This window comes from Enterobacter oligotrophicus, assembly GCF_009176645.1.
Lineage (GTDB): Bacteria > Pseudomonadota > Gammaproteobacteria > Enterobacterales > Enterobacteriaceae > Enterobacter > Enterobacter oligotrophicus.
The window spans coordinates 342,053-457,395 of the sequence record NZ_AP019007.1; the positions used below are offsets into that span (position 1 = coordinate 342,053).

General features: G+C 53.2%; 101 protein-coding genes and 2 pseudogenes (2 of these 103 running past the window's edge). 37 read left to right on the plus strand and 66 right to left on the minus strand.

Annotated elements, in window-relative coordinates; translation table 11 throughout:
• On the plus strand, positions 1-787 hold the 3' portion of the coding sequence (ansP, locus tag EoCCA6_RS01650; protein WP_152081183.1) for an L-asparagine permease. Its footprint begins 710 nt before the window's first position; the window shows 787 of its 1,497 coding nt (coding positions 711-1,497); its start codon lies beyond the left edge, outside the window; its stop codon occupies positions 785-787.
• A gap of 93 nt (positions 788-880) precedes the next feature.
• Here the strand turns inward: ansP and yncE are convergent, their stop codons facing one another.
• The gene (yncE, locus tag EoCCA6_RS01655; protein WP_152081184.1) at positions 881-1,942 is read right to left on the minus strand and encodes a 7-bladed beta-propeller protein YncE; all 1,062 of its coding nucleotides are present in this window, start codon (positions 1,940-1,942) and stop codon (positions 881-883) included.
• Between the two features lie 243 nt (positions 1,943-2,185).
• Between yncE and pqqU the strand changes: the two genes are divergently transcribed.
• On the plus strand, positions 2,186-4,300 hold the full coding sequence (gene pqqU / locus EoCCA6_RS01660; protein ID WP_152081185.1) for a TonB-dependent receptor PqqU: 2,115 nt from the start codon (positions 2,186-2,188) through the stop codon (positions 4,298-4,300).
• Between the two features lie 131 nt (positions 4,301-4,431).
• On the opposite strand, the gene EoCCA6_RS01665 is transcribed toward pqqU, so the two are convergent.
• The 3 genes from EoCCA6_RS01665 to EoCCA6_RS01675 form a co-directional block, all read right to left on the minus strand.
• Positions 4,432-5,100 carry a GntR family transcriptional regulator gene (locus tag EoCCA6_RS01665; RefSeq protein ID WP_152081186.1) on the minus strand — a complete coding sequence of 223 codons (669 nt, stop codon included), beginning with the start codon at positions 5,098-5,100 and terminating at the stop codon, positions 4,432-4,434.
• Between the two features lie 254 nt (positions 5,101-5,354).
• Positions 5,355-6,392, minus strand: a complete 1,038-nt coding sequence (locus EoCCA6_RS01670) for an NADP-dependent oxidoreductase (protein ID WP_152081187.1) — start codon at positions 6,390-6,392, stop codon at positions 5,355-5,357.
• A 66-nt stretch (positions 6,393-6,458) separates the two neighbouring features.
• Positions 6,459-7,034, minus strand: a complete 576-nt coding sequence (locus tag EoCCA6_RS01675; protein WP_152081188.1) for a helix-turn-helix domain-containing protein — start codon at positions 7,032-7,034, stop codon at positions 6,459-6,461.
• Between the two features lie 150 nt (positions 7,035-7,184).
• On the opposite strand from EoCCA6_RS01675, the gene EoCCA6_RS01680 reads away from it, so the two are divergent.
• Positions 7,185-7,703, plus strand: coding sequence for a GNAT family N-acetyltransferase (locus tag EoCCA6_RS01680; RefSeq protein WP_152081189.1), 519 nt, complete (start codon positions 7,185-7,187; stop codon positions 7,701-7,703).
• Positions 7,700-8,149, plus strand: a complete 450-nt coding sequence (locus tag EoCCA6_RS01685) for a DMT family transporter (RefSeq protein WP_152081190.1) — start codon at positions 7,700-7,702, stop codon at positions 8,147-8,149. Before EoCCA6_RS01680 ends, EoCCA6_RS01685 begins: the two co-directional genes overlap by 4 nt.
• Before the next feature lie 3 nt (positions 8,150-8,152).
• Here EoCCA6_RS01685 and EoCCA6_RS01690 read toward each other — a convergent pair whose 3' ends face one another.
• Complete coding sequence (locus tag EoCCA6_RS01690; protein WP_152081191.1) at positions 8,153-8,386, minus strand: YdcY family protein; 234 nt, start codon at positions 8,384-8,386, stop codon at positions 8,153-8,155.
• Between the two features lie 53 nt (positions 8,387-8,439).
• Positions 8,440-10,038, minus strand: coding sequence for an ABC transporter substrate-binding protein (locus EoCCA6_RS01695; protein WP_152081192.1), 1,599 nt, complete (start codon positions 10,036-10,038; stop codon positions 8,440-8,442).
• A gap of 282 nt (positions 10,039-10,320) precedes the next feature.
• Here EoCCA6_RS01695 and EoCCA6_RS01700 point away from each other — a divergent pair, with 282 nt between their 5' ends.
• From EoCCA6_RS01700 to EoCCA6_RS01710, 3 genes are read left to right on the plus strand one after another with little or no spacing between them, the layout of a single operon-like run.
• Entirely contained in the window at positions 10,321-11,640 is a 1,320-nt protein-coding gene (locus EoCCA6_RS01700) for an SrfA family protein (protein ID WP_152081193.1), read from the plus strand.
• A 4-nt stretch (positions 11,641-11,644) separates the two neighbouring features.
• Positions 11,645-14,626: a virulence factor SrfB gene (locus tag EoCCA6_RS01705; RefSeq protein ID WP_152081194.1), complete on the plus strand. Its 2,982-nt coding sequence runs from the start codon at positions 11,645-11,647 to the stop codon at positions 14,624-14,626.
• Entirely contained in the window at positions 14,623-16,794 is a 2,172-nt protein-coding gene (locus tag EoCCA6_RS01710) for a virulence factor SrfC family protein (protein WP_152081195.1), read from the plus strand. The genes EoCCA6_RS01705 and EoCCA6_RS01710 overlap by 4 nt, the downstream gene beginning before the upstream one ends.
• Positions 16,795-16,823: 29 nt before the next feature.
• On the opposite strand, the gene EoCCA6_RS01715 is transcribed toward EoCCA6_RS01710, so the two are convergent.
• Positions 16,824-17,582 carry an alpha/beta fold hydrolase gene (locus EoCCA6_RS01715; RefSeq protein WP_152081196.1) on the minus strand — a complete coding sequence of 253 codons (759 nt, stop codon included), beginning with the start codon at positions 17,580-17,582 and terminating at the stop codon, positions 16,824-16,826.
• 86 nt (positions 17,583-17,668) lie between these two features.
• On the minus strand, positions 17,669-17,842 hold the full coding sequence (locus tag EoCCA6_RS01720) for a GhoT/OrtT family toxin (protein ID WP_152081197.1): 174 nt from the start codon (positions 17,840-17,842) through the stop codon (positions 17,669-17,671).
• A 243-nt stretch (positions 17,843-18,085) separates the two neighbouring features.
• Between EoCCA6_RS01720 and EoCCA6_RS01725 the strand changes: the two genes are divergently transcribed.
• Genes EoCCA6_RS01725 through EoCCA6_RS01735 form a run of 3 tightly spaced genes read left to right on the plus strand, consistent with a single transcriptional unit; the run spans position 18,086 to position 18,979 of the window.
• Positions 18,086-18,412, plus strand: a complete 327-nt coding sequence (locus EoCCA6_RS01725; protein ID WP_152081198.1) for a TehB family protein — start codon at positions 18,086-18,088, stop codon at positions 18,410-18,412.
• A 27-nt stretch (positions 18,413-18,439) separates the two neighbouring features.
• The gene (locus EoCCA6_RS01730) at positions 18,440-18,793 is read left to right on the plus strand and encodes a TehB family protein (protein ID WP_152081199.1); all 354 of its coding nucleotides are present in this window, start codon (positions 18,440-18,442) and stop codon (positions 18,791-18,793) included.
• Between the two features lie 3 nt (positions 18,794-18,796).
• Entirely contained in the window at positions 18,797-18,979 is a 183-nt protein-coding gene (locus tag EoCCA6_RS01735; RefSeq protein WP_063449914.1) for a DUF1869 domain-containing protein, read from the plus strand.
• A 41-nt stretch (positions 18,980-19,020) separates the two neighbouring features.
• Here the strand turns inward: EoCCA6_RS01735 and patD are convergent, their stop codons facing one another.
• The 7 genes from patD to ymcF form a co-directional block, all read right to left on the minus strand.
• Positions 19,021-20,445: an aminobutyraldehyde dehydrogenase gene (patD, locus tag EoCCA6_RS01740; RefSeq protein WP_152081200.1), complete on the minus strand. Its 1,425-nt coding sequence runs from the start codon at positions 20,443-20,445 to the stop codon at positions 19,021-19,023.
• Between the two features lie 24 nt (positions 20,446-20,469).
• Positions 20,470-21,276 (minus strand): ABC transporter permease, encoded by an 807-nt coding sequence (locus tag EoCCA6_RS01745; protein WP_152081201.1) that lies wholly within the window; start codon positions 21,274-21,276, stop codon positions 20,470-20,472.
• Positions 21,266-22,210: an ABC transporter permease gene (locus tag EoCCA6_RS01750; protein ID WP_152081202.1), complete on the minus strand. Its 945-nt coding sequence runs from the start codon at positions 22,208-22,210 to the stop codon at positions 21,266-21,268. The genes EoCCA6_RS01745 and EoCCA6_RS01750 overlap by 11 nt, the downstream gene beginning before the upstream one ends.
• 1 nt (position 22,211) lies before the next feature.
• The gene (locus tag EoCCA6_RS01755) at positions 22,212-23,225 is read right to left on the minus strand and encodes an ABC transporter ATP-binding protein (RefSeq protein WP_152081203.1); all 1,014 of its coding nucleotides are present in this window, start codon (positions 23,223-23,225) and stop codon (positions 22,212-22,214) included.
• 16 nt (positions 23,226-23,241) lie between these two features.
• Complete coding sequence (gene ydcS, locus EoCCA6_RS01760; protein WP_152081204.1) at positions 23,242-24,387, minus strand: putative ABC transporter substrate-binding protein YdcS; 1,146 nt, start codon at positions 24,385-24,387, stop codon at positions 23,242-23,244.
• 258 nt (positions 24,388-24,645) lie between these two features.
• The gene (locus EoCCA6_RS01765) at positions 24,646-26,058 is read right to left on the minus strand and encodes an aminotransferase-like domain-containing protein (RefSeq protein ID WP_152081205.1); all 1,413 of its coding nucleotides are present in this window, start codon (positions 26,056-26,058) and stop codon (positions 24,646-24,648) included.
• Between the two features lie 80 nt (positions 26,059-26,138).
• A complete protein-coding gene (gene ymcF, locus EoCCA6_RS01770; protein WP_152081206.1) occupies positions 26,139-26,327 on the minus strand; it encodes a cold shock small protein YmcF in 189 nt (62 codons plus the stop codon).
• 409 nt (positions 26,328-26,736) lie between these two features.
• On the opposite strand from ymcF, the gene EoCCA6_RS01775 reads away from it, so the two are divergent.
• The 4 genes from EoCCA6_RS01775 (at position 26,737) to hslJ (ending at position 29,840) form a co-directional block, all read left to right on the plus strand.
• A complete protein-coding gene (locus tag EoCCA6_RS01775; RefSeq protein WP_152081207.1) occupies positions 26,737-28,137 on the plus strand; it encodes a cytochrome ubiquinol oxidase subunit I in 1,401 nt (466 codons plus the stop codon).
• Complete coding sequence (cydB, locus tag EoCCA6_RS01780; RefSeq protein WP_152081208.1) at positions 28,137-29,147, plus strand: cytochrome d ubiquinol oxidase subunit II; 1,011 nt, start codon at positions 28,137-28,139, stop codon at positions 29,145-29,147. Before EoCCA6_RS01775 ends, cydB begins: the two co-directional genes overlap by 1 nt.
• Entirely contained in the window at positions 29,147-29,275 is a 129-nt protein-coding gene (locus EoCCA6_RS01785; RefSeq protein ID WP_152081209.1) for a DUF2474 domain-containing protein, read from the plus strand. The genes cydB and EoCCA6_RS01785 overlap by 1 nt, the downstream gene beginning before the upstream one ends.
• Before the next feature lie 127 nt (positions 29,276-29,402).
• Positions 29,403-29,840 (plus strand): heat shock protein HslJ, encoded by a 438-nt coding sequence (hslJ, locus tag EoCCA6_RS01790; protein ID WP_152081210.1) that lies wholly within the window; start codon positions 29,403-29,405, stop codon positions 29,838-29,840.
• On the opposite strand, the gene EoCCA6_RS01795 is transcribed toward hslJ, so the two are convergent.
• Positions 29,841-30,107, minus strand: coding sequence for a putative hemolysin (locus EoCCA6_RS01795; RefSeq protein ID WP_013096465.1), 267 nt, complete (start codon positions 30,105-30,107; stop codon positions 29,841-29,843). It abuts the gene before it with no gap.
• A gap of 436 nt (positions 30,108-30,543) precedes the next feature.
• Between EoCCA6_RS01795 and EoCCA6_RS01805 the strand changes: the two genes are divergently transcribed.
• The 6 genes and pseudogenes from EoCCA6_RS01805 to EoCCA6_RS01830 all read left to right on the plus strand — a co-directional run bounded on the left by EoCCA6_RS01805 (position 30,544) and on the right by EoCCA6_RS01830 (position 37,155).
• Positions 30,544-30,903, plus strand: a complete 360-nt coding sequence (locus tag EoCCA6_RS01805) for a CHAP domain-containing protein (RefSeq protein WP_152081212.1) — start codon at positions 30,544-30,546, stop codon at positions 30,901-30,903.
• A 1-nt stretch (position 30,904) separates the two neighbouring features.
• A complete protein-coding gene (locus tag EoCCA6_RS01810; protein WP_152081213.1) occupies positions 30,905-31,357 on the plus strand; it encodes a DUF3828 domain-containing protein in 453 nt (150 codons plus the stop codon).
• A 134-nt stretch (positions 31,358-31,491) separates the two neighbouring features.
• Positions 31,492-31,692 (plus strand): annotated as a pseudogene (locus tag EoCCA6_RS21620) (hypothetical protein); the annotation flags it as partial.
• 89 nt (positions 31,693-31,781) lie between these two features.
• A complete protein-coding gene (nifJ, locus tag EoCCA6_RS01820; RefSeq protein WP_152081214.1) occupies positions 31,782-35,306 on the plus strand; it encodes a pyruvate:ferredoxin (flavodoxin) oxidoreductase in 3,525 nt (1,174 codons plus the stop codon).
• A gap of 389 nt (positions 35,307-35,695) precedes the next feature.
• Entirely contained in the window at positions 35,696-36,805 is a 1,110-nt protein-coding gene (gene ompC / locus EoCCA6_RS01825; RefSeq protein WP_152081215.1) for a porin OmpC, read from the plus strand.
• A 137-nt stretch (positions 36,806-36,942) separates the two neighbouring features.
• Complete coding sequence (locus tag EoCCA6_RS01830) at positions 36,943-37,155, plus strand: KTSC domain-containing protein (RefSeq protein WP_152081216.1); 213 nt, start codon at positions 36,943-36,945, stop codon at positions 37,153-37,155.
• 9 nt (positions 37,156-37,164) lie between these two features.
• On the opposite strand, the gene EoCCA6_RS01835 is transcribed toward EoCCA6_RS01830, so the two are convergent.
• The gene (locus EoCCA6_RS01835) at positions 37,165-37,581 is read right to left on the minus strand and encodes a GFA family protein (RefSeq protein WP_152081217.1); all 417 of its coding nucleotides are present in this window, start codon (positions 37,579-37,581) and stop codon (positions 37,165-37,167) included.
• 3 nt (positions 37,582-37,584) lie between these two features.
• Positions 37,585-37,782, minus strand: a complete 198-nt coding sequence (locus EoCCA6_RS01840) for a hypothetical protein (protein WP_152081218.1) — start codon at positions 37,780-37,782, stop codon at positions 37,585-37,587.
• 154 nt (positions 37,783-37,936) lie between these two features.
• On the opposite strand from EoCCA6_RS01840, the gene ttcA reads away from it, so the two are divergent.
• A complete protein-coding gene (gene ttcA, locus EoCCA6_RS01845) occupies positions 37,937-38,872 on the plus strand; it encodes a tRNA 2-thiocytidine(32) synthetase TtcA (protein WP_152081219.1) in 936 nt (311 codons plus the stop codon).
• Positions 38,873-38,915: 43 nt separating this feature from the next.
• Here the strand turns inward: ttcA and dbpA are convergent, their stop codons facing one another.
• The 4 genes from dbpA to EoCCA6_RS01860 form a co-directional block, all read right to left on the minus strand.
• The gene (gene dbpA, locus EoCCA6_RS01850) at positions 38,916-40,289 is read right to left on the minus strand and encodes an ATP-dependent RNA helicase DbpA (RefSeq protein WP_152081220.1); all 1,374 of its coding nucleotides are present in this window, start codon (positions 40,287-40,289) and stop codon (positions 38,916-38,918) included.
• Between the two features lie 57 nt (positions 40,290-40,346).
• Positions 40,347-40,499 (minus strand): proline-rich small protein YnaL, encoded by a 153-nt coding sequence (gene ynaL / locus EoCCA6_RS21510; RefSeq protein WP_167515520.1) that lies wholly within the window; start codon positions 40,497-40,499, stop codon positions 40,347-40,349.
• Between the two features lie 274 nt (positions 40,500-40,773).
• The gene (gene zntB / locus EoCCA6_RS01855) at positions 40,774-41,757 is read right to left on the minus strand and encodes a zinc transporter ZntB (RefSeq protein ID WP_152081221.1); all 984 of its coding nucleotides are present in this window, start codon (positions 41,755-41,757) and stop codon (positions 40,774-40,776) included.
• 108 nt (positions 41,758-41,865) lie between these two features.
• Positions 41,866-43,020, minus strand: coding sequence for a methyl-accepting chemotaxis protein (locus EoCCA6_RS01860; RefSeq protein WP_152081222.1), 1,155 nt, complete (start codon positions 43,018-43,020; stop codon positions 41,866-41,868).
• A gap of 458 nt (positions 43,021-43,478) precedes the next feature.
• On the opposite strand from EoCCA6_RS01860, the gene EoCCA6_RS01865 reads away from it, so the two are divergent.
• From EoCCA6_RS01865 to EoCCA6_RS01875, 3 genes are all read left to right on the plus strand, one after another.
• Positions 43,479-45,608, plus strand: coding sequence for a putative bifunctional diguanylate cyclase/phosphodiesterase (locus tag EoCCA6_RS01865; protein WP_152081223.1), 2,130 nt, complete (start codon positions 43,479-43,481; stop codon positions 45,606-45,608).
• 91 nt (positions 45,609-45,699) lie between these two features.
• On the plus strand, positions 45,700-46,932 hold the full coding sequence (locus tag EoCCA6_RS01870; RefSeq protein WP_152081224.1) for a sensor domain-containing diguanylate cyclase: 1,233 nt from the start codon (positions 45,700-45,702) through the stop codon (positions 46,930-46,932).
• A 74-nt stretch (positions 46,933-47,006) separates the two neighbouring features.
• Positions 47,007-47,147, plus strand: a complete 141-nt coding sequence (locus tag EoCCA6_RS01875; protein ID WP_152084378.1) for an Ecr family regulatory small membrane protein — start codon at positions 47,007-47,009, stop codon at positions 47,145-47,147.
• Between the two features lie 88 nt (positions 47,148-47,235).
• Here the strand turns inward: EoCCA6_RS01875 and EoCCA6_RS01880 are convergent, their stop codons facing one another.
• The 25 genes from EoCCA6_RS01880 to EoCCA6_RS02000 form a co-directional block, all read right to left on the minus strand.
• Positions 47,236-47,715, minus strand: a complete 480-nt coding sequence (locus EoCCA6_RS01880) for a hypothetical protein (protein ID WP_152081225.1) — start codon at positions 47,713-47,715, stop codon at positions 47,236-47,238.
• A gap of 58 nt (positions 47,716-47,773) precedes the next feature.
• Positions 47,774-49,102 carry a VasL domain-containing protein gene (locus tag EoCCA6_RS01885; protein WP_152081226.1) on the minus strand — a complete coding sequence of 443 codons (1,329 nt, stop codon included), beginning with the start codon at positions 49,100-49,102 and terminating at the stop codon, positions 47,774-47,776.
• A 25-nt stretch (positions 49,103-49,127) separates the two neighbouring features.
• Positions 49,128-49,571, minus strand: coding sequence for a type VI secretion system baseplate subunit TssE (tssE, locus tag EoCCA6_RS01890; protein WP_152081227.1), 444 nt, complete (start codon positions 49,569-49,571; stop codon positions 49,128-49,130).
• 2 nt (positions 49,572-49,573) lie between these two features.
• The gene (tssJ, locus tag EoCCA6_RS01895; RefSeq protein WP_174779592.1) at positions 49,574-50,110 is read right to left on the minus strand and encodes a type VI secretion system lipoprotein TssJ; all 537 of its coding nucleotides are present in this window, start codon (positions 50,108-50,110) and stop codon (positions 49,574-49,576) included.
• Positions 50,091-51,146 (minus strand): type VI secretion system baseplate subunit TssG, encoded by a 1,056-nt coding sequence (gene tssG, locus EoCCA6_RS01900; protein ID WP_152084379.1) that lies wholly within the window; start codon positions 51,144-51,146, stop codon positions 50,091-50,093. Before tssG ends, tssJ begins: the two co-directional genes overlap by 20 nt.
• Positions 51,146-52,909, minus strand: a complete 1,764-nt coding sequence (gene tssF, locus EoCCA6_RS01905; protein ID WP_152081229.1) for a type VI secretion system baseplate subunit TssF — start codon at positions 52,907-52,909, stop codon at positions 51,146-51,148. Before tssF ends, tssG begins: the two co-directional genes overlap by 1 nt.
• 29 nt (positions 52,910-52,938) lie before the next feature.
• Positions 52,939-54,516 (minus strand): type VI secretion system protein TssA, encoded by a 1,578-nt coding sequence (gene tssA / locus EoCCA6_RS01910; RefSeq protein WP_152081230.1) that lies wholly within the window; start codon positions 54,514-54,516, stop codon positions 52,939-52,941.
• Positions 54,516-57,953 carry an ImcF-related family protein gene (locus tag EoCCA6_RS01915; protein ID WP_152084380.1) on the minus strand — a complete coding sequence of 1,146 codons (3,438 nt, stop codon included), beginning with the start codon at positions 57,951-57,953 and terminating at the stop codon, positions 54,516-54,518. Before EoCCA6_RS01915 ends, tssA begins: the two co-directional genes overlap by 1 nt.
• A 14-nt stretch (positions 57,954-57,967) precedes the next feature.
• Positions 57,968-59,122: a hypothetical protein gene (locus EoCCA6_RS01920; RefSeq protein ID WP_152081231.1), complete on the minus strand. Its 1,155-nt coding sequence runs from the start codon at positions 59,120-59,122 to the stop codon at positions 57,968-57,970.
• A gap of 4 nt (positions 59,123-59,126) precedes the next feature.
• Positions 59,127-59,393, minus strand: a complete 267-nt coding sequence (locus tag EoCCA6_RS01925) for a PAAR domain-containing protein (RefSeq protein ID WP_152081232.1) — start codon at positions 59,391-59,393, stop codon at positions 59,127-59,129.
• 149 nt (positions 59,394-59,542) lie between these two features.
• On the minus strand, positions 59,543-60,577 hold the full coding sequence (locus tag EoCCA6_RS01930) for a putative type VI secretion system effector (protein ID WP_152081233.1): 1,035 nt from the start codon (positions 60,575-60,577) through the stop codon (positions 59,543-59,545).
• 30 nt (positions 60,578-60,607) lie between these two features.
• The gene (locus tag EoCCA6_RS01935) at positions 60,608-61,642 is read right to left on the minus strand and encodes a putative type VI secretion system effector (protein ID WP_152081234.1); all 1,035 of its coding nucleotides are present in this window, start codon (positions 61,640-61,642) and stop codon (positions 60,608-60,610) included.
• Between the two features lie 43 nt (positions 61,643-61,685).
• Positions 61,686-64,466 (minus strand): T6SS effector BTH_I2691 family protein, encoded by a 2,781-nt coding sequence (locus tag EoCCA6_RS01940; RefSeq protein WP_152081235.1) that lies wholly within the window; start codon positions 64,464-64,466, stop codon positions 61,686-61,688.
• Between the two features lie 44 nt (positions 64,467-64,510).
• Entirely contained in the window at positions 64,511-65,479 is a 969-nt protein-coding gene (locus tag EoCCA6_RS01945) for a DUF4123 domain-containing protein (protein WP_152081236.1), read from the minus strand.
• A gap of 12 nt (positions 65,480-65,491) precedes the next feature.
• The gene (locus tag EoCCA6_RS01950) at positions 65,492-67,876 is read right to left on the minus strand and encodes a type VI secretion system Vgr family protein (protein WP_152081237.1); all 2,385 of its coding nucleotides are present in this window, start codon (positions 67,874-67,876) and stop codon (positions 65,492-65,494) included.
• Complete coding sequence (locus EoCCA6_RS21720) at positions 67,863-68,405, minus strand: putative T6SS immunity periplasmic lipoprotein (RefSeq protein ID WP_152081238.1); 543 nt, start codon at positions 68,403-68,405, stop codon at positions 67,863-67,865. The genes EoCCA6_RS01950 and EoCCA6_RS21720 overlap by 14 nt, the downstream gene beginning before the upstream one ends.
• Positions 68,399-68,953, minus strand: a complete 555-nt coding sequence (locus EoCCA6_RS01960) for a type IV secretion protein Rhs (protein ID WP_152081239.1) — start codon at positions 68,951-68,953, stop codon at positions 68,399-68,401. Before EoCCA6_RS01960 ends, EoCCA6_RS21720 begins: the two co-directional genes overlap by 7 nt.
• The gene (tssH, locus tag EoCCA6_RS01965; protein WP_152081240.1) at positions 68,953-71,592 is read right to left on the minus strand and encodes a type VI secretion system ATPase TssH; all 2,640 of its coding nucleotides are present in this window, start codon (positions 71,590-71,592) and stop codon (positions 68,953-68,955) included. The genes EoCCA6_RS01960 and tssH overlap by 1 nt, the downstream gene beginning before the upstream one ends.
• Before the next feature lie 169 nt (positions 71,593-71,761).
• Positions 71,762-72,253, minus strand: a complete 492-nt coding sequence (gene hcp / locus EoCCA6_RS01970) for a type VI secretion system effector Hcp (RefSeq protein ID WP_029883904.1) — start codon at positions 72,251-72,253, stop codon at positions 71,762-71,764.
• Positions 72,254-72,258: 5 nt separating this feature from the next.
• Complete coding sequence (locus EoCCA6_RS01975) at positions 72,259-73,974, minus strand: OmpA family protein (RefSeq protein WP_152081241.1); 1,716 nt, start codon at positions 73,972-73,974, stop codon at positions 72,259-72,261.
• A 3-nt stretch (positions 73,975-73,977) separates the two neighbouring features.
• On the minus strand, positions 73,978-74,631 hold the full coding sequence (gene tssL, locus EoCCA6_RS01980; protein ID WP_152081242.1) for a type VI secretion system protein TssL, short form: 654 nt from the start codon (positions 74,629-74,631) through the stop codon (positions 73,978-73,980).
• The gene (gene tssK / locus EoCCA6_RS01985; RefSeq protein WP_152081243.1) at positions 74,628-75,968 is read right to left on the minus strand and encodes a type VI secretion system baseplate subunit TssK; all 1,341 of its coding nucleotides are present in this window, start codon (positions 75,966-75,968) and stop codon (positions 74,628-74,630) included. The genes tssL and tssK overlap by 4 nt, the downstream gene beginning before the upstream one ends.
• Before the next feature lie 13 nt (positions 75,969-75,981).
• A complete protein-coding gene (gene tssC / locus EoCCA6_RS01990; RefSeq protein ID WP_152081244.1) occupies positions 75,982-77,517 on the minus strand; it encodes a type VI secretion system contractile sheath large subunit in 1,536 nt (511 codons plus the stop codon).
• Positions 77,518-77,557: 40 nt separating this feature from the next.
• The gene (gene tssB / locus EoCCA6_RS01995) at positions 77,558-78,049 is read right to left on the minus strand and encodes a type VI secretion system contractile sheath small subunit (RefSeq protein ID WP_152081245.1); all 492 of its coding nucleotides are present in this window, start codon (positions 78,047-78,049) and stop codon (positions 77,558-77,560) included.
• Between the two features lie 680 nt (positions 78,050-78,729).
• A complete protein-coding gene (locus EoCCA6_RS02000; RefSeq protein WP_152081246.1) occupies positions 78,730-80,346 on the minus strand; it encodes a peptide ABC transporter substrate-binding protein in 1,617 nt (538 codons plus the stop codon).
• Between the two features lie 184 nt (positions 80,347-80,530).
• Between EoCCA6_RS02000 and mpaA the strand changes: the two genes are divergently transcribed.
• Positions 80,531-81,238, plus strand: coding sequence for a murein tripeptide amidase MpaA (mpaA, locus tag EoCCA6_RS02005; RefSeq protein ID WP_152081247.1), 708 nt, complete (start codon positions 80,531-80,533; stop codon positions 81,236-81,238).
• On the opposite strand, the gene ycjG is transcribed toward mpaA, so the two are convergent.
• On the minus strand, positions 81,235-82,200 hold the full coding sequence (ycjG, locus tag EoCCA6_RS02010) for an L-Ala-D/L-Glu epimerase (RefSeq protein WP_152081248.1): 966 nt from the start codon (positions 82,198-82,200) through the stop codon (positions 81,235-81,237). The genes mpaA and ycjG overlap by 4 nt on opposite strands.
• A gap of 106 nt (positions 82,201-82,306) precedes the next feature.
• Here ycjG and tpx point away from each other — a divergent pair, with 106 nt between their 5' ends.
• Entirely contained in the window at positions 82,307-82,813 is a 507-nt protein-coding gene (gene tpx, locus EoCCA6_RS02015; protein ID WP_152081249.1) for a thiol peroxidase, read from the plus strand.
• Between the two features lie 32 nt (positions 82,814-82,845).
• On the opposite strand, the gene tyrR is transcribed toward tpx, so the two are convergent.
• The 3 genes from tyrR to EoCCA6_RS02030 all read right to left on the minus strand — a co-directional run bounded on the left by tyrR (position 82,846) and on the right by EoCCA6_RS02030 (position 86,946).
• The gene (gene tyrR / locus EoCCA6_RS02020) at positions 82,846-84,387 is read right to left on the minus strand and encodes a transcriptional regulator TyrR (protein WP_152081250.1); all 1,542 of its coding nucleotides are present in this window, start codon (positions 84,385-84,387) and stop codon (positions 82,846-82,848) included.
• Between the two features lie 112 nt (positions 84,388-84,499).
• Complete coding sequence (locus EoCCA6_RS02025; RefSeq protein WP_152081251.1) at positions 84,500-85,552, minus strand: YcjF family protein; 1,053 nt, start codon at positions 85,550-85,552, stop codon at positions 84,500-84,502.
• Complete coding sequence (locus tag EoCCA6_RS02030) at positions 85,549-86,946, minus strand: YcjX family GTP-binding protein (protein ID WP_152081252.1); 1,398 nt, start codon at positions 86,944-86,946, stop codon at positions 85,549-85,551. Before EoCCA6_RS02030 ends, EoCCA6_RS02025 begins: the two co-directional genes overlap by 4 nt.
• A gap of 155 nt (positions 86,947-87,101) precedes the next feature.
• On the opposite strand from EoCCA6_RS02030, the gene EoCCA6_RS02035 reads away from it, so the two are divergent.
• A complete protein-coding gene (locus EoCCA6_RS02035) occupies positions 87,102-88,112 on the plus strand; it encodes a LacI family DNA-binding transcriptional regulator (protein ID WP_152081253.1) in 1,011 nt (336 codons plus the stop codon).
• Between the two features lie 34 nt (positions 88,113-88,146).
• Here the strand turns inward: EoCCA6_RS02035 and EoCCA6_RS02040 are convergent.
• From EoCCA6_RS02040 to pspA, 15 genes and pseudogenes are all read right to left on the minus strand, one after another.
• Positions 88,147-88,939: pseudogene (locus EoCCA6_RS02040) on the minus strand (OmpG family monomeric porin).
• A 67-nt stretch (positions 88,940-89,006) separates the two neighbouring features.
• Complete coding sequence (locus EoCCA6_RS02045; RefSeq protein ID WP_152081254.1) at positions 89,007-90,089, minus strand: ABC transporter ATP-binding protein; 1,083 nt, start codon at positions 90,087-90,089, stop codon at positions 89,007-89,009.
• 2 nt (positions 90,090-90,091) lie between these two features.
• Positions 90,092-90,769 carry a beta-phosphoglucomutase gene (gene pgmB / locus EoCCA6_RS02050; protein ID WP_152081255.1) on the minus strand — a complete coding sequence of 226 codons (678 nt, stop codon included), beginning with the start codon at positions 90,767-90,769 and terminating at the stop codon, positions 90,092-90,094.
• Positions 90,759-93,038: a glycoside hydrolase family 65 protein gene (locus tag EoCCA6_RS02055; protein ID WP_152081256.1), complete on the minus strand. Its 2,280-nt coding sequence runs from the start codon at positions 93,036-93,038 to the stop codon at positions 90,759-90,761. The genes pgmB and EoCCA6_RS02055 overlap by 11 nt, the downstream gene beginning before the upstream one ends.
• Complete coding sequence (locus tag EoCCA6_RS02060) at positions 93,032-94,090, minus strand: D-glucoside 3-dehydrogenase (protein ID WP_152081257.1); 1,059 nt, start codon at positions 94,088-94,090, stop codon at positions 93,032-93,034. Before EoCCA6_RS02060 ends, EoCCA6_RS02055 begins: the two co-directional genes overlap by 7 nt.
• 11 nt (positions 94,091-94,101) lie before the next feature.
• Positions 94,102-94,890 (minus strand): 3-dehydro-D-guloside 4-epimerase, encoded by a 789-nt coding sequence (locus EoCCA6_RS02065; protein WP_152081258.1) that lies wholly within the window; start codon positions 94,888-94,890, stop codon positions 94,102-94,104.
• Between the two features lie 17 nt (positions 94,891-94,907).
• Complete coding sequence (locus tag EoCCA6_RS02070; RefSeq protein WP_152081259.1) at positions 94,908-95,960, minus strand: D-guloside 3-dehydrogenase; 1,053 nt, start codon at positions 95,958-95,960, stop codon at positions 94,908-94,910.
• Between the two features lie 28 nt (positions 95,961-95,988).
• Positions 95,989-96,831: a carbohydrate ABC transporter permease gene (locus tag EoCCA6_RS02075; RefSeq protein ID WP_152081260.1), complete on the minus strand. Its 843-nt coding sequence runs from the start codon at positions 96,829-96,831 to the stop codon at positions 95,989-95,991.
• Complete coding sequence (locus tag EoCCA6_RS02080) at positions 96,818-97,699, minus strand: carbohydrate ABC transporter permease (protein WP_152081261.1); 882 nt, start codon at positions 97,697-97,699, stop codon at positions 96,818-96,820. The genes EoCCA6_RS02075 and EoCCA6_RS02080 overlap by 14 nt, the downstream gene beginning before the upstream one ends.
• 22 nt (positions 97,700-97,721) lie before the next feature.
• Positions 97,722-99,014, minus strand: coding sequence for an ABC transporter substrate-binding protein (locus EoCCA6_RS02085; protein WP_152081262.1), 1,293 nt, complete (start codon positions 99,012-99,014; stop codon positions 97,722-97,724).
• A gap of 13 nt (positions 99,015-99,027) precedes the next feature.
• The gene (locus EoCCA6_RS02090) at positions 99,028-100,713 is read right to left on the minus strand and encodes a sugar phosphorylase (RefSeq protein WP_152081263.1); all 1,686 of its coding nucleotides are present in this window, start codon (positions 100,711-100,713) and stop codon (positions 99,028-99,030) included.
• Positions 100,714-100,925: 212 nt separating this feature from the next.
• Positions 100,926-101,144: a phage shock protein PspD gene (gene pspD / locus EoCCA6_RS02095; RefSeq protein WP_152081264.1), complete on the minus strand. Its 219-nt coding sequence runs from the start codon at positions 101,142-101,144 to the stop codon at positions 100,926-100,928.
• 12 nt (positions 101,145-101,156) lie between these two features.
• Positions 101,157-101,516, minus strand: a complete 360-nt coding sequence (gene pspC / locus EoCCA6_RS02100; protein ID WP_152081265.1) for an envelope stress response membrane protein PspC — start codon at positions 101,514-101,516, stop codon at positions 101,157-101,159.
• Positions 101,516-101,740, minus strand: a complete 225-nt coding sequence (gene pspB / locus EoCCA6_RS02105) for an envelope stress response membrane protein PspB (RefSeq protein WP_152081266.1) — start codon at positions 101,738-101,740, stop codon at positions 101,516-101,518. The genes pspC and pspB overlap by 1 nt, the downstream gene beginning before the upstream one ends.
• Positions 101,741-101,794: 54 nt before the next feature.
• Positions 101,795-102,463 (minus strand): phage shock protein PspA, encoded by a 669-nt coding sequence (gene pspA / locus EoCCA6_RS02110; RefSeq protein WP_152081267.1) that lies wholly within the window; start codon positions 102,461-102,463, stop codon positions 101,795-101,797.
• A 151-nt stretch (positions 102,464-102,614) separates the two neighbouring features.
• Between pspA and pspF the strand changes: the two genes are divergently transcribed.
• The 10 genes from pspF to pdeR form a co-directional block, all read left to right on the plus strand.
• Complete coding sequence (gene pspF, locus EoCCA6_RS02115; protein ID WP_167515523.1) at positions 102,615-103,607, plus strand: phage shock protein operon transcriptional activator; 993 nt, start codon at positions 102,615-102,617, stop codon at positions 103,605-103,607.
• An 88-nt stretch (positions 103,608-103,695) separates the two neighbouring features.
• The gene (gene sapA / locus EoCCA6_RS02120; protein ID WP_152081269.1) at positions 103,696-105,336 is read left to right on the plus strand and encodes an ABC transporter substrate-binding protein SapA; all 1,641 of its coding nucleotides are present in this window, start codon (positions 103,696-103,698) and stop codon (positions 105,334-105,336) included.
• A complete protein-coding gene (gene sapB, locus EoCCA6_RS02125; protein WP_152081270.1) occupies positions 105,333-106,298 on the plus strand; it encodes a putrescine export ABC transporter permease SapB in 966 nt (321 codons plus the stop codon). The genes sapA and sapB overlap by 4 nt, the downstream gene beginning before the upstream one ends.
• The gene (gene sapC, locus EoCCA6_RS02130; RefSeq protein WP_152081271.1) at positions 106,285-107,175 is read left to right on the plus strand and encodes a putrescine export ABC transporter permease SapC; all 891 of its coding nucleotides are present in this window, start codon (positions 106,285-106,287) and stop codon (positions 107,173-107,175) included. Before sapB ends, sapC begins: the two co-directional genes overlap by 14 nt.
• Positions 107,175-108,167 carry a peptide ABC transporter ATP-binding protein SapD gene (gene sapD, locus EoCCA6_RS02135; protein ID WP_152081272.1) on the plus strand — a complete coding sequence of 331 codons (993 nt, stop codon included), beginning with the start codon at positions 107,175-107,177 and terminating at the stop codon, positions 108,165-108,167. Before sapC ends, sapD begins: the two co-directional genes overlap by 1 nt.
• 1 nt (position 108,168) lies before the next feature.
• Positions 108,169-108,975, plus strand: coding sequence for a peptide ABC transporter ATP-binding protein SapF (gene sapF / locus EoCCA6_RS02140; RefSeq protein WP_152081273.1), 807 nt, complete (start codon positions 108,169-108,171; stop codon positions 108,973-108,975).
• Positions 108,976-109,100: 125 nt separating this feature from the next.
• Entirely contained in the window at positions 109,101-109,889 is a 789-nt protein-coding gene (fabI, locus tag EoCCA6_RS02145; RefSeq protein WP_152081274.1) for an enoyl-ACP reductase FabI, read from the plus strand.
• A gap of 155 nt (positions 109,890-110,044) precedes the next feature.
• The gene (locus tag EoCCA6_RS02150) at positions 110,045-111,031 is read left to right on the plus strand and encodes a CMD domain-containing protein (protein ID WP_152081275.1); all 987 of its coding nucleotides are present in this window, start codon (positions 110,045-110,047) and stop codon (positions 111,029-111,031) included.
• Positions 111,032-111,119: 88 nt separating this feature from the next.
• Entirely contained in the window at positions 111,120-113,054 is a 1,935-nt protein-coding gene (locus tag EoCCA6_RS02155; RefSeq protein ID WP_152081276.1) for an exoribonuclease II, read from the plus strand.
• 324 nt (positions 113,055-113,378) lie between these two features.
• Positions 113,379-115,343, plus strand: partial view of a cyclic di-GMP phosphodiesterase gene (pdeR, locus tag EoCCA6_RS02160; protein ID WP_152081277.1) — the 5' portion only. It continues 27 nt past the right edge of the window; 1,965 of the gene's 1,992 nt are visible here — the first part of the coding sequence; its start codon is at positions 113,379-113,381; its stop codon lies off the right edge, out of view.

A 115,343-nucleotide genomic window follows, 5' to 3' on the forward strand; every position in this document is an offset into this window, starting at 1 on the left:
ACTGGTTGGTACGGCTGCAGGTGAATGTAAAGATCCCCAGACCATGGTGCCAAAAGCTATCAACAGCGTGATCTGGCGTATCGGCCTGTTCTACGTTGGCTCCGTGGTGCTGCTGGTGCTGCTCCTGCCGTGGAACGCCTACCAGGCAGGACAAAGCCCGTTTGTCACCTTCTTCTCTAAACTGGGTGTGCCTTACGTGGGCAGCATCATGAATATCGTTGTGCTGACCGCTGCGCTCTCCAGCCTGAACTCCGGCCTCTACTCTACCGGCCGTATTCTGCGCTCCATGTCGATGGGCGGCTCCGCACCGAAATTCATGTCGAAGATGAGCAAGCAGCAGGTGCCTTACGCCGGTATCCTCGCCACGCTGGTGGTGTACGTTTTCGGTGTGTTCCTGAACTATCTGGTGCCATCTCAGGTGTTTGAGATCGTGCTGAACGTTGCCGCGCTGGGCATTATTGCTTCCTGGGCCTTTATCGTGGTCTGCCAGATGCGCCTGCGTAAAGCGATTAAAGAAGGGAAAGCGGCGGATGTGAGCTTCAAACTGCCAGGCGCGCCCGTCACGTCATGGCTGACCCTGCTGTTCCTGTTCAGCGTACTGGTGCTGATGGCGTTCGACTACCCGAACGGCACCTACACTATCGCAACCATTCCACTGCTGGCTGTTCTGCTGGTTGCTGGCTGGTTTGGTGTGCGCAAACGCGTCTATGAGATCCACAGCACCGCGCCTGTTCATCCTGATGATGAAAAACAGGACGGCCCGCTGATTGAAGAGACCTCGCGTTAATAAAAAAGCCGGGTGGCGGCTTCGCCTTACCCGGCCTGCTACTCATGGTTTTTGTAGGCCCGGTAAGCGCAGCGCCACCGGGCAATCCCCACATTAGAGCACGATACGAATCACATCGTCAGGCTGAGTGGCTTCCTGCTGACGGGTGGATTTCTGCTTCACCGTCACGTACAGGGTTTTACCATCGGCAGAGAGCGCCAGGCTGTTCGGGTAGACCGGCGTATCGTAGGTTTTCGTCACTTTATAGGTTTTTGCGTCAATCACGCTCACCTTGCCCGCTTCGCGGTGCGTCACATAGGCTTCGTTACGTGCCGGGTTAAACAGCACCGCCAGCGATTCTGGCGCAGCGATTTTCTCGATGACGCTGCCATCTTTCAGGCTGACCACCAGCACTTCCGGCTGTTTTGAATCGGTAATAAACGCACGCTGTCCGGCGGTATCCAGGCTCAGGTTCAGGTAGAAGTGCTCTTTCCCGTCATCCTGCACTTTTTTACGGCTCAGAATTTTATTGGTCGCTGTATCAATCGTTACCAGCTCGCCGTCCGCATTGGTGGTATAGAGGCGTTTTGCCTGCGCATCCAGCGCCAGACCGGTGCTGTATTTACCGGTATTGGCAATCGTGTCCTTCAGCTTCAGCGTTGCGCCATCAACCACCCAAATCACGCTCTCGTTACCGATACCGGTGATGTAAACGGTATTGGTGGTGTCATCCGCCACCAGCTCGCGTGGATGCAGGGGTTTGACTGTGTCACTGCGTTTGCGGTCATCCAGCACCAGACGCCCTTTCACATCACCCGTTTTGGCATCGATGGCGGTCACGGCGCTGTTAGTGGTGTTACCAAACCACAGCGTCTGCGTCGCTTTGTCGATCGTGGCACCAAACGGTTTGAGATCGTTATGAATGGCCTGCGTCACTTCCAGCGTGACTGGATCAAGACGATAGACAATACCGCCCTTGTCGGTTTTGCGGCTTTGCGATGTCGCGACCCACAGCGCATTCTCCTGCTGGCTCACGGCCATCTCATAAGCGCCTTTTCCTACCGCTTTGCGCAGCATGTCTTCAGCAGCATGAACCTGGAACGATCCGGCAAACAGTAAAGAGCCTACCAGCAGAGAGCCACGCAGGCGCGGCGAGCACAGATGACGTAAAGACATAACAATTCCTTTTTAAAAGAGGGGATGTACTACTGACATTGCTTCCGGCAGGCGAAGTCATGGCTTCGCCGCTATTTTAATGAGAATAGTAATCATTAATCGCATGAATGTGGAGTTTTTCTTTCCCTGAACACCTTTCATTAACGCAATGTGCGGTTATAGTTTTCAAAAGATTTACAAAAGATTTAACATGTATGCACATGTTCCATTTGGTTCGTTTCTTTTCCTTAACCGGTTTACTTCATGAAAATCATTTCTGCCCATAAGGCAACTCTCCCGCTGTTGCTGGTTCCTGTCATTTTTGGCCCTCTGAGTGCGATGGCCGCAGAAGAACAGACCATGATCGTCAGCGCCACGCCGCAACCCGTCTCGGAGCTGGATACACCCGCAGCGGTCAGCGTGGTGAATGGCGACGATATGCGCCAGGCTGCACCGCGTATTAACCTTTCTGAATCCCTCGGCAGCGTCCCTGGCCTGCAAATTCAGAACCGCCAGAACTATGCACAAGATCTGCAGCTCTCAATGCGCGGATTCGGTGCGCGCTCGACCTTTGGCGTGCGCGGCATCCGCATGTATGTGGACGGCATTCCGGCGACCATGCCGGACGGCCAGGGGCAGACGTCCAACATTGACCTCAGCAGCGTAGAGAGCGTTGAAGTGCTGCGCGGCCCCTTCTCTGCCCTCTACGGCAATGCGTCAGGCGGCGTGATTAACATCAACACGCAGACCGGACAACAGCCGCCAACCCTTGAAGCCAGCAGCTACTATGGCAGCTACGGCACCTGGCGTTACGGTATGAAAGCGACCGGTGCAATGGGCGATGGCACACACGCGGGAGATGTGGATTACACCGTTTCCACCACCCGCTTCACCACCAAAGGCTACCGCGATCACAGTGGCGCACGTAAAAATCTTGCCAACGCGAAGCTGGGCGTTCGCATTGATGACGCCAGCAAGCTGACGCTGATCTTCAACAGCGTGGACATGAAAGCCAACGATCCGGGCGGGCTGGATTATCAGGAGTGGCGGGATAACCCGCGCCAGTCTCCGCGCGGCGATCAGTACAACACCCGCAAGACCATCAAGCAGACGCAGGCCGGACTGCGCTATGACCGTCAGTTGAGCGATCAGGACGATCTCAGCGTGATGATGTACGCCGGTGAGCGCGAAATGACGCAGTACCAGTCGATTCCTTATCAGCCGCAGCTGAAGCCGACCCACTCCGGCGGCGTGATTGATATGCAGCGCCACTATCAGGGCATTGATACCCGCTGGACACACCGTGGTGAGTTGCTGGTTCCTGTGACGTTTACCACCGGTCTGAACTACGAAAACATGAGCGAAGATCGTCGCGGCTACGAGAACTTCGTGATGGACAACGGCGCACCCGATTATGGCGTTAAGGGCGACAAACGCCGTAACGAACGTAACCTGATGTGGAACGTCGATCCTTATCTGCAAACAAGCTGGCAGCTCACACAAAAACTGTCGGTAGATGCGGGCGTGCGTTACAGCTCGGTCTGGTTCGATTCCAACGATCATTACATAACGCCAGGTAATGGCGATGATAGTGGAGACGCGAGCTACCATAAATGGCTCCCGGCAGGCTCGGTGAAATATGCGGTCACTGACGGCTGGAATCTGTATGCTGCCGCAGGACGCGGTTTTGAAACGCCGACCATCAACGAACTCTCCTACCGTTCTGACAACCAGGGCGGACTGAACATTGGTCTTAAGCCATCCACCAACAACACGTATGAAGTGGGCAGTAAAACCCGCATCGGCAATGGTCTGCTGACGGCGGCGCTGTTCCGCACTGATACTGACGATGAGATCGTCGTGGATGCCAGTTCCGGCGGCCGTACCAGCTACAAAAATGCCGGTAAAACGCGCCGCCAGGGTCTTGAAGTGTCTCTGGATCAGCAGTTTGCAGAAAACTGGAAGCTGAAAATGGCCTGGACTTACCTTGACGCCACCTACCGCACCAATGTGTGCAGCGATGCAGACTGTAACGGTAACCGGATGCCAGGTATTGCCCGCAACATGGGTTATGCCTCGTTTGGCTGGCAGCCTGAAGAAGGCTGGTATGCGGGAACTGACGTGCGCTACCTGAGCGATATCATGGCGGATGACGAGAACACGGCGAAAGCGCCCTCTTACACCGTCGTCGGCCTGAACAGCGGGTATAAGTTTAACTATGGCAACTGGGGCATGGATGTCTTTGGTCGCGTCGATAACCTGTTTGACAAAGAGTATGTGGGCTCTGTCATCGTAAATGAATCCAACGGACGTTATTACGAACCGGCCCCTGGTCGTAACTACGGCGTTGGCGTGTCAGTGTCTTACCGATTTGAGTGAGTTAAAAACCGGCTACGGAAGTGGCCGGTTTTTTTATGGTGAAAATAATAATTTCCCCCGGAAAAAATGCGCCGGGAATTAGCCACCAGATTATATTAAAAATATAAATACGCGCCTTGCTAAATAATTCCTTAACTAAAATATTGCCGTTGTAAAAGTAGATTCGCTTCATCAATGGCTTTATCTATCGCCTTTTGGCTGGCTGCCACATCCCTTCGCTCAAGCGCGGAGAGCAAATCCGCATAATGATAAGTCGCGGCGGGTACGTCTTTCAGCTCTTCATGCAGATAGTTAATGCACGGACCAATCCGCACCCACAGTTGTTCAATTAATGCACTGAGGGTGGGCATTTCAGCATATTGGTAAAGCGTAAACCGAAACACACGGTTGGCGTGCAACGCTTTCTGTACATTTCCCTGACGCATGGCCTCATGGAAAATATCCGACAGTTCGCGCAGCGTCGCCAGTTTGCTCTCCGACATATGCTCGCAGGCCGCGGCGACGGCCATCGGTTCAAGCTGCTTTCTGATGGCATTGATCTCGTTATAGCGATCCAGTGTCACCTCGGGCACCAGGAAAGCCTGGGCCGGTGTGGCATGCAGAGCGCCAGCAGACACCAGACGTAAAAGCGCCTCCCGGACAGGTGTGATGCTGGTGCCTAATTTATCTGCAATCTCTTTGGTGATCAGCCGGGCCCCCGGTTTAAGCGAGCCCGTAATTAACGCGCCCTTCAAACTGATCTCCACTTGCATGGTGAGGCTGACCCTTTGAGCTTTTTCTAAATGATCCAAATCAAGCATGTTTAATTCCCGTAGCCAAAACAAAATGCTATTTACAGCGTCAGTTTAAAAAACGACGCCGGTTCGATATATCCTGTATCGTCATGCCTGGTGATGAGGAGTACGCATAAAACGCAAATGCTGCACATTTTATTTTTCTTTTACTCTTCGGCCCATCTGTGCTGAGGGTGCGTAAAGTTTAGCTGATTTAATTAAAGACAATATATCGTATCTTCACAAATAATTATGGCGGAGAACCCGCCATATCCGTTTAATCAGTTATCTGTCGCGACGCGTATCACCACTTTGCCAAAATTTTTCCCTTCCAGCAGCCCGATGAGTGCCTGTGGCGCATTTTCCAGCCCATCCGTAACCTGCTCACGATAATGGATTTTGCCCTCCTGTACCCAACGGCCCATTTGCTCCTGAAACTCACTGATTCTGTGGCCGTAGTCCTGCCCGATAATAAAACCTTGCATCCGGATACGTTTCTTCAGGATTGTCGCCATCAACAGCGGTAAACGGTCCGGGCCATCCGGTAGCCCCGTCGCGTTGTAGCCACTGACCAGGCCACACACCGGCACGCGCGCGGAGGTGTTCAGTAACGGCAACACGGCATCAAACACTTTCCCGCCGACGTTTTCATAATACACATCAATACCTTGCGGACAGGCTTTCGCCAGCTGTTGTGCGAAATCAGCCGCATGGTGATCCAGACACTGGTCAAATCCCAGTACCTCAACCGCATGGCGGCATTTTTCTGCGCCACCGGCAACGCCAATGACCCGACAGCCTTTAATTTTGCCGATTTGCCCCACCGTTGCCCCAACCGGCCCGGTCGCCGCCGCGACAACCAGCGTCTCACCGGCTTTCGGTTGCCCGATATCCAGCAGCCCCATATAGGCCGTAAAGCCCGGCATTCCCAGAATGCCCAGCGACCACGAAGGGTGAGACGGATTTTCGCCCAGCTTCACCAGCCCTTTACCGTCAGACAGTTCGTATGTCTGCCAGCCGCTGTAGCCAAGCACCCATTCCCCCTCTTTATAATCAGGGTGACGTGATTTTTCGACACGGCTGACCGTCCCGCCCACCATCACCGCGTTAATCTCAACCGGCGGTGAGTAGGATGGCGCATCGCTCATTCGGCCACGCATGTACGGGTCCAGCGACAGCCACACCGTGCGTAACAGCACCTGTCCCTCTGCGGGCGCGGGGATCGGCTGTTCTTCAAAGCGGAAATTTTCTGCCACTGGCGCACCCTGTGGGCGTGAGGCCAGCACCCAGCGACGATTTTGCGCTACAGATTGACTCATAGATCGCTCCTTACTTGTGCAAATGTCATTAGAGACTAGTCCTTGATCCGGCAGGCCGCTTTATCATTACGAGCCAGACTGGTTAAGCCGCACGACCAGATACACGCACGATTCATTCGTTTCATTAATAAAACGGCAGTCATTCGGCGGCCCCAGCTCCAGACAATCTCCGGCCTTCATTTCATGGCGGGTATCCCCTTCCTGAAACACCAGTTCACCGGACTGCAGCCAGATCAGCTGACGCGCAAGCGCGTAAGATGAGGCGGGCATCGGCACATCGCGACGTGGCGGAAGCTCTACCTGCACAAGGTCAATCGGAAGATCGGTACGTGGCGATACATGGCGACGCAGGTAGTGCGTCTGTGGATCGCGCCAGACGGGCTGGTTAGCCAGGCGCAGCAGTTTGCCCTCCTGCATTTCTGCCCGCGCAATCAACGTAGACATGCTGATACCAAAAGCACCGGATAAACGTGCGAGCAGCGTCGCCGTCGGGCTGCTGTCTCCACGTTCAATTTTATGGATCATGGCGCGTGAAACCCCCGCCCGATCGGCAAGTTCGCTTAATGACCACCCGCGCGACTCGCGCTCAAGGCGAATTCGCGCACTAATCCGTTGATTCATATTGTCTGTCATAGTGTTCATGACGTCATACTATAGTGTATGAACGGCATTTCAATGGCGTTTTCATAACAAAAAAATATGGATTATGCCGTAGCAGAGTAATTCCAATACTCTGTAATATAGTGTCAGTTTCGTAACACTATAGTGAACAACACATTCAGGGGATCAGTCATGATTGTTCGTCATGCCAGCAAAGAAGATTGCGCCGCTATCGGTGAAATATACAACCACGCGGTATTACATACTGCGGCGATCTGGAACGATAAAACCGTCGATACCGATAACCGCATCGCATGGTTTGAAGCACGCACGCTGGTAGGCTACCCGGTGCTGATCAGCGAAGAGGACGGCGTGGTGACGGGTTACGCCTCCTTTGGCGACTGGCGCGCCTTTGATGGTTTTCGCCATACGGTGGAACATTCGGTCTACGTTCACCCGGATCACCAGGGCAAAGGGATTGGCCGCCTGCTGATGAACGCGTTGATCGTCGAAGCCCGTAAGATCGGGAAACATGTCATGGTGGCCGGGATCGAGGCGCAAAACCATGCGTCGATTCATCTGCACGAGACCCTGGGCTTCGTCATCACCGGCCAAATGCCGCAGGTGGGAACCAAGTTTGGCCGCTGGCTGGATTTAACCTTTATGCAGCTGCAGCTTGATGAGCGCAGCGATCCGGACGCTATCTCATGAATCAGTCATTAACGCTGGCTTTTCTGGTCGCCGCAGGTATTGGCCTGGTCGTGCAAAACACACTGATGGTGCGTATCACCCAGTCCTCTTCGACCATTCTTATCGCCATGCTCCTGAATTCGCTGGTTGGTATTGTCCTGTTTGTCAGCATACTGCTGATTAAGCAGGGTACTGCGGGAGTCAGCGAACTGGTCTCGACGGTACGCTGGTGGACGTTGATCCCCGGCCTGTTGGGGTCGTTTTTCGTTTTCGCCAGTATTAGCGGTTATCAGAATGTAGGAGCGGCAACGACAATTGCCGTACTGGTGGCAAGCCAGCTAATTGGCGGGCTGGTGATAGACGTGTTGAAAAGCAACGGCATCCCTCTGCGCGCGCTGGTTGGGCCGGTGTGCGGCGCAGTGATGCTGGTGGTGGGTGCCTGGCTGGTCGCAAGACGCCAGTTTTAAGGCCTAAAGGATGGTGCCGCCCTTCGTCAAATGCTCGTGGCGCGCTTCCATCTCCTCTTTATGCTGTTTGCCGTGATGCGAAATCGCGGTACGCAGACGCTGCTGCTGGGTGTAGCGATCTTCCCGGCTCAGCTCGCTATCATCACTCAGTTCAATCAGCAGTTCGTTCATGTGGGCGATCACGCTCTCTTCAATGGCGGCATCCACACGGCCGATCACCTCGTTTAAATGTGACATTGTCACTCCTTTTCAACTGCCCGGTGGCACTGCGCTTACCGGGCATTAAATGCTTAGTTCAGCTTCGTTTTTGAGAAATCACTGCCCATCAGGCTTACGCTATAGCCCGTCACGTTGCTGCGGGTGGCGTAAAACGTTTTGCCATTTGCCAGCGCAATCCACGGTGCCTGCTGGTAGAAAATCTCCTGCGCCTGGCTGTACAGCTTCGCACGGTCAGCCGGGTTGCTGGTCAGTTTAGCTTTTTGCACCAGCTCATCATAACCCTTATCGCACCAGCGCGCGGCATTTGAGCCGGTTTTGATGCTGTTGCAGCCCAGCAGCACATCGGCAAAGTTATCCGGGTCACCGTTGTCAGACATCCAGCCAAACAGCGCCGAGTCATGCTCGCCTTTACGCATACCGGAGAGGTATTCGCCCCACTCGTAAGAGACAATCTTCGCCTTCACGCCCACTTTCGCCCAGTCGCTCTGGATCATCTCCGCGATACGACGTGAGTTCGGGTTATACGGACGCTGCACCGGCATCGACCACAACGTCACTTCCGCGCCGTTTTCCAGCCCGGCCTGTTTTAGCAGCGCTTTGGCTTTTTCAGGATCGTAGCTGTAATCCTTCAGCGCTTTGTTGAAACCGAGCATATTAGGCGGAATCGGTGATTTCGCCACCGTACCGGAGCCCATAAAGACCGCATTTACGATGGCTTTTTTATCCGTGGCATAGTTCAATGCCTGGCGCACCAGCACGTTATCAAACGGTTTTTTCTCGGTGTTAAACGCCAGATACCCCACGTTCAGGGCATCGACAGAGTGCAGCGTCAGGTCTTTGTTGTTCTTAATCACATCAAACTGCACCGGCGACGGCGCAGGAATGATCTGGCATTCGTTGGTCTGCAGCTTCGCCAGACGGGTTTCCACATTCGGCGTAATGGAGAAGATCAGGTGTTTGGTCGGCACTGCGCCATCCCAGTAGTTTGGGTTAGCGACGTAGCGGATCAGTGAGTCCACTTTATACTGCTGCAGCACATACGGTCCCGTACCGATCGGCCAGGTATCGACGTTTTCTGGCGTTCCCTTTTTCAGCATTGCATCTGCGTATTCCGCTGAAAGAATTGACGCAAAGTCCATGCCCCAGTCAGCCAGGAACGCCGCATTAGGTTCGCTCAGGGTGAACTGGACATGATAATCATCGACCTTTTTGACATCCTGAATCAGCTTATCCAGCCCCACGTCGTTAAAGTATTCGTAATTACCCTGCGAGACATTGTGATACGGGTGCTTAGGGTCTTTCTGACGCATGACGGAAAAAATCACATCGTCGGCATTAAAATCACGGGTCGGCTTGAAGTATTTATTGCTGTTGAACTTCACGCCTTTACGCAGCGTGAAAGTATAGGTCTTGCCGTCTGGTGAAATCGTCCATGATTCCGCCAGCGATGGAACCGGCGTATTTTTCACCGGGTCAAAATTGATCAGGCGGTTATAAAGCACCTGAGAACTGGCGACAAAAGACGGGCCGGAGCTGGCAATTTGTGGGTTAAACGACTCGGGTGAAGCCTCCGAGCAGTAAATAATGGTGTCAGTATTTGCCGCCCATGCAGCACCTGCCGGTATAAGAGCGCTCAGCGCGAGGGCGAGCAGCGTTTTCCCTGTAGACATGGTTATAACCCTTTCGGTTTTATTATTGTGGACAGTAATAACAGCACAGCCGCTATAGCCTGGCAAATAACGAAACACTATCAGGTTATTCTAATCCCGTTTTTTTCGCTGGTTTTATCACCCGTGCCCGAACGTTGATTTGCCTTAAGTGCCATTATTCGTCAAGCCCAAACGTCAGGATCAATGCCGCAAGAAATCGGTCCTTTTGGCGTCTCTTCCGCCGTTTGCTTGCTTTCCGGTTTCGTTAAAGTAATGGCGTGAAGAAGTCTATGGGATCAAATCGTGGCAAAAACACTTTTACGCAGCGGTAATCTGGATGATTTTCAGGCCGTTGGCGGCGGCGGACAGGCCGTGTTTGAATCAGCGTTGCAAATCCGTGAAGCGCTCCGGTTACGCAAACAGCAGGCGATCGTCGATTGTCTGGCCATTCCTCAGGTTAACGACGGCGGCGATCGCGTCGACTGGTATTCTCCCGTCGACGGGCAGGTCGTAAGCTGGAAAACCGCCGATGAAGACGCCCGGTTTCGTGCCCTGCGCTATCTGGAAAATACCGTCGCCAGCGTTGAGTCGCTGAGTAAAAAGTGTCTCCAGTCACCTAAAACCGCGCAGCAGCTGTTTGGTTCCCTGCTTTCAAAAGCATTTCAGTTCCCGAATGAGAACTTCCTGTTTCTGATTGAGGGCAAACCCGTGATTTGCTTCTGGGGGTTTGTGAACCTCAATGCGAATGCACGTGACGACGTACTCGACTGCCTGCGCGAATCACTCATCCCTGAGCCTGTTGTTATTGACGATCCCGAACCAGAGCCGGAACCGACGCCAGTTATCACCTTTGAACAGGCCGATGAACCGCTGATTACGCCCGTGACCACAGTACGCATCACCGAAGATGACCTCTATGCGCCAGAGCCTGCTCCGGTCATTGTTGAGCCTGTGGCAGAAGCGCCAGCACCTGTGGTTATAAGTAAGAAACGTCGCGTACCGCTGTGGTCACTGCCTGCCGCCGCAGTGATCGTCGCCGCCATTGCCACGCCCCTGCTGTGGCCAAAACCGGCACCCTCCGCCGGGCCTGCTCCCGCGCCGGTTGTCATTACCCCTGCACCGGTCAAAACGGTGGAAAAACTGGTGATGAATCTGCCATTGCATCAGGCCGAAGTTCTGGAGCCAAAAGTAAAAGAGCCCGCGCCTGCTCCAGCACCGGTGGTGATTGCTGCGATCCCGAAAGATGCCATGGTGATGGAAGCAAACCAGGTAAAAGCCGGTTCAACCCGTTTCCTTAACGGAACCTGGCGCGCCATCCTTGACGTGAAAGATCCGGTGACCGGCAAGCCGCCGTCACTGCGTTATCAGATCCAGAATAACAAGGGCACTGCCCGCGTGGTTCACGGTGACAATATCATCTGCCGCGTCGATGTATTCTCCGGGCTGCACAGCAACGGTGAGTTGATGATTAAAAGCCGCGGTAATGCACGCTGCACGGACGGTTCACGTTATCCGATGCCGGAGGTCTCCTGCAAAGCAGGCACCAGCGATGTGGCGGAATGTAGCGCACGTTATGATGCCAAAACCGTTGTTCCTTTGACGTTTAAAAAAGCAGGTGCCTGACCTTATGCTGGTAAATCTTTGCGACTACAAACAGAGCGTCACGCTTATTGCCAACAGCGGCGTGCAGTTCCTTGATTTTGGCCTGACGCCGCAGGATACCGCCAGCAACGGGCGTTTCGTGCGTAAAACTGCCAATGGCCCGCTGCTGCGTCTGGATTTCGATCTGATCAATGGCCGTTACACGCTCCCCGCAACGGGAGGCGGTCAGCCGGAAGTGGTGAAGCCGGAAAGCACAATTCCGCTGCACCAGTCCCTGACGGTGCTGGACGGGGTCTGGCTTCCGATCCCGTTCCTGCGCTTTAATCCGCCGCGCACCTTTGTTGATGGCCCGGATAACTGGGCACGCGTTCAGGTGCGTAAACTGGACGCGCCTGACACAGCGGGCAATACGCACCGCGTCACCCTCGCGCTCGACAGCCAGATTGCGGAGCATGCAACCTCTGCGCTGTCGCCAGTCGAAAACGATATTCTGAACGGAACACGCTTTGCGCTCGCCTGGCGCGATGACGAAGTGGAAAACTTCCTTGACCAGACCTGGATTGATGGCTGGTTGCGCGAGGCTTTTACCCAGTTTGCAACGGGCGTTGAAAACCGCTCCGAACGCGATCTCCATCAGGCTATGCGCAGTTTTGAGTACCAGGCGCACTGGCTCAACCTGTTGTCTATGCTCGGTGAGCAACTCACCGTGCCTGAAGTGAAATTTGTCACCCACACGCTCAGCACGCCTGCTATTCCGGTCGACCTGATCCTCGACGTGGGTAACACCCATACCTGCGGCGTGATTATTGAAGATCATGGTGATGCGAACGATGGGTTGCGCCAGACTGCCGAGCTGCAGGTGCGCTCCTTAAGCGAGCCACAGTTCCTGAATGAGCCTCTCTTCACCAGCCGCCTGGAGTTCTCGGAAGCGCGTTTTGGCAAGCAGCACTTCTCGGTTGAAAGCGGCCGCGAAGATGCTTTTGTCTGGCCCTCTATCGTCCGTGTGGGCGATGAGGCGCGTAAACTGGCAATGCAGCGTCTCGGGACCGAAGGCAACAGTGGGATCTCCAGCCCCCGGCGCTACCTGTGGGATGAAACCCCGGTGGTGCAGGACTGGCGTTTCAGCCAGATGAACAGCAAAACCCAGCGTGAACCGCTGGCGACAGCCTTCCCGCTCATGAATCTGATGAATGATGACGGTGAGCCGCTCTTTACCTTGCCTCAGGACGAGCGCCTGCCAGTCTTTTCGCCGCAGTACAGCCGAAGCACCCTGATGACACACATGTTGTGTGAACTGCTGGCGCAGGCACTGGGGCAGATCAACAGCGTTGCCACGCGCTTGCGTCTGGGCTTCCCGGCGTCTCCACGCCAGTTACGCACACTCATTCTCACCCTGCCTTCAGCCATGCCGAAACAGGAACGTGAGATCTTCCGCCGTCGCATGTTTGAAGCCATTGCTATCGTCTGGAAAGCGATGGGCTGGCACCCGCAGGATGAAGATTTCTCCAGCCGCAAGCAGCAGGAAAAAAGCGTGGTGCCGGTTCCTGACATTCAGATGGAGTGGGACGAAGCCAGCTGCGGCCAACTGGTGTGGCTGTACAACGAAGCAATTTCCCATTTTGGCGGTCAGACGGAAGCCTTCTTCGCCTCCCTCGCCCGCCCGGACCGTGAGCCAGAACCGGGGGTTCAGCCAGGGCGCTCGCTGCGCGTTGCCTCTATCGACATCGGCGGTGGTACAACGGATATGGCGATTACGCATTATCAACTGGACGATGGCTCCGGTAATAACGTCAAAATCACGCCACAGCTCCTGTTCCGCGAAGGGTTTAAAGTGGCTGGCGACGATACACTGCTGGACGTGATCCAGCGTTACGTACTGCCTGCGCTACAAACTCAGTTGCAGAAATCAGGGATTGCGGACGCCTCCCTGCTGATGGCATCGCTGTTTGGTGACTCCGGGCGCATTGATACCCAGGCCGTTTTGCGTCAGCAGACGGCGCTTCAGCTCTTTATGCCGATCGGTCATGCGATCCTGGCGGCGTGGGAATCCAGCGACATTGACGATCCGCTGGCTGGCCTCCACGCCACATTTGGCGATCTCCTTACGCAAAAACCGACGCGCAATGTGATGAATTATCTCCAGCAGGCGATTGATCACGCCTTGCCTGCCGGTTCAGAAAACTTCGATCTGTTTGCCGTACCGCTGCATGTCAATTTCCGTGAGATGCAGGATGCAATGCTGGCAGGTCAGTTCACGCTGGCCTCGCCGCTTCACGCGGTGTGCGAAGCCATTTCACATTACAGCTGCGATATTTTGCTGATCACCGGCCGTCCGGGTTGTCTGCCGGGTGTCCAGGCCTTGATTCGTCATCTGCAGCCTGTTCCGGTCAATCGCATCGTCTGGCTGGATAAATATCAGGTTCATGAATGGTATCCGTTCAGTCAGCAGGGACGCATCGGCAATCCGAAATCCACCGCGGCGGTGGGAGCGATGCTGTGCAGCCTGGCACTCGATTTACGCCTCCCGCGCTTTAACTTTAAAGCGGCCGATATCGGCGCGTACTCAACGGTGCGTTATCTGGGGGTGCTGGATAACACCATTAATACCCTGCGTGAGGAGAACGTCTGGTATCAGGATATTGATCTTGATAAACCCGGCGCAAAACTGGATGCCCGTCTGCATTTCCCGCTGCGCGGAAACGTCACGCTCGGCTTCCGTCAGCTGGCAAATGCCCGTTGGCCCGCAACGCCGCTGTATACCCTCAGCATCAACTCCGCCGAGCTGGCAAAAGCCATTGCGGGCGATGGCGTGCTGAATGTGCGCCTGAAACTGTGTGGTGGAAATAAACAGGAAGGCCCGGAATCCTTTGAACTGAGCGACGCCTGGCTGCAGGATGGTACGCCAGTTCCACCCGACGCCCTGACCTTTAAACTGAATACACTGGCCGATCGCCGTCATAGCGGTAGCCATTACTGGATTGACAGCGGGAGCGTATACCTGAAATGACTGCGACGACGGCCACCACTCAGGCTTTAATCGGGTGGATTAACGAGACGCGCCTGCACGCCCCGATGCTGGATAACGAAGCCGATGCCCTGCTGGCGAGGCTGAATGCAGCACAGGCACGTGAGCAGGCTATTGACCGCGCCCTTACAGGCCCTGGCAGTATTGGTCTGTACGGCCATTCTCAGGCGGCGAAAGCGCACCTGCTCTCTTCACTGTGCGGCAGTGGAAATGGCCGCCTCAACGTCACACCAGGTCAACGCACGTTCGACTATTTTTCGCATATTAACCCCGGACACGCGCTAACCAACATGGCTGTTCGCTTCTCCGGAGAGCGCCAGGACATTGTCGATGAGGCGTTTCCGCTGCGTCTGAGCCTGGTGACAGAAGCCGAACTGGTGCAACTGTTTATTACGCGCACGACCCTGCATCCGCAAATCCGCCCGGTGGAAAAATCGGTTATCGAAACCCGGCTTGAAAAATGGCGTGCGTTGCGCCAGCCGCAGGGTGTGCCGGGGATCACCGCACAGGACGTGGGTGCAATCGCGCGTTTCTGGCAAAGCACCGTACCGGGCGCGAAACAGCAAATTGATGATGCGCTGTGGCATCAGTTTGCGTTGCTGGTTCCGTCGCTTGATCTCAGCACCCGTGCCAGCGTCTGGTCACTGCTGTGGGGCGAGCAGCAGGAGCTAACCCAGCAGTGGCTTAAGCTCGCACACGTTCTGCATCAGACCAGCCACGCGAGCGCGATCGCTGCACCACTCAGCCTGCTGGTGGATAACTTTGGCCTGCCGGGTGAAGGGTTCCTCACGCACGGTGCATTGACGTCTCCTGAAACACAGGAAACCCTGCTCCATCCGTTGAACAACGGCGAGATGCTTAACGCGATCAGCGTACCGCTCGACGTACTGGCATTTCTGACCCGCGAACTGGTGCTGCCGGTTGAGAATTGCGTACTGGATAACGTCGATATTATTGATATCCCCGCGTTGAACGATAAAAACGCTCCGCTGCTGACCCAGGCCAAATGTTTATGGTTGCCTGAACATTATCGTCAGCAGTTCCAGCCGGATGTTCTGGTGATCTGTAACGCCACCGCGCAGCACGAGCAAACGGCAAAAACCGCGAAAGTGCTTCTGAACTGGGTTAAAGAGACACAGCCTGCCGAAGAATCTGCCCTGCCGGGGCTGGTCTGGGCTATTACGCCACACGATGCGCGGTTTACCACGAAACAGAATCTCGACGAAGCCGTACAGCAACTTCTGGGAAAACCGGGCCAGCGCTGGGGCACTCTGCAGGCACTGGACAGCCATAGCATGCAGCGCGTGATCGAATGGTTGTCGCAGGCCACGCTGCCCGCACAACGCCAAAAGCGCCTTCACGCGTTGCGAACGCTCCTGGCACATGAGGTGTCGGTGTTGATGCACACATATCTGGCACCGATCGCTCAGGCTGCGGGAGCCAGACGTTCTCAGGCCGAAAAGATGGTGCGAATGCTTCAGGGAAGCGCTGCACGTCACGGTGAGTTGCTTGAAGGGTTGCTGCCCCCGTTAAAAGCGTTTGAAGCGCTTCTGGCGGTACAGCAACCTCGCGAGGAGCAGGTCAACGGGCTGTTTACCGATGTGATCGACCTGTTCGCGGAAAATGCGCCGGAGAGTACCACCGCATTCCAGACCAAAGACAAAGCCCGTCTCGCGCACAAAGTGTGGATCAACCACCTGCGCCAGTGGAGCCGCAGCGATGCCGCCAGCCGCTTGGGTCTGGAGCCCGCGGTGTTACAGCAAATCGCCGATGTCCTGATTGTGACCAGTTACCGCCTGAACCTTCCTCAGCAGTTGCAACATATTGTCGAGACGGATAAAAGCAGCGCAGCACAACTCCATGCCGTGTTGGGTAATTTCGTTGGCTGGCTCGGTTATGAACGCTCACCTGTTGCTGAACGCCCGGCAAGCCGCGTGCGTAAAGGCCAGCCGATTTTTGTCACGCCCGTGGTCAATAGCGCCACACCGCGCCTGACGCGCCTGGGTGAGCAGCCTGTCCATGCGGCAACGGTCTATGTTTATGACTGGCTGGTGGCTCTCTACAGCAGGGCAATCGAGAACATAGATTACCAGCACCCGCACGACGTGCAGCCTGCCGCCCGCAAAGCCCTTCATGATATTTTGAGTTAAGACATTTCAGCCCGCAGTAATGCGGGCTATTACCTTTTCGCCAGGCACTCCGCCAACACCTTTGCCAGAGCTGAAGGGTTTTCCCAGGACATCGAATGTCCGGCATCAGGTATGATTTTTACCTCCACGCCCTTCTGCTGAAGCTCATTAACATCAGAATCAGGCAGTGACCATTCTCCAAAAATAAGCGTAACCGGGCAGGTGAGCGCCAGGAATTGTTCTGCCCATTCGGGCTCAACACCCGCTACCAGGCTCGCTGCACCACGCCATACTGCATGTGGGGCGTTGCTTTGCAAACTTCCCGCCCATGCAGATTTCTCGGACTCAAGTAACGCTCTATAACCTTGTTCAACAAAACGGCGCTCTGACTGTGCGGCTATTGTGCGGCTGAACATACCTCCACCTGCATGGAAATTAGGTTCAGATACTATCAGCCCCTTAACACGTGTTCGCAGTAAACCTGCGGTTTCAATGGCGATACTGCCGCCCATGCTGTGTCCGTATAGCCAGAAAGACTCGAGGTTAAGATGCGTCAACAACTCTGCTATCACCTCAGCCTGCTTGCTGGTGCGATAGCTGTAATCAGAGGGTTTATCGCTGTAACCGCTGCCGGGGAGATCGATAAGAATAGCCCTACGTGCACCAAAATTGGGCTCGTATACGACTCGGGGGTATTCATAAGAAGAGGCGCAGCCAAGGCCGTGAATAAACACAACGGGATCGCCGACGCCTGGCAGATTTTGCCAGCGCACGATACAACCGGCTACCTGCGAATAAAAACTGTTCATAAGCACTCCATTAATGATGAACTGTTTATTTATACAGTCATTGCATCAGGAATGCTATGTTCATCTTTCAAAACGGGAAGCTCGCTTCAGAAAAGCGAGATCAGCAGCGCGACAGGAAAGCTCATTGGCCAGGTTGAACCCACCAGGAACGCGCTCAGCAGGCGGATACGTTTTTTATCTTTTGACAGGAACCAGGTAATAAGTGCGCAAATGGACGCCATAATTGCGTAAAAAACCAACATCTTTTGATACAACGTCATTCTGTTTACCTGAGCCAAAAAATAACCGCACGCAATATGCGTCATACGTTGACACAGATCAAGTTTTTTCGTTACATCATAACCACTTAAATATTAAGGATAATAACAACTGAGTACGTTGTATAACAAACCCGAGGCAACCGCAGTTATCCGTTTTAATAACACGCATTTTAAATGCACATTTTGCTAAATTCCCCTCTGCAGAAAGCAGTCTAATAAAGGCAGGCTTTCATGGGAGGAAACATGCTACGCATTCCGCAGAGTTGTATTCACACCCGTTCCACCCCTTTCTGGAACAAAGAGACCGCCCCCGCCGGGATTTTTCAGCGACACCTCGACAAAGGCACCCGCCCAGGCGTTTATCCTCGCCTTTCGGTGATGCAGGGCACAGTCCGTTACTTAGGCTATGCTGATGAATTTACGCCTGAGCCAGACAGCGAGCTGATTATCGAAGCGGGTCATTTCGGCGTTTTCCCGCCGGAGAGATGGCACCACATCGAGGTCATGACCGACGACACGCTGTTTAATATCGACTTCTTTGTCGAACCTGATGTTCTGAAGTCTCTTTAAGCGGCTGACGCTGAGAAGGAAACCATTATGCTACGTATTCCTGAAAATTTTGTTCATACCCGTTCCACTCCGTTCTGGAATAAAGAGACCGCACCGAAAGCGCTCTTTACGCATCACAATACCAAAGCGGGTGTTTATGGCCGCCTGTCCGTGATGCAGGGGGCTGTACGTTACTTTGGCTTTCCGGACGCGACCGCGACCGAGCCGGATCTTGAGCTGGTGATTGAAGCCGGTTCATTTGGTATTTCCCCGCCACAGAAATGGCACCGCATTGAGCTGTTGACCGACGATACTTACTTTAATATCGATTTTTTCGCCGATCCTGACGTCACGCTCACCGGCGCTGGCATTGGTAAAGTGGTTAACACACATAAGGAGTAACCCATGGGCAAGGCAACTTACACCGTAACCGTCACCAATAACAGTAACGGTGTCTCGGTGGATTATGAAACAGAAGCCCCGATGGAGCTGTTGATCCCGGATGTTGCTGCGGACGTGGTGAAAGATCTGGTGAATACCGTTCGTGCGTACGATACGGAGAATGAACACGACGTGTGTGGCTGGTAGTAAACAAGCCCGGCGGCGCGCTCGCCGCCGGGCAATTTCGCTTAGTGCTTAATCATCACATGGCGCACGACCGTATAATCCTCAAGCCCGTACACCGACATATCTTTGCCGTAACCTGACAGCTTCATCCCGCCATGCGGCATTTCACTGACCAGCATAAAATGGGTATTAACCCAGGTGCAGCCGTACTGCAGCCGGGCGCTGAGCCGATGAGCACGGCCCACATCTTTTGTCCATACGGACGAAGCAAGGCCATACTGCGAATCATTCGCCCAGGCGAGGACCTGCGCTTCGTCGTCAAATTCCGTAATGCTGACTACCGGACCAAATACTTCGCGTTGCACAATCGCATCTTCCTGTTTTGCCCCGGCAAGCAGCGTTGGCTGGAAATAATAGCCCGCCCCCTCCTGCTTGCTGCCGCCTGTCACCACACGGATATGGCTTAGCGCTTTCGCCTCCTCAACCGCGTGACTGACGCGAGATAAGTGTGCAGCGGAGCTGAGCGGCCCAAGCTCAGTTGATGCCTCTTCCGGCGCGCCCATCTTCAAGGAGGCAACGGCAGCTCCCAGTTTTTCCACCAGCGCAGCGTAAATGCCTTTCTGGGCATAGATGCGGCAGGCTGCCGTACAGTCTTGCCCGGCATTGTAGAAGCCAAAAGTACGCACGCCTTCCACCACGGCATCCAGATCCGCATCATCAAAGACAATGACCGGCGCTTTGCCCCCCAGTTCCATATGCGTGCGTTTCACGGAGGAGGCCGTGTGGCTGATAATATGCTCCCCGGTGGCAATTGAACCGGTGAGCGAGACCATCCGCACTTTCTCGTGCCCGGTCAGCGGGTCGCCCACGGTCTTACCGCGTCCAAACAGGACGTTCAGCACGCCTGGCGGGAAGATATCTTTCGCCAGTTCAGCCAGTTTTAACGCCGTCAGCGGCGTGATTTCAGAGGGTTTGATCACCACACAGTTTCCGGCTGCCAGGGCGGGTGCCAGCTTCCACGCAGCCATCATCAGCGGATAGTTCCACGGGGCGATTGACGCCACAACGCCTACCGGATCGCGGCGGATCATAGACGTATGCCCCTCAAGGTACTCTCCGGCTGCCAGCCCGTTCAGGCAGCGCGCCGCGCCGGCAAAGAAGCGAAACACATCCACCACGGCCGGAATTTCATCCCCCAGCGCACAGTGCAGCGGCTTACCGCAGTTAAGGGATTCCAGACGAGCAAACTCATCAGCATGCGCTTCAATGACATCGGCCAGCTTCAGCAAACACTCTGAACGGCTTTTTGGCGTTGTTTGCCCCCATTCGACAAAAGCGCGGTCGGCTGCCAGCACCGCGGCATCGACCTGAGCCGCAGACGCCTCAGCGATCTCCAGCAATACTTCTCCGGTGGCAGGGTTATAGACAGGCTGTTTTTCCCCGTCGCCGGGAATGAGTTCACCATTGATCAGCAGTAGATTTTGCATAGCATTGTCCTGTTGAAATCGATGTTATTTTCCGCTACCAGCGATATTTTCGCCGTCGCGGGTTAGCCACCAGGCTCCCAGAATGGGGATAGTGGTGACCAGCATCACCAGCAGAGCCACCACATTGGTGACCGGTACGTCGCGCGGGCGTCCAAGCTGGTTAAGCAACCACAGCGGTAACGTGCGTTCGTGTCCCGCCGTAAATGTCGTGACGATTATTTCGTCAAATGACAGCGCAAACGCCAGCATGCCCCCCGCCAGCAGCGCCGAGCCAAGATTCGGCAGCACCACATAGCGGAAGGTTTGCCAGCCATCTGCACCTAAATCCATCGACGCCTCGACCAGGCTCCATGAGGTACGCCGGAACCGGGCGATCACATTGTTAAACACCACGACCACACAGAAGGTGGCGTGCCCGACCACGATAGTGAAAAAGCCGGGTTCAAGGTTGATGGTTTTGAATGCTGTCAGCAGCGCCAGCCCGGTGATAATGCCAGGCAAGGCGATCGGTAACAGCAACAACAGCGAAATGGCGTTTTTGCCAAAAAACTCACTGCGCCACAGTGCGGCTGCAGCAAGTGTGCCAAGTACCAGCGCAATCGCAGTAGACAATGCCGCAATCTGAAGTGACAACGTCACGGAATCGATGATATCTCCACGCGCGGCCGCCACGCTAAACCACTTCAGCGTCAGCCCCTGCGGCGGGAAGCTAAAGGCGGCATCTTCTGTGTTAAAGGCATAGGTTGCGATAATCAGCAGTGGAAAATGCAGGAAGATAACCCCGCCCCAGGCAGCTACTTTCAGGAACAACGGTGCGCGTTCAGAGTGCATCGAATGCTCCCAGACGTTTCACGAACGCCAGATAGAGGGAGATAAGCACAATTGGCACCAGCGTGAACGCCGCCGCCATTGGCATATTGCCGATAGCACCCTGCTGGGAGTAAACCATGTTGCCAATGAAATACCCCGGCGGCCCCACCAGTTGCGGAACGATAAAGTCTCCCAGCGTCAGCGAGAACGTAAATATCGATCCCGCCGCAATGCCAGGAATGGCCAGCGGAAGCACCACGTAGCGGAAGGTCTGACGCGGACGCGCGCCGAGATCGGCTGATGCCTGCAACAACGAGGCAGGCAACCGCTCCAGCGCCGCCTGGACAGGCAGGATCATAAACGGCAGCCAGATATAGACAAACACCAGAAAACGCCCCAGGCCGGAGGTAGACAACGTGTTGCCACCTATTGCCGGAACCGTAAGCAGTGACGTCAGGATCGGCTCCAGCCCCATATGGTTCAGGAACCACTGCGCCACACCGTCTTTCGCCAGTAATAATGTCCATGCATAGGCTTTAACGATATAGCTCGCCCACATGGGCAGCATCACCGCGATATAAAAAAACGCTTTCCATTTGCCGCGGGTGTAACGCGCCATATACCAGGCCATCGGAAAAGCAAGGATTGCGCTGGCGACAGTCACGGCGATAGCCATGACCAGCGTGCGAAGGATGATGTCGTAGTTGGCCGGATTAAAAAGTGCCTGAATGTTCGCAAACGTCAGCTCAGGCGTGACCGACATGGTGAAGTCGTCGAAGGTGTAGAACCCCTGCCACAACAGCGTGAGCAGCGATCCTAAATAGACAATGCCAAACCACATCAGCGGCGCAAGCAGGAGCAGGAACAGCCCGAACGACGGTTTGCGCCAGAACAGCGCAGCGATCCGGCTTAGCCTGCCGTGCGGCGCGGGAGTGTGTGAAACGCTCATCTCCATTTCACCTCTCCTCGTGCAGCGGCACCATGGCCTCGCGTGACCAGGAGGCCAACACCTGCTGTCCTGGCTCTACACCCGCCGGTATCGTTGCGCCACTCAGGTTGGCCTGGCTCACCAGCAGTTTTGCGCCGTCTGCCAGCCGGAGTTCAAAACGCGTCGCCGCCCCCTGATACTGAACGGCCTGAACCACACCCTGAACCTGCACTTCTCCGCTTTCGTTGAGGCGAATATGTTCCGGGCGCAGCGAATAGATGCCCTCCATCCCGCACACGTGGCGGGCTACGTCCGCCTCAAACACGTTAGACGTACCGACAAAGCTCGCCACAAACGGAGTGCGCGGGCGCATATAAAGCTCGCGCGGAGAATCAACCTGCTCAATACGGCCGTTGTTAAACACCGCCACCCGGTCTGACATCGACAGGGCTTCACCCTGATCGTGCGTGACGAAAATAAACGTGATCCCCAGCTCTTGCTGAAGTTTTTTCAGCTCGAACTGCATCTGCTCGCGCAGTTTCAGATCGAGCGCGCCCAGAGGTTCATCCAGCAGTAACACGCGGGGCTCGTTGACCAGCGCACGCGCAATTGCCACACGCTGGCGCTGGCCGCCGGAGAGCTGTGACGGCTTACGGGAAACCGCAAAACTCAGCCCGACCTTTTCCAGCGCCTCGCGTGCCTGAGCATGACGTTTTTTCTTGTCGATGCCTTTCACCATCAGGCCGTATGCTACGTTATCGAGAATCGACATATGCGGAAACAGCGCGTAATCCTGAAACACGGTGTTGACATCGCGTTCCCACGGAGGGAGTTCACTGGCCTCTTTACCGAAGATTTTTATCGCGCCGCCGCTGAGCTGTTCAAAACCGGCGATCAGGCGCAGGCAGGTGGTTTTGCCGGAGCCAGAAGGCCCCAGCATGGAGAAAAATTCCCCGTCACGAATACCAATGGTGACGCCGTCTACCGCCCGCACGTCACCGTACAGACGGGATACGTCATTAAACTCAACCGCGTACGTCATGTTCTGCTCCCGGCGATTAACGGCCGCCCATGATGGCGATGTAATCCTGCGTCCAGCGGCTGTAAGGGACATACTTGCCCCCCTCGGCGATTGGCGTTTTCCAGAACATGATTTTGTCAAAGTAGTTATAACCGTTTGTTTCACAGCCTTTATCGCCTAAAAGCGTGCTGGCTTTGCACCCTTCTGCAACCACCGGGAGCGAGCCAAACCATGCCGCCAGGTCGCCCTGCACTTTTGGCGTTAGCGACCAGTTCATCCATTTATAGGCGCACATCGGATGTTTAGCGTCCGAATGCAGCATGGTGGTGTCCGCCCAGCCGGTGACGCCCTCTTTCGGGAACACGGTCGCAACAGGCTGGTTGTCCGCTTTCAGGGCATTGGCCTGATACGGCCATGCGCTGGAGGCGACGACACCTTCGTTTTTAAAATCGCTCATCTGGACGGTAGTGTCATGCCAGTAGCGGTGGATTAAGGCATGCTGGTCGCGAAGGACCTTAAGCACGGCGGCATACTGTTTTTCCGTCAACTGATAGGGATCGGTGATGCCAAGCTGTGGCTGGGTGGCTTTAACGAACAGTGCGGCATCGGCGATATAAATCGGGCCATCATAGGCCTGAACGCGGCCCTGGTTGGTTTTCCCGTCCGGCAGGTCTTGTTTAACGAAAACCACTTTCCAGCTGTCGGGCGGCGTCGGGAAAGTTTTGGTGTTATACATCAGCAGGTTCGGCCCCCACTGATACGGCGTGCCGTACACCTTTCCACCGACGTTAAACCACTCGCCTTTGACGATGCGCGGATCGATAGTTTTCCAGTTCGGGATCAGGTCTGGGTTAATCGGCTGTACGCGTTTACCCATGATCAGGCGCAGCGAGGCATCACCAGACGCAGTGACCAGGTCATAGCCCCCTTTCGCCATCAGGCTGACCATCTCATCCGAGGTGGCGGCGGTTTTGACGTTGACCGCGCAGCCGGTCTCTTTTTCAAACTGCGTGACCCAGTCATAATTTTTATCGGTTTGACCACGCTCGATGTAGCCCGGCCAGGCAATAATATCCAGTCGTCCTTCCCCGTCGCCGATAGCCTTTGGTGGCTCGGCGGCTTGCGCTGTCATGATCGTCATGCCGAGCGCGCACAGGCTGCTGCGGGCAAATTTTTTGCTCATTAGATTTACTCCTGTCGCAATGAAATTTAGCGGCAGCCGTGCCGTAAAAATATCTCCCTTACTAAACGTAGACCGCGCAAATGCGCCGCACCGTGCGGCTTAAGGAAATTTCATCAAGGTGTGACCGAGGGCGCATTCCCCGTTAACTGGATTATAGACAAGGAGTTAGCGTTGAGAGGCAGTATGCAGATTTCCTATGATGCGCTACCGCAAATGATTCGCCGTACCGTTATTGTGATAAGGCGAGATTATTGAAAATCATGCTTCCAGCATTTCGTTAATCAATTTCCCCAGTTGAATAACGGCCTGTTCTTCCCGCTCGCCCCATGCCCAGGAGGTGTTAAAACGGAAGAATGGCGTCCAGGCATCCGAGGTAGAAAACATCTTGCCAGGCGCAATGCTGATATGGTGATTCAGGGCTTTTTCGCTTAACAGCCCGGCATCCAGCCGCGCGGGCAGTTCCAGCCATAAAAAGTAGCCGCTGTCATTATGATGAATTTTGACATCTGCAGGCATGTGGCGCAGCAGCGCCTGCCAGGCCTGTTGTTTGCGCTCGGCGAGGGTACGCCGCAGGCGGCGAAGATGAGCGTCGTAACGTTTGGTCGCCAGATAATCCACCAGCGCCAGCTGCATCGGGGAACTGGTCGATAACGTGCTCATCAGTTGCAGTTGCTGAATGCGTCGCGCATGTTTACCGGCGGCTACCCATCCGATGCGAAAACCGGCGACAAGGCATTTCGAAAAGGAGGAGCAGTGCAACGTCATGTCCTGTTCATCCCAGGCTTTCGCCGGAAGCGGTTTTTCACGACCAAAGTAAAGCTCGCTGTAGACATCATCCTCAATCAGCGTGACGTTGTGTTTTGTCAGCAGAGCGACTACATGTGCCTTTTTTTCTGCACTGAGCGTGAATCCAAGCGGGTTTTGGCTGTTAGTCATTAGCCAGCAGGCTTTTACCGGGTAATCATTCAGTGCCTGCTCAAGCGCGTTGAGGTCAATGCCTTCCCGCACATCCGTCGCTACCGACAAGGCTTTCAGTTTCAGGCGTTCAAGCGCCTGTAGCGCGCCGTAGAAACAGGGGTTTTCAACAATCACCCAGTCGCCTGGTTCGGTGACCGCCTGCAAACTGAGGTTCAGCGCTTCAAGCGCGCCTGCGGTGATGACGATCTCCTCCGGGGAGATATTCATCCCCTGCTGTGCATAGCGACGGGCAATGGCGTGGCGTAAGTCGACGTTACCCGGCGGCAGGTTTTCAATCACGCTCATTGCGGTGGCGGTTTTACTGACATTTGCCAGCGAGCGGTTAAGCTGCTGAAGCGGGAAAAGCCGGGGATCGGGAAACGCAGAGGCAAAGGGCACAACGGAAGGATCGCGGCTGGCCTGTAGCACATCGAAGATATAGGTGTTGATATCTACTACTTCGTCGCGCATCACCTGAGCCGGGGGTGCAGGCTGTTGTGCGGTCGGGCGCGAGGCAACGTAGTAGCCCGACTGCGGCCTGGCGACAATGCGCCCCTGGCTTTCCAGCATCTGATACGCATGGCCCACGGTCATAAAACTCATGCCGCTGCTCGCCACCTGCTCCCGCAGCGAAGGCAGTTTATCGCCGGGCAGCCATACGCCAAGCTCAATCTGCGAGATAATTTGTTGCGCCAGACGCTGGTATTTTTTCATCAGATTCTCCTTATGGCCGACAGTGTATATCAGCAGGAGAAAAAGAGAAGATTTTGCTAACTGTTATGGTTGGCTGTTAATTACTTACGGAACACGCTGACGTTGCTCTGTGCAAAACGCGCAGCCGCTAAATGATCGAGCGTTACCATCGGCGATTTGCAAAAGATGCATTTCGCGCCGTAAGGGTTTTTCTCAGACACATCAAAAGCTGAGGTACGGTACTGCGAGCCATGACAGCATGGGCAGCGGAAATGGATATAAGAAGTCATAAGATTCTCCTGTAAACGTAAAAAACGTAAGTGCTAATGGGCCTTTCAGGCGACAGTGGTTTGAAACAAAAACTAATCGGAGTGTAGAAAAAGACCCAAGAGAGGCTGCGGAGAGGCACAACGTGATGAGAACTGCTTTATAAACCTACGTCAGATATTTATTTGGACTCAAAACCAGAAAACCATTAACGCACTTCGATGACGACAAAGCAAGCGGTTTAATGCGTAAAATTCATAAAAATAATTTTTTTATTCATCTATAGGCAGAGTATTAGTGGTTATTGAAAGCCATTTGTGAAAGGTCATGCAGGAGCAAACTGTTATAGGTAAATAACACAGGTCTGTTTCTGCAACCCAGCGCTGGCGCGGCTTAGAATTGCATCGACTTATTAACACTGCGGAGTTTTGCATGTTTGGTTTAGATGCTTTTCATCTTGCGAGAATACAGTTCGCATTTACCGTCTCCTTTCACATTATTTTCCCGGCGATCACCATCGGGCTGGCGAGCTATCTCGCCGTGCTGGAAGGGTTGTGGCTGAAAACAAAAAATCCGGTCTGGCGCTCGCTGTATCACTTCTGGTCGAAGATCTTTGCCGTTAATTTTGGTATGGGCGTAGTGTCCGGGCTGGTAATGGCGTACCAGTTTGGAACCAACTGGAGCGGATTTTCTCAGTTCGCGGGCAGTATTACTGGCCCGCTCCTCACCTATGAAGTGCTGACCGCCTTTTTTCTTGAAGCAGGGTTCCTCGGCGTAATGCTGTTTGGCTGGAACAAAGTTGGGCCTGGGCTGCACTTCTTTGCCACCTGCATGGTAGCGCTGGGGACGATCATTTCAACGTTCTGGATACTGTCTTCAAACAGCTGGATGCAGACTCCCCAGGGATATGAAATCGTTAACGGACAGGTTGTCCCGGTAGACTGGTTTGCCGTGGTGTTTAATCCCTCCTTCCCCTATCGTCTGCTGCATATGTCGATCGCGGCATTCCTGAGCAGCGCGTTGTTTGTCGGCGCATCGGCGGCCTGGCACCTGCTGCGTGGCAACAACACACCCGCCATTCGTGCCATGTTCTCCATGTCACTCTGGATGACCCTGATCGTGGCCCCTATTCAGGCGCTGGTCGGGGACATGCACGGGCTAAATACCTTAAAACACCAGCCAGCAAAAATCGCCGCCATTGAAGGTCACTGGGAAAATCCACCCGGTGAACCGACGCCGCTGCTGCTGTTTGGCTGGCCGGATATGGAACAAGAGCGTACCCGTTTTGGGCTGAAGATCCCCGCGCTGGGTAGCCTGATCCTGACCCACAGCCTTGAAAAACAGGTTCCGGCACTCAAAGCGTTTCCGAAAGAAGATCGGCCTAACGCCACTATCGTCTTCTGGTCGTTCCGCATTATGGCCGGGTCAGGGATGTTGATGCTGTTGCTGGGCGTGGTGGGGGTCTGGCTGCGCTACAGAAAACGGGTGTATTCCTCACGCCCCTTCCTGTGGTTCGCCCTGGTGATGGGGCCGTCCGGGCTGATTGCCATTCTGGCCGGATGGATCACAACCGAAGTGGGCCGCCAGCCGTGGGTGGTTTATGGCTTACAGCGCACAAAAGACGCGGTTTCCGCGCATGGCGATCTGCATATGAGCGTGAGTTTACTGGCCTTCTTCGTGGTCTACACCTCGGTATTTGGTGTGGGATACAGCTATATGGTGCGGCTCATCAGGAAAGGTCCTCAGCCACATGAAACCTTCGCTACGGAGTCCGATGGCCGCCCGGCGCGCCCGCTTTCCGCCGTCACCACTGAATACAAGGAGCAGCCATAATGGGCATCGATCTTTCCCTTATCTGGTTCGTCATTATCGTCTTCGCCACGCTGATGTATATCGTGATGGATGGTTTTGATCTGGGGATTGGCATTCTGTTCCCGGCCACGCAAAACCCCGACGATCGTGATGTGATGGTGAACAGCGTCGCGCCTGTCTGGGACGGTAACGAAACCTGGCTGGTGCTGGGCGGAGCGGCACTGTTCGGTGCCTTTCCACTGGCGTATGCGGTTATTATTGATGCGCTCACCATCCCACTGACATTAATGCTGATCGGGCTTATTTTCCGCGGCGTCGCCTTTGAATTTCGTTTTAAAGCGACCCCGGCTCATCGCCCGTTCTGGGATAAGGCCTTTACTGGCGGTTCAATTCTGGCAACCTTCACTCAGGGCATAACGGTTGGTGCAGTGATTAACGGATTCGCCGTCACTGGCCGCCATTATAGTGGTGGGCCATTTGACTGGTTTACCCCGTTTAATCTCTTTTGCGGCGTCGGCCTTGTCGTAGCGTATGCGCTATTAGGCGCGACGTGGCTGGTGATGAAAAGCGAAAACGCGCTGCAGCAGCGTATGCGTCAGGTATCGAAACGCCTGCTCATTGTTCTGCTGGCCATCATCGCGGTGATTAGCGCCTGGACACCGATGACCCATGCAGCCATTGCCGCGCGCTGGTTTACGTTACCAAATCTGTTTTTCCTGTTGCCCGTCCCGCTGTTCGTCGTCATTTTTAGCGTCTTTCAGTGGCGCTGCCTGAACAGCGCCGACAGCCATAACCGGCCTTTCCTTCTCACGTTAGGGTTGATTTTCCTTGGCTTCAGCGGGCTTGGGATCAGCATCTGGCCGCATATTATTCCGCCGTCGATCACCCTCTGGCAGGCGGCTGCACCAGCACAAAGCCAGGGCTTTATGCTGGTGGGCGCGCTGTTGATCATTCCCGTGATTCTGGTCTACACCTTCTGGAGCTACTACGTATTTCGCGGAAAAGTACAGCATGGGGAGGGTTATCACTGATGCAACAACCTGTCTGGAAACGACTGATGTGGCTGGCCATCATCTGGGGTGGGAGCGTACTGGCGCTGGCCTGCGTGAGCATGTTCTTCCGAATGCTAATGACGGCGGCAGGCTTTAAATCTCACTAAACGTGCGTACCGGGCGCAGCGCTGCAGCCCGGTCTCTTCTCGCACTTTCGGATAAACCCCATTAACTCACCGGAGCGTATCGTTACACTGAAAATAGATTCACAGTATTGATAGTTCGAGAAGAAAAATGAAAAAGTATGTTGCGTTATGTCTCATTAGCCTTGCACTGACTGGCTGCGTCAATCCGGGTAAGGCCTCTGTTCAGCCTGACCAGTTACAGAATCATCGCTTTGTTCTGGAAAATGTCGACGGCAAAGCCGTTAAGGCCGTGACAACGCAGCCTGAGATTCGCTTTAGCGCTCAGCCCGATATTAGCCTGGTTAACAACATCGCCGTCTCAGGCATGATGTGCAACCGCTTTAACGGACAGGGGAAATTGTCCGAAGGCGAGCTGAAGGTCAAAACGCTGGCGATGACCCGAAAATTATGTACTGATCCACAGTTGAACGAACTGGATCAGACCATCGGCGACATGCTGCGCAAAGGCGCGCAGGTCGACCTGACGGAAGACCAGTTAACGCTGGCGACAGCAGAGAAAACGCTGATGTTTAAGCGCGTCAAGTAATCAGTAGCTACCGCATGAACCCACGGCAAGCGACTGCTCACTGCACCGTTTGCCATTGGGTAAGGCGCACATTCCGATGGCAGAGCCGTCAAGTTGACGGGCGACAGACAGGGAACCACCAATCATCGCGCAGTTGGCCTGTCCTGAACTGGACATCGCCGCTTTCATACCTGGCGTAACGTGTGCAGCAGTCGCCTGCTGAACAGGTTCATTGCTGCAGGCCGATAACAATAACGCGGCACATCCTACCCAAAACGCTGAACGCATGCTTTAACCCCCCTAATGAATACGAAACCTATGCATAATAGGCATCACCTCCCGTGTCGTCGAGAGCGGAAGTGCGTATTTATGCGCTCCGGAAACAATTTCTCGCAATTTTTCCACTCAAAGTTTGATCTACTCATTGATGGCGAGAATACCCAGGAGACAAAAGCGAACATTGAAGTTAACCCGCAGCAGGTCACGAAGTGGATTAACGATGAATGGATCGTAGCCGGACACATACCTTACAGCCCGCGCCGTTCAGTTCCGGAGAATGGTGCCTGACATTCCCCTACCCTCAAATTATCATCACTGCAAATGATCACTTAATCATTATCAATCATACAGATAGTGGTTAATCCCAGGTCACTATTCATTACAAAAACGCGTACCTAATCGGCGTAATGTTTCCCTTACTAATCATATTTATAAGGGAAGCATCATGTGGAGTGCTCATAAAGCTGTTGTGTTCGCCAGACATCACGCTGGCCAGCATAGTCAGAAAAGATGTGCTGAGTTTGTATCTAATGCCATTCGCGCTGGCGGTGCGAATTTACATAACACGCATTACGCGAAAGACATGGAAAGTAATTTGATTCTGGCTGGCTTTCACCAGGCTTACGGCGAACCTATCGAAGGTGACGTGGCAGTTATTCAGGCCACCGCCCATCATCCCTATGGGCACGCTTGCATATATGGTGGAAACGGTGTCTGGTACTCTGATTTTGTTCAGCGGACAATGTATCCGGGGCCGGAGTACAGAGCAGTTAAACCGGCATATGCGATATACAGGCACAACTGACATGAAAAAAATACTCCTGACAGCCCTGCTCCTGCCATCACTTGCCTCTGCAGCGCAGAAATTCCCCCCAGAAGCAACCGCCGCATTGAAGTTCAACCGGTGGTACATTTCGCAGATAATGAGCGGTAAAGAACCCCTCACAGATTATGCCGCGTTAAGCCGTTATGTAACCCGCGGGACAATCAGCAAGCTAAGAGCCATGGATAAACTTGACCCTAATGAATATGACGCACCCGACGCCGATATGTTCATAAAGTCCCAGGGCTATGAAGATGACTGGGGCACCGTCAGTGCCCGTGCGCTCGATTACGATGCCGCGTGCGTGCAGGTGTATATCTCTTTTGGCAAGAAACGAGATCACACCGTGATTGACTGCATGGTTAAAGAAGATGAGGTCTGGAAAATACAATCCGTTGCGGGAGCGGAAATAATGGACAACCTGAGCACCGAATGAAAACAGTGATATGACAGGGATACTGATGCAATAATCTCCCTGCCGAATCGGGCACCCTTAAGTGCGGCTATAAATCGCTCCAGCACGTCATCAACCTTTTTGAATCGCCAGCATGCCTGTGCGCGGTTTACTGATCGCTCACTGCCGGGGCGAACCCATCGTTTATTGCAGGTCAGATGGGCCATGCAACCGCGAAAATGATTTATGCGGTCTACAGCAAGTGGATCGGAGAAATGGGTAAAAATCAGGTGGATATCATCAACCAAAACTTGCCTGCGGCTCTGCCCCCTGGATCAATTTGTGCACTCGAAAGCCTTATAACTTCAATGGAATAGGGGCGCGTCCTATAATAAGGGAATAATTATCAGGGCTCGTCGCCGTTTCACGGGTCCCTCTTTTTTGCGCAATGTAAGGGTGTTGTCCTATGCAAACTATTGACGGTAATGGTGCGGTCGCGTCTGTCGCGTTTCGTACCAGCGAAGTTATCGCCATCTACCCGATCACGCCAAGTTCCACGATGGCTGAACAGGCAGATGCCTGGGCCGGGAACGGGCTTAAAAACGTCTGGGGCGATGTCCCCCGCGTCGTTGAAATGCAGTCGGAGGCCGGGGCGATCGCCGCTGTGCATGGCGCGCTGCAGACTGGCGCATTATCAACGTCGTTTACCTCTTCTCAGGGATTACTGTTGATGATCCCGACGCTCTACAAACTGGCAGGTCAGTTAACGCCCTTTGTTTTGCACGTTGCTGCCCGTACCGTAGCCACGCACGCCCTCTCCATTTTTGGCGATCATTCCGACGTGATGGCCGTGCGCCAGACCGGTTGCGCCATGCTCTGCGCCAGCAGCGTACAGGAAGCACAAGACTTCGCGCTGATTTCGCACATCGCAACCCTTAAGAGTCGCGTACCGTTTATTCATTTCTTTGATGGTTTCCGCACCTCTCACGAGATCAATAAAATCGTTCCGCTGGCAGACGACACCCTTCTGAACTTGCTGCCACAGGCGGACATCGATGCCCATCGCGCCCGCGCGCTGAATCCGGAGCACCCGGTGATCCGCGGGACCTCAGCTAACCCTGACACCTACTTCCAGTCCCGCGAGGCGACAAACCCGTGGTATAACGCGGTTTATGACCACGTCGAACAGGCGATGAACGATTTTGCGGCGGCGACGGGCCGGGAATATAAGCCGTTTGAATATTACGGTCATCCGCAGGCGGAGCGCGTCATCGTGCTGATGGGCTCCGCGATCGGCACCTGTGAGGAAGTCGTGGATGCACTTCTGACGCGCGGGGAAAAAGTAGGCGTGCTTAAAGTCCGTCTCTACCGCCCCTTCTCCGCAAAGCACTTACTCTCTGCCCTGCCGGAAAGCGCGCGCACCGTGGCGGTACTCGATCGTACCAAAGAGCCAGGCGCTCACGCCGAGCCGCTCTATCTGGACGTGATGACCGCCCTGGCGGAAGCGTTCAATAACGGCGAGCGCGAAACGCTGCCGCGTGTCATTGGCGGGCGCTATGGTTTGTCCTCTAAAGAATTCGGCCCGGACTGCGTGCTGGCCGTATTTAACGAGCTGAGTGCAGCAAAACCGAAGCCGCGTTTTACGGTCGGCATTTATGATGACGTCACCCATCTTTCCCTGGCCCTGCCGGAAAATACCCTGCCATCGAACGCAAAACTAGAAGCGCTCTTCTATGGTTTAGGCAGCGACGGCAGCGTCTCGGCAACCAAGAACAATATCAAGATCATCGGGAACTCAACGCCGTGGTATGCGCAGGGTTACTTCGTCTATGACTCCAAAAAAGCAGGCGGACTGACCGTTTCCCATCTGCGCGTCAGCGAGCAGCCTATCCGCTCAGCCTATCTTATTTCACAGGCGGATTTCGTTGGCTGTCACCAGCTGCAGTTTATCGATAAATACCAGATGGCAGAGCGCCTGAAGCCTGGTGGTATTTTCCTGCTTAACACACCATACAGTGCAGATGAAGTGTGGGCGCGGCTACCGCAGGAAGTACAGGCGGTGCTGAACCAGAAACAAGCACGGTTCTTTGTGATCAATGCCGCGAAGATTGCCCGTGAATGTGGCCTGGCGGCGCGTATCAATACCGTTATGCAGATGGCTTTCTTCCATCTGACCAATATTCTGCCGGGCGACAGCGCGCAAATGGAATTGCAGGGTGCCATTGCAAAAAGCTACAGCAGCAAAGGCCAGGAGTTGGTCGAGCGTAACTGGCAGGCGCTGGCGCTGGCTCGCGAATCCCTGTTCAACGTTCCGCTGCAGCCGGTTAACGCCGCCAGCCCGAACCGTCCTCCTGTCGTTTCTGATGCGGCACCTGATTTCGTTAAAACCGTTACAGCAGCCATGCTCGCCGGACTGGGTGACGCCCTGCCCGTCTCTGCGCTGCCGCCGGACGGCACCTGGCCAATGGGCACGACCCGTTGGGAAAAACGCAACATCGCCGAAGCGATCCCCATCTGGAAAGAAGAGCTGTGTACCCAGTGCAACCACTGCGTGGCGGCCTGTCCGCACTCGGCTATTCGTGCCAAAGTGGTTTCGCCGGAAGAGATGGAAGCGGCACCGGCCAGCCTGCACTCACTGGATGTGAAATCCCGCGATATGCGCGGCCAGAAATATGTTCTGCAGGTCGCGCCAGAGGACTGTACCGGCTGTAATCTGTGTGTTGAAGTCTGCCCGGCGAAGGATCGCCAGAACCCGGAAATCAAAGCCATCAATATGATGTCGCGTCTGGAGCATGTCGAAGAAGAGAAAGTGAATTATGACTTTTTCCTGAACCTGCCGGAAATCGACCGCAGCAAGCTGGAGCGTATTGATATTCGTACATCACAGTTGATTACGCCGCTGTTTGAATACTCTGGTGCCTGCTCCGGCTGTGGCGAAACGCCGTATATTAAACTGCTGACGCAGCTTTACGGCGACCGTATGCTGATTGCGAACGCGACCGGTTGTTCGTCTATTTACGGCGGTAATCTTCCTTCAACCCCTTATACGACGGACGCCAACGGGCGCGGTCCGGCGTGGGCTAATTCGCTGTTTGAAGATAATGCCGAGTTTGGCCTGGGCTTCCGCCTGACCGTCGATCAGCATCGCGCGCGCGTGATGCGCCTTCTTGAACAGTTTGTCGATAAGATCCCGGCTGAACTGAATGACGCGCTGCATGCAGAGGCAACACCGGATGTTCGCCGTGAGCAAGTGGCTGAACTGCGCAATGCCCTTCAGGGCGTTGACGGTGCAGAACAGTTGCTGAGAGACGCCGACGCGCTGGTCGAGAAATCCATCTGGCTGATTGGGGGTGATGGCTGGGCCTACGATATTGGTTTCGGCGGGCTGGATCACGTACTGAGCCTGACCGAAAACGTCAATATTCTGGTGCTGGATACGCAGTGTTATTCCAATACGGGCGGCCAGGCATCGAAAGCGACACCTTTAGGTGCTGTCACCAAATTTGGTGAACACGGTAAACGCAAGGCACGTAAAGATCTCGGTGTCAGCATGATGATGTATGGACACGTGTATGTCGCTCAGATTTCACTGGGGGCACAGCTCAACCAGACGGTGAAAGCGATTCAGGAAGCAGAGGCGTATCCTGGCCCGTCGCTGATCATCGCCTACAGCCCTTGCGAGGAGCACGGCTATGACCTGGCCCTCAGCCACGATCAGATGCGTCAGTTGACCGCCACCGGCTTCTGGCCTCTCTACCGGTTCGATCCACGTCGTGCGGATGAAGGAAAATTGCCGCTTGCGCTGGATTCACGTCCGCCGTCAGATGCGCTTGCCGAGACGTTGATGCAGGAGCAACGCTTCCGTCGTCTCAACGCTCAGCAGCCTGAGGTGGCAGAACAGTTGTGGAAAGATGCGGCAGCCGACCTGCAAAAGCGTTATGACTTTCTGGCGCAGCTGGCCGGTAAAGCGGAAAAATCGACCAGCGAATGATATCCACTGCCCGGCTTGTCCGGGCATTTTTGCCATAAAAAAAAGCCCGATGTATTCACATCGGGCTAATCCAGATTATCAATGAATATCAATTAACAAAGTAAATCATATTCACGCGAATTATGGATGAAGAAATCTTAAAGGCATATAACAGCGCAAAGGTTACCTGTTTTGGCGCGGAATTAATAATTTTTATTTCATATAATTCTCAATAAAACATTCACCCTATCAATCATCATTTCCTGCGTATAATCCGGTTTAGATTTTACTTAATTCGTAACAATTATATTTTATTACTCTTTAGCGGGAGTGATTTAGCATGGGACATCTTTCCACACTGGAAAGTTCACGTAGTTAATAAATAAAAACAATTGCAAAGGAATAAACAAATGCAAAGAAAAGTACTGGCAATGGTTATCCCCGCTCTGTTAATGGCTGGCGCAGCACATGCAGCTGAAATTTATAACAAGGATGGCAACAAACTGGATCTGTACGGAAAAGTAGATGGTCTGCACTACTTCTCTGATGATAAAGGTGCCGATGGCGATCAAACTTATATGCGTCTGGGCTTCAAAGGTGAAACCCAGATCAATGACATGATGACCGGTTACGCACAGTGGGAATACAACATTCAGGCCAACAACACCGAAGGCTCTGAAAACCAGTCCTGGACGCGTCTGGCGTTTGCCGGGGTGAAAGTAGGCGACTACGGTTCATTTGATTACGGTCGTAACTACGGCGTACTGTACGACGTTGAAGGCTGGACCGATATGCTGCCTGAGTTCGGTGGCGACTCCTACAGCAAAGCCGATAACTTTATGACCAACCGTGCAAACGGCGTGGCAACCTACCGCAATACTGATTTTTATGGTCTGGTGCAGGGTCTGAACTTTGCGCTGCAGTACCAGGGTAATAACGAAGAGGCGAACAACAACCAGGAAGGGACGAACAACGGTCGTGACACTCGCCACGAGAACGGTGACGGCTTCGGTATCTCTACCACCTACGATTTCGGTATGGGCTTCAGCGCGGGTGCCGCGTATGCCTCTTCTGACCGTACCAATGACCAGGTCACCAACACTACCGCAGGCGGCGACAAAGCGGATGCCTGGACTGCTGGTCTGAAATACGACGCCAATAATATTTATCTGGCAGCAATGTATTCAGAAACCCGCAATATGACGCCATACGGTAATAATGAGAATGCCGTTGCAAACAAAACCCAGAACTTTGAAGTTACCGCGCAATACCAGTTCGATTTCGGTCTGCGTCCGGCGATTTCTTACCTGCAGTCAAAAGGTAAAGACCTGGGCAAAGGCCAGGACGATCAGGATCTGGTTAAATATGCTGATGTTGGCGCAACTTACTATTTCAACAAAAACATGTCCACCTATGTTGATTATAAAATCAACCTGCTGGACGAAGACGACCAGTTCTACAAAAACAATGGCATCGGTACTGATGATATTGTAGCGTTAGGTCTGGTTTATCAGTTCTGATTTGCATAGCCCGCATATTTTTGCGGGCTAACTCTTTTTATACTTTACACTGCACACGTCATAATACTTTCAACTTGCACAATTGAACCCTCCTGTAAGATGATTACCTTCTGTCACAAGCGGTAAGGGGCATCGCCATGGTTCATCATCCTGTCAAATCTTCACGTATTGCCTCCATCGCCTATGATGAACAAAGCGCCACGCTTGAGGTTCGCTTTCGCGACCGTACCACGTTGCAGTATCAGCGCGTTCCGGCCCGCATATTTTCTGATTTTTTGAGTGTCGTCTCAAAAGGCCGCTTCTATGATGGTGTCGTGAAGGGCAAGTTTAAGGAGATCAGGGTGCGGTGACGTCATCCGTTAATCCCCCTTTTCTTTACGAAATGAAAGATAGCCCAACACGCCACTGTCCCCGTCCATGGGGTGGTTAACGCCATCCATCACCACCACGTCAGCAAAATCGAAGGGTGAGACATTTTCGAAACACGCGACGTTGACACCATACTGATTTGGGTTGGAACGTCTCTGATGAAATGTATAAATACCGCAGACCGAGCAGAAAAAGTGCCGCGCAGTACCCGTGTTAAAACGATACTCGGTGAGTTTATCTTCGCCTTTCGTGACGATGATCCCCGACAACGGTGCGGAGACCGCAATGGCTCCGCGCATCCGACAATAAGAACAGCTACAGCGACGCGCGGTATTAAAACCGTCCGTCAGCTCCACGGTGAACGTCACCGCCCCACAATGACATTGCGCATTACGTTTTTCTGCCATCGTTCATACCCCTTTTCTCACCAGTTCAGCCGCTTTAACAAAAACCTCATCCTCGATGCCATCGCCTTTCTGCCTCCCGAGTCTGACCAGTTCAGCAACAATACTTTCACGACTGATGTGCTTCTGTGCAGAGACCAGCCCGATGACCGCAGCACCAATCGCCAGCCCCACTAATCCTGTTTGTTCGTCTTTATTCTTCATGTTAATGCTCCCTCATACCCCTAAAAAGATTAGCAGGAGTACTGTAAAACGTGCTGGTATTCGCCGCCGCAATCCGTACCATAATGCGAAGTTGGTGCCTTGATGGTCATTCTTGCCCTGCCGGTGCCCCATTTGAGATTTGAGTAAATTATAAATGTCGCAAAATCAAGAGATTAACAAGAAAGAACAATACAACCTGAATAAACTGCAAAAGCGACTTCGCCGTAACGTGGGTGAAGCCATTGCAGATTTTAATATGATTGAAGAAGGCGATCGCATCATGGTTTGCCTGTCAGGTGGTAAAGACAGCTATACCATGCTGGAGATCCTGCGCAATCTTCAGCAAAGCGCACCGGTGAATTTTTCTCTGGTGGCGGTCAACCTTGACCAGAAACAACCGGGTTTCCCTGAGCATATTCTGCCGGAGTACCTGGAAAATCTGGGCGTCGAGTACAAAATCGTAGAAGAGAATACCTACGGTATCGTGAAAGAGAAGATCCCGGAGGGGAAAACCACCTGCTCACTCTGCTCTCGCCTGCGCCGTGGCATTCTGTATCGTACCGCAACTGAACTGGGTGCAACCAAAATTGCACTCGGTCACCACCGTGACGACATCCTGCAAACGCTGTTTCTGAATATGTTCTACGGCGGAAAAATGAAGGGAATGCCACCGAAGCTCATGAGCGACGATGGCAAACATATCGTCATCCGCCCACTGGCCTACTGCCGCGAAAAAGACATTGAGCGTTTTTCTCAGGCCAAAGCATTCCCGATCATCCCATGTAACCTGTGTGGCTCACAGCCAAACCTGCAACGTCAGGTGATCGGCGACATGCTGCGTGACTGGGATAAACGCTATCCGGGCCGGATCGAAACAATGTTCAGCGCGATGCAGAACGTTGTACCTTCACATCTGGCGGATGTTGAGCTGTTCGACTTTAAAGGCATCAACCACGATTCTGAAGTGGTGAATGGCGGCGATCTGGCATTTGACCGTGAAGAGATCCCAATGCAGCCAGCAGGCTGGCAGCCGGAAGAAGAAGACGCACAATTCGATGAGCTGCGTCTGAATGTCGTCGAAGTGAAGTAAATTTTAGCGTCTCAGAACCTGTTTCTGAGACGCGTTTTTATGCCTACTTCAGAAGCCGAACCCGGCAGGTCTTCCCTTTAATTTTACCATTCTGCAGTTGCTTCCAGGCTTTATGCGCAACCGACTGGCGGACCGCCACATAGACATGTGAAGGGTGAACCGCAATTTTTCCGATATCGGCTCCATCCAGACCAATATCCCCGGTCAACGCCCCCAGTACATCGCCCGGACGCATTTTGGCTTTTTTACCACCGTCGATACAAAGCGTGACCATCTCAGCGTCCAGCGGAACGATGCTGACATTGCCGGGTGCATTCACCCAGTTCAGCTTGAGTTGCAGCATCTCAGAGAGAATATTGGCACGCTGCGCCTCTTCCGGCGCACAGAAGCTGATCGCGAGGCCGCTGTTGCCGGCGCGTGCGGTACGCCCAATACGGTGGACGTGTACTTCCGGGTCCCAGGCCAGCTCGAAGTTAACCACAAGCTCCAGCGATTTGATGTCCAGACCACGCGCAGCGACATCGGTCGCCACCAGCACCCGCGCACTACCGTTGGCAAAACGCACCAGCGTCTGATCGCGATCGCGCTGTTCCAGGTCGCCATGAAGGGATAACGCACTCTGTCCGGCAGCGTTAAGGGCATCGCACACGGACTGACAATCTTTTTTAGTATTGCAGAACACCACACAGGAAGCGGGCTGGTGCTGGCTTAATAATTTTTGCAGCAACGGGATTTTGCCCTGCTGCGACGTTTCAAAAAACTGTTGTTCAATAGCGGGCAACGCGTCTACGGTGTCAATTTCAATCGTCAGCGGATTGCGCTGAACGCGACCGCTGATAGCCGCAATCGTTTCAGGCCAGGTTGCAGAGAACAGCAGCGTCTGGCGATTAGCCGGAGCGAAGCGGATAACCTCATCAATGGCGTCGCTAAAGCCCATATCGAGCATGCGGTCGGCTTCGTCCATCACCAGCGTTTGCAGAGCATCGAGTGAAACCGTGCCTTTTTGCAGGTGATCAAGCAAACGGCCAGGCGTTGCCACGAGAATGTGCGGTGCATGCTGCAAAGAGTCGCGCTGCGCGCCGAACGGTTGCCCACCACACAGAGTTAAAATTTTCGTGTTTGGTAGAAAACGCGCCAGTCGACGCAATTCGCCCGCAACCTGATCGGCCAGTTCGCGCGTCGGACACAGGATCAGAGACTGCGTCTGAAACAGTGTGGCATCGATATGCTGCAACAAACCAAGACCAAATGCGGCCGTTTTCCCACTGCCGGTTTTTGCCTGCACGCGCACATCACGGCCTTCAAGAATAGCGGGCAGCGCTGCCGCCTGGACAGGTGTCATGGTGAGGTAACCCAGCTCATTAAGGTTATCGAGCTGGGCGGCGGGCAGAACGTTCAGGGTAGAAAAAGCGGTCACAATATACTCTCGTGGTCATTAACGCAGTCAGATGGCGCGTATCCTCGCAGATCTCCGCTAACGATGCGACAATTTAATCGGCTCTTCATCTGGCGGCGGGTCCGGCATCGGCTGCGGACGGGGGATTGGGTCTGGCACCGGTGTCGGATCGGTTGGCACCGGGTCGGACTGGCGTGTGTTAAGGTATTGCAGCGTCAGTAGCAGGCTCATCTTCTCCTCCAGGTTTTTTGTGTGGACTCTTTTAGGGTAGACGCTGAGAAACCGGAGGCAAAAAAAAGCCGACTATTTAGTCGGCGTCGTACGAATCAATTGTGCTATGCAGTAATTCAAAAAAGGAAGTAAGACAATATGGAGCGCAACGCCCATCGCTTGACGTTGCATTCACCTGCGGGAGTAATATTGCACCTTACGGGGTAGATGTTTATTGACTTCGCTCAATTAAAATCACGTTTTGATGCACAGAATGCGTCAAAAAAACGTAAATTTACAGCCATTTACTACGATGCAACCACCACGCAACACCCCCAATCAAAACCACTAACATGACGCAAAAAGCGGTGAAACCATAATGGTATTCCCCACCAGGTATTCCCCCCAGATTTACGCCAAACAGACCGGTTAAAAATGTACTGGGTAAAAATACCATTGCCATCAGCGACATCGTATACGTTCTTCTGGCCAGCGACTCCTGCATCACCTGCGCGATTTCATCCGCCATTACTGCCGTTCTGGCAATACAGGAATCTATCTCATCAAGGCCACGTCCGAGCCTGTCGGCAATATCCTGCATTCTGCGGCGCTGGTCATCGTTCATCCAGCTCAGGCGTTCGCTGGCCAGCCGCGCATACACATCCCGCTGTGGAGTCATATAACGACGCATCACAATTAACTGTTTACGCAACAACGCCAGAAAACCTCGAGGCGGGATCTGCTGATCGAGCAAATTATCTTCGAGATCAATAATTTTATCGTGCAACTCTTCAATAAACTCACTGGCGTGATCGGTCAGAGCATCACAAACATCCACCAGCCAGCTTCCGCAATCCGTCGGGCCGGTGCCCTCTTTCAAATCATTCACCACGTCATCAAGCGCCAGCACCTTACGCTGACGTGTGGAGACAATCATGCGTTCATCCATATAGAGACGCATCGCAACCAACTGGTCCGGGCGTTCATCCGTGCTGCCGTTAATGCAGCGCAGCGTAATCAGCGTACCCTCACCCATTCTGCTGACTCTTGGCCGCAGGCTTTCACCCGCCAGCGCATCACGAATGTTGTTAGGCAATAGCGGGGTCGTTGCCAGCCACTGGGCGCTATCCGGATGCGTATAGTTCAGATGCAGCCAGCAGGGATGTTCACGGTCAATGTCATCATTATCTTCCAGCGGCCGTGCGCCACCCCGGCCGTCAAAAACCCACGCAAAAACCGCGTCAGGAACGTTAATTTCAGACCCTTTAATGCTTTCCACAACGCCTCCACCTTTTTATTGCTTTCGCTGTCAGTCTAGCTTTCGTCCAGGGTTAAGCAATAAATATGTAGGGCATCACGCTGAATTAGCTCAGGAATTGTACACAGGTTAATGTGAATGTCCTGGCCGCGGTGAAAACAGCGGTGGCCGGTGTGTCTGCGGTGAGGCATCGCCAGGCTGGTAGCCGTTATCCAGCCGGAAATTTCGGGTTCGGGTTTGCAATTCAATCACCTGATTGCGCAGAACGTCGGAGGAGCCGTTAAGTTCTTCCGCCATGGCAACATTGCTCTGCGTCACACGTTCCAGCTCAGATAACGCCTGCGTGATTTGCGAAATCCCTTTTTCCTGCTCTGACGTCGATGCGGAAATATCGTCCATCAGTCTGCTGACATTGCTTGATCCTGCCACTATCTCATGCATGTTTTTTTCGGCTTCCGAGACGACAGTCACGCCCTGTGTCACGTTGTTACTGGTTACATCAATCAGCGCCTTAATGTTTTTTGCCGCCTCAGCGCTGCGGTGCGCAAGGCTCCGGACTTCCCCCGCCACCACTGAAAACCCTTTACCGTGATCTCCGGCTCTGGCCGCTTCGACAGCCGCATTCAGGGCCAGAATATTGGTCTGGAATGCGATGCCATCAATAAGAGTGATAATCTCCGTCATTTGCTGGGCGCATTCGGTAATGGATTGCATATTGTTGGCAACCTGTCCCATCAGCTCGCCCCCTTTACGCGCCTGCAGTGTCGCGGCGTTCGCCTGTTCGCTGGCGAGACGCGTATTATCTGCATTATTTCTCGTGCTCGCCGCCATCTGTTCCATGCTGGCAGCCGTCTGGATCAACGAAGCAGACTGCTGCTCTGTTTTCACGGAAAGCTGCGCGCTGCGAGAAGAAAGTTGCTCAGATAAGGTCATAGCGGTTTGTGACGAAGCCCGGATTTCACGCACCAGCGTTGCGATATTACTTGATAAACTATTAATTCCAGGAATTAAGCGCCCTGCACAGTTATTGCCAAACTCAGGGATCGATACGGCAAGATTACCCGATGTCACTTCTTCAATACTTTTTTTCACAGTATTGATCGGCGTCACAAGATATTTTGTCATGTAGACCCAAAGCAAAAATAATGCAACGAATTGTATGATATTCACAGTGATAAAAAGTGACATACTCCCTGCGAATAACGTCATGGCCCCATCGTTTATCAAAAAAACACATACAAGAAAATAGAAAATGAAAGTTCTGACACTCATATTTCTTAGCATGATTATTCCCACAACTTTATATTTTAGTCGGCATGATCGTTTATAGCACCCACCACGAATTTTGTCCTCACGATCCACGCAGCTTTCTCGCTTTGCAGTTAGATTGTGATGATTTAGCTTAGGATGAGATAAAGCATGGTATTACAGGAAATGTTGAAGCCACCATGCTGCCGGACTGGTTTATACCCTCCTGAAGCGATAACATTTGCTGTGGTAGTACAATATGCTCTCTCTCATATTTAAGGAGTATTGCTGCAAATTCATTTCTTTGTTTAGCGATGCTTAATCATTTTTCAAAGAGGATATATTTTATACTCTCTGTTAAACGATTATTTTTAATATGAGTGCTCATTTTTCACGATCAATTACTAATATTGCCTGAGCGAGCATGTCACAGACAGATACAAGACCTATCCGGAAGACACACTCCGTAACCTTTATTGGCGTGGGATTGCATAATGCTTAACGTATCGTGGGACCCAGTTTTAATAGCCATCTCTTATCTGGTGGCGTTTATCGCCTCATTTGTAGCATTAGACAGTGCGGGTAAAATCCCGCTATCCAGCCGTAAAACGGCGACATTCTGGCGAATTACGGGTGGCGTAACGCTGGGAATCGGGATCTGGGCGATGCATTTTATTGGCATGCTGTCGATGAAAATGCCGATGATCATGAGTTATCACCTCTGGCTCACCCTCGCCTCGTTGGGTGTCGCGGTGCTTGCCGCAACGCTGGCGATTAATATCGCCGTCCACGGCAAATCGCTCTCTCCCTTTCGCCTGATCTTTTCTACGCTGATCCTCAGCGCTGGCGTGCTCTCCATGCATTATGTGGGCATGGCCGCGTTGATGCCTGAAGGCAGCATCATCTGGGATCGGCAAAAGGTGATACTGTCAGTGCTCATTGCCATTATCGCCTCTGGCGTCGCACTCTGGCTGGCATTCCACCTGCGGGATAAACGTAAAGGCGTGTTTATCAACCGCATCGCGGCGGCTCTTGTAATGGGAGCAGCCATTTGCGCAATGCATTATACCGGCATGAGTGCCGCTCATTTCCACGAAATGGAATACACCTTATCGGGCGGCATCAGCGAGCAGGGATTATCGATCTGGGTATCCGTCACGACGTTATCTCTGCTTGGTATCATGCTTATCATTTCGCTGGTGGACTCTCACTGGCGCACCAGTCGGTTAACCGATAATTTGCATCAACTCAACCGACAGCTTGAACTGCAGGCGCGCTTCGATGCGCTTACCGGCCTCGCCAATCGTCATCAGATGGATCTTCGCCTGCAGGATTGTCTGCACAGTGCGTTGCTTAATAAAAAGCAATTTGCGGTTATTTTTCTCGATGTTGATCATTTTAAACGCGTTAATGACACCTGGGGTCACCACGTTGGTGATGAACTGTTGATACACATTGCACAGCGCATTACATCAAGATTAACCCATGAGATGACCCTCGCGCGATTGGGTGCCGATGCGTTTATTCTGCTGGCTCCGGAATGCGATGACGAGAAGCTGAATATTCTTCTTTCTGGATTGCTGGATGATTTACGCCGACCGCTCTCAATTTGTGGGCACGCGTTGAACATCACATGCAGTGCGGGCGTTAGCCTCTTCCCCCTTCATGGTGAAACGCTGCATGAGCTCAAACTTAAAGCAGATGCGGCCATGCATCATGTTAAGCTGGAAGGCCGTAACGGCTGGGCTGTTTATCGCCCTGAAATGTCCACCGCAGTGCCTGCTGAGCCAGCCTTTTTACAGGAGCTTTCTCAGGCACTTGAGCGCGATCAATTTGAACTGTGGTATCAGCCAACCTATCTTGCTGAACAGAATACCATTCATGGGTTTGAAGCACTGCTGCGCTGGCGTCATCCCGTACAGGGCGTCTTGCTTCCTGGTCTGTTTTTACCTTCACTGGAGCAAACCGGTTTAATCATTTCGGTCGGAAACTGGGCCATAGAGGCTGCATGCCGACAATTAAACTTCTGGACGGAACAAGGTTTCAGCCAGTGGACACTGTCATTCAACCTGTCTCCCGTACAGTTCGAGCAACAGGATATATTCCAGGTCGTCTCTTCGATGCTGCAAAAATATAATCTGGCACCATCCCGGCTGATCCTGGAGGTGACTGAAAGTACGGCTCTTAAGAATCTCGATCGAAGCATCGAATTGCTCAATGCCTTCAACCAGGCTGGGATCACCGTCTCAATAGATGATTTTGGAACCGGCTATTCCAACCTGCTGATGCTGAGCGTCCTTCCTGCCAGAGAACTTAAAATCGACAAAAGTTTTGTATGCTCAATGCTGGAAAATGAAAAAAGCAGAAAATTGGTAGAAACAATAATAAATATCGCCCGAACAATGGAGATGAGTGTCGTCGCAGAAGGTATTGAAACTGAGGAGCAGCAGGCTATGCTGGTGAATCTGGGGTGTGATTATTTACAGGGATTTTTATTCTCTCGTCCGTTGCCTGCCGAACAGGTTCCCTGGCTGTTATTACAAAAGCACTCTGATAAGCAGATTATACCAATCGGTAAAATTCACACGGAACCCACCATTATTTCACAAAAAAATCATGCCTGAAGTGATTAAGTAAGGTATGTTTCAAAGGAGTCCACGCGAGTCTATTCCGTCGTGATCGCAAGTACACCGTGCTGATGTACAGGAATTCCCTATGCCGCAATATTGCTTTGATGCGCTTAACTTCATTAAAACGCCCGTGTGGCTGGTATCTCCGGTTTCGGAAAATATTATATTTGCCAATGCAGCCGCAACAGAGGTGATGCGCGATAAAACACTGGACGATATGCGCAGTGGTATGTATTCCGCAAAAGCACAAACCCTGCTCACTATGTACGTTCCCGATCTTAAAGCTACTCAGGAAATCATTGAAATCTGGACGGTATGGCGTGATAAACAGGAAACCACGCTAAGTTGCCGCCTGACGCTTACCTGTGCAGAACCGCATGGAGAAGTGATTGTTTTTGAAGGCCTCTCACCGCAGGTCAACGCAGGGCTTAAGGCCAGTCGTTCAGCTACCTACCAGCGTAAAAAACAGGGATTCTACGCACGCTTTTTCCTTACTAACAGCGCCCCCATGCTGTTGATCGATCCCGCCAGGGACGGTCAAATCGTTGATGCAAATCTTGCCGCGCTTCATTTTTACGGCTACGCCCACGAGGAGATGTGCCGCAAACATACCTGGGAAATTAATACGCTGGGCCGCGATATCCTGCCCGTCATGACTGAAATCGCCAGCCTTCCGGGAGGTCATAAACCGCTTAACTTTGTGCATCGACTTGCCGACGGCACAACGCGTCACGTCCAGACCTATGCCGGACCGATTGAGATCTACGGCGATAAGCTAATGCTGTGCATCATTCATGATATTACGGAACAGAAGCGGCTGGAGCAGGAACTGGAACACGCTGCCTTGCGCGATTCCATGACTGGCCTGTTGAATCGCCGCCAGTTTTACAGTATCACTGAACAAATCACCCCCTCGCATCTTCCCGCACAACAGCAATTTAGCCTGCTGCTGGTAGATACCGATCATTTCAAAGAGATTAATGACGTCTTTGGGCACCTCAAGGGTGATGAAGTGCTTATCTCCCTTTCCCGTACTCTGGAAGCCTGCAGCCGCAAAGATGATTTTGTGTTCCGCTGGGGCGGTGAAGAATTTGTGCTCCTGCTGCCACGCACCACGCTTGAGAACGCAATGCAGATTGCGGAAACCATTCGCGTTGCCGTGGCGCATATTACGATCCCCGGCCTGCCTCGTTTCACTGTCAGCATCGGCGTTGCGCGGCATAATCAGGGGGAAAGCATTGATGACCTGTTTAAACGCGTGGATGATGCGCTTTATCGCGCCAAAAATGATGGCCGAAACAAAGTGCTGGCAGCATGAAACTGGAGTAATAAGTGAAGCCTCGCTACAATGCCCACCTAAATGAGACAAACTTCAGGTGGGTAGAGTCTGCGATGGGAAAAACAGAAATAATACTCATCTTAATTATTTTGAGCCTTATCATATTTGGCTTGTGGTTTATCTTCAGTGGCGAAATATGGCTCGTCGTGGAGTATTTTGAAAATAGTCTCTACCCCACAATCGAGGTTCCATAACGTACGTTTATGGCGGTTAGCGAATCAAAAAAATTTATTTCGCCCGTACTCTTTTGGGATTTTTATTTCTGACGAAGGCGGTATACATTCAGGCCAGCCTGTCGACAGCCTGGAAGAAGAGATTTTCCGTCATGAGAATATTCTCTTTTGTGTCCTGATGCTCACGACGGATAAACCAACCCTTTTCCGGTGCCATGCTCAGATAAAACACCTGGCAGATACCGCAGGCCTCAACGCACATCTTCACATAACCCACCTCTCCGTCACGGCAGAGCTGTTCAGGAATAATGCTGACGCTCCGCTCACCATTCTGTAAGCGGATAGTGGTGATGTTATAGCGACATATACCGCTACTGAGGCTGAAGCCGATCGTGCTCAGATCATGGATATGTTTAGTGGCTAAAACTACCTCAATACCCGAATGGGCAAACCACTCGGTAATTTGCTGAGCCAGATCATCCATCCGCTGGCAAAATGCCCTTATTTCGGCTTCAGCTGTTTTTTTACCGGGCGGTATGATCTCAGTGTTTTGCTGTACTTTTTTAAAAAATCGTTCTCTGGCTGACATGTCGTCGTCCCTGTTTTCTCTCAAATCGACGTTTATGGCGCGATATTTCCTAAACTGATTACTCTTGTTCCGGCATTTTTTGTTTCAGGAGCGCATAGCGGGCAATCAGTTGCTGCAGATGCTGTTCTGCCTGCTTTTGCTGGACTGCGCTCTTAATCTGCTCTTCCGGGATAGCGGATAACTGGCGCAACTGTTCTTCCAGCGGAACGGTACTGTTAAATGACTGCGTCATGGCAAAAACCGCTGATTTCAGTTCGCTCACGGTTATGTACTTGCCCTTCTGCTCATCCAGCGCATTAAGCCGGTTCGTCAACTGCTGCAGTTGCTGCATCCCCTGATACCAGCCATTCAGACTTTCAGGCGAAAGCGCGGTGGCCGTCATCTGCTGTTGCCAACGCTGCGCCAGCGGTTTTGCCTGCTCCGGCCACAGTATCAGTGCCTGCTGTACCAGACTGTCGCCATAGCTGACTGCCCAGTCCGGTTTTAGCTGAGAAAGCTGTGCTAACTGCTGCTGTGTGTGTTTAATGCCCTCCTCAGGGGAAGGAGACTTCTGTCGAAGCGACTGTAACTGTTCATTTGAAAGTACAGTGGGTAACGGAGTGAGCGAAGCAGTAAATTGCACCTGCGCGGGATCAGGTTGATGCACCGCCTGCCATCCCCATACTGCCGCTCCGGCCAGGACCAGCATAGTCATCATTCCGGCAGAAAAGGGTTTCACGGATACCGTGGTTCCAGTCATCTCGGTCGCATCGGATTGCGGCTCTGACTGCACGACATAAACCCGTTTAACGGGTTCTGCCAGCGCGGTCAGACTGGTATTCGCAGAGGGAGTCTCTTTGCACGACAAAGTAACGCCCGTGTTGTCGCTATTTTCCAGCCGCACCGCTGCGTTGTGCATCTGAGTACGCAGGGCATCAAGCTGGCTGGCGTGTTTTAGCTCCAGACGCTGTAATACCTCCCCCAGCGCGTTCAGATGTGCTTCCGCCTGGTACAGCTGGCTGAGGTCGGCATACGTCAGCGCCAGGGTGCGCATCACCTGCTGTAGCCGTTTGCTCAGCGCGCTGAGGATTTCTATGCGCGCATGAACCGGCTGCGGCCAGAGATTCCCCCACTGTCTGGAGATCAGCACCTCCAGTATCGCCAGCCCCTCATTCATACCGTACAGCCCGGCCAGATGCGTGCGAGCCAGCGTGTACCAGGCGGCGGTCTGTAGCTCAACGCCGTTGTGCTCAAACAGGGTCAGGCAGAGCGTTTCCGCATGATGCCAGTCCACATCCGGGCGTGCCGGATGCGTCAGTTTGTTCATTTCATCGCGGAGAGCGGCATAATCCGCAAGCGTGCGCGGGTCGCCGCCGGTGTTAAGGTGACGTTCAGTCTGTGTCGTCATGATGGTTTCAGCCAAAAGTTAATCACTAGATTGCGGCGCGTGCGTCCAGGTACTGCTGCTGTTTCAGATGGCGGATAAGCACCCGGCCTTCAGGCATAAACTCGGTGCCATAGCGCACCAGTCCGATGCCCTTGAGTTCCGCGTCGATGGCGTAGCGCAGTTCACCTGGTTGCGTCTGCTCCAGCATTACCACCATGATTTTGCTCAGCCGCGGTTCGTACTTTAGCAGCACCGCTGAAAGCGTGGTGATAAGCTGGTGCGCAGTGCCGGGCATCCCCTGAAGAATTTTGGTCATATCCGGCAGACCGTAGTCCGGCAGATGCGCCAGCGTACCAGCGCGGCAGTTGAGAATGCGCTGCATGTTATCCAGCACCGATAAAATCACCTGGTTTTCTTCGCTGACATGATGCAGTTCGAGCCCGCCGGAGAAGTTTCCATACAGCGTTTCATACAGAGAAGGACGCGGCATTATCAGTTCTCCTTCAGCGGTAGCAACACCAGGCGGTTATTACTGGCTTCGATGACACGCGCTGTATCCGGGTCGAGGTCGTCTCGGGACAGGACAATACGCCAGGTGTCATTGGCCTGGTCCGGTGCCATAAACATGCCCGCCACCGCCACGTACTGCGCTGCTTCTTCCAGCGGTATATCCAGCGTCACTGATTCTCCAGGCCGCAGCCGGATATCCCTTTCTGCGACAAGATCCGCTTTAATGGCCTGGCTGTCGTCAGCAAATAACGACGGGTAATCGGTGCTGTCGAATGCCTTACGGTCCTTAAGCTGGTAAATACGTACTACTGTCGACAGCGATGCCCCTTTCGCGTTGTTATTGATGCCCTCGCGTGCCCGGATGTCCAGATGTAGGGTTTTCACCTGTTTATAAAAGATGGACTTTGTCACTGAGATGGTCCCATCTTTTACAGTCTGCGTCAGGCCACAACCGGTTAAGGCCGTGGCGAGGGTTAATGCCAGCAGTGTGGCGGAAGTGTTACCAGCGGTAATCGCCATCTTCATCGCTCTCCCTTCGGTGAATATTTTCCTGAACGCGCTGAAAACGGCCCAGATGAATGGTGATAATGTCATTTCTGTTTTGTTGCGGGTTAAGTGGTCGCAGCACCGCCGTGCGCCCGAGTTGCACGGCAAGGTTTTCACTGCACACAAGCTGAGCATCGGGCAGCAAGTATCTCGCCACGCACAATTGCAACCGCACGTCCAGATTTGATCCCAGGTAAACATGCAGCAGCGCCATCAGATCACCGTGTAGTTCACCGCCAGGCAGCCAGCCACGAACGTCGTCTGGATTATCGGTCGTCAGTTTCAACAGCACCTGGCCGTTGACATCTGTACCGTGTGTTCCCATGACGGGACGGTGTTTCAGGCTAACCGATCGCTGTGAGTTCATGGCTACCTGGTTTTTCAACGGAATACGACAGCGGTCATGATGGTACACGTCAGCACTCGTATCCGGTGCCAATAATTGTACCAGTGCATGCATCCCTTCCGCCGTGCGCCCCGGCAGCAGCATTACTGGCAACAGCGCCAGGAAACGGGACAATGGCGTACCCGCCGTGGCTGCACATCCCGGAATCCCCAGCCCTGCCAGTCCAAGCAGATACTGAGAGGTGTTATCCGTTCCACCAGCCTGAAATGTCGCCGGGTACGAATATTTGCGCCAGATACGATAATACTGGGCTATCAGCCTATGGTTGAAGATATCGAGAAAATCGCGAGTGGCCTCAACCCCCTCCCGCTGTTGTGCGATATCGTCGATATAGTGCGTCGGCAGCGGCGATTCAACGCCGTACAACCCCATAAAAGTGATATCAACCGACGGCGGCAGATGCGCATGTTCCGGTTCCGGGTCCGTCAGCCCCCGGATTTCACTGGCCGGGAATCCCATACCAGGATGAGGACGAAAACGCACAGGCTCCTGACGCACCCGCCAGTCGCTACCAGGAACCGGCGAATCCAGCTGGCTTTGCTCCAGCAGCCAGCAAAAACGATAAAAGTTCATATACGGCAACTGATGCCGTAGTCGCATCATCAGCCCGGCAGGCGCTGACTGTGATTCTCTTTCCACCGGATACACTTTCCTTCTGGCTGAACAATCAGCGTGAGCTGGTTAAACTGGTTCATATCGGCATACAGCGCAAAAAATCGGTTAAGCATTTCTCCAAACAGATGGATATCGCCTTCGCCGGTAAAACCACTGCTGTCGAGCGTCACCTCAACATCAAGCCCGCGCAACAGAAAACCATCTTCAAAACGCTGGACGCGGTGGTGTCTTACGTCCAGGATGGCGTCCAGACGACGATTATTCATTTCGTCCTCCCGCCAGTTATAAAGTGACAGCGTTCCGCGCAGTACCTCCGCACTACTCATCATATTCAGAAAGCGGGTGCCGAGATGGCTCATGACCCGCCAGTGAAAACGGTCTTCCGCCGGCGGATACGCTGGCAGAGTCGGCTTGCACAGATTGCGGACGGTGAGTGGGGTTTCGGATATCTGTTCACAGCGGTCCAGCAGCGTGCTCTGCAGCGCCCGGCGCGGCAATTGTCCATTGGTGCCAGTGATACGTAACGAGACGGTTTCCCGCGCAATTTCCCGGTCAGCTTCCCACCGCTCACCGCCGAGAATCAGCCAGGTGTCGTGCATACCGGTAACGCCCCGCTTCACACGGGTGTGGTAATAGCGCTCTGGCGCGTGGCGGCGCATCATGCCACCCTGATGGCGGAAACTGGTGAATGGTACGTAGCGCGCATCCCCGGTTCGCCCGGAGCCGGTGACACTGTCTACGGAATAAATCTCGGTATGCCCATCTTGTAGTCGCTTCGGGCGCAGCAGGTATTCACTCTCCAGCCCGCTGATGGTCAGTGGATCAGCTTCCAGAGTAAACAGGTTAATGACTGGCACGCAGTGCAGTCGCAGGGCGTCGCTGGTTACCGGCAAATCGCTCTGCCACACCCGGCTGAACACCACCTCAATATCGAAATGCATCGTCCCCGCCGGCAGCGTGATGTTTTCCAGACCATTAAGATTCACAAACATAAATTTTTCACGGAAGGTGAAATACTCCAGCAACAACTGGTAACCACTGAAGGCACTGTCGCCTTTCGGCCACAGGCGGTCCTCCTCACCAAAGCCGCCCGGCGAAAAGTAACCGTCGAGCCTTATCCGCTCACTCTGCCCCGGCAGACGCAAGTACAGAGCGGTCTGGCGTTTTGTCAGCCACAGGTGCAGGGCGCAGCCTGTGACGGTGTCCTCCCCGAGGTACAGTGGCAAATGACTAAGGTCAGACTGGGTCCAGTCAGCCTGAGGGCTGCAGGTAAACCGTATCCGCAGGGCCGAACGCCCGTCTGGCTCTGTCGCCATCACCACCTCCGTCACCGCCAGGGGGTTCAGCATCACGTCACAGGTGGTGCGGTAGCGACAGACAGTATTTTTTGATCCCACCGGACGGGACATCACTTCCAGCCCGGCAGACACCACTTCACCCATTTTCATCGCTGGCACGTCCGGGCTGAACGCCACCACCGACAGCGACGGAATGGTGCGCAGGTAGTGCGGCCACAGCATACTGACCAGCCCTTCAGTCAGTTCCGGCAGGTCGTCATCAATCTTTTCGCGCAGGCGGCCCATAGAAAAGGCAAAACCTTCAAACAGGCGTTCAACATACGGGTCCGGTGTACCAGCCTTGTCCAGATCCAGCATTGCCGCCCGGTCGGGGTGCGTCTGTGCGAATTCCTTTGCCGCCTCGCGCAGGTAGCGCATTTCAGCGTCAAAATAACGCAGGGTTAAATCGTCCATTTATTTTCTCAGCATTCAGAGAGTATGAGTCAGCCGCACAGCACAGCGGCTTTTACCGGGTCAATCGCAACCAGCCCCGCCAGCAGCTGTTCCATTTCTGGATTCAGCCGCGCTTTGTCAGCCTCACTGCGCCCGGCTTTCATGCGCAGCAGTTTCAGTCGTCTGGCCTTCACTTCAAACAGCAATGTTGGCTCCCACTGCGTGAGCATGATGTTTGTCGCGTGGCTGTCCAGCTCACCCAGCAAATGCAGTGCCAGTTCGTTTTTCCCCGTCTGTTCGGCAATACGCGCCATCAGCAGACGCAACAGCCAGCAGTGTCGTGCGGTGGTAATACCTGGCCGCCCCTGCAGCCAGGCCATCGCCGCCTCAAGTCCACCGCTGTCGGCAATCGCAAGTGCATCAGACTCCAGTTGCAGAATGTCGTTATCACCTGGGACAGCAGCGGAACTGGCTGTGGGTTCGTGCAGCCAGCCAGTCGGATCGCCCGTCACCTGCTGTTGTATCCAGCCCAGGGTTACCTCATCAGCAAACGGCGTGCCGTCATTAAAGGTGAGGGTCTCCAGGCCCGGCAGGCGCACGAGCAAACCTTTCAGATCGGCCTGAATAATGGCGGCTTCAGCGTCCAGCCCGGACTTCACCAGCGACTGGTGCAGATACCACTGCACGTCCAGCCACAGATGATTCGCGCCGCGCGACAGCACGCTGTCCGCCTCTTCCATCAGCTCACGCCAGCTCTGCTGCAGATAAAGGCGCTTCAGTTGCGCCCGCAGGTCCGGTTTCGGCGGTTCGATGCGGGTTTTACCATCCGCCTGAAGCGGCGGTAACTGATGCAGGGTGTCATGACGGAGATTCTTTATCAGCCGATGGGCGGACAACCAGCCGTCCGGCTGGTTTCTCAGGTATTCCGCCAGTAAGCGCGCCTGCGCTAACAGTTCCTGGCCTGAAGCGATGCCTGTCAGCGATGGTACGTTAGTGCGTGAAGCTATGGTGTGACCAGTATCGCTGACATTCTGCGGCACCATCGCATCCGGGCCGCCGGATTTTTGTAACCGGGTTTCCAGCGCGGCATAAAGCGCTGCTGGTAAAGCACTCCCCGCCTCCTGCTCCAATAGCCAAAGCGCACCCGCAATACGCGCGGTGTCAGCATTGTTGACCTCCGGGTACAGTGACAGACTGTCAAGCATACGGTTGCTTCCTAGCCATTCCAGTGCCCCCTTGCGACTGCGCTCCCGCTGTGGGTGCAACTGCACACTGAAACGTTGCATTAACCCGGCCAACAGTTCCAGTCCGTCCGCCAGACCCGCTTCGCCGTCACGATGTAACCGTGCCCAGGCATAATATGTCGCGACGCGAATGTCTTTTGTTATGGTGGTCAGCAATTTTTCAGCCAGTTGGCATACAAGCTCTGTATCCGCGCCGGAGAGTTTATTCACCTCCTCGCGCATCTGCTGAAAATCATCATCGTAACCTGGGTCATCACCCGTCGGTTTATCAGGTGATACCGGTTGTAACCAGTTAGCCCACATCTGCAGGCGCAGCGCCGCCTGCTTCGCTAGTGCGTCTGGGGCCACCTGACAGGCGTTAATCAGTGTATTAACAGATGCCATCAGTACGTCTCCTCTGCGTAGTCATCTTCTGCGGCCCTGGGATCAGTGGCTGGCACGCTGATACTGAAAATTGTCTCCGGAAGCGTGAAATCACGTAATTTCAACAACGCCAGCGGCCCTTCACCTGCCTCGGTGCGCAGGGTATAGTTCAGAGGCCTGCCGTCTGGTGCTTGCCAACGCAGGCTCCAGCTGCTGCCTGTACCGGGGTAAGCGTTGACAGACGCTTTATCCAGCAGACGTATCCAGCCCCAGGCTCCGGACATATCGGCATACTGGCGAGTGCCTGCCTGCGTGCTTATCCAGCTCAAGGCCGCCCCCGGCGCTTCAGTATCCGCGGGCCAGCTAAACCGCTTCCAGGCAGGCATCTGGTTCATATAGGTCAGTTTCTGACTGTCAATCACCAGTGTGGTCTGCATGATGTCATCGGCCGTACCAGGACGGAGTTCGAAGGACAGACCAGCTTCCCCGCGGGTGAACACCACATCGGAGATATGGCTCAGGGTGTCCACCGCCTGTAAAAACGACGGATTAAAGGTCAGTCCCTGGGCATTGATGCTATCCGGTACCCAGTGGCTTCCCTCCCTGTGCAACACACCGTTAAGACGGGTCTGTAAAAAATGAGTAATTCTCCCGGAATCTGCATTGAGGTATTTCGCCAGCAACGGCAGGGAAACCTCACTGCTCGTATCCCTGAACGGATACCGGCCGCCAAAAGCTGCGTTCCAGTCGTCCACCACCGCGCTTTGCCACTGAGTATTGAGACTTTCTGCCGCCGGGGTCAGAACCTGCTGCCAGGCCTGCTCCATCGGGCGGACAAACACGGTCTGTCCGAAACCGCTCCACTCCTGCCCCAGCCCGGCCGCCACCAGGCTTCCGTAATCGCGGGTTTCAGTTAAATCCACCGCCTTCCCCTGGAATACCGTCTGCGCCAGCGCCTGGGTCATCGCCTGTGGGTCAGTGGCATTGGTCACCTGCTGTAAGCGCAGGCGCACCTGGGTGACGCGAGTGAGGAAGGTCTGAAGGCTCATATCGGTACTGCCAGTGCCTTTCTGCGAATTATCCATCAGCGCCAGCACCGGACCAAAGGTCTCATCCAGTGGACCGTGAGAGCCCGCATTCTGGTCAATGACAGGATGTTTATCGCCGCCGAGCAGATTTTTAGCGGATTTCACCAGCGAATCGGATATCGCCTCACCGCTCTGCCCGGTTCTCCCCTGAATACTTAGTGTGTTCATCAATGCCACCAGAGGGGACTGGCGCACATCCGCCATCAGCGTAAGCTGGTCAATCGCATCAGACAGCGTGGCAACCCGCCGAAGCCGCAGACTGTTAAGAAAATCGAGCCACGTGCCGCTGAAGTCGGCAAAGTAACGCTCAGTCAGGCGTTGTTTCAGGACTTCCGGTGGGGTTTGCTGTGAGGCTGGTTGCTTACTGTCGCTCAGCACCCAGTCCATTTCGTCGCGGCGCTCCGTAACCACTTTTTCTATGGCTGGCTGCACCGCCTCTTCCCAGGCCTGGCGGGTGAACATCCCCGGCACCACTTCATCCGTGGTAAACAGTTGCGATGCCTCGGTGTCCCCGGTCATATCGGCCAGGCGCATATCCGCATACTGATTTGCCACCTGTGCAAGCAGCTTCTGATAGAGAGTGGATTCACTGTTGCGCATGCCCAACTGACGGATTAAAAGCGTGCGGGCCTGACTGACCAGTCCTGTGTTGGGGGACAGACGCCACTGCGGATGTGATATCAGGCTGGCACCATAAAACGCCAGCAGCGACAGTCCGCTCCCCTGCCAGACACCATTTGTCACACCAGCACGTTGTGGCCAGTCCCGCATCAGTGTGGTGGCAAACCAGCCAGCATTCATTTTTTCGGGACGCGAAAGCATCAGGTACAGTTTTAACTGGTCGTAGGCTGTTTTTGCCATTCGCTCACGCAGTGGACTGTCCGGCGGCAGCTGTATGAACGCGTTCAGTTGCTGCTGAAGATGTTTCGCCGCCGCATCGCGCAGCAGCGGCAGTGCCATTTCACCATAGCGCGGGAAGAGCGCCGCCAGCAGTTCATCGTTCTGGCTGAGACCGCTGCGGGTGTACCACGGCACACCGTGCTGTGCACGGTATTCCAGTTGAGAAAGCGTTTTTTGCAGTTCAGAGAGGGCGTGCAGACGGACCGCCAGCGGCTTCTTCTCCATCGAGGCCTGCCGGAGCTGCTCCTGCGTAGTCGCCACCAGACTGCGGTTAGCGATAAAAGAGGCTGCCATGGATACGCCCCACAGCAGCATCATGATGGAGGTGGCCATACCCACCCCCTGTCGCCAGCTGAGGCCCGGTTTACGGGGCCGCAGGCCCGTCGGTAACGACAGCACTGAGTCCGCGATGACATCCCAGCGGTTATCCCTGCCCCAGTGATGCTTCACGCTACGTACCGCCCCCGGTGAAGGTGTGCTGAACACCACTCCGGCCAACGGTAAGGGACGGTAAGGATTAAGCAATACCGATAACGGCTCAGCCACCGTTTCGGGTTTACGGGTAAGCTGGTCGGCAAGAGCGAGCAAGAAATTATACTGCGGGTCTGTACAGACTTGTTGCACGCCCTGCGCAGTCAGTTGCGGTATCAACCCGTTAAGCTGAGCGGCAAGCGCTTTCGGCTGACAATGTGCAGACAACAGGCACCCGATCGGCTGAGTAACACGCCCGACCTGCTCTCCGGTGTGCGAATGCAGCGACCAGGCGTAAAGGGGAAGTTTCCAGCCCAGGGCTTCATAACGTTTGTTCAGGGCATGGGCCAGCATGTCCATGGCATCCGGTGAAAGCGTGGACGTCAGTCCTGCCTCTTCCACACCCGCGCGAGCGTCCAGGGCAGATGTCACCCATACCATGCCGTCTGCCGGGCGATGGCGCAGTTTACGCAGGGCGGCCAGCCAGTCGATATCGACTGACGACGCCGGATCGCCGCCCCATAGCAACAGCGTACCCTGGTCTTCCTGCCAGAGCTCCTGTGTGAGTTTTGGGGTAAGCCGTTCAACATCTGCAATGCTCCCGGTGACGAGCAGGATGCGGATTTTGCTGGACCAGGCGCGTCCGTAAGCATTGCCGAGAGCTAACCGGAGCTCATCAACCAAAGAACGATGATTGACCTGAATACCCGAGTCCTCTGTTACTGAAGAGGCAAGATTAAACAATGAATTTAGTTGCTGTCTTTTTTTCCCCCGAAGTGAAGAAAGAAACTGATAAGACGGTAACGAGCGAAGCAGGGATTGCCGGGAGCTTAATCGAATAATTTTAAGACAAACCAGAATAATCAACATGGTAATACACCATGCTCCAGCCTGCATTTTATATCCAGTCAGGTTGAAATAACCCCGCCCTGAATAGATAGCTAACGCAACAACTACCCCCAGGAAACAAATTATTACCGCCGCCCCACCGAGTCTCATTAACCGACTATTGCTCACAGCGTCTCCTTCTGAAAGAATGTACTTTTTATCTGCACAAGTAACGTTTGTGCTTTGTGCTGGGAAACAATCAAATTAACTGCATTTTTACTTTTACCGTTCAGCAGAGCCAATGCTATTGTCATCCATATCCCACTATCGCCTTGCTTACCCAAAATAAATTCAGTGAAATATTGCGATAATGCCCCTGGGTTTTTCTCATTGCATTTCTGAATGACTTCATTAATAATGCTTTTATCATCTATATTATCAAACCACAAATTTTCTATTCCCATGGTTCCTTCCTGGTATTTAAGGAAATTTGACAAATCAGAATCAAGCGCAGCACTATCGGTATCCAGAGCCCGATATAAACGCCCCTTTTGTGGAAGGTGTTCTGTGATATCTGCCGGTGCCAACAACCAGGCACAGGCACCATCACTTGTTAAATGTCGGACATCATCAGAAAGCAGTGGATTACAGACTACAACCAGACGACACTTATCACCTGGGTTCTGAAGCCACTCATCAATTTGCACTGTAAAACTGTTAACAAGAAACACCGGGGTTGCTACTGTATCGTCTGGCAGATTAAGATTTTTCCAGGCAAGAGAAAATGACCGCCACAGAGAAAGAGATAATACCTCTGGGCCATACAAACTAACTTCAAGTTTTCCTGCTTGAGAAAATGCCAGCAATTTATAACGTAAAGATGAAAGTAATTCCTGAAAAACAGCAATATAATCCACTTCGTCAGAAAATTTTATTGCCTTATTTCCGATAATATTGCATTCATCTCCCCGGCTGAATTTATCAATCTCAACTCCACATGGGAAGGCAGAAGCAAAATCAATAATGGATATGTATTCAGACGCCCACTTACAACATATACTCTCTGCATTCTTATTGCTAAGCTCTATAATTTCATTATTCTTCACCAGCATCCCCGCACAGAACAATTTCCATCCAGCAGCAAAACCAGATAAAATAAATACGATTAAACTCAAACACAAAAAATACAAAAATGCTTTTTTATCATGCGTTAAATAGTAATAAGCGAGGCTTGCAAATATAATAACCAGCAGGCATGAAACAGTCCTCATGAATAAACGATTTAACTCCAGCGGTGGTACTTTTTCTGGTTCCGTTAAAACAGGCATATTCCATGACATAGTTTCATCCAATACCAGTGCCCGGAAGGCTTGAAATAACATAACATCCGCACATGCATTTACACTGGTGGAATGCCACAAGTATCCCATCAGAAATCCACTCGCTGGAACCTTCTATTATTTTATTTTTACCATGAAAAGGGATTGGACATATGACATCATCACCCACAAGTGCAGCATTTATTCCATCAATTACCATTGTTGAAGATGCAGAGATCACCATTCCACCGCTACTGAGTTTATCATTTAACCTGACAATTCCTGAAAACACAATTATCTCCTTATAAATTTCAAAGTTGTTATCTGGAAGACATACTCGTAATATTTCAATCTGCTTATGGTTAGTTACTTTGCCTGTTTAAGGCCAGTGCAAACGCCACATATACACTGCGGTATATAATCCTAATTATTCAGCTATTACTAATAGAAATAAAACTCACGTCCCAGGCCGGTATAAAGAAACGGCGTCTGGTCCCTGAAGGGATTTTCCGGTTTGCCGGTTCGTTTCCACTGCCGTTTCCGTTTTCGGTTCAGCCGGCTCAGGTTAATATCCGTGACGTTCTTCAGTCCCATCACGGTAAATATCTCTTCAGCCAGATCTTCCTCAGGGAAAGGATGTCGTCGCCAGACGCTGTACAGTGCTGGACAGATGATGATTGCCCCCCCTGTGGTAGCACAAGGAAGCAGTAGCTCTCCTAATTCCGGCGGGAATAGCTCCTCCATGCCATATCTGACTACCCAGCCAATAATGACAGCCAGCAAACCAACCCCATGCATCCCCATCCAGAACCTGGTTCCTCCCCAGCGGGCCTGCCGTTTCCCCCGGTAACAGCCCGGCGTCATGCTCACGGAACGCTCCTGTGGCTTGACCAGCGCATAGACCAGATATTCATCGCCGACAGGCGCCGCTATAAGCTCCACTTCCTCACCCACTTTGCAGAAACAGCGACCCAGCCAGCCGGAAAAACGTTTCCCGTTAATCCTTCCGGTGATATGCCAGGAACAGGTCATCAGTCTGTCCCCGTCCAGCAGCATCCCCTGAGCCGTGGCAGCCGAATCGCTGACCGTCATCACCACAGCGGCCCTTGCCACACGCTCCTTCTGTCGCGCAAAGTATTCATGGGTCTGCGGATAGGCCTGTGGGTCAAAATAGTGCAGCACCCGCCGCCAGCTAAACTCTTCCAGTACACCGGTCACTTTTATCAGCGGCGCAGGCGGCGGCAGAACTGGGTCCGGCGGCGCATCTTCAAGCTGTTCTTCCAGTTTCTGCGCCTGTTTACGAAGCAGGGGTAACTGATCCCGCCTTCCTCTGGTAGATTCGATATCGGCGATCTTCTCCTGTAATGCCGCCAGTTCACTACGGATTTTCAGGAAGTTATCAGCCGGGTACTTCTCTTTTAATACTGCGCGGGAGGGACGTGGGGCATCTGAAAACTTCAGTGCTTCATTCGGCATTGTATTTCCCTGAATTAAGGCCTCCATCGGCTAGTAGTAATAAAACTCACGTCCCAGGCCGGTATAAAGAAATGGCGTCTGGTCCCTGAAGGGATTTTTCGGTTTCCCGGTCCGTTTCCACTGCTGTTTTCGTTTACGGTTCAGTCGGCTCAGGTTTATATCTGTAACGTTCTTCAGCCCCATCACGGTGAATATCTCTTCTGCCAGATCCTCCTCGGGAAAAGGGTGCCGTCGCCAGACGCTGTAAATGGCAGGACCCACGACAAATAAACCACCTGACACAATACCAATAATCAGAGACTCACCAAGATCTGCTGAGATAAAGGCAGCAAGTCCATCAGTTATAAGCCACGTAACAACTACCGACGCAAGAGCAAAACCATGTATCCCCAACCAGAACCGGGTACCTCCCCAGCGGGCCTGCCGTTTCCCCCGGTAACAGCCCGGCGTCATGCTCACTGAGCGCTCCTGTGGCTTGACCAGCGCATAGACCAGATATTCATCGCCGACAGGCGCCGCTATAAGCTCCACTTCCTCACCCACTTTGCAGAAACAGCGACCCAGCCAGCCGGAAAAACGTTTCCCGTTAATCCTTCCGGTGATATGCCAGGAACAGGTCATCAGTCTGTCCCCGTCCAGCAGCATCCCCTGAGCCGTGGCAGCCGAATCGCTGACCGTCATCACCACAGCGGCCCTTGCCACACGCTCCTTCTGTCGCGCAAAGTATTCATGGGTCTGCGGATAGGCCTGTGGGTCAAAATAGTGCAGCACCCGCCGCCAGCTAAACTCTTCCAGTACACCGGTCACTTTTATCAGCGGCGCAGGCGGCGGCAGAACCGGGTCCGGCGGCGCATCTTCAAGCTGTTCTTCCAGTTTCTGCGCCTGTTTACGAAGCAGGGGTAACTGATCCCGCCTTCCTCTGGTAGATTCGATATCGGCGATCTTCTCCTGTAATGCCGCCAGTTCACTACGGATTTTCAGGAAGTTATCAGCCGGGTACTTCTCTTTTAATACTGCGCGGGTGGGGCGTGGGGCATCTGAAAACTTCAGTGCTTCATTCGTCATTGTATTTCCCTGAATAAGGTCTCCATCGGTACTCGGTCACTGGTTACACCATTAAATCGTCTGATTCAATGCGAACAAAAAATGGCCAGAACATTATCTGTCGCGGCTTTTCTTTTTTATGCTGAGGAGAGGACATCGTTCGCAGACAGGCCATTAAATCATTTCGGCTTTTTTCGATCAAATGGGTTATTTTTTCAGGCTTTAATCCGTCACTACTTAAAGTATTTTCATTACCAAATATTCCCTGTTCAAACCAGTTCTGTAAGTCATCACGAGAAAAATACTCCGTGATAATATATTCAGATATCATTATAACCAGAGCAAACCACCAGGAAGATAGAACACCAACCCATTCGACCCCAAGTAATAAAAATCTCGGTGCAGCCGCTCTGCCCAACCAAACCCCTAATGTTCCTTCTTCAGTTGCCCAACCAAAGCGAGAGATTAAGGCACTCATTAATTTCCCTTCGGCATTAGCTAAAGTAGCCACATCATTCAATATTTTCATAAAATACAGGCCTTTATATAACCGTTTTTTTTGCACATTCATATCGTCTAATTTATTTCTAAAAGAATATAAATCCAACCCAAAAGATATACCCGCTGCAATAAGCGAACATCCAGCCCCCACCATTTTCAAATACTGAAAATTATTTCCAGCCTTAACGCCATATTCAAAAACTGGTGTAGCAATATCAGCCACACCACCCGTTGTTGCTAACAGTGCGCTTGAAATTTTCGCATAATTGACTGGGTCATCTTTAAAATGTTCTAACTGATTATACAGCTCAACTGCATTAAATATCAGCACCAGAATTTTAATGCTGGACGCTTTGTAAGCAAACTGATTAGAACCTGTTTCATAATATTTTATGAATGCTGCTTCCATTTCAGCAAACTTTTTACTGGCAATACGCAGACTCTCCTGTGCCCTGACTCTTGCCGGGTTGAAAAATCCTACACCATCAAGATAAGCACGCCGCTGACTCACCCAACCGAAGTATTTCGAGAGAAAGGCACTTGTCTCAGCCTGAGTTTTCCCTGCGGCCAGTGAGAAAAGCGTCCGGTTAATCGCATCACTGGTCGTGTCCAGTACAGCCCCCAGTCGTGTTGAAGAAAAAACCCTTGAGCCCGCTGTTGCCATATACTGGTCCATTAGATATAAGACCCGTGCGGACAATAACGCATTTTCAGCCGGCGGTTTTGCAAGTGCAGCAGTCGCTTTTTCAAAACCTTTGAAAATTTTATTTAACTTAGCACCATTAGTTTCGAAAAAATAAAGTAGCCCACCCGGAGACATAGGCTCCCCGTTGCATTCCCGGCATTTTACTAACAGAGACTCACCCTCAGCCATCAGTTCAGGGTTATTAAAAAAATGAGTTCGCCAGACAAGATTTTTTTCACTGGTCGTCGTGTACGCATTAATCCACTCATCCAGTAACACTTTACCTGCATCGAAAATATTCAGGCCTGAAATTGCAAAGGCTATTATTTCACGATAATAAAGATTATCGTCTGGTTCTACAGAATAAAAATCCTGGCTCGTGGAAATAAAGTCTGCATTCTGTAGCCATTTAATCCGAAAATCGATCAGCGTCTGGACCTGTTCATTAACCTGATCAGTCAGGGTATCGCAACAGTGATTAAATGAGTCCAGTTTTTTCTGATTCAGCATACGCTTATATTTTGCCAGGTCATCTGCTACCTGGATTCTTTGCATGACGCCCTGCTGTCGTTCCCGGCCTTGCCTTGCATACTCGTCACGGGTCATGATTTCTGATTCGGGAGTATGCTTGCGCCGTTCGTTCTCAACATACATCTGATATGCCATCTCGATACCGATGGGGTTTTCATCAAATGTGATTTCTAGTTGAGCGGCAACGTTCTGTTCTGCGCTTTTAGCGATAATTTGCTCGACACCCTTTATGAGATTCAGAGTGGAAAACTCCAGCGCCCGCTCTTCGCCAAATACCTGTGGCAACGCAAGAATGTCATTTGTCCAGCCGGTTAGTTCATGAGCAACACCGACCGCATCATGTAAGGCAAAAATGAGCGGAGTGACGGGAGTGCCATCCGCTTTAACTCCCCGGTGCTTCATCTGCTGTAGCGTGCTGGCAGCAAGTCCAGGAGGTATATTCTTCCAGGGATAGAGCGTCTCTTGTGGCTGCACTTTAGTGACCAGACTAAAACTGTCGTCACCTGTCATATGACTTACCCGAAAATCGCCATGTGTACCCCATGGGAGCAAGGCCGCGGCAGGAAGCCCGCCATTTGCCGCTGGCATATAATCGAGAATGGCTGAGATATTCCCCTCCGACGCCTCGCCCGCACAGGGTGCTGATGCAGGCGTCAGCCATTGCGACGCCTTAAGACATTGCATCCTTTTACTCCGCTCATCCTCTTTCTGGTAACGCTCAAGCGTCGCTGCCGACCAAGGGGATTGCGAAAAGGCTATCCAGATATCATTATCCATAACTTCCACTGGAAGCGTAATAAAGTCTTTGCCTCCCTGGCTGTAAGTACCCTGCCTGCAGTCTGGTTCAGATTTTTTTATTGCGTTATCAGGAGAAAACTGCTTCCACAAGCTGCCATCATCGCTAATAGACCACGCGTCCCATTTAGTCATAAATGGATAATAAATATATAAAAAACCTCGGCGCACTACCCTTAATGCATAATGATAATTGTCATGATCAGGGTATTGTTTTGCACCAGAAGCGGCCCAACCAGGCAGCGAACCTGACAGATGATCCGGGACAACAGCATATCTGACCGGCAACAGAGCAGGGCCTTGAGTTTTACAATCACAATGATGATCTGCCATAACGTTAATCCTTAATGTTATCGCTTTCGAAAAGCAAATGACTTTTAATTGCTACCCGACCGAATATTTTCCCAATCAATCTCGCTGAGAGAGGCAATCGCACTCAGATAACTTGTATTTTGCTTTGAACGCTGAGATGCCAGGATCCTCGATATATACGGGTGACGATCAAATTCCGGTGAAACCGTCAGCGCATGCATACCGTAGGCAACAAGATCATCTTTAGACTGGAATGAATAATCTCTTGCACGCCTGAGTGCAGGTAATACCGTTGTCATTATCGTTAATTCACTAACGCGAGATGAGTCAGTATAAGCAAGGCGATATTCACAGAGGATGGCATTGACTATTGCAATCAGTTTAATATCCTGCCAGTTTTGAGGGCTTAACGAAACAGTGTGCGACAACCGAATTACTTGCTGCTCAAGTCCGGCTCTTTTGATGATTTGCCCATCCCCATCAATAGAATACCAATTTGTAACAGGTCCCAGTAACCGCCGTTGCTGCCAGCTATCCAGTATATTCCAGAGCAATGGTGCTACTGCAGGATCGTAATAACGCAACAGAATATTTTTTCCGTCATTATCCTGTAATGCACTTTTACCAAGATGCAGCGCCATTTTTTCTAAAGAAGTATTACTTGCTAACCAGCCACTGATTAATCTTCCCTCACCACGCTTTATTTTTTGTGGTTTTATTTCATGAAACGCCAGGTTTAAACTTTCCTCCAGAATTTGAACATCACTACGCAGAGACAAATCAAGAGGGATCAGCCAGGGGAAAAAATCATCGGTAAGATATTCTGGCGCTACGGGAACTTTTATCACATCCCGGCTTTCCAGAACATCAATAATCTCAGGTTTCATATTACGACGACGAAGTATTGCTGCATCAATCATCAATATACAATGTGTATTTAACCGTAAAAATTGCTGAATAAGATACGTTTTAATTAATCGATACTGTTCCCGTCGATCCTGGGTTGAATAGTTATATGAAATAGCGGTTGTCATTCGTGGTGTTCCTTAATGCATCGTCACATCAGGACTTTGATCTGATCCAGCACTATCCATTGCTGTTGCACACGGTTCAGCCAGTTCGATTGTTTTAGTGACGGATGCCGGCCCCATTTTTTGTAAATAACAGCATTTCATTCTGATGTTACCTGTTGTACCAATTTCGACATCTCCCTCCTTCAGTCGAATATAGGCCCCTCCACAACTCAGGGTCAGTTCTGTTTTTGCCGTAACTAAAACCTGATTATCTTTACTGGCTACTGTCAGCGTGTCTTTTGCTAAAAGATCCATTGCATCACCCTGTGCCTGAATTTCAACCTTGCCCTGACTAGCAAAAATTTTAATTCCCATTTTTTGGGCAAACAGGCTAATCGTCTCTTTCACACCCAGTCGAAATTTTTTCGCTACGCTGATATCTACATCAGCACCTGTAGTCGCAATCAAATTTTCACCTGATGAAAGCTGTATACTTGCGGGTGTGATATGAGCAATCCCCGCAGGCGCAGATAAAAGTAAAGCCTGTTGCTTCAATTCGGTGAGTACATCAGCCATCAGTGTCTTCTGACGTGCAATATCAGCTAATTCTGCTTTCGCTTTCTCTGCTGCAAAACGTATCCCTTCGGCATCCTGTAACGCTGCCTTGAGACCATCAAGCGCTGCCTGCATCTCAAGTTGTAAACCTGTAGCTTCTTCCTGGCGATCGGCGGTAATAAATACCCCTTTCCCGCCACGAATGCTCACCCACTTATCCGTTCGCAGTTCCGCACCTTCACCGCGCAGCGCCCTAGATGCGTCCACATTGTGCCCCAGGTTCAGCTGCGTCTTGCCGCCGTACTCAGTACTGAGCTTAATATGCTCCTCGCCGCGCCTGTCCTCCATCCGCAGCTTGTTGTTCGTCGGTGTGCGGATCACATTACGGGTGCTGTTCTTCTCCGTAACATGGTCAACATGCCGCGAATCATGCAACGCATGGGCGATATACGGGCGGTCAGGATCACCTTCATGGAACGCGATCGCCACTTCCGTGCCCTGGATCAGCGGGAAGTGAAACCCATATACATCCCCGCCGTAGGGTTTAGCGAGACGCACTGGCATACTCTCCTGCCCCTGCGACTTGTCATCCCGATCGGCATCAAACTTCACCCGGTACAGGCCGGATGCATCCTGCCAAGCGTAGATATCGTTGGTTTTCGCACTGGTGACGCGGGCTGTCATTGTTCCCGTAACTTTTGGACGTGGCAGCGGCTCAGGACGCCAGCACACCGTTTCACTGTAAGGAACAGCAAGTAAAGTCACCTTCATGGCATCCCTGCGGCTGGCAGTGAACCCGGTTCCGGTAATTAATACCGGGTTCTGCAAGGGAGCAGGCAACGTCGGCGGCAGACTGTCTGTGATCGTCAGCACCTGAGCGGGTGCCAGCGTGGCGTCCGTGCTGTTGCCGGTAATCAGCGTCTGGTTTGCCAGAAAACGTTCGTGATCGAGGCGGGCAAAAAAGTTGGCGGTCTCCGCCTCTGGGTCCGTTTTGTCGCCGCGCGCCAGATGACGCAGACGGTAATGATAAGCATCCCCATAAGTCACCCCTTCACCGTCTCCCAGAGTCATATCTGCAGGCGCAGACTGCAGTATGCTCTGTGCGTCACGGTGGTTATAATCACGGGCAGTCACGCTCGCTTCAACCACATTGTGCGTAACATTCAGCCCCCACACCGATTCAGTACCGCTGTCGCTCATTCCTGACGGGCTGTTTATGGGCAGGGTTTTTCCAAATATCAAAGCACGCTGCGCATCGGCAAAGTGCACCACTTCCGTCTGCGAATCTTGCTGCAGGGTGAACCAGTAAAATATTCCCACCTCCGCCAGCAGGCGCTGGATAAACGCCAGATCGCTTTCCTGATACTGGTTTATCTGCTCGCGCTTTGGATAACTCTGTTTAAGATTGAATTCATATTCCCAGCCTTTCAGGCCGTGTTCCGTCAGGATTTGCCCCACCACTTCCGGAACCGATTTGTTGACAAAAAAGCGGTGGGTGCGGAACTGTTTGTCCAGCAGGGAGAGGAAAGGTTTAAGCGTGATCCGGTATAGCGTTTGGTCAGCAGAGCCGGAGAGACGTCTGAAATCAGTAATAACGCCATGTACTTTTTTCTGCTCAATCAGACTGTCCAGTAAGCCGGAACACATCGTCAGGTTTGCCGATTTACGCAAGAACCAGGCTACATCAAGATGTTTGTCCGTACTGGTAAAAATAATGTCATACCTGTAAATCTTGCTTATGCCTTCAATACCGCTGAAATCTTCAACATCCAGAGGTGAGGGACATGTGGGAATATCCAGCCTGTAGCGGTTCAAGCTCTCCCTCCCAGATAAAATGCTCTTTAGTGAATCAGTCAGATTCATTATTTTTCACTCCATGAAAAGATTTAAAAGGGTGTTTGCAGGAACCCTTACTTTCACTTGGGTCAGGCTGGATCTTACTGTTTTCCAACTCGCCGTAGGGTCTCACTGCCTCCGTGTCAGTAAGCGAAATATCAAAAATACACTCGCCAGACACCTCTATCCCGGCAACCATTCTGCGTGGCATATCCTTATAGCGCTCAGAGTGCAGGACGTATCTGACAATGAACTGGCCTTTATCAGGAAAATGATGGAATGAAGGTGAGATACATAGCTGGCCGTTTACGACACGAAGTGCGGGAGCAAATGTAATTTGTCGCTCCCTGAAGCGGGTTCCTCTTGGATCGATGGAAATACTGACTGGCTGGTAGTCCTCAGGCTCCGGGATGCTGAAACACACGTTGTCGCCTCTCGTGCTGACCAATGCTATTTCTTCAGGCCGAAGGGAATCACCGTGTCCGGGGCATCCGGACAGTAGCGTCAAGCTGAGTAAAAAAGCACACCGGGAGCAAAAGGTTATTTTTTTCACCATGGGAATCCCCGCAACGTGCTGCTATACAGTTTGCGGATAACAGGCTCAGAAATATTTCCGTCAAGCGTAATATCACCCGAGTTTCTCATATCGCACCATGTTTCGTATCCTTCCACCTGTAAAGAGAAATGGTCGGCAATAATCTGTGCCTGCTGCTCCATGGGATATTCACTTAGTAAACGGCCATCCAGGACATAACGGTAACTTACCGCCCAGCTCACCAGACCCCGTCCGATAACATTCATTCCCTTTTCACGTTGCCAGACATGACTCATTTCGTGAATGAAAAGATGTTGCAGAAAAGGCACGGCTGATGCGTAATCATCTCTATACCAGTGGCGAAAATAAATCTCGCCATTTGGGGTCATCGCCGTCTTTTTGTCCTGCAGTCCAAAGGGAAGGTAACTGTCATAATGGATCCAGACCTCATGGTATGGGATCGTAAACCTAAAAACCGACTTTGCCAGCGCAATCTCCCCTAAAGTCAGCAACCGCAGTTTACCCTCTTTCTTTCCCTTCTTTTCATTGCCTTTATCATGGATGGTCATCACTCACCATCCTGCTGTAACTCAATGACAACCCCCAGTTCCTCACTCCAGCCCATCGTCAGGCACTGCGGTTTCTGCCCCGCCGCCATATGACTTAACAGTTGCTGGCTCAGCACCGGCAATATCTGCTGGTTCAGAAGGCTGTCGACGTTTCGCGCCCCGGTATCCGGCAGCAGACAAGCGCTGGTCAGCGCATCAGAAAGGCTGTCAGCTATAACGGTTTTCATGCCATAGTGGCGCGCCAGGCGTTTACTCACCTGATTCAGCTTCATCCCCACAATCGTGCGCATCGCAGCCTGTGCCAGCGGACGGTAAATCACCGTCTGGAAACGGGCCAGCAGCGCAGGCTGGAAGTGATCGCGCAGCAGCGGGCGCAGCAGCTCCTGCAGGTCCGGTTCGGTCGCCTCCGGCTGTCCGTCCAGCATCTGCATGATATGGTCGCTGCCGAGATTGGAGGTCATCAGAATGACCGTGTTGCGAAAATCAATTTCCCGCCCCTCGCCGTCGCGCATAAAGCCCCGGTCAAACACCTGGTAGAACAGGTTCATCACGTCCCGGTGCGCCTTTTCCACTTCATCCAGCAACACCACGCTGTACGGGCGTTTGCGCACGGCTTCGGTGAGGATACCGCCCTGCCCGTAGCCGACGTAGCCCGGAGGGGAACCCTTGAGCTGGGAGACGGTATGCGGCTCCTGGTACTCAGAAAGATTGATGGTGATCAGGGATTTCTCGCCGCCAAACAGCTCATCCGCCAGCGCCAGTGCCGTTTCGGTCTTGCCGGTTCCGCTCGGACCAACCAGCAGGAACACCCCCTGCGGACCGTTCTCCGGCGCAAGCCCGGTTTTGGATGCACGAAGCCGTTGAGCGATGGCGTTCAGTGCGGCGTCCTGGCCCACCACGCGTCTGCCGAGGTTGTCTTCCAGGCTCAGCAGTTCGGTCTGCTCGTCTTTCATCAGGGAAGAGAGCGGCACGCCGGTCCAGTCGGCGATAACCGTGGCGACGGTGCGCGCATCCACATCCAGCCCCAGCAGCGGGTTGTTTTGCTGAACTGCACTGAGCTGACTTTGCAAATCAGCGGTTTCCGCCTGGCGGGAGATATCACTGCGGCAGGCAAGAAGTTCTTCCGTCAGTTTCAGCTCCTGGCCGTACTGCGTTTCCCGTTCGTCGAGCTGCAGGATAATGCGGATTTCGTCCTGTTCGATGGCGGCCAGCCGTTCGCCGTGAGCGCTGTTACCCACCGCGATATCCTCCAGCAGCGCCTGCTTTTCCATCGCCAGGGCCGTGAGCTGCGCCTTCATCCGGGTCAGTGGCTCCGGCACGGTGTCCAGGCTCATGCGCACGCGGGCCGAAGCCGTGTCCAGAAGGTCCACCGCCTTGTCCGGCAGCTGGCGACCGGTCAGGTAACGTCTGGACAGGTTGACCGCCGCCCTGACAGCCTCATCGGTAATGTGCACCCCGTGGTGCTGTGCGTAGCGTGATTTCAGACCACGCAGCATCAGGCAGGCGGTGTCGTCGTCCGGCTCGTCCACTTTCACCATCTGGAAGCGACGTTCCAGCGCCGCATCACGCTCAAAATACTGCTTGTATTCAGACCAGGTCGTCGCGGCGATGGTTCTGAGTTCGCCACGCGCGAGCGCGGGTTTCAGCAGGTTGGCCGCATCCGCGCCGCCCGCCTGGTTGCCTGCGCCAATAATGGTGTGGGCTTCGTCGATAAACAGCAGAACGGGAGCGGGTGACTGCTGCACCGCTTCAATGATGTTTTTCAGGCGCTGCTCGAATTCGCCCTTCACACCCGCCCCTGCCTGCAGCAGACCGAGGTCGAGGGTACGAACTGAGACCGGCTTCAGCGCGTCCGGCACGTTGCCCTCATGAATGCGCAGCGCCAGTCCTTCCACGAGGGCAGTCTTGCCGACGCCGGGCTCGCCCACCAGAATCGGGTTGTTCTTGCGGCGACGCGACAGGATATCCACCATCTGACGGATTTCGTTGTCGCGGCCAAACACCGGGTCGATTTTACCGTCGCGGGCGCGTGCAGTGACGTCGAGGGTGAACTTGTCCAGCGCGTTCTGCAGCGCAGGGGTCAGTTCCCCATCCTTTATACCGGCATTCACCGGACGGCCAACGAACTCCACCTCACCGCCCTGCGCCAGCTCCGCTTCCTGCTGCACCTCCGGGCGCTCGTCCGACTGCGCATCCAGCAGCGGGCGCAGGCGTTCAAGCTGGCTCTGCGCCAGCGTCAGCAGCGGCCACAGACCATCGCAGCGCACCCGTTTCGGTTTATCCACCAGGGCCATCAGCAGATGAATGCTGCGGATCTGTTCTTCACCTGCCAGCGAGGCGCACAGCCAGGCGTCCTGCATCAGCGCCTGAAGGCTGTCCGACAGCTGCGGACGGCTGCGCACCGAACGGGGCAGCGAATCCATAAAGGTAAGCAAATCCTGCCAGATGGCGTCCATATCCCATTCATAGCGGCGGGCCAGCACCGTCAGGTCACCCTCACCCTGCTCCAGCAGTTTCAGCAACCAGTGTTCGGGCAGGATTTCCGCATGGGCGCGGGTCTGGCACAGGGAGGCAGCGCCTTCCATCGCGCGGGCACAGTAAGGGTTAAGACGGCGTAACAGGATGGCTGGATTTTCCATGAGACTCTCTCTTTATCAGTTCCGGACACGCTACCGCCCGTCGCTTTTCCTTCTTCAGGAACCCTAAGCGCATAAGGTCAGGCAGGCAGATTGTGTTTTTCTTTGCTGAACGCCCGCAGTCACAGGCGCTCAGCAAAAAAAGCAGACGGAAAACCGTCTGCTCGGGCTGTCAGGCAGTGGTACGTTCGTTCCAGGAGTCGGAATGAATAATGTTGCCGTCCTTGTAGGTCCAGGTGATTTTTTCGTAACGCAGTTCGATCTGCTCAAGGTGGTTATGCTTCTCGAAAGCCGGGTCCTTGATGTCGTGCATCTTCGGATTCACTTTCACCAGCTTCACGTTTTCCAGTTTGGTGTTGAAATATTCCACTTCCTGGCCCGCGTCGTTGATTTTGTACCACTTGAATTCAGCAGATTTCAGGGTCTGGCCAGTGGTCACCGCCTTGTACAGATACGGGCTGGAGGAGTCGATCTCCTTGGTGAACAGGAACGGCGTGTGGATACGCGTGCCGGTCAGCTTGCCGGTGTTGTTATCGGTCGGGATGTACAGATTATGTTCCTGCGCCACCACTTCGATGCTGCCTTCACGGTCCTTCACGTCCACGGAACCTTTGATGTCCGCGCCGCCGTCGTCCTTCAGCCACAGATAAACAGGAATTGCCATGTTAATTACTCCATTTCATTTTTTGATACGCCATCATCCGATGACGCGGGTGTGTTGCCCGGTAACTGGCAGGCATTTGCCTGCGGTACCAGACTGATTTCGACACGGCGGTTAAGCGCACGGCCTTCCGGTGTGTCATTGGTGGCAACAGGGCGACTTTCTCCATAGCCCTGCACCGCAAAACAGCTCTCCGGCACATCACCGGTGTCACGCATCCAGTCACGGACAGACTCAGCGCGTTTAAGGGAGAGCACCTGGTTGGATTTGTCATCGCCCGTGCTGTCGGTATGGCCCGCCACCACAATTAGCCAGCCGGGTTTCGCTTTAATGCCGACCAGCGAGTTCACCAGCAGCTTTGTTGAGCCGGGCTTCAGCACCCATTTTCCGGTGTCGAACAGAGACATGCTGTCGAGGCGGATAGTCTGCGGCCCCTGCACAATCTTCTTTATTACCGGACGGGGCGGTGGAGGAGGTGCCCAGTCAGTCAGCGCTGCTTCCACGGGTGGTATCAGTCGCATTCCCTGGTACAACCCCAGCCCATAGCGCAATGGCTCACCACGGCGTTTCCAGTCATCCAACTGATGGCTGTCGGCGCGAAGACGTTGCTGGGCCTGCTGTTTCGGTGCCGGAGGCGTGCCGTTGAGACGGTGGTATACAGCAAGATGGTCTCCCACACTGCGCACCAGACGCTGGTTGTTGATAAAGGACGCCAGCATCGCCAGCGCAAGAAAGAGAAAACCAATACCACCGGCCAGACGTACATCCTGCATTCGACGACTGATCCCGTGGCGGCGTGGCAGATATGCCAGCAGAACCTCTGGCAGAGGCAGCATCCCGGTTATAGATGTGCATACAGGGGAAAGTGTGGTGATACCCGTTATCTGCTGTTGCCAGAGATTATCCTCAACCGCAGTGACGGGTGTCAGGCAAACACCAGTGGCACAAATTTTTAGGGGAAGAAGCTCTCCCTGCCGGATACTGAGCGGGCGGGTAACATGACGTTCAGTCAGCGCCAGCACGCTGTCCAGCCACAACGTCTGATAAAGGCGTGAGGCATAGCTTCCGGACTCCCGCTGCCAGTCAGCAACCGGTAGAGCCACATGACCATTCTGCCGGACCCTCAAGCCAGGCAAATCCGGCGTCACGGTAAACCAGCAAGTATCTTCCTGAATTTCACTCGCAGGAGGGGACACCCAGACCACGCTCCAGACGGGCGGCAGGCCGTTCAGCCATGTACGGCACTGCGCAATGCTGCGTCGCCATCCACGCAGAGACTGCGCCAGTGTTTCGTCCTGAGTGTGCTGCTCCGGTAATATCGCCAACAATACAGAAGCCTGCGACACCAGCGCCGGGCACCGGGCTGCCAGATGCTGCGCCAGCAACGGCAACTGTTCCGCGTTCTCTGCCCGCATATACCAGCCCTGGCGGGTTTCACGATAAGCCGCCCCCGCAGGGAACAGGGAGGCGGTATCGCCACAAACCAGCACCACTGCACCCTGAAAATCTTCAGGCGGCAAACAGTTCTCTGTTATCTGTGTGCTAACGACCTGACGGTATTGACGCAGTTGCCACTGACGCCACAGCAGCGCACCACTGACCAGTACAATGCAGAGGCTGAGCACCGCCCTGCTCCAGACAGACAGCGGCCAGAATCCCAGCACCAGCCACAGAGCCAGAACAGTGGCGAGAACGGTCATCACCGTACGCGAAAGTTCACGCATGCCTTATCCCTGCCCTGCGATCTGCGCTACCATCTGCGACAGGACAGAAGAGAACGTGAACCACAGCCCCGCCAACACCGCAAAACCGGTCATCCAACCCAGCCAGTACATTCGGCGTCCACTACTTAAACGGGATGCTCTGACCACCACTGGAGCCTCCTGCGCCAGAGTGAATGACGGAACCTGTTCGCCAAGCGCCCGAATCACATCCTCCCGACGTTCGTCGTCCTGTTCGCGGTACTGCCCGACAAAACCCAGTTGCAAGGTTCTGTACAGGCATGTCAGCACTGCCACATCCGGTGCCGGTTCGCGCAGAATTGTACGGATACGCTCCCACAGTTCTTCCCCGGCATTCAGGGTGCTGAAAAAACGGGCCTGTAGCGGGTCTTTACGCCATCTGCGGTACCCGTCATCCTGTTTGTCACGGTTCATTACGCTCTCATCCAGTAGCGCACAGTAGGCATACAGCATCCGTTCGCAGCTAGTTTCACTGAATCCGGCCTGCGTCAGCGATTCTCGGGCGTCATTTACCCAGCGACAGGCCCGGCGGTAGAGCGCATCTCCGTCTTTGATCTCCTGTCCACTGCGCAACTGGCTGACCATCAGCCAGCCCGGATAAAAGGTTTTATTTATCAGGTCAATATCAGGCGTATTCATGAGCGCAGTACCGCAAACAGTTCAAGTTTCACTTCGCCAAGAGATTCCGGGGTATAGAAGGTACAGTTTCCGGCTTCCAGCATGGTCCTGGCCGCATCAGAGGACAGATCCAGAGCAAAATACTGATTCTCGAGACGCAACGGTATGGCGGCTGGAACATGGCTCAGCGGTTTAATCACCATTCCGCTCAGGGCGATATTCACCACTTCAGAGACCTCATCATGGCTGCCTGCTTTACACAACTGCGGAAAACGAGTCTGCAGTTCGTGGTTTGGCATAGAGGAACGCACGGACAGATAAAAATCAGCCCCCTCGCGGAGCCGCGCATCGTGCAATTTGCCGCGCCAAATCTCCCGGTCATCGCCCTGCTCAAGGGTAATTGCGATAACCCGTGACGGCAGGCTGGCTTCCAGAAGCTGGTCCAGCAGGGTAAACAATGGCGGGAACACCGTTTCTGGCATGCCATGCCTGTAACAAGGGATATCGTCGACATTATGATCGAGGGAGAAGGTCAGGAGGCTACCGGCAAGTCGTGACAGTTCCCGGTATAGCAACTCGGGATGGCGGGACGGCGACTGGTACAACTCCGTCAGAACCGGCTCTGCGCTGTTCAGGGCATTAAGCAACCAGAAGAGGGAAACATCCGCCACGGCAAAATCCGCCATCCGTTCGTTACTTTCGCGACGCATCGCCATCAGACGCTTACGACGCGCCTGAAGGCGATGCAACAGATCGCCCAGTTCACTGACCAGTGTCGGACTTGCGGACAGAGCCAACAACGGAGGAATAAAACTCCGTTCGAAAATCCACTGGCCCTGTGCGTTACGGATTAGCTTCGCCACCGGACAGGTCAGCCAGGCGCTGTTTTCCTGAGTCGATAAACGTAACGTCAGCGCATAGCGCAACACCGCCAACTCGCTGCGCTCATGTCCGGCCAGTTCCTGAACCGTTACCCGCTCGGACTGCCAGCGACGCGGGCGGACACTGTCCCGCCCGTCATCAAGATTACCGCCGTTAGCACTGAGGAGAGGCAGACACGCCAGCACCTCCACGCTCTCCTGCGTCACCGCTGATAAATCACAGACCGGCGGCAGGTTGTCAGCCAACTCAGTATCCACCAGTGTTCCATCGGCAAAGCGCACTGCCAGACGTGTGGCATTGAGTCGGGCGAGCGTAAGCGCGCCATCATCAAACTCAGCGCACAGCACACCCCATGAGTGTGCCAGCACCATCCGGGAAACGGTATCAGCAACGTGAGCATCCCAGCGGGCCTGCTGCTGGAATTGCTGCGGGGCCAGGAACGCCCCGTCATTCCATAACGGACGATAAATTTTCATCCCCGCTCCCGCCTTACGCTTTCGCTTTCGGCATCTGGGAAACCAGAGACAGGTTCACGTCCATGCCTTCCACCTGGAAGTGCGGCACCGCGAACAGTTTCACGCGGAAGAAGCCAGGGTTATCCTCGATATCTTCCACCACCACCTTCGCGTCACGCAGCGGATGGGATGCCTGCAGTTCGTCGCCCGGATCGGTCATTTCGGTAACCAGACCGCGCACCCAGGTATTCAACTCCAGTTCCAGCAGGCGGCGATCCTTCGTCGTACCGATGTTTTCACGCTGGATCAGCTTCAGGTAGTGCGCGATACGCGACAGCAGGAAGATGTACGGCAGGCGCGCGTTGATACGGCTGTTGGCCGTGGCGTCCGCGGTGTCATACAGCGCTGGTTTCTGGGCGGAGTTCGCCGAGAAGAAGCAGGCGTAGTCGCGGTTTTTGTAGTACGACAGCGGGATAAAGCCGAGGTTGGCGAATTCAAATTCGCGGGTTTCCGGGATCATCACCTCAGACGGGATTTTCACCTGGTTGCCGGTACCGAGGTCATACAGATGGATCGGCAGATCTTTCACTGCACCACCCGCCTGCGGCCCGCGGATCTGCACACACCAGCCGTTATTGATAAAGCTGCGTACCATGTTGGAGGCAAAGGCAAACGACGCGCTGGTCCACAGGTATTTCTCGTGATCCGGGCCTTTCACCTGCTCAACATAGTTGAAGCTGCGTACCGGTACGGTGTCCGGACCATATGGCAGACGGCCCAGCACACGTGGCATCACCAGCCCGATATAGCGGGAGTCGTCAGTATCGCGGAACGATTTCCACTTGATGTATTCCGCACGGTCGAAGTAGTTGCCGATATCCTTGATGGCGGCGACGTCTTCCATCGACTCTTTCAGGAAGAATTTCGGGCCAACGGAGCCGATAAATGGCATATGTGCGGCAGCGGAGACTTTGGAGATATTGCGTAACAGCGCAATGTCCTGCGGGCTGGCGTCAAATTCATACGAGGAGATGACCGAACCAATCGGCTCGCCGCCAGGGGTGTCATATTCGGCGGTGTAGGTATGCCAGTACAGGCCGCTCTGGATCAGTTCCGGCGCGTCTTCAAAATCCTGGCGTAGATCGTCTTTGGAGACGTCCAGGATTTCAGTTTTGACATTCTGGCGGTAATCGGTATTGTCAACCAGTTGTTTCAGGCCACGCCACAGGGATTCCACTTTCTGGAACGCTTCGTGGTGCATTACCGCATCCAGTTGGCGGCTAATCTGGAAATCCAGTTCCGCGATATGGTGGTCAATCAGCGTTTTGTCGAGCTTATCTACCTGCTGGCCGGATTTGCGGATACAGTCCATAAAGACCTGCATCGCTGCCGTCAGACGTTCACCCGCAGGCGCATCGGACAGTGCGGCATCATCAAGGAAGTCATTAATATCGCCCAAGCTGGAGGCCGGAGTCAGGTTAATTTTCTCAAACAGAGAGGCGTAAACGCTCTCTTTTTCCAGTACGGTATTTTGCCCCTGAGCGGAGGCGTTTTCAGTTTTCACAGACATAAGCATATTCCCGGTTAATCCATTAAAAAACGCGCACCGCTTATTTCGGGGCCAGCGCACTCATTTCGTCGCGTAATTCCTGAGACAGCGCCGGGTCCTTAAGAATTTTCTCAAGTTCTTTTCTGAAAGTGGCGTTATCCAGCAGGTTGGATTTCAGATCGCGTAATAAATTACGCATGGCCAGCATGGCGCGGAGTTGGGGAATTTGACGGGCGACCTGCTCAGGCTCGAAATCTTTCATATCGGAAAAATGTAACTTAACGCTCTCTTCCGAACCGTCACCCGCCAGGGTATTCTGAACGGTGAGATTCACTTCCGGGTTAAATTCTGAAAGTACGCTGTTGAAGTTATTTTTATTGACGTTGATTTTTTCTCTTTCAGATAATGGGCGGTTTTCTTTGCCATTACTGAAATCACCCACGGTAAGGAGTTTAAGCGGCAGCTCGACTTTTTTCTGTGCGCCCCCCGTGTGCAGACTTAATTTTAAATTGATGCGTGCCTTAGGCACTTCATTCTGGAACGTATCGGCCATAGCTGTCCCTTTCCATTTAAGAAATAATTGTTGAGTGAACGACGCTTCTTTACAAACCCATAGTAGAACAAAAGACCGCTATAGATCAACTTACCAGATCAAAGATCTGCTATAGGAAATTTCTTAAGAATTTTCCACTAAATGTAAACAACGAAGAATGCCAGATAAGCACTCAGGTTACGAAATTTTGACTATTTATTCACAAAAAAGTGGAGCGAATAGCTGTTATCAAGAAAATAAACAGACTTATTGTTTACGTTTGATCATTACCTGATCCAAATCAATATAATCCGCAAACAGCGATAGCCACTAACGCTAAAATACGGAACGGAATCACGTTGTGCTATCGACTCATTTTGTTACAGGTGACAACAGGGAAATAGTCCAAAACTGGACTTCAGAATGGGTGTTAGGCTTTACGTTAATACAGATAAAACGTCCAGAGGCGTCTCTGGTTAAACAAAATGCGTGTCTGTAATTCTGATACAAATGTATTTTTGAAGGATATTCCTCGTATCAATACTATTCTGCCTGTTGTTTTTTACGAGCAGCATATTAAGGACAATGAATACATCAGAAAATTACAGTTTGCTTTGGCGGGAGGGTGTAAGAAAGATCGGGTGCTTGCCTGCTCTGGATTTAGTGGTGGTTGCCTGGCGTCAGCAGGCAACCGGTATTCATCAGTGCTTCTCAATATACATTGTACGACTATACGCCACATCTTCCGGATTATTAATCGGATACCCTTTCACCCACGGTTTGATCAAACGACCATTGGTGTACTGGTAAATGGGCGCTATCGGTGCTTTTTCAGCAAGGAGCTTCTCAGCCTTGTTATAGTCTGCATTTCGCGCCTTCTCGGTGGTTTCAAGTGTTGCCTGGTTGATTATCTTATCGTACACAGGATCGTTGAACCGGGAGATATTGCCGCTGTGGGTTGACGTCAGCAGTGACAGGAACGTTGATGGCTCATTGTAATCTCCAACCCATGAGGCGCGGATCACGTCAAAATTCCCGGTATTGCGGCTATCAATGTACGTTTTCCACTCCTGGTTCTGCAGTTTGACGTCAACGCCCAGATTTTTCTTCCACATGGATGCCACGGCAATGGCAATTTTCTGATGGTTTTCAGAGGTGTTATAAAGCAACGTCAGCTTCAGCGGACGCTGTGGGCCATAGCCTGCAGCCTGCAATAATGTTTTTGCCTGCGCATTGAGTTCCTGCTGTGACATCTGTTCAAAAGGCGAAGTTTCCGGCGTAAAACCGGCCGTGACGTCCGGCGTAAAATGCCATGCCGGTTTTTCACCGGTTCCTAACACTTTTTCCGCCATAATCCGGCGATCGATGGTCATACTCAGCGCCAGACGTACCCGCGCATCGGCGGTTGGGCCTTTCTGTGTGTTGAATGCGTAGTAATAAGTGCCCAGTTGCGGCGGCGTATACACCTGCCCCGGAATATCTTTTTTCAGCTTCTGGTACAGATTTTTCGGGAATGATTCGGTGATATCAATATCACCCGCAAGATAACGTTTGGTTGCTGAAGACTCCTGATTGATTGGGACAAAAGTCACTTTTTTTAGAACCGTTCTGGCGTTATCCCAGTAATACTCGTTCGGTTCAACAACCAGCTTTTCATTGACCACGCGATCTTTCAGGACATAAGCGCCGTTACCCACCAGGGCACCAGGGCGCGTCCACGCTTTGCCGCTTTCAACGTTGGCCTTCTGTACCGGATAGAATGCAAAGCTAGCCGTCAGGTTACTGAACCACGGTAGCGGCTTATCTAGTTGAACGCGCAATGTTTTAGCATCCACCGCCGTTACGCCAAGCGTATCCGGAGCTGCTTTACCATCGATTATCGCCTGTGCATTCTTAATGCCCGCCAGTGCAGCAAACCAGGCAAAGGGAGAGGTCGTTTTTGGGTCCACCAGACGCTGCCAGCTATAGACAAAATCCTGCGCCGTTACCGGAGTACCATCAGACCATTTGGCATTATCACGCAGGGAGAACGTCCAGACGCGGTTATCACTACTTTGCCAGCGAGTCGCGACACCGGGGATCAACTCCCCTTTTTCGTTTTGGTTCACCAGCCCTTCATAAAGGTCACGGATCACCTGAATTTCCGGTAATCCCACGGCTTTTGCCGGATCAAGCGATGCGGGTTCATCTTTGATATGCCGAACCAGTTCCTGTTTTTGCGCCAGTACCGTTCCCTGTGGCACGTCAGCAGCATAAGAGAATGAAGAGAGTCCGCACAACCACAGCGCAGAGCAAAGCAGCGAAACAGGATGCTTCATGAGATTTCCTTTTAGACGTCAGGTAACGGGCAGATGCGTAATTATTTGTTTCGACAGAGAGAAATGCAAATATCTTCATCCGGAAAGTTGATATCCGGCAATTTTCCGCGCGCACGGAAACTATTTGATTAACCGTGAGTTTTGCACAACACTGCCAGAAGAGATTTCATTATCAGGATCACCTATGACCCTCACCAGACCAAGAACAGAACGTGGCGCTTTTCCACCTGGAACCGAGCATTATGGCCGCTCATTTTTAGGCGCGCCGCTAATATGGTTTCCGGCACCTGAGGCCGATCGTAACAGTGGTTTAATCATTGCAGGCACACACGGCGACGAGAACGCCTCCATCGTGACGCTGTCGTGTGCACTGCGCACCCTCGCTCCCGAGCTACGCCGTCATCACGTTATATTGACCGTCAACCCGGATGGCTGCCAGCTTGGGCTACGCGCTAATGCACGTGGTATCGACTTAAACCGGAATTTCCCGGCGGCAAACTGGCGTGCCGGTGAAACGGTGTATCGCTGGAACAGTTCAGCCGAGGAGCGTGACGTTGTCTTATTAACGGGTGAAAAACCAGGCTCAGAACCGGAGACACAGGCGTTGTGCCAGCTTATTCATAAGATCCACCCCGCCTGGGTTGTCTCTTTCCACGATCCACTGGCCTGTATTGAAGATCCCCGCCATACGGCGCTTGGTCAGTGGCTGGCAGAGGCGTTTGCCCTTCCCCTCGTCACCAGCGTTGGCTATGAAACGCCCGGCTCGTTTGGTAGCTGGTGCGCCGACCTGGGTTTACACTGCATCACCGCAGAATTCCCGCCAATATCCTCCGATGAGGCAAGCGAAAAATACCTCAAGGCAATGACAGGGCTCCTGCGGTGGCAGCCTTAAAGGTGAAGCACGCCGGTAGTAAACTTCAGGGCTGGCGAAACGTCTACTGCCAGCCAGGTTGGGCCATCCAGATCGGCAAAACGCACCTTATTCACCAGCGGTAACGCCGCACCGATCGCCCTGGATGTACACAACATACAGCCCAGCATTAAGGCAAATCCCTGCGCCTGCGCTTCCTCAGCCAGGGCCAGGGCTTCAGTTAAGCCACCGGTTTTATCGAGCTTAATATTCACCATCTCATAGCGACCTTTCAGCGCGGGAAGGCTCTCACGCGTGTGGCAACTTTCATCCGCACAGATGGGCAAAGGATGAATAAAATTCGCCAGTGCAGCATCTTCATTTGCCGGCAACGGCTGTTCCAGCATGGCTACACCCAGATCGGCCAGTAGCTGGCATCGCGCTGCCAGTCCTTCGCTATGCCACGACTCGTTGGCATCGACAATCAGAGTAGCCTCCGGCACCGCCGCACGAATGGCGACCATCCGTTCACTGATTAAACGATCGTCAAGTTTTACCTTCAGCAGCGTCGCACCAGAATCGGCCAGCGCTTTCGCACTCGCCGCCATCTGTTCAGGCTCGCCAATCACCACCGTTTGCGCCGTGACTACCGAATCCGGAAGCGTAACACCCTGCACAGACGGAATGGATTGCTGGTGCTGAACGGCTTCCAGGCTCCAGAGTGCACAGTCGATAGCATTACGGGCTGCACCGGCAGGTAATCGCCGCTGAAGCGACTCACGCGTGAGGCCAGTTTGCAGATCTGGCACCAGCGTCATGATTTGCGCCATCACTGAGGCAAGGCTCTCACCGTAACGGGGATAGGGCGTACATTCCCCCACGCCCTTCACGCCGTCTTCTTCTATTTCGACCACCACCACGCAGGCTTCGCTTCGGCTGCCGCGGGAGATCACAAACGGGGTATGCAATGGCCAGGCTTCTTCATAGACCTTAACACTTCTCATCACTGACTCCTTGCGGCCCGGTAAGGCGAAAAATTGGTTTGCCGTGTTATCTGCTGTTGGCATACACTAGCCACGACGTTAACTATTTGTAAACAGGAAGATATCTATGTCACAACTCGTTCATTTCCAGGGCAACCCGGTTGCTGTTGCAGGTTCCATTCCGCAGTCTGGTAGCAAAGCACAGCCTTTTACTCTGGTGGCTAAAGATCTGTCTGACGTCACGTTGAGCCAGTTTGCTGGCAAACGCAAAGTCCTGAACATTTTCCCAAGCATCGATACCGGCGTTTGCGCCGCGTCCGTGCGCAAATTCAACCAGCTGGCGACTGAAATGGACAACACCGTTGTATTGTGCATTTCTGCTGACCTGCCGTTTGCCCAGTCTCGTTTCTGCGGTGCAGAAGGTCTGAGCAATGTCATCACCCTTTCCACGTTGCGCAGCCCGGATTTCCTTGAGAAATACGGTGTTAGCATTGCAGAAGGCCCTCTGAAAGGCCTGGCGGCGCGTGCAGTTCTGGTCATCGATGAAAACGACAACGTCGTGTTCAGCGAACTGGTAAACGAAATTACCACCGAGCCGGATTACACCGCGGCGCTCAGCGTGCTGAAAGCGTAAACATAAAAAAGCCTCTTTGCAGAGGCTTTTTTTTACTCATCACTTTTTTTCTGGTTCAGTCCATACTCGCGCAGCTTATTCGCAATTGCGGTATGCGATACGCCAAGACGCTTGGCCAGCTTACGGGTACTCGGATAGCTGCGATAAAGCTGTGTTAACACCGAGCGCTCGAATCGGCTGGTGATATCATCCAGCGAGCCTTCCATCGCCTCTTCGCCCACCGACACCGTGCCCGCATCGTAATCCGGCAGCAGGATATCCTGTGGACGCAATTCGTACCCTTCAAGCTGCGTCAACGCGCGATAGACCGCATTTTTCAACTGGCGAATGTTGCCCGGCCAGGCGTAGCGCGTCAGCACCGTCCCCAAATCAGCGGAGAGTTTCGGACGCGGCACGCCCTGCTCGTCGGCGAAACGCGCCACAAACAGCTCCGTCAGCGGCATGATATCCTGAGGACAATCGCGCAGTGGCGGGATAGTAAGCGTCAGTACATTCAGACGATAATAGAGATCTTCGCGGAACACGCCTTTCTGAACCAGTTCAACCAGGTTTTTCTGAGTCGCGCAAATCACGCGCACATCAACATGCACCTCATGATCCTCCCCGACACGGCGAAACGTCCCGTCATTCAGGAAGCGCAGCAGTTTGGCCTGCATGCGAGGAGACATTTCACCGATCTCATCCAGCAGTACCGAGCCACCGTTCGCCTGTTCGAAGAACCCTTTTTTCCCTTCCGGCGCATGGCCGAACAGTTCGCTTTCCACGGCATCTTCAGGGATCGACGCACAGTTCAGCGCCAGATAAGGTTTTGACGCACGCGGACTGGCCTGATGCACTGCATGAGCCAGTAAATCCTTACCGGTGCCGGTATCACCTGTAATCAGCAGCGGCGCGGTAAGATTCGCGAGTTTACGCGCCTGATCAACCACATGGCGCATCTTTGGACTCACCGCAATGATCTGGCTGAACGCTCCCACATCCTGGCTGGAGAGATTCTGCAGCTGACGTCCCATGCGAACGGTGGAGCGTAGCATAATCACCGCACCGGTCAGTACGCGGGTGTCGTTTTCTCCTTTCAGATACACCGGCGTAATCTCCATCAGGAAATTCTGCCCGTTGATCACGACATGCTCGCTGTGGGTGTTCTGCGGGTTACTGTCCAGCCAGCGCTGGAAATTAAAGCCGGAAATAAGCTGCGTGGCGTGGTGGTTGCTGAGCTTTTCCTGGCTCTGCGCGAACAGCTGGCAGCTCGCCAGATTGACACGCTCAACCTTACTTTTCAGATCCAGCGACAAGAACGGTTCCGGCATCGCTTCCAGCAATGCACTCAACGCCAGGTGCTCACGCTCTGACGGCATCCAGGGGATCGTGCGGACATCCGTAACGCCAGCGATACGGCGGATTTCCGCCATCAGGCTACTGAAGGTGTTAAATTCAATTTCGGCAAAATTGAGGTAAATTCGCCCGACAGGGTCGATCTCAATGCCACGTAAATCAATGCTACGTAAAACAAGAAGATCGAGTAACTCACGGGTCAGACCGAGACGGTCTTCACAAAAGACTTCCAGACGCATGGGAAATTCACCGTTTAAGCCAATAACATTAAAATAATATGTCAGATCACGGTGATCGGGAAGATGGCTGTCAACAAATATTGACAGCCAGCACGATTAGTATACAAAACAGTCACTGATCCGGTTTTTTATTGAGCGTCTCTTTAAGCTGCCCAATCAATTCACGACGAAAATCGCCCAGTCGCGGTTTATCGCCGTCAATCCACGGTAGCGGACGGCACACTTCCATCGCTTTAATGCCTAAGCGGGCGGTCAGCAGACCCGCACCTATCCCCTGCGCCGCACGCGCTGACAGGCGCGCAGCCAGGTCCTGCGACATCCAGTCCATTCCTACTTCGCGCACCAGCTCGCTGGCACCCGCAAAGGCGATATTCAGTAGGACCAGTTTGAACAGTCGCAGGCGGCTGTAGTAGCCAAGCTCAATGCCATAAAGCCTGGCGATACGATTAATCAGGCGCAGGTTACGCCAGGCGATAAACGCCATATCCACCAGCGCCAGCGGGCTGACGGCAATCATCAGCGTGGATTCAGCGGCTGACCGGCTGATCTCACGGCGCGCCTGAGCATCCAGTACCGGCTGCACCATGTGGGAATAGAGCGTAACCACTTCCCGATCGTTCTGGGTTTCATGGATGGCGGCATACCAGCGTTGAAGCGCCGGATGCGACTGGTCGATCCCTGCCTGACTCGCCAGTTTTTCACAGAATGCACGCCCTTTACCGGTTCCGTGGCTGTGTAATAAATCCCGCGCTTCGTCACGCTCGTGCGCGCGCTGTCGCAAACGCCACAGGCGTCGCCACTCGGTCGCAACCGACCCGACACCCGCGCCAACAATCAATGCCCCGGCAGCGCAGCCGCCCAGTGCAACCCAATCCTGGGTTTGCCACGCGTTGATTCCCCACTGCACACCCTGGCCGATGACGCTCACACCGAAAAGTGTCAGTCCGGCGGTGACCATTTTGCGCCACAGGCTGCGTTTCGGGCGCAATGCAGCGTCAACGACGGCTTCTGCTGGTCCTTCTTCAACAAATGGCTCTTCCATGAGTGCTGGCGCAAAATTGTCTGCCTGCGTGCCGTTGAAGGTCTGCGCCGTTTTAAACGCCTCCGGCTGCGTTTGCTCAAGCGGCCCGGAAAAATCAATGCGCGGTTTTAACGGTTCCGTCATCGCAATTTATCTCCAATCAAAAATTCCAGCGCCGCATCCAGACGAATATGCGGCAATGGCTGGTCAACATTCATGGCCTGCGGGCGAAATGCTTCAAACTGGAAGCCCTGCCCCTGCCAGAAAGCCTGCCCAGGCAAACGGGCAGGCACTTCGCCGGGGTAGACGGTAAGCGGTTTACCATCACTGAGGCGATTACCACGCAGTGCCGGGATTTTCTCGCCGTTAACGTCAATCAGTCCGCTCTGGGTCGCCTGTACCGACGCCAACCCCAGGCAATCCATGCTGATCCCTTCAAAAGCGGCGTTTTGCCAGGCATCCTGCACCAGTTGCTGCAGCAGTGACACCATATTGACATGCTGATCGACCGTAACATGATCGGCCTTGGTAGCCGCAAACAGCAGCTTGTCGATGACCGGAGAAAAAAGGCGACGGAACAGCGTGCGCTGCCCGTAGTGGAAACTTTGCATTAACTGCGTCAGTGCAAGACGCATATCGTTAAACGCCTGCGGCCCGCTGTTGAGCGGCTGCAAACAGTCCACCAGCACAATCTGGCGGTCAAAGCGTAAAAAGTGGTTCTTATAGAACCCCTTCACCACTTTTTCGCAGTAGTAGTGGTAACGCTCGCGGAGCATGCCGGCATTGGTATGTTTGCCTGCCTGGGCCAGCGTTGACTCCCCTGCGCCGTCTACATCCGGCCACGGGAAAAACTGAAGTGCAGGCGCTCCGGCCAGATCGCCCGGCAGGACAAAACGCCCCGGCTGAATGAAATGTAAACCTTCCTGCTTACACTGGTGCAGATACGCTGTCCAGGCTTCTGCAATTTGTGCCAGACGATTTTCATCTGCCGGAGCCAGAGGATCTAAATCCGCGCAAAGCTGTCGCCATTTCGCCGACCACTCCGCACGTTGTCCCTGTAACAGGCCCGTCATCTGCCGGGACCAGCTCAGATAATCCTGCGCCAGCATAGGCAAATCAAGTAGCCATTCGCCAGGGTAATCCACTATTTCAAGATAGAGCGTGGAGGTATCTTTAAAGTGGCGCATCAGTGATTCATTGGACCGATAACGCAGCGCAAGACGGATTTCGCTAACGCCTCGTGTCGGCGTTGGCCAGGCCGGTGGCTCACCATACAACTGCGCCAGACCTTCATCATAGGTAAACCGAGGAATACCAAAATCACGCTGCGGGACACGCTTAACGCCAAGCAGGCGCTCTTCCCGCACCGCGCTGAGCAACGGCAAACGTGCCCCCGAGTGCAGGTTCAATAGCTGGTTCACCATCGCCGTGATAAATGCCGTCTTACCGCTACGGCTTAGCCCGGTCACCGCGAGACGTAAATGACGATCAACGCCACGGTTCACCAGAGAATTGAGTTCGTTTTTAAGTCGCTTCATCGCCGTCCTTCATTGCCTGGAAGCCTGGAATGACTTGCTTCAGAATACAATAAATTGGGGCAGATCGTTGATTATCAATTCATAATTATTGCTATTGCCGTTTTCTCTCCAGTAAGATGAACGCAATTGCTGTCTGTCAGGAGTGAGTAAGGTGTATGTCACCCACCATCTATGATATTGCGCGCGTTGCTGGCGTTTCGAAATCAACCGTGTCCAGAGTTCTGAATAAACAAACGAATATTTCTCCGGAAGCCCGCGAAAAAGTGCTGAAGGCGATTGAAGAATTAAATTATCAACCCAATAAACTTGCCCGCGCACTAACCTCTTCTGGCTTTGATGCCATTATGGTTATCTCGACCCGCTCAACAAAAACAACTGCCGGAAATCCCTTTTTCTCCGATGTTCTTCACGCCATTACCGCGAAAGCGGAACAGGAAGGTTTTGACGTTATTTTACAAACGTCAAAAAGCAGTGAAGACGATCTCCTGAAATGTGAAAACAAAATAAAACAGAAAATGATTAAAGGGATTATCATGCTTAGCTCACCAGCAAATGAGTCCTTTTTCTCAAGGCTGGATGCATATGGCGTCCCGGTTGTCGTTATTGGCAAAGTGGAGGGGGATTATCAGAACATCTACTCCGTCGATACCGATAATTTCCATGACAGCTTCACGCTGACGGACACATTTATCACACACGGCCGCCGTAAAATTGCCTGCCTGCATGCTCCCCTTAATTACCACGTGTCGATTGATCGTCTAGCAGGTTATAAGGCCAGCCTGGAAAAGCATAACATCGCGATTAACCCGGAGTGGATCATCGACGGCGGATATACTCACGAAAATGCTCTCTCCGCGGCCTGCCAGTTGTTGTCGTCTGCCAACCCACCGGATGCGGTATTTGCTACGGACAGTATGAAACTGCTCGGCCTCTATCGGGCCGCGGATGAGTTAAATCTGATGATCCCTGAACAGATTGCAGTTGCAGGATACAGCGATCCCATGCTGTCGCTGATCCTGACACCAACCCCTGGTGGTTTTGATATCCCGACACGTAAGCTAGGGGAAGAGAGTTGTGATCTGCTGTTCAAGCGCATCGCGGGAAAACCAGCGCCCCAGAGTGTACTGGTGGATACGCATTTTACGATTGCCGCCTCTCTTTGCTAAAACCAGGGGCCGATAGCCCCTGGTGGATTGCCCGTCAGAATGCGTAATTTACGCCAACCCCCGCATAATGGAAGCGATCGCTATCGCCTTCGTCATGGTTTTCCCATTCATAAGCGTATTCCAGCGTCATGGATAAACCATTGCTGAAATCATAGGCATACAGTAAACCCAGACGGTTAAAGTCATGCCCTTCGCGCTCAGGATCGTCCTGCCAGTCCCAGTTTGACCAGCGGTCAAGCCCCAGTCGGGTGTAAGGAGTAAGCGTGGTATTGCCTAACGCAATCGGCAGATAGGCACGTTTCGACACGGCTGTCAGAATAACCGGTTTTTTCCAGATCATTCGCAAACTGGTACATTGCAAACCAACCACCAAAACGCCAGTCATCGGTTAACTTAATATCCCAGTCTGGCTGAATTTTGTAGCGCTGCATATTCGCGCTGCCGTCTTTAGCACCGTGTTCATCTTTAAAGTGATAACCATAATTACGAAAACCACCGGTCAGACCAAACGTAAAGTCATCTGTGCCAATAAAGCGATAACGTAATTCAAACTCAGGGCGATCGAAATAGGTCCCGCGGGTCATACTGCTGTAATCAACAGGGCCTTCCTGATACATGGCCAGTGAAATTGTCCATGCATCCCAGGTAGCGTTAAACCACACGGAAGGTTCATATAATCCATCTTTATCGTCGCCCTGACCTTCGACGTTTTCAATTTCATACATGGCACCAATATTAAAATCCCAGTGTTTTGCCGTTTCTGTCGCCTGGGCGCAACTTACCCCTGCGCACATAACGAACGCAGCACTTCTTAGTAGAGTACTCATTAAGATATTCCTTTATAATTAAACAACAAAAAAACCGGAAATAATTATTTCCGGCAAACATCTTTTTTTATTTAATAGCAGCTTCAGTATCAGCATCGAAGAAATGGCATTTACTCATATCGAACTGAATGCCAATATTATCGCCTGCGGCATAATCATTCGCTGCAGCGGCACGAACAACCAGTTCATGCCCGCCGACGGTGGCATAAAGCATGAATTCAGCACCCGTTAACTCAGCAACACTGACCTTCGCGGCAATGCCCTTACCGTGTTGTGGTTCCGTAAGAATATCTTCAGGTCTGATCCCAAATACGATCGCTTTACGCTGATATCCCCTGGCATTAAGCATTGCAAGGGTCGATTCCGGGATCTCAATGTGCAGCGTTTCCGTGACAAAATAACGGCCATCAATCGCGCCACGGATAAAGTTCATCGCAGGTGAACCAATAAAGCCCGCCACAAACATGTTCGCAGGCTCGTTGTAAACCTGTTTTGGCGCGCCCACCTGCTGAATGATGCCATCCTTGAGGATCACAATGCGGGTCGCCATGGTCATGGCTTCCGTCTGATCGTGAGTCACGTAGATCATGGTGGTATTCAGCTTCTGGTGCAGCTTGCTGATCTCCGCCCGCATCTGAACACGGAGCTTTGCGTCAAGGTTAGACAACGGTTCATCCATCAGGAATACACCGGCTTCACGCACGATCGCCCTGCCCAGCGCCACGCGTTGACGTTGACCACCGGACAACGCCCCTGGCTTACGCTTAAGATAGTCACGTAAACCCAGAATTTGCGCCGCCCAGGTCACACGCTCTTCGATCACCGCAGGCGCAATTTTTTGCATTTTCAGGCCGAACGCCATGTTGTCATAGACGGTCATGTGGGGATAAAGCGCGTAATTCTGGAAAACCATGGCGATATCACGCGACTTGGCGGGTACATCATTCATGCGCACGCCATCAATCACCAGTTCCCCGGCGCTGATCTCCTCCAGCCCGGCAATCATTCGCAGTGTTGTCGATTTGCCGCAACCTGACGGACCCACAAAGACAATAAACTCCTTGTCTTCGATTTCGAGGTTAAAATCCTTAACCACGTGAACCTGGTTATCATAGATTTTTTGAATATGTTTCAGTGAAAGTTGAGCCATTGTTAGTTCCTTTTCAATACGGTCCGGGATGTCCAGAAATCCGTCAGGCATTCCCAGGTCAGTTCCCGCGTTGAGTGAAGTTGTAGCCCCGCATGACCCAGACCAGGCCCTATCCCTACGGACAACATACCCGCAGCGTTGATAGCTTCGACACCCGCGGAAGCATCTTCAATGCCGATCGCCTCATCGGGACGGACATGCAGCCCCGCACAGGCGGCGAGAAAAATCTCCGGGTCCGGCTTTGAGCGGGCAATGCGGGAAGCGTCAGCGCAGAAATCAAAGGCCGCGTGAATGCCCAGCGCGTGCAGAATACGAGGCGCATTGAGGGAAACCGATGCTAAGCCAATTTTGACGTTCGCCCTGCGGATCTCCATGAGTACCTCACGAATTCCCGGCAGCAGTGATGCCTGCGTCAGCGATGCCAGCGACTGGACGTACAGTTCATTTTTTTTAACCGCGAGCGCCATACGTTGTTTATCGTCAAACGCTCCCTCTTTGCCCCCATGCCGCAAGATGCGCTGCAGGGAATCCATGCGGCTTATCCCTTTCAGTTGTTCGTTAAAGGCCTCGTCGAAGGTGATTCCAATTTCCATTGCCACTTCACGCCAGGCCAGAAAATGGAGGTGGGCAGTATCGGTAATTACCCCGTCAAGATCGAAAATCACAGCGTTAAGCGTCATGGCTTCCCTCCGTGGTAGCGGTCCCATTATCGGATATAAGAAAATCCTTGTAAGACCAGACGTGATGCCCGCAGGCACGAAGGGTTGTTCCCCACAGCGAAAACGAGACGGGGGCAGACGTTTCGACCGTCACTGCATCCTGTTCAAAGATGAAGCGCATCCGCGCGTTACGCCAGCGCAGCGGAAAAGCGAGTTTCTGCCAGTGTGCCGGGAGCTTGGGCGCAAGGTGCAGCTCTCCTTCCATAATCTGAATACCTGCAAAGCCCTGAATCACCCCGGACCAGATGGCACCCGTAGCAGCGGCGTGTATGCCGTCATCACTGCTGTGAGGATCGTCGCCTAAATCAATGGCAATGCCGTCTCGCCAGAAGGCATATGCCCTTTCGGTATCACCACCGCGTGCGGAAACAATCCCGTGAATGGCTTTGCTCAGTGACGAGTCATGGATCGTGCGCGGCTCGTAGAATGCCAGATTGGCCGCACACTGCTGAACGGTAAACCGCTCCGGCAACAGATAATTAAGCATTACCACATCCGCCTGCTTGAGGATCTGCATCTCGTTAACTTCTGCACGCGAATAATCAAGCAGGATGGTCTGCTTGCCCGCTTTCTCTTTATACCGGCTTAGATCGATTGCCGGTTTTGACAGGAAGGTGTCATCCTGCGGGATAACCCCATCGTCATTGGCTTCCGGCAGCCACAGGCGTTCAAGGAAACGCGCGGCGTTTTCCGTAAAGCGCCGATCCTGACGCTCAAACATCGCCATAAACCGCACTGCGCTGGCGACGTTGTGCCAGGCCAGGTAGTTGGTATAGGCGTTGTTATTGACATGCTCCGTGTATTCATCCGGCCCGATGACGTCATGGATTTCCAGCCGCCCATTCGCTTCCGTGGCTCGCCCCATCCAGAACGCTGCGGTTTCCATCAGCAGCGTTAGCCCTTCATTGCGCATGAAGGCATCATCATGAGTCGCCTGCCAGTAAGCGACAATGGCCCATGCGATATCCGCCACAATATGGTGTTCAGCCAGTGCGGACGCCACTTTCTGACGTATACCGGTTCGGATATTAATTGCCGCAAATTCCGGCGTCTCTTCCTGCCCACTCGCGGCACTTTCCCACGGGAAAAGCGCGCCGGGCCATCCATTGCGTCGGGCTTTCTCTCTTGCTCCACTCAGATTAAGCCAGCGGTAACGAAGAAGACTGCGGGCGATCTGCGGTCGGGTAAAAAGATGGAAAGGCAGAAGGAAAATTTCGGTATCCCAGAAGACATGCCCTTTATACCCTTCCCCCGTTAGTCCTTTGGCGGCAATACTGCTTCGTTCGTCATGCGCAGGCGTCATGGCCGTTAAATGCCAGACAGCATAATCCAGCGCGACCTGATCCTGAGGTTCCGAAGACATCACGTCGACCCGGCTGTCACGCCAGACACTCTCCCAGGCGCAGGAGGAGCTTTCCAGCAACGACGCATAGCCGCGTGCCGCGCAAACTTTTAATTCAGACAGCGCATTTCGGGCGAAGGAGTCTTGCGAAAGCGCCTTATCACTGCGGTGCGTAATCCACACCAGCTTGTCTAACGTGACGGTGTCACCCTGGGCGATATTGACAGAATGGTGCGACGTAACACGCCGGTTTTTAGCGGTGAAACAGCTATCAGCATCTGGCGATACACTGCAGTACGCCGAAATCACGACATCTGAAGCGCGATCCTGCGTTTCGTATATGCCCTGCATAAAATGCTGATCGAACACTCTGACCGAGATTTCATCCAGGTGCTGCCTGCCGCTGTTGGTTTGTGTCGCATCGATGCCGGTCTTCAATACAATCTGCGCAGGGCCGTCCACAGGTGTGATGGAGAACTGCATCGCCACTAATGGCAGTTGATCCAGCGAAACAAAACGGCGGCTCTCCAGACGGTAGCTTTTCCCCGTTGACGAACGCCAGAGTACGCTGCGACGCAGTTCTCCGTTGGAAAATGCCAGCTCACGTTGCCAGTTGAGGATCTCTCCTGCCAGCAGGGTAAAGTTTTCACCATCCAGCTCAACATCGATGCCGATGATATCCGGCAGGTTGACCAGCTCATTGGTCTCGTTACGACCAGCCTGATGATAAAGCCCGGCAAGATACATTCCCCGCGTCTGGCGGGTATAATCTTCCTCGTGCGTGGCGCGAATCCCCATATAGCCATTACCACATGCCATAACCGAGGCGTATTTATTCAGGCTGTGAGGGCAGAAGGCGGGTTCAGTTAATACAGTCAGGTTCAGCATAACGTCACGCTCTCTCCTTTTTCCGCAGATTCATACAACGCAGCGACAATCTGCTGGATAACCAGCCCCTGCTCCGCGTCAGCGATCATCACCGGCTCTCCCAGAACGTGGCGGATGAACGCATCCATACTGCGTAAATGCCGCTGGTCATCGGCTTCCTCACGCTGCATCAGGGTCTGTAAAACACCCGCTTCATCGTGGTAAATATGCGCCGGGAACAAGGTCGCCCCGGCTTTTTCGCCACAAAATGCGACATTCATGATGGACTGCTCGCGGATATTGAGCGCGAACGAGGTATCCAGCCGCAGTATGCCGCCATTGCAAAACTCGATCGTACCGAACAGCGCGTCTTCCACGGTGAACTGAGAAGGGTCCCACTCACCGAACTGGCCGCTGCTTTTACTGTTGCCGAGCTTCTGGAAACTGTGCGCTGATACGCGCTTCACGGCAGGGAAACCCAGCACGTACATCGCGGTATCAAGCATATGAATGCCAATATCAATAAGCGGCCCGCCTCCCTGCAGCGTTTTATTGGTAAAAACACCCCATCCGGGTACACCACAGCGACGTAACGCCTGCGCTGTGGTGAAATAAATCTCGCCAAAGGTGCCATTCATGACGGCGTCGCGCAGCAGCTGGGTATCGAGCGCAAAGCGATGGTGAAAATCATAGGCCAGCACTTTTCCCGCTTTGCGGGCAGCAATTCGCATGCTATCGGCCTGTTCCGGCGTCATGGCCGGTGGTTTTTCACACATGACATGGCAACCGGCTTCCAGCGCCGCCATGACATGCTCAAAATGAAAACGGTTAGGCGAACAAACGCTCACCACATCAGGTTTGACCGCCTGCAGCATTTCGCCTGCATCCTGCCATGCCGAAGGAATGGCATGACGCTCCGCAAACGCCTGTGCCTGCTCAAGGCGGCTGTCCATAACAGCCACCATCTGAACATCACTGCGCGTGGCGTAATACGAGGCATGCACTTTGTCTGCTACCTGCCCGGCACCAATAATGGCGACGCGCAGAGGCAAAGTTGTTGAAGCACTCATCACGCTCGTCATCCTTAGCATTCACGTAAATACGTGAGAGAGTCCTGGTAGGCCTGTGCCGGATCTTCAGCGCGTACACGGCACTCATACACGACATAGCCCTGATAATTGTCGGCACGCAGTTGATCGAACAGCGCTGAAAAATCCAGGCTACCGCTTCCCGGCTGGTAACGGTGATTGTCAGCAATATGCACATGACCCAGCAGATCGCGGTTGCGATGCAGCGCCTCCGTCAGTGAGTCTTCTTCAATGTTCATATGATAAAAATCGCCGATAATCTGTATGTGCTTCAGCGCGTTTTCTTCGATATAACGACGCGCATCCGCCAGCGTATTGATCATATGATCCTGATAACGGTTCAGCGGCTCAAGGTAAACGGTGGTCCCTGTACGTGCCGCCACCTCATCGAGCCAGCGTAACGAGGCGCTAACCGCTTTCCGGTCACCGTCCAGGCTGCGTGGTGACGTCATTGGCGGCAGACGGAAGGTGAACATCCCCCACGCGGCAGGCACGATAATGCCCTTCCCACCCACGTCTGCCAGCGCTTCAAGAATGCGTTCGATCTGCTGTAAACCGTTCAGACGACGCTCTTCGATGAAGTCACCAATCCAGCCGTCGTAGCCTCCGCATGCGGTAGTAACGGGTAAACCGGTGGCTTTGATGGCCGCTTTCACCTCGTCCAGATTGTCTACCAGCAGCTTGCCGTCAATCTCATAGCCATCAAACCCCATGGCTTTGATGTACTGGAATTTTTCAAGGATCGTGGTTGGGAAAAAGGCCTGATTTTGCGTTGCGATTTTCATTGTTTGCTCTCCTTAGCTTAGAAAGTGACGCCCATTTTGATGCTCAGTTCCGGATGCTGATCAACATACTTCATGTAGCTCTCAGCACTGGCGCTAAACGTAACAACCGGGTCAATCAGATCGTCGCAGTTGAGATAACCGTTCATCAGCAATTCCCAGCAGGTCTCTTCGATACGCTTGCGGTTCCAGCGCGGGTAATCCGGGTTGGGCTCGCTGCCCGCACGGGAAAAGACAATCTTCGCGTTATTAAAATGCGCTTCACGCCCAAGATTAAAGCCCTCAGCAAAGGGTTTTGCGAAAGCAACATAGGAGATAGTGCCGCCGTAAGCGAGCCCGCGCAGCGCGGATTGCAGTGCATCAGCAAAACCACTGGTTTCGATGATGACGTCTGCGCCTTGCTTACCGGTCAGTTTTTTGATTTCCAGACCAACATCCGTACCGATCGGATTCAGGCAGTGATCTGCCCCATGGCGACGGGCAATATCACAGCGGTGTTCGATTGGATCGACGCCGATAACAATTGAAGCCCCGGCTTTTTTCGCCAGTTGAATCGCTATCTGGCCAATGGCACCCAGACCGACAACAACGACGAAATCCCCTACCCGCACGTTGGCATCGCGTACACCGCTCATGGCGAACTGTGCCGGATCGTAACAAACCGCGTTTTTCCAGGAAGCGCCCTGAGGCATTTTGCGCAGTTTGTAGTTGTCGACGGCATTCACAATGACGGTTTCCTGCAGCGGTGCGTAGCAGCAGACGCTGTCGCCCGGCTGGTATTCCGTCACATCAGCGCCACATTCGATGATGTCGCCAACGATCATATTCCCCAGCTGGAACTTGCCGAATTCAATACCACGAGCCGAGCCCTCTTCACGCGGAGTAAACATTTGCCATTCCGCATTGAACTCTTCATCGATAAACGGACTCGCCGCGCGAAAATCCACCACCTCAGTGCCGTGTTTTGGTGCGCCAAAGCGAGCGCGAATTTTAACTTCATGTCCTGCGACAGGACGATCTTCATATTCAACCAGCGCCGCCACACGAGGTGCTGTTGCAACTAACTTCTTCATGACTTACTCCTTGTTAAACCTGGCCGCCTCAGCCCTTAACGCCACCGGCGGTCAAACCACTTTTAATAAACCGTTCAGACAATGCGTACATGATGACCACCGGAAGCGCCGTCACCAGCGATGCCGCCATCATGCGACCCCAGATATAATCCGGCGTGCTAAAGAGCGTGTTCAGCCCCACTGGCAACGTAAAGTTGCTGGCGCTGGACAGGAAAATGGATGCGAAGAGATAGTCGTTCCACGCCACCATAAAGCAGTAGACAAACACCGATACGAGGCCCGAAATGGCCAGAGGCACGGTAATACGGAAGATGATTTGCAGGCGATTCAGGCCATCCATCATCGCGGCTTCTTCTATTTCGTCCGGGATGGTGTCGAAATAGCTGCGCAGCATAAACACCGCCGTCGGCAATGTCTGGGTCACCATGGTGATAATGAGCGCCAGTTCGGTATCATAAATGCCTAATGCGGTAATGATTTTGAACAGGGGCACGACCAGCAAAATCCCGGAGAACATGTAGACGGTGTAAAAGCTCGCATTGATCGTCGCGCGGCCTTTAAAACGCAGTTTGGATAATGCATACGCGCCAAGCGTGCCAAGGAACACCGCGATCACCGACGAGGTGAGCGACACCACCATGCTGTTCCGGAAGTAATCCACAAACGGGAAGATAAGCGGGTTAAAGATGTCGATGTAATGCTGCAGCGTCCACTCCTGCGGCAGAATAGTCGGGTGCAACGATATCGCCTCTTTTGCGCTCTTGAATGATGTCATTAGCATCACGAAAAACGGAAAAAGCGTGATAATCAGAAACACCGCCAGCCCCAGATAAAAACCAATACGGCCCAGTGCGCGTTTATTTGTTGCCATTGAGGTTTACCCTTTTTCTGGTCAGCAGAATCACAGCGAAGATGATCACAAACAGCACGACAGAGATAGCGGCTGCTTTACCCAGGTCATTGAATGCGAAAGCTGTCTTGTAGAGATACACGCCCAAAATATCGACCTTGGTCGTCAGCAGATAGACATCTGCGAACATGTAGAACATCCAGATGGTTCTTAGCGTTATCACCGTTGCCAGCACCGGCATAATTGCGGGTAAGGTGACGATGCGAAAACGCTGCCAGGCGTTGGCCCCGTCCATTTCTGCTGCTTCGTACAACGATTTATCAATCGTCTGCAAAATGGCCAGGAAGGAGATAAACGCATACGGGAAGTAGCGCCAGATGGCAAACAGCACGACCAGAACAAAGCTACTGCCCGGATTGTCGAACCACAGCGGTGCGTGGTCATACAGGTGCAGCAGGTCGACGCCCAGATAGTTCACAATGCCGTAGCCGTTGTTGAACATGTATTTCCAGGCAAACACCAGCGAAATCGACGGCGTAACGTAAGAGAGGATCACCAGCGAACGCGCTGTTTTCCGCAGACGAAACTCACGATTGAAGAAGATGGCGACCGCCAGCCCCAACCCGGTACTGCCAACCACGACCAGCGCCGTATACCAGAATGTCATCCATAAGGAGTGCCAGAATGCGGCATCCCCCAAAATACGGATGTAGTTATCCAGCCCGACAAAAACGGCGCTTATACGCGGATTCAGCGGTAAACGTAAAAAACTGATTTCAATGTTGGAAATCATTGGCCAGGCTACCAGGCCCCCCAGCAAAATCAGGCTGGGGGCCAACAGCAGCATGGCGAAAGGCATATCTGAACGACCAGAAAACAACGTCTTCATAATTCCCTTCCGCAGAGCGCTCCTATCGTTGTGAAATCAGATCGGTCAGCCGCTTCTGGCTGCTGCTTAACGTTGCACTGAGATCCTGCTGACCCACCGTGACGTTATGCACCATAGAACTGATAATGCCGGACCCGGTTACGTCGCCCATCCGGGTGAAGTTTTTGTCACCGACGGCACCAAAGACCTGCACGTTCGGGAACTGCGCGATCAGTTCATAAGGCAGTTGACCAAATGCCTGAATCACTTCGTTGTTCTTCCAGGTATCTGTACCGACCACCAGCTTATTCACAGGCAACGCCGCGCCCGGCGACATCATTACCCAGTCAGATGCGTTCTGAGCCTGCTCCATCCAGGTTACAAATTTCTCCGCTGCTTTGGTTTCATCCTCGGTTTGACCTGTAGTAATCGTCAGGGACGTTACCATGCCATACACTGCAGAAGATTTTTCTGTCGGAACCACGAACCCAAGATTGGCAGGATCGCCCTCTTTGAATACGGCCGGTAAGATATAAGTGGAATAAACGGCCATCGGCGCAGAGCCATTCATAAAGGCGTCTTTGATCTCCATGACATCGTTCGACCCTGGCATGGTGGTTGCTGCCAGACCTTTATAAAACGCCAGGGCTTTTGACATTTCTGGCGTATCGATTTCGACATTGCCGTTCGCATCAAACACGTTTGCGCCACCCGAAAGGGCAAACTGTGAAAACGCCTGCTCAGTCATCACGCTTTCTGCGGTAGGCAGTGCGATGCCGTAATGCTTTTTAGCCGGATTATTGAGCGTCTGGCTGGCTTTCAGCAGTTGCTCCCAGTTATGTGGCTCCTGGATACCCGCCGCCGCGAGCACGTCTTTGTGATACCAGACGCCAGAAAGCCAGGCGCTTATCGGCACCCCTGTCCACGCTGCGCCGTCTTCAGTGCGTACGACACGCAAAATACCGTCGTAGAAGGTATCTTCGCCCACGGCTTTAATGGCTTCGCCGATGGCATCGCGATCCAGAAGCTGCTCTTTATCCATCACTTTGGCGTAGTCATGGCTGATTTCGATGACTTCCGGCAGTGCGCCAGTGCGGGCCAGAGTAATGACTTTCGTGTTGTAAGCATCCTCTTCCACCGGAACTTGTTTCACCGTGATGGAAGGATTCTCTTTCTCAAATTTTTCAATGAGTTTTGTAATAACGGCCTGACGCTCCTGCTCCACCGACGAATGCATAAATTCAATGGTGACTGAAGAGGATTTATCGTCTTTGCAGCCTGATAACAGGGCGCACGAAACCAGTGCTGATATCAGCACAATCCTGGGCATTTTCATTTTGAAGGTCCTTTTAGTTTTCTTTAATCCACATTACCTGCCATGGATTAAGGTTCAGAGTCGTACCGTTTATATCGCGTCCGGAAATCACATCTCTGCCGGATTGAATATTGCCATCAACCGTCACGGAGTCAGGGCTGAAATTAAACAGTGCAGTTATCCGCTCACCGTTATCCGCAATACGGACTATTTTAAGAATATGTTCACCCACAGTCTCGAATAGCGCCTGGCTGTCTGGGTGGAAGGCTTTTTCATTACGTCTGGCCGCGATCAATGCGCTCAGGTTATGATATATTCTTTGCCGCAGGCTGTTATTATTGACGAGTTCATCATCAACCTGCCCCGCACTGTATTTCTTCCGGTTTATCGCCCGGTTATATCCCAGACGCTCTACGCCTTCATAATCATTACGCGATCCAAGAATACTCTGGATATAAATGGCGGGCACACCGGGGAAACTTAATAACACGGCATGAGCCAGAATGAAGCGGGCAATTCTGTCAGTATCTGAGCTATCCCGTGAGCTTAAGGCATCAAGATAGGTGACATTGATTTCATAAGGGCTGCGGGAGCCATCAGGGTTATTTTTCCAGTTAACCAGCGCCCCTTCCTGCTGAAGTTTTTCCACCAGCGAGAGAATTTCAGATTCCGGTAAAATGCCGCGTAATGGATTGAGGCCGATGCCGTCGTGCGAAGCCAGGAAGTTGAACCAGGTCGTCTTAGCCGAAGGCAGCGTTAACGAGGCTGCCCACTGACACAGTTGACGAACGTCCTGACGGTGAATGGCATGCAATACCAGCGGCGGCAAAGAGAACTGATACACCATCTGCGCTTCGTTTTCACCGTTGCCAAAGTAGGAGACGTTGTCTTTATGCGGAACATTGGTTTCCGTAATGATCACGGTTCCCGGCGCGACAGCGTCCGTAATCGCGCGGAAAAGCTGAATCAGGCGGTGAGTTTGTTCAAGGTGAATGCAGCTTGTTCCGGGAATCTTCCACATAAACCCAACGGCATCCAGACGAATGTAACTCGCCCCTTCCGCAAGGTAGTGAAGCAGTACCTCCACCATCGCAATAAGTACCTGCGGTGAAGCAAAGTTTAAATCCACCTGATCTTCGCTGAAGGTGGTCCACAGGTGGCGGACGCTTCCGTCATGCATTGTAAAAGGCGTCAGAAGTGGTAAAGCACGAGGGCGGGTTACTGCCGATAAATCAGTATCAGGATCGACTGAAATAAAGAAATCTTCATACCCTGGTTTTTGATTTAAATAATTCTGGAACCACTGGCTTTTAGCCGACATATGGTTGCAGACAAAATCAAACATCAGGCTTGCTGACTGTTTTAATTCCGCGACATCTTGCCAGGTTCCGGTTTCCTGGGCGATCTCATGATAATCGATAACGGAGAAACCATCATCAGAAGACCACGGATAAAAGGGTAAAAGATGAACATGTGAAAAAGATTTTGAAAGCCATTTGTTATAAAATTGTGTAAAAACAGGGAGGGCTTTCTTCCCTTCTGCAGAAAATTGATCGGCATAAGTAATCAGGACAACATCTTTTTCATCCCAGCGTAACTTACGTTTTTCCTTAATAACCCTTCTGGCGCACTCTATTTTATCCAGCAGATGTTCGAGGTGCGTTTCCGGGAATGATTTTTCATACACAAGATCTATTAAATGCTTAATTTTAGCGTTCACGTTATTTTCCGTGGTAGCGGTCCCATGAAGCGCAATCTACTCCCATGGAAAATATCTGTCAACGGACCAGGAGCCAGAAAACCGCGATTGGAAAGCAGCGCAAATCATTAATGTGAGCTGCCGCAAAGAAAGAATGAAAGGAAAGGGAAAATGCTAAGGAGATTCGCTCGCCCTCCTGCAACTGAGGAGCGGGCGAGCACGACGAGGGAGTATCAGAGGTAGCGACGTGAAAAACGCTTTGCCAGCTTGTGCAGCAGAGGTTCCAGCGCAACGGCCAGCAACATGCGTACCGGCTTACGGGCAACAGATTTTATCGCCCAGCCCGCCACACCTGCCGGGCCGTAGCGCAACGCCGTCAGCAGGACCAGTTTACCTGCGATTTTCAGGCCGGGTTTTACCTTCTGACCGGCCTGTTGCCAGTTTTGTTTCATGTCTATTCTCTCTTATAGCTGACGAAAACGGCTTCTTAATGAAAAGGTATCGGACGTGACATAACGTTCCATTTCACGTAACCGCTTCTCACCTGCGGCCAGTTGTGCGTCTACCGCATTGAGGAGATCGCTGCTGGTTGGCGCGCCTTCAGCATCCAGCTCCCCTTCCGGCATCGGATCAAGCACAAACGACAGAATGATGTACGCCACCAGGGTGATAAAGGCCAGACCGAAGAAAATCGACAGTACGGTCACAACGCGTACCAGCTTGACCGGTACGTCCAGATAATGTGCCAGGCCAGCGCAGACGCCACGAACCATGCCTTGCTGTGGGATTCGCCACAATTTCTTATTCAGGTTCAGTCCAGACATTAACGATCCCTCCAGTTCGGGTGTTCCGCATCAAGGATGGCTTCCAGCGCCTGAATACGATCGCGCATTTTATTCGCCTCTTCGGTAAGCTGCGCCAGACGTTGCTGTTCACTTTGCGAAAGTTCACCGCGTGAAGAACGATTGCTGTAGTGCAGCCATAACCAGATCGGCAGAACGAACAGCACGAAAATGGTCAGGGGAATAGCCAGAAAAAGCGCGCTCATGTGTACTCCTTGTCTTACGATGCGTGGCGGCACACTCGGGTGCCGCATACATTATTATTGGTTATCTTGCTTCACTTTGGCTTTCAGCGCGGCCAGCTGCTCGCTGATTTCATCATCCGCTTTCAGGTCGGCGAACTGCTGATCCAGCGATTTTTGCTTGCCGATGCTGTGGCTTTCCGCTTCTGCTTCCATCTGGTCGATACGGCGCTCAAAGGATTCAAAACGTGCCATCGCTTCATCCAGCTTGCCGCTGTCCAGCTGACGACGCACGTCGCGGGATGAGTTTGCCGCCTGGTGACGAAGTGCCAGAGCCTGCTGACGCGCGCGGGTTTCGCTGAGTTTATTTTCAAGCTCGCCGATCTCTTTCTTCATGCGAGACAGCGTGTCATCCACCAGCGTCACTTCATGCTCAAGCGTGTTCACCATATCCGCGAGTTTCTGTTTTTCAATCAGCGCGGCGCGGGCCAGATCGTCTTTATCTTTACGCAGCGCCAGCTCTGCTTTTTCCTGCCACTCGTTAAGCTGGGCGGTCGCCTGCTCAATACGACGCGTTAACTGTTTTTTCTCAGCCAGCGCGCGGGCGGAAGTTGAACGCACTTCAACCAGCGTATCTTCCATTTCCTGAATCATCAGACGCACCAGCTTCTGCGGATCTTCTGCTTTCTCCAGCAGCGAGTTGATGTTGGCGTTCACGATGTCGGCAAAACGAGAAAAAATACCCATAATTTAGTCCTCACATTTCTGTTATCGGGCGATGCCCTGCTGCAGAGATAATCCAATTTGCGTGCCAACTTTTTATCTTGTTGTTTTTCATAGTTATGGTTGATTTTCCATCACCGTCATTCTACTCTCACCTGGTGAATATCGCTAATGAGTGGTTAATTTCATCATGGCTGGATACAAAGATAATTTACTTGGCGAAGCCAATAGCTTTCTTGAGGTGCTGGAGCAGGTTTCCCGTCTCGCACCGCTCAATAAGCCGGTGTTGATCATCGGCGAGCGCGGGACGGGCAAAGAGTTGATTGCTAACCGCCTTCACTATTTGTCCGGCCGCTGGGATGGGCCGTTCATTTCACTGAACTGTGCGGCGTTAAACGAAAATTTACTCGATACCGAACTTTTCGGCCATGAGGCCGGGGCATTTACCGGCGCACAAAAACGCCATCCGGGTCGCTTTGAACGTGCCGATGGCGGCACGTTATTTCTGGATGAGCTGGCAACAGCCCCGATGCTGGTGCAGGAAAAACTGCTGCGGGTGATTGAATATGGCGAGCTGGAGCGCGTCGGCGGTAGCCAGCCGCTGCAGGTGAACGTGCGCCTGGTTTGCGCCACAAATGCCAACCTGCCAGAAAGGGTGGCGGAGGACAAGTTTCGCGCCGATTTGCTCGACCGGCTGGCGTTTGATGTCGTTCAGCTCCCGCCGCTGCGTGAGCGCCGTAGCGACATCATGCTGCTGGCGGAGCAATTTGCCATTCAGATGTGCCGCGAGCTTGGCCTGCCCCTCTTTCCCGGATTCAGCGACTCTGCCACCGAAACTTTGCTCGGCTATCACTGGCCGGGGAATATTCGTGAGCTTAAAAACGTGGTGGAACGGTCGGTTTATCGTCATGGCAGCAGTGAAACCGAGCTGGACACCATTATTCTCGATCCTTTTCGCCGTGAAACGCATTCCGTACCGGTGCCGGAGACCGTTTCCGAATCCCCTTCTCTCCCGATCGATTTACGCCAGTTCCAGCACACACAGGAACAACAGTTGCTTGAGCTCAGCCTGAAGCAGGCAAAATATAATCAGAAGCAGGCGGCTGAACTGCTGGGCCTGACCTACCATCAATTAAGGGCATTGCTCAAAAAGCATCAAATGCGCTGACATTATCAGCACTTACCCGCAGACATTTTTACGAAGCAGGCGTAAGTGCGATACACTTTGCAGATCGAACCTAAAAACCCTAAAAATTATGCGTCTGGTTTTATCGTCCCTGTTTGCACTCGGTCTGTTCAGCGGCCTGGCTTCTGCTGCACCTGAACGTGCTGTGCTTCCTGATATTCGCGATAGCGGTTTTGTCTATTGCGTCAGCGGGCAAGTTGATACTTTTAACCCGCAAAAAGCAGGTAGCGGCCTGATTGTTGATACACTTGCCGCTCAGCTTTACGATCGTCTGCTTGATGTGGACCCGTACACCTACCGCCTGGTGCCCGAGCTTGCCGAAAGCTGGGAAGTGCTGGACAACGGGGCAACCTACCGCTTCCGCCTTCGCAATGACGTCGCGTTCCAGCACACGCCGTGGTTTACGCCAACGCGCAAATTAAATGCTGATGACGTGGTCTTTACGTTCCAGCGTATCTTTAACCGTCATCATCCGTGGCATAACGTCAACGGGGGAAATTTCCCCTACTTCGACAGTTTGCAATTTGCTGACACCGTTAAAAGCGTTCGCAAGCTGGATAACCGGACGGTTGAATTCACTCTGACGCGGCCGGACGCCTCTTTCCTGTGGCACCTGGCAACGCACTACGCGTCAGTGATGTCTGCGGAGTACGCGGCGCAGTTAACCAGACAGGATCGTCAGGAGCTTCTTGACCGCCAGCCTGTAGGGACTGGCCCATTCCAGATGGCTGAATACCGCGCCGGGCAATATATTCGTTTACAGCGTCATGAACACTTCTGGCGCGGTACACCGCTGATGCCACAGGTGATTGTCGATCTGGGTTCAGGGGGGACAGGTCGACTGTCGAAATTACTGACCGGTGAATGCGATGTGCTTGCCTGGCCTGCTGCCAGCCAGTTGACCATTCTGCGCGACGATCCTCGCCTGCGCCTGACGTTACGTCCCGGCATGAATATCGCCTACCTGGCATTTAACACCGATAAGCCACCGCTGAATAACCCGGCCGTGCGCCATGCGCTGGCGCTGGCCATTAATAACCAGCGTCTGATGCAGTCGATCTATTACGGCACTGCTGAAACCGCGGCATCAATTTTGCCGCGTGCATCCTGGGCCTATGATGGTGAGGCTAAAATTACGGAATACAATCCGGCGAAAGCGCGTGAACAGCTTAAAGCACTCGGGGCAGAAAACCTGACGTTGCAGTTGTGGGTGCCAACCAGTTCTCAGGCATGGAACCCAAGCCCGCTGAAAACCGCCGAGCTGCTGCAGGCTGATATGGCGCAGGTGGGCGTCAAGGTGATCATCGTACCGGTTGAGGGCCGTTTCCAGGAGGCGCGCCTGATGGACATGAATCATGATTTAACCCTTGCAGGATGGTCCACAGACAGTAATGACCCGGACAGCTTCTTCCGCCCGTTACTGAGCTGCGCAGCGATTAACTCTCAGACCAACTACGCCCACTGGTGTAACCGTGAGTTTGATGCAGTTTTGCAAAAAGCGCTTTCCTCACAGCAGCTCGCTTCACGTATCGACGCCTATGACGAAGCGCAAAATATTTTAGCCCGTGAACTCCCCGTACTGCCGCTCGCCTCTTCTCTGCGCCTTCAGGCATACCGTTACGATATTAAAGGGCTGGTGTTGAGTCCGTTTGGTAACGCCTCTTTTGCTGGCGTTTCGCGCGAAAAAGAACAAGAGGTGAAAAAACCATGATTATTTTTACCTTGCGCCGACTCCTGCTGTTGCTGGTCACGCTGTTCTTCCTGACTTTTGTCGGTTTTAGCCTGAGCTATTTTACGCCGCATGCACCGCTTCAGGGTTCCTCCCTGTGGGACGCCTGGCTGTTCTGGTTTAACGGCCTGCTGCACTGGGATTTTGGCGTCTCCAGCATCAACGGCCAGCTGATTTCAGAGCAACTGAAAGAGGTTTTCCCGGCCACGATGGAGCTCTGCATTCTGGCCTTCGGGTTTGCGCTCATGGTGGGCATTCCGGTAGGTATGCTGGCGGGAATTTACCGCAATAAATGGCAGGATAAATTTATCAGCGCACTTGCCCTGCTCGGCTTCTCGATCCCGGTCTTTTGGCTGGCGCTGCTGCTAACGCTCTTCTTCTCGCTGACGCTGGGCTGGCTGCCGGTATCTGGCCGTTTCGACCTGCTTTATACGGTGAAAACGGTCAGCGGGTTCGCCATTATCGACGCCTGGCTGTCTGATTCGGTCTGGCGTCATGAGATGATCATGAGCGCCCTGCGCCATATGATTCTGCCGGTGCTGACGCTGGCTGTTGCCCCCACCACCGAAGTCATCCGTTTGATGCGTATCAGCACCATTGAGGTGTTCGATCAAAACTATGTGAAAGCCGCCGCTACACGTGGGTTATCTCGCCTGACGATTCTGCGCCGTCATGTGCTGCACAATGCCCTGCCGCCGGTTATCCCGCGTCTGGGGTTACAGTTTTCAACCATGCTGACACTGGCGATGATCACGGAAATGGTCTTTAGCTGGCCGGGGCTCGGTCGCTGGCTAATCAACGCTATTCGCCAGCAGGACTACGCGGCGATCTCCGCCGGTGTCATGGTGATCGGTTCGCTGGTGATCATTGTGAACGTTCTGTCCGATATTTTGGGGGCCATGGCCAACCCGCTGAAGCATAAGGAATGGTATGCCTTACGATAACGTATACAGTGAAAAGCGCACGCCCGGTGCGCTACGTACCGTGTGGCGTAAATTCTATGGCGACACCACGGCAATGATCGGCCTTTACGGCTGCGCTGGCCTGGCCGTGCTGTGCATTTTTGGCTCGTGGTTTGCGCCGTATGGTATCGATCAACAGTTCCTCGGCTACCAATTGTTGCCCCCGTCATGGTCACGCTATGGCGAAGTTTCCTTCTTCCTCGGGACCGACGATCTGGGGCGTGACGTCTTAAGCCGCCTGCTGAGCGGCGCTGCGCCGACGGTGGGAGGAGCATTTGTGGTTACGCTGGCTGCAACCGTCTTTGGCCTGGCGCTGGGAATTTTTGCCGGTTCCACCCACGGGCTGCGCTCCGCCGTGCTGAATCATATTCTGGATACCCTGCTCTCCATCCCGTCCCTGCTGCTGGCAATTATCGTCGTGGCGTTCGCAGGGCCGCATCTTACGCATGCCATGTTTGCCGTCTGGCTGGCGATTCTGCCGCGCATGGTACGCTCGGTGTACAGCCTGGTGCATGACGAGCTGGAAAAAGAGTATGTTGTGGCCGCACGTCTTGATGGCGCAACCACGCTCAATATTTTGTGGTTTGCCGTGCTGCCAAACATCGCTTCCGGGCTGGTCACGGAGATCACCCGCGCGTTGTCGATGGCGATTCTTGATATCGCGGCGCTGGGTTTTCTCGATCTCGGCGCGCAGTTGCCTTCTCCTGAATGGGGCGCGATGCTCGGTGACGCGCTGGAGCTGATTTACGTTGCACCGTGGACGGTGATGCTACCCGGCGCGGCCATTATGGTGAGCGTTCTGCTAATTAACCTGCTGGGCGACGGGATTCGCCGCGCAATCAATGCGGGGGTGGAATAATGCCATTACTTGATATCCGCAACCTCACGATTGAATTCAAAACCAGCGAAGGCTGGGTGAAAGCCGTGGATCGCATCAGCATCACCCTTGCCGAAGGTGAAATCCGCGGGCTGGTGGGTGAATCCGGTTCCGGAAAAAGCCTGATCGCCAAAGCCATTTGTGGCGTGGCGAAAGACAACTGGCGCGTAACCGCTGACCGGATGCGCTTCGATGATATCGACCTGCTGCGCCTGTCTGCGCGCGAGCGGCGCAAGCTGGTGGGCCATAACGTCTCAATGATTTTCCAGGAGCCTCAATCCTGTCTCGACCCGTCCGAACGTGTGGGCAAACAGCTGATGCAGAATATCCCCGGCTGGACCTACAAAGGACGCTGGTGGCAACGTGTAGGCTGGCGTAAGCGACGCGCCATTGAGCTGCTGCACCGTGTCGGGATTAAAGATCATAAAGATGCGATGCGCAGTTTCCCCTATGAACTGACCGACGGCGAATGTCAAAAAGTCATGATTGCCATCGCGCTGGCGAATCAGCCGCGTATGCTGATTGCGGATGAACCAACGAATGCGATGGAACCGACCACCCAGGCGCAGATTTTCCGCCTGCTGACGCGTCTGAACCAGAACAACAACACCACCATTTTGCTGATCAGCCATGACCTGCAGATGCTCAGCCAATGGGCGGATAAAATTGATGTGATGTACTGCGGTCAGACGGTTGAAACCGCCGTCAGTGAAGACCTGGTGAATACGCCTCATCACCCGTATACCCAGGCGCTGATCCGGGCGATCCCTGATTTTGGCAGCGCGATGCCGCACAAAAGCCGCCTGAACACATTGCCTGGTGCCATCCCGCTGCTGGAATCGCTGCCGATTGGCTGCCGTCTGGGGCCACGTTGTCCTTATGCTCAGCGCAAATGCATTGAGACGCCGAGGCTGACAGGCGCTAAAAACCACCTTTATGCCTGTCATTTCCCGCTGAACATGGAGAGAGAGTGAAATGGTCGAAACCTTGCTGGAAGTTCGCAATCTGAGTAAGACCTTTCGCTACCGAACGGGGCTGTTTCATCGTCAGACCGTCGAGGCGGTCAAACCGCTGAGCTTTACCCTGCGCGAAAAGCAGACGCTGGCGATTATTGGCGAGAATGGTTCCGGTAAATCCACGCTGGCGAAAATGCTGGCGGGGATGATTGAGCCTTCTGACGGCGAAGTGCTGATTGACGATCATCCCCTCACCTTCGGGGATTACTCATTTCGCAGCCAGCGCATTCGCATGATCTTCCAGGACCCGTCGACCTCCCTCAACCCGCGCCAGCGCATCTCGCAGATCCTCGATTTTCCGCTGCGGCTGAATACCGATCTGGAGCCTGAAGCGCGCCGCAAGCGCATTGTTGAAACCTTACGTCTGGTGGGATTGCTCCCCGACCATGTGAGCTACTACCCGCACATGCTGGCACCGGGCCAGAAGCAGCGTCTGGGGCTGGCGCGCGCGTTAATTTTGCGGCCAAAGGTGATTATTGCCGACGAAGCGCTGGCGTCACTGGATATGTCGATGCGTTCGCAGTTAATTAATCTGATGCTGGAATTGCAGGAAAAACAGGGTATCTCTTATATCTATGTGACCCAGCATCTTGGAATGATGAAGCATATCAGCGACCAGGTGCTGGTGATGCATCAGGGTGAAGTGGTTGAGCGCGGCAGTACGGCAGATGTGCTCGCCTCACCGCTGCATGATCTGACAAAACGGCTTATCGCCGGGCATTTCGGCGAGGCATTAACCGCCGATGCATGGCGAAAAGACCGATAACCGCGCGTCAACAGAGTGGTCGGATTAACTAAGCACGCGACACGTGATATTATCGCCGCGTTTTAACGACGATTGTCCCGCTAAGATGACGATCGCCACAACAATGAATATAAGGATTAAAAGCTATGGGTTTTCTTTCCGGTAAGCGCATTCTGGTGACCGGCGTTGCCAGCAAACTGTCCATCGCATACGGCATCGCACAGGCTATGCATCGCGAAGGTGCTGAGCTGGCGTTCACCTACCAGAACGACAAGCTGAAAGGCCGTGTTGAAGAGTTTGCCGCGCAGCTGGGTTCCAGCATTGTTCTGGAATGCGACGTTGCACAGGACGAAAGCATCGATGGCATGTTTGCTGAGCTGGCAAAATCATGGCCGAAATTCGACGGTTTCGTTCACTCCATTGGCTTCGCTCCTGGCGACCAACTGGACGGTGATTACGTCAACGCGGTAACCCGTGAAGGCTTCAAAATCGCGCACGATATCAGCTCTTATAGCTTCGTGGCGATGGCTAAATCTTGCCGCACCATGCTGAACCCAGGCGCTGCGCTGCTGACGCTGTCCTACCTGGGCGCAGAGCGTGCCATCCCTAACTATAACGTGATGGGTCTGGCTAAAGCATCTCTGGAAGCAAACGTCCGCTATATGGCGAACGCGATGGGTCCGGAAGGCGTGCGTGTTAACGGTATCTCCGCTGGCCCAATCCGTACTCTGGCGGCTTCCGGCATCAAAGATTTCCGTAAAATGCTGGCACACTGTGAAGCGGTTACGCCGATTCGCCGTACCGTTACCATCGAAGATGTGGGTAACTCTGCCGCATTCCTCTGCTCTGACCTCTCCGCAGGGATCTCCGGCGAAGTGGTTCACGTTGACGGCGGTTTCAACATCGCGGCAATGAACGAGCTGGAAATTAAATAAGCTGTGACTCTCTTCCCGCTCGGGAAGAGAGTTTCCCTTTTCCTGTTGTCCCCTTCGTTATTCCGTTCTGCTATTTGTTATCACCTAACAATATTTTTCCCCATACCCGCCTTACGCCAGGATATTGATCGCCATTTTGAGATCAAGGAACGCCCATGGAACAACGCCGCTTTTCCGGCAAAGGCCACTGGTATCATGAAACCCAGTCCAATCACTCGCAGACGGATGTCCTGCCTTTGGTGCCCGAAGCCGCTAACGTCGACGATCGTTTTTTGCTCGATTTAGCCCTGCCTGAAGAGATTATCGCCGCATGCTCCGGCTGGCTCGCACCTGCCAGGACGCTGTGCCATCTTCTGTTTCCGTTGGATACACCGGTAAACAGGCTGCACACACTCAGCGCCTACGACAGGCTAAGCACCGCGCTGACGGTCGCTCAGGCATGCGGTGTCCAGCGGCTCTGTAACCACTACGCCGCCCTGCTCGCGCCCCTGCCTGGCCCTGACTCATCCCGAGAAAGTAACCGTCGCCTCGCACAAATTACCCAGTACGCCCGCCAGCTTGCCAGCTCACCCGATGTCATCGACGATAAAGCACAACACCAGCTTGATGAAGTGGGCCTGACGACCTATGACATTGTGCTTATCAACCAGATCATCGGGTTTATCGGTTTTCAGGCACGCGTTGTGGCGGTCTTCCAGGCGTTACTGGGGCACCCGGTGCGCTGGTTGCCTGGACACCCTATTCAGCCCCATACGCTGCCGGGCATTATCAACACATGGACACCTGTTCTGCCCGTCGTCGAACTTCGCTATGCGAGCGCCCATCAGCTTGAGGCCCTTTCACGATGGCAGGCTGTACCTGCGCTTCAGGCGCTGACGCCCGTTCTCTGCCACGAACCAAAACTTCTCGATCAGGCAGGCGAGATCCTGCTCAGCCTCGATGACGGAGACGATGTCGCCCTTCCTACGCTATTTGCAGCAATGGATCTCCTCAGACGTTCTCCGGACCGATTCAGCGCCGCACAATTTACCCCACTGGCAGAGGCAGGTCTTCCGTCAGCCAGAGCCATCAAGCTGCTGACTCGCAGCGCATTTTACGGCTGGCTGGACCGCCTGCGGTTAGCGCTTGGCAAACAGGAATAACCGTACTATTTACCCAAAGAGCGCTTGCTGTAGCAGTGAGAATCGCGTAAAACTGTCAGCCGCTCAATGGCTACGAAAATAGAACATTATGTTTCAGGACAACCCGCTGCTAGCGCAGCTTAAACAGCAACTGCATTCCCAGACGCCGCGTGCAGAAGGGGTCGTAAAAGCCACGGAAAAGGGCTTTGGCTTCCTTGAAGTTGATGCGCAGAAAAGCTACTTCATTCCGCCTCCGCAGATGAAGAAAGTGATGCATGGCGACCGCATCATGGCCGTGATCCATACCGAAAAGGAGCGCGAATCCGCCGAGCCGGAAGAACTGATTGAACCGTTCCTGACGCGCTTCGTTGGCAAAGTACACAAAAAAGACGATCGTCTTTCTGTCGTGCCGGATCATCCCCTGTTGAAAGATGCCATTCCGTGCCGCGCTGCGCGTGGCGTTGAGCATGATTTTAAAGAAGGTGACTGGGCCGTTGCTGAAATGCGCCGTCATCCTCTGAAAGGCGATCGCGGTTTTTACGCGGAACTGACCCAGTTCATCACCTTCGGTGACGATCATTTCGTCCCGTGGTGGGTTACGCTGGCACGCCACAATCTTGAGAAAGAAGCACCAAACGGTGTAGCAACTGAAATGCAGGATGAAGGCCTGACGCGTCGCGATCTCACGGCTCTGGATTTTGTCACCATCGACAGCGCCAGCACCGAAGACATGGACGATGCGCTGTTTGCCGAAGAGACAGCCGATGGCAAATTGCATCTGACCGTCGCGATTGCCGACCCTACCGCGTGGATTGCCGAAGGCAGCAAGCTGGACGATATGGCCAAAGTGCGTTCGTTCACCAACTACCTGCCAGGCTTCAATATTCCAATGCTGCCGCGCGAACTCTCTGACGATCTCTGCTCGCTGCGAGCAAACGAAGTGCGTCCGGTACTTGCCTGCCGCATGACCATCGCGGCAGACGGTACGATTGAAGATGATATTGAATTTTTCGCCGCCACCATCGTTTCTAAAGCCAAACTCGCCTACGACGACGTCTCCGACTGGCTGGAGAATACCGGAAGCTGGAAACCGGAAAGCGATGCCATTGCCGCGCAAATCCGCCTGTTGCATCGCGTCTGCCTGAACCGCAGCGAATGGCGTAAAACCCATGCACTGGTGTTCAAGGATCGACCGGATTATCGCTTTGTTCTGGGCGAGAAAGGTGAAGTGCTGGATATCGTGGCCGAGCCGCGTCGCATTGCAAACCGCATCGTTGAAGAGGCCATGATTTCCGCCAACATTTGTGCTGCACGCGTGCTGCGCGACAAATTAGGCTTTGGCATCTATAACGTCCACACCGGTTTTGATCCGGCAAATACCGAAGCGCTGGCTGCCCTGCTGAAAACGCATGATGTCCACGTGGACCCGGAAGAAGTGCTGACGCTGCAAGGTTTCTGCAAACTGCGCCGCGAGCTGGATGCGCAGCCGTCAGGTTTCCTGGACAGCCGTATTCGTCGGTTCCAGTCCTTTGCGGAAATCAGCACAGAGCCAGGCCCTCACTTTGGTCTGGGGCTTGAAGCCTACGCAACCTGGACCTCCCCGATTCGTAAATACGGCGATATGGTGAACCATCGTCTGCTGAAAGCGATCATCAAAGGTGAATCCGTTGCGCGTCCTCAGGACGACACCACGCTGCAGATGGCAGAACGTCGCCGTCTGAACCGCATGGCAGAGCGCGATGTCGGCGACTGGCTGTATGCACGTTTCCTGAATGATAAGGCTGGCACGGATACCCGTTTCCCTGCAGAAATCATCGACATCAGCCGGGGCGGTATGCGCGTGCGTCTGGTCGACAACGGTGCTGTCGCCTTTATCCCTGCCCCGTTCCTGCATGCAGTACGCGACGAACTGGTCTGTAGCCAGGAAACGGGGACGGTACAAATTAAAGGTGAGACGGTTTACAAAGTCACTGACGTGATCGATGTGAACATCGCTGAAGTCCGTATGGAAACCCGCAGCATTATCGCGCGCCCGGTCGCCTGATAACCTGTTAAAATGTTGGCCGTTTCCTTTTGGGGATGGCCAACAATTTTACCTTTCAACGCAAACCACACATTCATCATTTTTTCTTACTATTTTCAATCTCCCTTCGCCAAAACCCGCCAGAATTATCTACAGTAAAAGAGAGCCGTCATATTCGGTTACCTGAATTTTTATACACTGAGTATGATTTTTACCGCGACTCGTTTTAAGATAATAACACTGTGAAAAACAATAAGTTCACTTCGGTTTTGCCGCTGTTTCACTACGGAAAAGTCGACTGCAAATGAATAAATTTTGCGCTAATGAGCAGCCGCAGGAGAAAGCATGATGGACGATCTGGAGCAGAATTTGCTGTTTCGTTACGTGGGCACTCACAGTCCCTGGTGGCGGCTGACAGCTGACAGCAATGCTCTGCATCTGGCCGCCAGCGAAAGTGCCGATGTTATTCAGGTGGTTGCACTGAGCGATGAGCAGGCCGATCTTATTCGGCAGTTAACCGTTATCACCTCCAGTATCACCATGACGCTGTCTCTGTACGGTACGGATGTACCTGTCCATCTTGTTGGCCGCAAAATTAATAAAAAAGAGTGGGCCGGAACCGCATCCGCATGGAACGATACGCCCTCCGTTGCGCGCGATTTGGTCCAGGGGCTCTCTTTCGCGGAACAGGTTGTTTCCGAAGCCAACTCGGTGATCGTGATCCTCGATCAGCACGGTAATATTCAGCGCTTCAACCGCTTAAGCGAAGAATATACCGGTCTGAAAGAGCAGGAAGTTATCGGCCAGAACGTGTTTAAACTGTTTATGAGCCGCAGTGAAGCCGCGGCTTCAAAGCGCAACATTACCGGTTTTTTCCGCAACGGCAGCTCGTATGAAGTTGAACGCTGGATCAAGACGCGCAAAGGGCAAAGATTGTTTCTGTTCAGAAACAAATTTGTTCACAGTGGCAGCGGTAAAAATGAAATTTTTCTTATCTGTTCGGGTACGGACATTACGGAAGAGCGCCGTGCTCAGGAGCGCCTTCGTGTGCTTGCCAATACCGATACCATTACCGGGCTCCCCAATCGTAACGCCATCCATGAACTGATTTCCGACGCAATCGCCAGCCGTGGAGAAACCCAGGTTGGCGTGGTGTATCTCGATCTGGATAACTTCAAAAAGGTAAATGATGCCTACGGGCATATGTTTGGGGATCAGCTCCTGCAGGCTGTCGCGCTGGCGATCCTGAGCTGTCTTGATGGAGGGCAAACGCTGGCACGCCTCGGGGGTGACGAATTTATCGTATTGGCCACAGACACCTCGCAAGGTTCGCTGGAAGCCATGGCATCACGTATTCTGACCCGTTTGCGCCAGCCGTTTCGTATCGGTCTCATCGAGATTTATACCGGGTGCTCTCTGGGGATCGCCCTTGCCCCCCAGCACGGTAACGATCGGGAGAGCGTTATTCGTAACGCCGATACCGCAATGTATACGGCAAAAGAGGGAGGCCGTGGCAAGTTCTGCGTCTTCTCCCCCGAAATGAACCAGCGCGTATTTGAGTATCTTTGGCTGGATACCAACCTGCGTAAAGCGCTGGATAACGATCAGTTGCTGATTCACTATCAGCCTAAAATGACCTGGCGCGGAGAGGTCAGAAGTCTGGAAGCACTGGTGCGCTGGCAGTCGCCAGAGCGTGGCCTGATCCCGCCGCTGGAGTTTATCTCCTATGCCGAAGAGTCGGGACTGATTGTACCGCTTGGGCGTTGGGTCATGCTTGATGTGGTTCGTCAGGTTGCGAAATGGCGCGACAAAGGCATTAACCTGCGTGTGGCAGTCAACGTCTCCGCTCGCCAGCTTGCGGACCAGACCATTTTCAGCGATTTAAAGCAGGCGCTGAAAGATCTGCATTTTGAATACTGCCCTATCGACGTAGAGTTAACCGAAAGTTGCCTGATCGAAAACGAAGAACTGGCGCTCTCGGTGATCCAGCAGTTTAGTCAGTTGGGCGCGCAAATCCATCTGGATGACTTTGGGACCGGCTACTCTTCTCTGTCGCAGCTGGCGCGCTTTCCGATTGATGCCATTAAACTCGATCAGTCGTTTGTGCGGGACATCCATAAACAGTCAATATCGCAATCTTTAGTGCGAGCCATCGTGGCCGTGGCGCAGGCCCTGAATTTACAGGTTATTGCTGAAGGTGTGGAGAGTGCAAAAGAAGACGCCTTTCTGACGAAGAATGGCGTCAACGAACGGCAGGGTTTCCTTTTTGCTAAGCCTATGCCCGCTGCCGCATTCGAGCGATGGCTAAAG

Excerpts from the sequence above, each read along its gene's own strand:
- yncE (WP_152081184.1), bottom strand. The coding sequence starts at position 1,942 with ATGTCTTTACGTCATCTGTGCTCGCCGCGCCTGCGTGGCTCTCTGCTG.
- pqqU (WP_152081185.1), top strand. The coding sequence starts at position 2,186 with ATGAAAATCATTTCTGCCCATAAGGCAACTCTCCCGCTGTTGCTGGTT.
- EoCCA6_RS01665 (WP_152081186.1), bottom strand. The coding sequence starts at position 5,100 with ATGCTTGATTTGGATCATTTAGAAAAAGCTCAAAGGGTCAGCCTCACC.
- EoCCA6_RS01670 (WP_152081187.1), bottom strand. The coding sequence starts at position 6,392 with ATGAGTCAATCTGTAGCGCAAAATCGTCGCTGGGTGCTGGCCTCACGC.
- EoCCA6_RS01675 (WP_152081188.1), bottom strand. The coding sequence starts at position 7,034 with ATGAACACTATGACAGACAATATGAATCAACGGATTAGTGCGCGAATT.
- EoCCA6_RS01680 (WP_152081189.1), top strand. The coding sequence starts at position 7,185 with ATGATTGTTCGTCATGCCAGCAAAGAAGATTGCGCCGCTATCGGTGAA.
- EoCCA6_RS01685 (WP_152081190.1), top strand. The coding sequence starts at position 7,700 with ATGAATCAGTCATTAACGCTGGCTTTTCTGGTCGCCGCAGGTATTGGC.
- EoCCA6_RS01690 (WP_152081191.1), bottom strand. The coding sequence starts at position 8,386 with ATGTCACATTTAAACGAGGTGATCGGCCGTGTGGATGCCGCCATTGAA.
- EoCCA6_RS01695 (WP_152081192.1), bottom strand. The coding sequence starts at position 10,038 with ATGTCTACAGGGAAAACGCTGCTCGCCCTCGCGCTGAGCGCTCTTATA.
- EoCCA6_RS01705 (WP_152081194.1), top strand. The coding sequence starts at position 11,645 with ATGCTGGTAAATCTTTGCGACTACAAACAGAGCGTCACGCTTATTGCC.
- EoCCA6_RS01710 (WP_152081195.1), top strand. The coding sequence starts at position 14,623 with ATGACTGCGACGACGGCCACCACTCAGGCTTTAATCGGGTGGATTAAC.
- EoCCA6_RS01715 (WP_152081196.1), bottom strand. The coding sequence starts at position 17,582 with ATGAACAGTTTTTATTCGCAGGTAGCCGGTTGTATCGTGCGCTGGCAA.
- EoCCA6_RS01720 (WP_152081197.1), bottom strand. The coding sequence starts at position 17,842 with ATGACGTTGTATCAAAAGATGTTGGTTTTTTACGCAATTATGGCGTCC.
- EoCCA6_RS01725 (WP_152081198.1), top strand. The coding sequence starts at position 18,086 with ATGCTACGCATTCCGCAGAGTTGTATTCACACCCGTTCCACCCCTTTC.
- EoCCA6_RS01730 (WP_152081199.1), top strand. The coding sequence starts at position 18,440 with ATGCTACGTATTCCTGAAAATTTTGTTCATACCCGTTCCACTCCGTTC.
- EoCCA6_RS01735 (WP_063449914.1), top strand. The coding sequence starts at position 18,797 with ATGGGCAAGGCAACTTACACCGTAACCGTCACCAATAACAGTAACGGT.
- patD (WP_152081200.1), bottom strand. The coding sequence starts at position 20,445 with ATGCAAAATCTACTGCTGATCAATGGTGAACTCATTCCCGGCGACGGG.
- EoCCA6_RS01745 (WP_152081201.1), bottom strand. The coding sequence starts at position 21,276 with ATGCACTCTGAACGCGCACCGTTGTTCCTGAAAGTAGCTGCCTGGGGC.
- EoCCA6_RS01750 (WP_152081202.1), bottom strand. The coding sequence starts at position 22,210 with ATGGAGATGAGCGTTTCACACACTCCCGCGCCGCACGGCAGGCTAAGC.
- EoCCA6_RS01755 (WP_152081203.1), bottom strand. The coding sequence starts at position 23,225 with ATGACGTACGCGGTTGAGTTTAATGACGTATCCCGTCTGTACGGTGAC.
- ydcS (WP_152081204.1), bottom strand. The coding sequence starts at position 24,387 with ATGAGCAAAAAATTTGCCCGCAGCAGCCTGTGCGCGCTCGGCATGACG.
- EoCCA6_RS01765 (WP_152081205.1), bottom strand. The coding sequence starts at position 26,058 with ATGAAAAAATACCAGCGTCTGGCGCAACAAATTATCTCGCAGATTGAG.
- ymcF (WP_152081206.1), bottom strand. The coding sequence starts at position 26,327 with ATGACTTCTTATATCCATTTCCGCTGCCCATGCTGTCATGGCTCGCAG.
- EoCCA6_RS01775 (WP_152081207.1), top strand. The coding sequence starts at position 26,737 with ATGTTTGGTTTAGATGCTTTTCATCTTGCGAGAATACAGTTCGCATTT.
- cydB (WP_152081208.1), top strand. The coding sequence starts at position 28,137 with ATGGGCATCGATCTTTCCCTTATCTGGTTCGTCATTATCGTCTTCGCC.
- EoCCA6_RS01785 (WP_152081209.1), top strand. The coding sequence starts at position 29,147 with ATGCAACAACCTGTCTGGAAACGACTGATGTGGCTGGCCATCATCTGG.
- hslJ (WP_152081210.1), top strand. The coding sequence starts at position 29,403 with ATGAAAAAGTATGTTGCGTTATGTCTCATTAGCCTTGCACTGACTGGC.
- EoCCA6_RS01795 (WP_013096465.1), bottom strand. The coding sequence starts at position 30,107 with ATGCGTTCAGCGTTTTGGGTAGGATGTGCCGCGTTATTGTTATCGGCC.
- EoCCA6_RS01805 (WP_152081212.1), top strand. The coding sequence starts at position 30,544 with ATGTGGAGTGCTCATAAAGCTGTTGTGTTCGCCAGACATCACGCTGGC.
- EoCCA6_RS01810 (WP_152081213.1), top strand. The coding sequence starts at position 30,905 with ATGAAAAAAATACTCCTGACAGCCCTGCTCCTGCCATCACTTGCCTCT.
- nifJ (WP_152081214.1), top strand. The coding sequence starts at position 31,782 with ATGCAAACTATTGACGGTAATGGTGCGGTCGCGTCTGTCGCGTTTCGT.
- ompC (WP_152081215.1), top strand. The coding sequence starts at position 35,696 with ATGCAAAGAAAAGTACTGGCAATGGTTATCCCCGCTCTGTTAATGGCT.
- EoCCA6_RS01830 (WP_152081216.1), top strand. The coding sequence starts at position 36,943 with ATGGTTCATCATCCTGTCAAATCTTCACGTATTGCCTCCATCGCCTAT.
- EoCCA6_RS01835 (WP_152081217.1), bottom strand. The coding sequence starts at position 37,581 with ATGGCAGAAAAACGTAATGCGCAATGTCATTGTGGGGCGGTGACGTTC.
- EoCCA6_RS01840 (WP_152081218.1), bottom strand. The coding sequence starts at position 37,782 with ATGAAGAATAAAGACGAACAAACAGGATTAGTGGGGCTGGCGATTGGT.
- ttcA (WP_152081219.1), top strand. The coding sequence starts at position 37,937 with ATGTCGCAAAATCAAGAGATTAACAAGAAAGAACAATACAACCTGAAT.
- ynaL (WP_167515520.1), bottom strand. The coding sequence starts at position 40,499 with ATGAGCCTGCTACTGACGCTGCAATACCTTAACACACGCCAGTCCGAC.
- EoCCA6_RS01860 (WP_152081222.1), bottom strand. The coding sequence starts at position 43,020 with ATGCTAAGAAATATGAGTGTCAGAACTTTCATTTTCTATTTTCTTGTA.
- EoCCA6_RS01865 (WP_152081223.1), top strand. The coding sequence starts at position 43,479 with ATGCTTAACGTATCGTGGGACCCAGTTTTAATAGCCATCTCTTATCTG.
- EoCCA6_RS01870 (WP_152081224.1), top strand. The coding sequence starts at position 45,700 with ATGCCGCAATATTGCTTTGATGCGCTTAACTTCATTAAAACGCCCGTG.
- EoCCA6_RS01875 (WP_152084378.1), top strand. The coding sequence starts at position 47,007 with ATGGGAAAAACAGAAATAATACTCATCTTAATTATTTTGAGCCTTATC.
- EoCCA6_RS01880 (WP_152081225.1), bottom strand. The coding sequence starts at position 47,715 with ATGTCAGCCAGAGAACGATTTTTTAAAAAAGTACAGCAAAACACTGAG.
- EoCCA6_RS01885 (WP_152081226.1), bottom strand. The coding sequence starts at position 49,102 with ATGACGACACAGACTGAACGTCACCTTAACACCGGCGGCGACCCGCGC.
- tssE (WP_152081227.1), bottom strand. The coding sequence starts at position 49,571 with ATGCCGCGTCCTTCTCTGTATGAAACGCTGTATGGAAACTTCTCCGGC.
- tssJ (WP_174779592.1), bottom strand. The coding sequence starts at position 50,110 with ATGGCGATTACCGCTGGTAACACTTCCGCCACACTGCTGGCATTAACC.
- tssG (WP_152084379.1), bottom strand. The coding sequence starts at position 51,146 with ATGATGCGACTACGGCATCAGTTGCCGTATATGAACTTTTATCGTTTT.
- tssF (WP_152081229.1), bottom strand. The coding sequence starts at position 52,909 with ATGGACGATTTAACCCTGCGTTATTTTGACGCTGAAATGCGCTACCTG.
- tssA (WP_152081230.1), bottom strand. The coding sequence starts at position 54,516 with ATGGCATCTGTTAATACACTGATTAACGCCTGTCAGGTGGCCCCAGAC.
- EoCCA6_RS01915 (WP_152084380.1), bottom strand. The coding sequence starts at position 57,953 with ATGAGACTCGGTGGGGCGGCGGTAATAATTTGTTTCCTGGGGGTAGTT.
- EoCCA6_RS01920 (WP_152081231.1), bottom strand. The coding sequence starts at position 59,122 with ATGTCATGGAATATGCCTGTTTTAACGGAACCAGAAAAAGTACCACCG.
- EoCCA6_RS01930 (WP_152081233.1), bottom strand. The coding sequence starts at position 60,577 with ATGCCGAATGAAGCACTGAAGTTTTCAGATGCCCCACGTCCCTCCCGC.
- EoCCA6_RS01935 (WP_152081234.1), bottom strand. The coding sequence starts at position 61,642 with ATGACGAATGAAGCACTGAAGTTTTCAGATGCCCCACGCCCCACCCGC.
- EoCCA6_RS01940 (WP_152081235.1), bottom strand. The coding sequence starts at position 64,466 with ATGGCAGATCATCATTGTGATTGTAAAACTCAAGGCCCTGCTCTGTTG.
- EoCCA6_RS01945 (WP_152081236.1), bottom strand. The coding sequence starts at position 65,479 with ATGACAACCGCTATTTCATATAACTATTCAACCCAGGATCGACGGGAA.
- EoCCA6_RS01950 (WP_152081237.1), bottom strand. The coding sequence starts at position 67,876 with ATGAATCTGACTGATTCACTAAAGAGCATTTTATCTGGGAGGGAGAGC.
- EoCCA6_RS21720 (WP_152081238.1), bottom strand. The coding sequence starts at position 68,405 with ATGGTGAAAAAAATAACCTTTTGCTCCCGGTGTGCTTTTTTACTCAGC.
- EoCCA6_RS01960 (WP_152081239.1), bottom strand. The coding sequence starts at position 68,953 with ATGACCATCCATGATAAAGGCAATGAAAAGAAGGGAAAGAAAGAGGGT.
- tssH (WP_152081240.1), bottom strand. The coding sequence starts at position 71,592 with ATGGAAAATCCAGCCATCCTGTTACGCCGTCTTAACCCTTACTGTGCC.
- hcp (WP_029883904.1), bottom strand. The coding sequence starts at position 72,253 with ATGGCAATTCCTGTTTATCTGTGGCTGAAGGACGACGGCGGCGCGGAC.
- EoCCA6_RS01975 (WP_152081241.1), bottom strand. The coding sequence starts at position 73,974 with ATGCGTGAACTTTCGCGTACGGTGATGACCGTTCTCGCCACTGTTCTG.
- tssL (WP_152081242.1), bottom strand. The coding sequence starts at position 74,631 with ATGAATACGCCTGATATTGACCTGATAAATAAAACCTTTTATCCGGGC.
- tssK (WP_152081243.1), bottom strand. The coding sequence starts at position 75,968 with ATGAAAATTTATCGTCCGTTATGGAATGACGGGGCGTTCCTGGCCCCG.
- tssC (WP_152081244.1), bottom strand. The coding sequence starts at position 77,517 with ATGTCTGTGAAAACTGAAAACGCCTCCGCTCAGGGGCAAAATACCGTA.
- tssB (WP_152081245.1), bottom strand. The coding sequence starts at position 78,049 with ATGGCCGATACGTTCCAGAATGAAGTGCCTAAGGCACGCATCAATTTA.
- EoCCA6_RS02000 (WP_152081246.1), bottom strand. The coding sequence starts at position 80,346 with ATGAAGCATCCTGTTTCGCTGCTTTGCTCTGCGCTGTGGTTGTGCGGA.
- mpaA (WP_152081247.1), top strand. The coding sequence starts at position 80,531 with ATGACCCTCACCAGACCAAGAACAGAACGTGGCGCTTTTCCACCTGGA.
- ycjG (WP_152081248.1), bottom strand. The coding sequence starts at position 82,200 with ATGAGAAGTGTTAAGGTCTATGAAGAAGCCTGGCCATTGCATACCCCG.
- tpx (WP_152081249.1), top strand. The coding sequence starts at position 82,307 with ATGTCACAACTCGTTCATTTCCAGGGCAACCCGGTTGCTGTTGCAGGT.
- tyrR (WP_152081250.1), bottom strand. The coding sequence starts at position 84,387 with ATGCGTCTGGAAGTCTTTTGTGAAGACCGTCTCGGTCTGACCCGTGAG.
- EoCCA6_RS02025 (WP_152081251.1), bottom strand. The coding sequence starts at position 85,552 with ATGACGGAACCGTTAAAACCGCGCATTGATTTTTCCGGGCCGCTTGAG.
- EoCCA6_RS02030 (WP_152081252.1), bottom strand. The coding sequence starts at position 86,946 with ATGAAGCGACTTAAAAACGAACTCAATTCTCTGGTGAACCGTGGCGTT.
- EoCCA6_RS02035 (WP_152081253.1), top strand. The coding sequence starts at position 87,102 with ATGTCACCCACCATCTATGATATTGCGCGCGTTGCTGGCGTTTCGAAA.
- EoCCA6_RS02045 (WP_152081254.1), bottom strand. The coding sequence starts at position 90,089 with ATGGCTCAACTTTCACTGAAACATATTCAAAAAATCTATGATAACCAG.
- pgmB (WP_152081255.1), bottom strand. The coding sequence starts at position 90,769 with ATGACGCTTAACGCTGTGATTTTCGATCTTGACGGGGTAATTACCGAT.
- EoCCA6_RS02055 (WP_152081256.1), bottom strand. The coding sequence starts at position 93,038 with ATGCTGAACCTGACTGTATTAACTGAACCCGCCTTCTGCCCTCACAGC.
- EoCCA6_RS02065 (WP_152081258.1), bottom strand. The coding sequence starts at position 94,890 with ATGAAAATCGCAACGCAAAATCAGGCCTTTTTCCCAACCACGATCCTT.
- EoCCA6_RS02070 (WP_152081259.1), bottom strand. The coding sequence starts at position 95,960 with ATGAAGAAGTTAGTTGCAACAGCACCTCGTGTGGCGGCGCTGGTTGAA.
- EoCCA6_RS02075 (WP_152081260.1), bottom strand. The coding sequence starts at position 96,831 with ATGGCAACAAATAAACGCGCACTGGGCCGTATTGGTTTTTATCTGGGG.
- EoCCA6_RS02080 (WP_152081261.1), bottom strand. The coding sequence starts at position 97,699 with ATGAAGACGTTGTTTTCTGGTCGTTCAGATATGCCTTTCGCCATGCTG.
- EoCCA6_RS02085 (WP_152081262.1), bottom strand. The coding sequence starts at position 99,014 with ATGAAAATGCCCAGGATTGTGCTGATATCAGCACTGGTTTCGTGCGCC.
- pspD (WP_152081264.1), bottom strand. The coding sequence starts at position 101,144 with ATGAAACAAAACTGGCAACAGGCCGGTCAGAAGGTAAAACCCGGCCTG.
- pspC (WP_152081265.1), bottom strand. The coding sequence starts at position 101,516 with ATGTCTGGACTGAACCTGAATAAGAAATTGTGGCGAATCCCACAGCAA.
- pspB (WP_152081266.1), bottom strand. The coding sequence starts at position 101,740 with ATGAGCGCGCTTTTTCTGGCTATTCCCCTGACCATTTTCGTGCTGTTC.
- pspA (WP_152081267.1), bottom strand. The coding sequence starts at position 102,463 with ATGGGTATTTTTTCTCGTTTTGCCGACATCGTGAACGCCAACATCAAC.
- sapA (WP_152081269.1), top strand. The coding sequence starts at position 103,696 with ATGCGTCTGGTTTTATCGTCCCTGTTTGCACTCGGTCTGTTCAGCGGC.
- sapB (WP_152081270.1), top strand. The coding sequence starts at position 105,333 with ATGATTATTTTTACCTTGCGCCGACTCCTGCTGTTGCTGGTCACGCTG.
- sapC (WP_152081271.1), top strand. The coding sequence starts at position 106,285 with ATGCCTTACGATAACGTATACAGTGAAAAGCGCACGCCCGGTGCGCTA.
- sapD (WP_152081272.1), top strand. The coding sequence starts at position 107,175 with ATGCCATTACTTGATATCCGCAACCTCACGATTGAATTCAAAACCAGC.
- sapF (WP_152081273.1), top strand. The coding sequence starts at position 108,169 with ATGGTCGAAACCTTGCTGGAAGTTCGCAATCTGAGTAAGACCTTTCGC.
- fabI (WP_152081274.1), top strand. The coding sequence starts at position 109,101 with ATGGGTTTTCTTTCCGGTAAGCGCATTCTGGTGACCGGCGTTGCCAGC.
- EoCCA6_RS02150 (WP_152081275.1), top strand. The coding sequence starts at position 110,045 with ATGGAACAACGCCGCTTTTCCGGCAAAGGCCACTGGTATCATGAAACC.
- EoCCA6_RS02155 (WP_152081276.1), top strand. The coding sequence starts at position 111,120 with ATGTTTCAGGACAACCCGCTGCTAGCGCAGCTTAAACAGCAACTGCAT.